Source organism: Methanobacterium sp. CWC-01 (assembly GCF_030323845.1).
Taxonomy (GTDB): Archaea; Methanobacteriota; Methanobacteria; order Methanobacteriales; family Methanobacteriaceae; genus Methanobacterium; species Methanobacterium aridiramus.
This window is the reverse complement of sequence record NZ_CP040735.1, coordinates 801,223-916,565: the sequence shown is the minus strand read 5'-3', so window position 1 is coordinate 916,565 and position 115,343 is coordinate 801,223. Positions and strand designations below refer to the sequence as shown.

Sequence of the window (115,343 nt, the reverse complement as noted above, 5' to 3'; positions counted from 1 at the left end):
AAGGCATAGAGGTAGCCGTCATTCCCACCGATGTAGATCATGTTACCGTAAACAACAGGAGATGACTCTAATGGAGCGTTCATCAAGTAGTACCCTGGGTTGTAAGTCCATTCTTCTTTTCCGGTATACTTGTTGAGTATGTATACAGTGCCATCGTCAGATCCAAAGACAATTTTATTATCAAGGAGTGCTGCTGTGGATTTAACGGCTCCCAGACCTTCAACCACCCATTTTTCGGTTCCATTCCTGGTGTCCACACAGGCCACCTTACCATTATCAGCCCCTATGAAAAGGCTGTTATCAGCTGAATCGATGGTTGGAGAAGATTTAATGGGTTTTCCCATTTCATAGTTCCAGGATAGGGCACCATCTTCCAGGTTCAGGGCGTAGATCTTACCATCATTTGATCCCACATATAATGTTTCGTTCAGAATGGATGGTGAGGATTGAACCTTATCTCCGGTGGTGTACTCCCATTTTTTCTCCCCGGTTTCTGCATCCAGGGCGTATACTTTCCCGTCATCAGATCCAAAGTATACTATGCTTCCATTAACTATAGGGGATGATTTAATAGCATTTCCGCTTTCGAACTCCCATAATAGAGATCCGTTGGTCGAAATCGCGTATAAACGTCCATCATTTGATCCCACATAAATGGTGTCCCCATCCACTGTGGGGGATGATTCAATGGAGTTTCCGGTTTTGTATTTCCACTCCACTTCTCCATTTTTAGTGTCCTGGGCGTATAGATATCCGTCCATGGAACCAATATATAAAGTTTCATTTACCAGAACGGGAGATGATATAACTGCTCCCTCAGTCTTATAACTCCATAACTGAGTCCCCTGCTCAAGATTAACTGCGTACACGTACCCATCACTGGACCCGAAATATATCACTTCGTTCATGATGGCTGGAGAAGACTTGATGGATTCTCCGGTCTGGAAGTACCAGGAAGTTGGGGTGAAATCTGCTGATTGTTCTAAATTCCCGGTGCGCTGTTCATTCAAATGAAACATGGGCCAATCAGCTGCAAAAACTGGAACCATTGAGATTTGTGCTAACATTAGGCACATTGCCAGAAATCCTATGAGAAATTTCTTATTTACATTCATAATATCACCTATAGTTTATTTTCAACCTAAATATCTCGATTAAACCTGGTTACGCCCAGTGCAAAGAACAGCAGGGTGAAACCCAGAAGAACAGCTATAGATGTCCATATGTCTCCGATTCCTGCTCCTTTTAACATAACTCCTCTTAATGCGTTGTTAGCATATGTTAAGGGTACCAGGTATGCTATTTTTTGGAATATCCAGGGCATGGTTTCCAGAGGATAGAATACTCCTGATATGAACATCATGGGCATGGTGAAGGGCATCACCATCTGGATGTAGTCTTCCTGGGTACCGACCCGGGCGGAAATCATTATCCCAAAACCTACAAAGCACAACGCTGTGAGCACCATTAACAGAATGGTAAGTACCATGCTTCCGTTTATTGTAACTCCAAACAGTACTATGGCTGCAACAATCAATACCATAGCAGTTGCAATTTGTATGGTTAGTCTTGATATGATTTTACCTCCTACTACGGTAGCAACGCTGGTAGGAGTCATGAACAGTCTAGCAAGTTCTCCTCGCTCTCGTTCACCTGCCAGTGACTCCCCCATACCCATCATAGCCCCCATCATAATGGTCATGGCCAGCACTGCAGGCACCAGGAAGTCAATGTATTTGATGTCCCCATAGATCTTGTTGATCTGGAAGTTGATAGAATTCATTATATTCTGAAGGTTTATCCCAGCCAAGGGAGATGAAGTTTGTACTCCCTGTGATTGTACTTGGACAGATGTGGACTGTACTCCCATGGCTTCCAGCTTCTGCATTCCTATTTGAGAAGATATTTGGCTGAAAAGGGCCTGTGTGACAGGTATCAAAGCTTGTGTGGCCATTTGATCCGATGAATCAACATAGACCACCACTGACTTAGCGTTGGTGCTGTTAAGGTTTTCATAATCAGGGGGCATTATAATAGCTGCCTTAACTTGTCCTGATTCCACCATTTCTCGCCCCATTTGAGGGTCATTTATAATGTCCTTCACATCGTAAAGCGACATACCTTTAATAGCGTTAAGGGTGGCATCAGTTACCGGACCATCTGTCTGTTTCACCACTACTACTGGAATATTTTCAATGGATCCTCCCATACCATAACCAAAAAGGGCGATCATGAGTATGGGGAAGATGAAGATGGATAATAAGCGTGGTTTATGTCTCCAAAGAACAATTAAGTCTTTTTTTAGCATCCACATAATTTTTTTGGTTTCCACCAACTCACTCAACTCCTTTTTCTTCGTTTTTTACCTTTTTAGCAGTTACTTTAATGAATACATCCTCCAATGAGGGGTCTTTTGTTGAAATTGACTTTATATTCCCCTCATTTTCCATGATAGTCGTTATAACGTCATTTATAGCATTCTCGGTGTTTGCTAATTTAAATGAGAGTCTTCCTGACCTATGGCTTTCAATTTCAAGTACACAGGGAATTTCGTACAACTTTTTCACCAATTCGCTATCTGAATCACTGATCATAATGCTCATTTCTCGGGCAATATCTATTTCAGATTGCACAGCAACGTTTTTCAGTTTTCCAAATGACGGATGTTCACTGGCGGGAGATTTCTCTAGTTCGCGCACGATTTCACCAATATTACTTTCTGCACTACATTTTTTCTCTGCAAGTGTAGTATCTTTTAATCCCTGGGGGGTGTCAAAAGCTGCTAATTTTCCTTGATTAATTATACCCACGTGATCACAGAGCATTTCCACTTCATACATGTCGTGGGAACAGAGGATAATGGTGTGGCCCTTCTGATTCAATTCGTCTATGAGATCCCACAGAACGGTCTTGGTGGTAGGATCTAGACCAATAGTGGGTTCGTCCAGGAACAGGATGTCAGGTTGGTGAATCAGACTAGCAACTACGGAAACTTTCTGTCTCTGCCCCCCGGACATCTGTTTTATCGTCTTATTCTCTGCGTATTTAATGTCCACTAACTCCATTAGTTCATCAATTCTCTCTTCTTTTAGGTCGCGAGGCATTCCATAAAAGTCAGCGCAAAGTTCGGCGTTTTCTCTGGCGGTTAAATCTCCATAAAGGCTTACTAATTGGGGAACCATCCCGATTTTTTCCCGGACTTCGTTTGGACTATCATTTATATCATGACCTGCAACACTTGCAGATCCGCTGGTGGAGGGGATGAGGCATGTAAGCATTTTAATGGTAGTGGTTTTACCGGCTCCATTAGGACCTAAAAATCCAAATATGCTCTTATTTTTCACTTTCAAATCTAGGGCGTCCACTGCGACGAAGTCTCCGTAGCGTTTGGTTAGATCGAAAGTTTCTATAGCGTATTTCATAAACTTAATCTCCTATTTTCTTTTGAGTCCAAACATATCATCCATGAATTCGTCCCAAATATGGGTGGAGTCATGCTCCCGGCCACATAAAGCGATATGCCTGATACGATCAAGACTTTTCTCTCCTTCCGTTGTAATTTCATAATATTTAATTTTTCTCTTGCCCTGATGTTCCCAGGTTCCACTGATCATACCCTTCTTTTCTAAATCGTGTAGAACAGGATATATCATACTGGCACTAGGCATTTTCCTATTGTAAGGGGCAGATTCATGGATCTGAGTCATTATTTCGTATCCGTGTTGTCTCTTTTTACTGATGAGCCACAGGATCATCACTTTACCAAAACCCCTCATAAACCCCCCAATCATCTTTTTATCATGTTTAGGCAAATTTTTCACGATATATTCGCACGGATTTTTATTTTTATCCTCTTCTGAATTTTCAGTACCCGGATTTTTAGAATTCGAATTATTTCCTGGCATTTTACTCCCACTATATTATTAATCTTGATATATAACTTTTCAATATATCTAATTTTGATATATCGAGTATAGTACTGTATTAAGGGGTATATAAAAGAAACGGTGGATTTGGATTTCATATGAAGCGTGAACATTTACTCGGATTAGGTTCACATAAAACCATCACTCATAATTTAAATTCAAAATAAAATGTATAGGCCTTACATTTCAGCGATTAGTCATGTTTATATAATTTAATTTCTACAGGGATTTCATAAAAATTTTTATAAAAATTTTTAATGAATTAAACCCAATTATAAGTTGATACAGTTCAGGGGGTTGGTAACTTGAAAATTGGTTTCTCTACTTTAGCACTTTTTGCGAAACCATTTGAGGAATGGCTGGAATTGGCCATGGCAGATGGTTTTAACATGATGGAAATACTCTGTGAAGGCCCCTATTGGCCAAGAATCCTTCTTTCAGCGAGTGATGGGTTGGATATTTTTTCTTCTTATGATATCAGTCTGTATCTCCACGCTCCCACCATAGATCTTAACCCGGCCAGCCTAAACCCTGGTATCCGGGGGGAAACTCTCAAGCAACTATGTGAGACAGTTGAATTAGCGTCTAAAATCGGTGCAGAAGCCATAACCACCCATCCTGGTTTAATACACAGATTGGAAGATAGGATTAGGAGTATGGGTCTTTATTATTCAATTGAAACCCTTAAAAATGCTAATAGCTATGCTGAGGACTTTGGAATAACTTTTTCAGTGGAGAACATGCCCAATCGTTATGCTTATTTCTGCAACAATCCTGAGGAACATACCTATTTCACCCGGGAGTGTAGTTGTCAGGCTACCCTGGATCTGGGTCATGCCAACACCTCGGGAGAATTAAAAGAATTCATTAAAATGCCCCGAATCCACTATTATCATATAAGTGACAACAACGGAGAAAAAGATCAGCATTTAACCTTAGGAGAGGGTACTCTGGATTTGAAGCTATTGGATGGTATTGATAAGGTTATTATAGAGCTAAACAACTATCAGAATGTTCTGAAAAGTCGAGAAATACTCTTATCCAATTTGTAATCGAGGAGTGGAAATGAAAAGCACGATTTATTTTACGGATCTGGTTTCCAGGGGAAAGGATGATAGTAAGGTCAAAAAGCTGGAGAGATTATTCGATGGGGCGAGGCTGGGAGAAATGATCCAAGAAAATGATTTAGTGGGCATTAAACTCCATTTTGGTGAAGAAGGTAATGATTCATACATCAATCCTGTTTTTGTCCGGGTCATAGTTGATCTGGTTCGAAAAATAGGGGCTAAACCTTTCTTAACTGATACCAACACCCTATACTATGGCAGTCGACATAACTCCATTGATCATCTGGAAACGGCTATAAAACATGGATTTGACTATGCCGTGGCTGGAGCACCCATCGTCATTGCTGATGGACTCTATGGTGACCACTGGGTACCGGTCGAGGTGGGTCTCAAACATTTTAAGGAAGTAAAAATTGCCGGGGACATAGTAAAATCAGATAGTTTAATGGTTTTATCTCATTTTAAAGGTCATGGCATGAGTGGATTTGGTGGGGCCATCAAAAACCTGGCCATGGGTTGCGCTGCCGCCCCGGGGAAGCTGGAACAACATGAATGCGCCAAACCGACTATTGGTTCAGCTTGTACGGGATGTGGAACATGTGTGGATAAATGTCCAGTTTCTGCCATGTCCCTTTCCCATGGCCGGGCAGTCATCGAATACCCGGACTGTATAGCTTGTAACAACTGTCTGGACACCTGCCCGGATTCCTGTATCGAGCTGGACTGGGAGGCCATGGAACCATTTATGGAAAAAATGGCCGAATACGCCTGGGGGGCCGTGAAAAACAAAGAAGGTCAGGTGGGATATGTGAACTTCCTTTTAAACATTACACCCGATTGTGACTGTGTCTCCTGGAGTGATCGTCCCCTGGTTCCGGATATTGGGGTCATGGCATCCAATGATCCGGTGGCTTTGGATCAGGCCAGTTACGATCTGGTCAATCAGCAACCTGGCCACGAAAATTCTTTACTAACCCACAGCCATGCTCCTGGTGAAAACAAGTTCAGGGGAGTGTGGGAGAACGTTGATGGGCGGGTTCTGTTGGAATATGCCCAGGAAATTGGAATGGGAACCAGGGATTATAAATTATCGAAGATATGAGTCATGGATTAAGTTAATTAAGATTTAAAGTCATTGACAAAAGTTCATAACTTGTTTTTAAATTGTTAAAATATGGGGTATTGTGCCCTGAATTTTTTTTATTTCTTCTACAGTAGAAAACAAAGCTGGATGCCGGATAAGATCGGGGCCGATTTTCTTCTACAGTAGAAATTAGTAGTATCCTTTGGCGGTTAAAATTAAAATTCAATCTCTAAAATTTCTTTTATATTATGAACAATTACATCAGCCGCTTCATAAACTTTACTCGGCACAATTTCACCTTGCTGGAGAGTTAAAACGCCAATATCTGCTTCTCTCAGTGCCAGGATGTCATTGGCGCTGTTTCCAACCATCATCACCCGGTGTTTCTTCCGGAGTTTCTTAACGATATCCCTCTTTTTCCAGGCATCGGCAGTGCCGTAAGTATTCTCGCTGGGGATATCAATGAAATCAGCTAACTGTTCTAGAGAAGTTTTCCTATCTCCTGAGGCCACAAATATCTGGGATCCCCTGTTTTTGAGTTCATTTATGACTTCTGGAACTTCTGGAAATATTTTACCTCCGGCGGTGATGGTGAACTCGATTTTTTGCTTATCCACGTTGAGTATTAATCCTGACCCACTGCATATCTGCACGTTATATTTTTTGTTAACCACTGTGGAAATGGTGTCCTGAACGTCCTTAATCTGGGCGTAACCATCCTTTCTAATGGTTTCCCAAACTTGTTCTTTTTTAACATCCCCCGAGGAGTAACTTATGTCAAATTTCACCTTATTTTTTTGAAGGAAATGGTAGACCGTCTGATCACTAATGGCGTTGGCTAAACACTGGGCAGGGTCAGTCTGCAACACCACCAGGGCTCGGTTAGGCACCATATCCACCAGGTCAATGGAGTTTACATCATCGCAAATAACTCCGGTTCTGAGATCCTTAATGGCCCTATATCTTTCAATTAGGGTTCCTGAATTGTCAAAAACAACAACCGTCATTATATTCCACCTTAGCTCCATGGTCTTTTAAATGTTGTGGATAAGTTAATTTCTGGGATTAATATCCTTTAATAATTACAGGGACCCTATCTGGGCACTGAACACAAAATAAATGCCTAAACATATCATGAAAATTCCACATCCGTACATCAATGCTCTATAATATTTCTGGGTTAAAATATCCGATCCTTTACTGGTAAAGAAGGATACCAAACTATAAAATCCTAGATCTGCCGCCCAGTGTCCGGCCATAAATCCTAAAATTCCGGCTAGGCCGGCAAACTCCAGGCCCTTAAGAACAAATGCCCAACCAATGGTCACCCACCAGATGAAAAAGTAAGGATTGGAGATGCTGCTCAGAATACCGCCCAGCACTGATCCATACTTATCGGGGGCTTTCACCTTTCCCTGAAAACGGGGGGGCGATGATTGAGAGATACGATACCCCATGTATACTAGAACCAGGCCACCGACGGTGCCTATTAGTAAAGTAGCAGTGGCAGATCCGATTAACCAGCCTAAGCCCAGTAACAGTAACATTAAAATCGCCACTTCGGCAATGATATGTCCGGAGACAACCATGGGTCCGGCCATGGGGCCTTTATGTAATGAATTAGAAATGGTGACGGTTAACATGGGTCCTGGAACCAGAGCTCCAGATAGGCCAACCAGGAATGAGCTCGCTGAGAATAAAAGCACTTCCACCATCAATTAAACCACATTGAAACTTTACCAACAAAGAAGTTAATGATTAAAATTGGAAATGGTGGTTATTAAATCATTGGAATCCATATCCGATGAGGGCATACGTTCTTGATAGGGCTAGTAAGACGGTTTCAAATGGGCATCCATTATCCTTGGAAATTAAATTTGGTTCCAACTCCCTTTTCCAGGGCCGTCCTATATATTTGCCAGGCGGTAACTGCATCCTGTACTGCCAGTCCAGTAGAATCAAATATGGTGATTTCATCCCTTTCTCGACCAACCTTTTTGCCGATGATAATTTCTCCCAGTTTCGCGTGTATATCTTTTCGTTTTAAAACACCCTGCGAGACGGGCACGTTAATTTCTCCACTGTGCTTAGCCTGTTCCCAGGAATCTATTATGATCTTGGATTCTTGCAACAGACTGGTCTCTAATTCCTGTTTGCTGGGTGCATCTGCCCCCATGGCGTTGATATGGGTCCCGGGACTGATCCAATCGGCTTTGATGAGGGGTTTTCGGGACGGAGTGGTGGTTACAATCACATCTACATCTTGAACCGCCTTTTGTGGCGAATCCACCGCTTCCACTTCAAACCCGTAGGTTTCGGTGGCATTTTTGGCGAAGTTACTCCGGGTGCTGCAGGTCCGACAGTACACTTTGGCTTTCTCTATCTTCATGACCTCATTCATGGCCATTAGCTGGGTACAGGCCTGTCTACCTGCTCCAATTATTCCCAGAGTGTCTGAATCCCGACGAGCCAGATATTTGGTGGCCACTCCGGCTGAGGCACCAGTGCGCATATCCGTGACCCATGTTCCGTCCATGACCGCCAGTGGAAAACCCGTTTCTGGATCAACCAGTTCGATGATGGCCATCACCGTGGGCAGTTCATGTTTGATTGGGTTTTGGGGGTGGACATTTACACATTTCACTGCAGCCTCTTCCTGGCCCCTCACGTAGCAGGGCATGATTCTTAGATCCCCCTCCGGGAAGAATAGATATTTTTTGGCTGGCATCTGGACTTGTCGTTTAGCATAGGCAGCAAATGCGTTTTCAACACTATCTAAAACTTTTTTCATGTCCGTTAAGCCTTTGATTTCGTTTTGCTTCAGGAGAATGGTGTCAGGCATGGTTATTCCTCCAGCTTAATCTAGGTTTCATTTCAGTTAAATTTACGCTATTTAAACTGCTATCATCTGACCATGTTCTAAGCAATACTTAATTTACCTGGGGCTATGAAACTAAAAACCAGGAAAATGGAATATGGAAAAGTGAAGGTGTATCCCGTGCAATTAGAAGAGCGATTTTGGGAGATAGATGCCCTGCGTGGTGTGGCCATTGTTATGATGGTAACTTACCATTTCCTTTTTGATCTTTACTACTTCGGCATCTTCCCAGTCCACATAAACACCCTCCTGTTATGGATTTTTGCCCGTAGTACGGCGTTCCTATTTTTAGTTGTGGTTGGGATATCACTGACCCTGAGTTACAATCGAGCCAGGCTACAAAGAGAAACCCTGCCAGCGGATGACAATCAACTCATGTTCTGGAAATACTTGAAAAGAGGTCTTAAAATTTTCACACTGGGACTCCTAATCACTCTGGTGACCTGGTTTTTCATTCCCGACAACTTCATCATGTTTGGGGTTCTACACTTCATAGGGCTGGCTATAATCCTGGAATATCCCTTTTTAGATAGAAAATATTTTAACCTGGTTCTGGCCGCCATTTTCATGGCACTTGGTATTTATTTGGGACAGTTTGTCTTCAGTGAATCCTGGCTTCTGTGGTTAGGTCTTAAACCAGCGGTTTTTCATAGCGTTGACTATTTTCCTCTACTCCCCTGGTTAGGGGTGGTTTCGTTGGGCCTGTTTGTGGGCAACACTTTCTACCAGGATTATCAGAGACAGTTTAGGATGCCAGTTATCCATGATCATAACTTGATTAAATTAGCATCGTTCCTGGGCCGGCATTCTCTCCTTATATATGTGATACACCAGCCGATCCTCATTATAATCTTATATTTAACAGGTGCACTGCAGGTGAATTATATTTTGTAGAAATTAGCAATGGGATGGTTCTGAAGTTTTAATTTTTTGGCTTGTCCATGAAGACGGAATATAGATGGGAGCATATTTTATATATCCTATTTTGATGAAACATTAATGCAATATTATTAAACAACATTTTTCTCCCATTAATAAGGTGGCTTTATGAAACTTCTGGAAAAATCTCAACTCATCAAAAATCAGGAAATAAAGGCAAGGGACAACCTGGAAACCTTCTGTCAAACTATAAAAAAAGTTAACCCTGAAATAAATGCTTTTTTAGAGATAAATAAAGAGCAAGCTCTGAAAAGAGCCCGGGTTATTGATTCTAAAATTGAACGTGGGGAAAAGGTTGGCAGACTGGCCGGCCTGGTTATTGGAATAAAAAGTAACATAAATGTGGAGGATTTCCATATAACCGCCGCTTCCCGGACTCTGGAAAACTATCGGGGTAGTTATGACTCCACCGTGGTGAGGAAAATCAAAGAAGAAGACGGAATCATCATCGGCGTAACCAACATGGATGAATTCGCAGCAGGAAGTTCCACTGAAACATCGTGTTTTGGCCCCACCCAGAACCCCTCTGCTCCGGGCCTTATTCCCGGCGGATCCAGTGGTGGCAGTGCCGCGGCGGTGGCCGCTGGTATGTGTGATTTGACTTTAGGGTCTGATACTGGCGGATCTATAAGAAACCCCGCATCTCACTGTGGGGTTATGGGCTTCAAACCCACTTATGGTGCTGTGTCCAGGCAGGGACTTCTGGATCTGGCCATGAGTCTGGATCAGATTGGGCCTTTTGCCCCGGATGTGAGTGGACTGGCCCTTCTCTTGGATGTTATTGGTGGACTTGATCCTAAAGAGTGCACCACCCTGGATTGGCAGGCACCCCCCTACGCACCGGCAGTGCAGGATCCTTTAGATCAGCTTAAAGCAGTCCGGGTGGGTGTAGTCAAAGAGTTTTTTGATGTGTCGGATGAGTCCATAGTTAAAATTATTGAAGGAAGGCTTCAGGAATTGGAGGAGTCAGGGGCAGAACTGGTTGAATTAAACTTTGATTATCTGGATTTATGCCTACCTACCTACTACTTGATAAATTATGTGGAATTTTTCTCGGCCACCCGTAAATACGATGGTCGAAAGTACGGGCATCGTATCGAAGAGGTGTGTGGAGAAGAGGTACTTCGCCGGATACATATGGGATCTTACATCAGTCAGAAGGAATACAGTGGAAAATACTACAAAAAGGCTTTACAAGCTCGTTCCCTGATTAGAAAAGAGATTAACAACCTATTATCTGGAGTGGATGTATTAATTGGCCCCACCGTTCCAAAACTGCCCCATAAACTCGGAACAGATCTGGATACCATGGAAATGTATGCCTATGACGTTTTGACCGTGGTTGCTAACCTGGCAGGCATTCCTGCCGCCAGCACCCCTGCTGGAAGTGTGAAGGGAGTGCCGGTGGGGATGCAGGTACAGGCCAAACCCCAGGATGACCTGAAAATTCTTCAAGTAATGTCCTTTGCAGAGAACAACCTTTAATTCGCTATAAGGAAACTAAGCTTCAATTTCATCCAAATCTTTTTGATATAGTGGGTTCAAAACAGGGAACAAACATGAAAATCGGCCTTTTATATGTTAAGGGTGCTTTGCCGGCATTTGAGAATTTTGGGGGGCTACCAACTGACATAGTTAAAAAAAGTGGCATGGTGAATGGTAAACCTGCCCATCGGGTCTTAGATGCTCTGATAATTCCGGGTGGAAGCATAATCGAATCTGATAGTGTGAATTTCTCCCTGGGCAGAGAGATTAAGAACATGGCCAGGGATGGTGGCCTCATACTGGGCATGTGTTCAGGATTCCAGGTTTTAGCCGAAAAAACTGATATCGGCAGGAAATCTCCTTGTCCCATTCTGAAAGAGGGCCTGGGCCTCCTGGACGTCACCTTCCATCCCATGATCAGTAATGATCGGGTGGAGGCCAAGGTGGTGGATGATTCAGCCCTTACTAAGGGACTGATCGGTGAGACCATAACTGGTTTTCACTGCCACACCTATGGTGATATAAAGGGAGAAGCTCATCCGGTAATGTATTCCCTGATCAAGAGGGCAGATTACCAGGATGATCCACGAAAAGTTCTATCCGGAGTTAAAAATGATGAAGGGAACGTATTGGGGACCATGGTCCACGCCGCACTTGATGAAAATCCCGTCCTCCGAGAAAACCTGCTCCAGTACCTGGACGCCACTGAGATGGATATAAAAAGTATTGAAGAAAAGAACAAAGACTTAATGGATAGATTAAGGGGCGAAGTTGGTATAAACACCGGAATAAAAGCTGATGATTTAAATGAAGACTCTGTAATTCATCAAAAACTGCCTCCTACTCTTATGATAGCCAGTACCGGTTCTGATTCTGGAAAAACGTTCCTTACCACTGGATTGGTAGGAGCCCTACGTAAAAGAGGATATAGGGTGGCGGTGTTGAAGGTGGGTCCCGATGTGAGGGACCTGGTCCCTTCCCTGTACCTTAACAAGGAAAATATGGAGCCCTTCTCCTCTATACAGATTGGGGGATTGGGATGGAAGGAGCTGCCAAAGGTTTTGGAAGACCTCCAGACACGTAACTACCATCTGGTGCTTATAGAAGGGGTTATGAGTATCTTCACCGGCCTTTTAAATGAGAAGATTCCCTTTTCAGCCGCAGAAATAGCGAGATCTGCTAACATCCCGGTAGTTTTAATTTCCGGCTGTAACAAGGGGGGCATAGAAACCGCTGCCCTGGACCTGGCCGGGCACGTGGATATGATGCAGAAACTAGGCATAAAAACCCGGGGAGTAATCCTGAACAAGGTCTACCACGAGGGCATAGCTCAGGTAGCGTTAAACTACCTGAAAACTAATACCGGTGTGGAACTGGTCAGTTCCGTGCCAAAGGTTAGGATGGAAATCCGGGGTGGAACCCCAGAGGTGGAAATAAAGCTTGATGAGTTCTGTAAAAATGCCATGAAAACTGCTGAAAAATATTTTAACCCTGAAAAATTTGTGGAATTGGCAGAAGTTCCTTTCTTCCAGGGTTACATGTCCTATAAAGATATTATAGATAAGTTTAAAGAAGCTGAAACACATCTCTAAACTTGCTAAATAGATAAAAAAATGTAATCTAATCTTTTTTAAACTCCTGGTAGGCTTCAATAACTTCCGCACCGCTTAAAAAGACTAATCCCTCTTTTTCAGCATAATTCTCAACTTCATCGGTGGGTAATGAGTCCCCAGTAGCATCGTCCATCATCTCACAACAGACTGCAACTTGGGTAAGTTCACACATCTCAGCCAGGGCCACACTCATCTCAGTATGCCCCTTCCTTTTTAATAAAAGTCCTTCTGCAGCTCTGAGCAGGGTAACGTGTCCGGGAGATCTGAAATACTTTCCAAATTCGCTTCCCTGCTTGTTCTTTGCCATCTTAGCTAACTCATTAATGGTAAGGGTCCGGTCGTTGTCGGTGATGCCAGTGAAGGTTTTACGATGATTCACGGTTATGGAAAACGCTGATTTTTCATCATAGGGGATGTCGGTGGGGGATAGTTCTGTTAGGACCGGATATTTTTCGCTGGCAGCTTCCATTATATCGGTCATAAACGGAATTCTCAGTTCATCCGCCACGGCAGCTGACAAAGGAACGCATATGAGTCCTCCGGCATCGTTCCTCATCCGGGCGATTTGGGAGGGGGTAATGAATTCCCCGGCTACGATCATATCCGTTTCCCTTTCCCGATTATCATCATCAAAGATTAAAACAATCTCTCCTTTTTTATAAGCATCTAGAACCTTTTTTATCATTTAATCACTCTCTGCATCAAAAATTTCAATAATTGATTAGTCTAATATTTCCAGGGTCACCAGATCTCCATCCTGAAGTTTCAGGGACTTTCTCAGGTTCAGGGGTGAAATTAATTCCAGAATATCCGGTTCATGATGGGTCTTAACCGGGAAGACAAGGGCGCCCTCAGAACCATTATTTAATTTGGCTTTTATTAATTTAACATCTCCGAAGTTGCCTTTCCCCTTAACGATATCCATTTTTTTCTTTAAGTCACTAATTTTATGGGCACTTTCTTCATCTATTTTAAGATTCAATGTGCCAGGAAAGGGTTCAAATCCAAGTATTCCCATAAACTGGACTTTATAGACGTCTAAAGACATGAAGTATTGACCTTTGTTGTCACCGGAAATTATTTCTCCCTGGATTTTCATTCGAATCACTTTCATCAGTTTTTCTAGAGTTAGCTCCAGCAATTTTTCGTTTAAATGTTTCTGTTGCCAATATATGAGCTTGTCGTAATGGTTCAGGAGTCTGATAAATGCTACTCCTCTTTATAACTTCAAATACAGTGTTTAAAGATAGTTTATGGCCAACACTCACATAGTTTCTCCTAAAAAATGCCCCCACAACTCTTTTAGAATCAAGTATAAGTTGGGGTGTTTCGTTTTCCGGGTATGGTTGGCTGGCTTGGTGTATATATCTACCGTTAATTAACCTTTTTGCAACCCCCAGGGTGGGAACATCCAGAAGAACCCCCACCTGGGAAGCTAGCCCAAAACCGCGAGGATGCATTATTCCATGACCATTAACCATTAAAACATCAAAATTTGATTTAATCTTCTTTAAAACAGATATAGTCGCGTTTGATTCTCTGAAACCTAGAAATCCCGGGATATATGGAAATTCCAGGGTCACCGAGATGGTCTGTTTCTCCAGTATTACATGATCATCCAGTTGCAGGACCACCACCGCAGCCACGGCCTTATTATCCTGGGAAAATGACACATCCGCTCCGGCAACGCTTTCCAGATTCTCAAAACAATCTTCGGTTATCACCTGGCGGGCCAGGGTGTTTTGTATGTTGTATAACTGTTGGATGAGGTTAAAGGAGCACATACACGTTTATTCATTGATCTATTTGGGTTGAGAAGATTCATTCCAGTAGATGGCTGTTGATGGTACAGAATATAGGGCCTCTAATGTCAATTTCCCGGTTTTTACTGGTTATATAACGCAGAGCCACCTTATCCAGCACCAGGTTAACATCAGAGGGTGCCTTGGCAATGGTAGTGCGTATTTTAATACTTTCCGTTCCACTAATCATCATTTCTTCGACCCGGTAAGCAGCTTGAGCTGCCAACCCCTCCATGTAACTTATGCCGGTGTTAACACCATTCTTAAGGGCATTCCGTGATAAATCATCATCAACCTCTTTCCTGGTGGGCACGCCCACTATGTTACCCTGGTAAATGTAAATCTCATTCCAAGCAGCTGGACCTAAAAGTTTGGTTCCCTTTTCAGGCTCAACTACATCTAACTGAATTTCTTTTCCCAAGAATATGCCCTTAAAGGCGGTGAATTCACAAGGCGAATCTGTATCGCCATGTTTTCTTAGAGTCTGAAGAATCTTCTCCATAAGAGTTCTACCATCTTCAGTCACGGGATAAAGGTTTATACGTAACATGGATGCTAATTCACGGTCACTCATTTTCCATGGTGCGTAGGTCTGGGGATAAACCATTTCCCGAACATCTTTATATCCATGGAGTATCATAGCAATCCTTTCTGCGCCTACACCAAGATTCATAACTTCCTGGTCTATTCCATACCGGGCCAGGGCGATGGGAGAGTATAAACCGAAGGTAGCTACTTCCACCCAATCCTTAAGCTGGGGGTGGTAACCATACACCTCCGTCTGGGTTTCGGGGATGTAATACTTGGATTTTTTATCATCAGGTTGGAAACGGAACTTTTCAAACCCAAAATGTTCCAGAAGACTCTCTGATACAGCCATACCGATATCCAGGCTCACTTCATCATCCATCCACACACAGGAGGCGGAATGATAAGTCATCAGGTGGCTGGAATCCTCCTTCTGTTCCCTCCGGAAGCAACGATCAATGGAGAACAGTTTAAGGGGCATGGCTCGATTTTTATGCAAATTTTTAAGGGTTAAAAACCAGCCCGAGGTCATGTGTGAACGAAGAGTGGTCTTACTGGGCACTGGCTTCAGTTCATGGAATTCAGGGAACACCCGCTCTAAGACCCGCATTCCCATCTCATTTTCTACATCCAGGGCGCAGGAAAGGTCCAGTACTAGATCATCCCCACTGGTTTCTCCCTTTTTATACTGACGAAAGACTTCCTGCAGACCATTTATTTTATCCTCGTCCAGTGAAACTCCTAGGCCCTCAATCTTCTCAATTTTATCAATTCCCAATCCAATATCCGGTCGAGGCAGCCCGGCCAGGTAGAAGCAACGGTCCAGAACAGCAGGGGCTTCCGGTCCAAATTGACGATAAACATGATCTTCTTCAATAAAGAGGGGATTTATGGTCTCTTCAAAACCCAGCATCAAGTAAGCTTGTCTTAATTCCCATATAGTATCATAAAGATGGTTGGTTTTGCCGGGTTTAAGTAATAGACGGGGATATTCATCATCGTGGTGGGGATTTTTTAAGGTGCTAGCGGTTTCCTTCCAGGCTTTTTCAAAATCCCTTTTGGCCAGCTTTATTATTTCCTTTTTATTCAGTGAACTGCCTCCCGTGCTTCTAACATAATAGAAAATAGATTTCTATCCTTTTTATATCTAGCCTTAGGGGCATAAATTAAATAAGCGCTAAGGCCAAGTGCATAACATGGAAAGGGAAACCTACCAGACCGACGTCCTGGTCATCGGATCAGGCGGAGCCGGCTGTAGAGCAGCTATTGAGGCCCGTAAAATTGGTCGGGATGTTATAATAGTTTCAAAGGGGCTATCCTTTAAATCAGGGTGCACTACTCTGGCTGAGGGGGGTTACAATGCTGCCTTTGCATATGTAGACGAAGAGGACAGTACTGAAGCCCATTTCAAGGACACCCTTAAGGGTGGGGGCTACCTTAACGACAGAGAACTGGCTCGGATTTTGGTAGAGGAAGCACCGGCAAGATTAAACGAACTGGAGGGATTTGGCGCCCTTTTTGACAGGCAGGAATCCGGATTGCTTAACCAACGACCATTTGGTGGTCAGACCTACCGCCGTACCTGTTTTCAGGGGGACCGCACTGGACATGAAATGATGACTGCCCTCAAAGAAGAAGTGATAAGGGAAGACATCCCGACCGTGGAGGAAGTGATGATCACCTCCCTGCTCTGGGATGAAGAGGGTCGGGTGGTGGGGGCCTGCGGATTTTCACTCCCCAGTACCGATATGATGTTATTCGAGGCTTCATCGACAATTATCGCAACGGGAGGGGCTGGATGGCTCTACCCAGTGACCTCTAATGCCCTACAGAAGACGGGTGATGGATATGCCCTGGCCTACCGTGCCGGGGCGGACTTGCTGGACATGGAACAGGTACAGTTCCATCCCACGGGAATGTTGTATCCTGACTCCCGAAGGGGGGTGCTGGTGACCGAAGCAGTTCGAGGAGAGGGCGGCCGGTTGATAAACGCTCTTGGGAAGCGGTTCATGACCAACTACGATCCCAGGGGGGAGCTAGCTACCAGGGATGTGGTGGCCCGTTCCATATATAATGAAATCCGGGAGGGAAGAGGCACCCCTCGAGGCGGGGTGTACCTGGACGTCACCCACCTCCCGGCGGAGCTCATCGAAGAAAAACTGGAAACTATGCTCTTCCAGTTCCTGGACGTGGGTTTAGATATTCGCAAAGAACCCATGGAAGTAGCACCCACCGCCCACCATGTCATGGGTGGTTCTCTAATCACTCCCAAATGTGAAACGACGGTAGCCAACCTCTACGCAGCTGGTGAAGCAGCAGGGGGAGTTCATGGAGCAAATCGTCTGGGAGGAAATGCTCTGGCCGAAACTCAGGTATTTGGGCGAATAGCTGGTGAATCTGCAGCTAAGAATACTATTAAAACACCGGCCGCTGTAAGGAAAGAGCAGTTAGGTGCCGAAGAGGATAGATTATCCGGACTATTTAAGGAAGGTGACTACTACCCCCATCAATTAAAAGAGGAGCTCCAGGCATTGATGTGGGATAAGGTGGCCATTATCAGAAACCAGGCGGGATTAAAAACTGCCTTTGACCAAATACAGTCACTCAAAGATAGGATGGACAGTTTAACCGTGCCGGATGGTAAAGGATTCAACCGCTACCTGCAGGATGCATTGGAACTGGAAAACATGTTACTGGTGGCAGAATTAGTCACCCAATCGGCCATCATTCGAAAAGAAAGCAGGGGTTCTCATTATCGGGAGGACTATCCTGAAACCCTGAAAGAGTGGAATAAAAGCATTGTTTTGAATAAAAAGGAGTCTGTACGGTTTATTGAAAGATAAAAAAAGTAAGCATGCCCTGACCGGGACTTGAACCCGGGTAATAGGATCCGCAATCCTATGTGATATCCGCTACACTATCAGGGCCCACATAAAATAGACAAAGACACTAGTGTCGAACTATACTTCATTGAATTTTTTTCTATTTAAGTTTTCTACTAGAATTATAAAGGATTTATAAAGGATTCACTTATTTCTGAAGTTATAAAAACATGGTCTAGATGGTTAGAAATCAATATGGGACCAGACTGATGGCCAGCACCACCATGTTAATCTCCTGATATCCTTCCCTCTTTCAACTGCCGTTTTTCATCATCTATCCATTCAATTTCTATTTCTTTTCCAGGAGACCTAATCCAGTAACATCATACATCATACATCCTCTTCCGTCCACAGGTAATGATGATTGGTGAAAGTTCTACTGTGATATACCTGTTCATCTCTCGAACCAGCTAATTTAAGGGATATTCCACATTAAATCTTTATTATCATTCTTCAGTGATTTCTAAGCTAAACGCAAAATTCTGTTACACATGTATTCGATGCTATCAATTTTTCTTTACAATATTAATCTTGTCGTTGTAGTATAATTTAAATACCATACAACATATAAAATATAAAAACCTGAGAATTTCTAAATTTCTGGTGATAAGGTATGCATAATCAACAAAGAAGATTTCTGGTACAGTTTCTATTATTTTTAGGTTGTTTTTTATTTTTCATCGGCACCGCCAACGCACTTGATATTTTCATTACTTCTGATTCCATTTCTGGAAATAGCACTCAAGACGTGTCGAATTTAAAATCCATTAAAGGATATATTGAAAATGGTAGTTTGCAGAATCAAACTAATTTAAACATAACGGTGGATCCAATAGCTCCCAAGCCAGGAGAGGGAGAAAGGGCGGTTTACACGGTTAAAGTAAACGGTGTTGCTGTTTATTTAGCCGCCAGCTGTCCTGGAACCATGAAAGCTGTCGCTAAGTATGCCGCTGTAAATAATAAGGGAGTCATTTTTGTTAATACTGGTAGCTTAGATTTAAAAAATACAAGTATTTTAAGAAGATCTTGGGATGATAACTTTTCAGATATCTATTTTGCCGGTATTAAGACTCCATACATATTCTTGAGAAAAGCGGGAGTATACATTATACAGCCCAATGTCGCCCGTCCAGGAGGAACGCAGGACCAGAAAAATGAGTACATTGCCAAGACGATTAGCTACTTTATAAGTACTTATCCCAGTATGACTAGCAAAGTAGGGAGGTATTATGATTCTAATTTAATTCTTTATCATGAAGTCTCTCCTGCAACATTAGCCAAGGTTTCTCAGGGCATTTACAATTCAAATAATTATAAACAAGCGCTTCAAAGCAGTTACAGCGGTTATCGTTTGCCCACATTCCTATATATGGTAACTTCTTATATGAACGGACCAATTTACAAACCAATCTACGGATACTTTAATAGCCCCTCTGATACACACGTAAAAAGCACGTATACTGGAACCATAAGCAGAAGCGAGTACCGTAGCATAGCTACATCTGTTAACAGTTACATGCGCACGTACAAAAAACCTCCTAGTTATGTGAAATTTAAAGGTAAAATAATCGGTTATAAAGATCTTCTGTTGATGTATGCTACTTTAACAAAAGATCATACCAGTAAATCTGGAATGACACTGGCAAGTAGTTATAGCTTCCGAAAAGTGTGGGTTTATTAATGGCTTTCTAATCTGTAGCCTGGGATAGTAACTAGCTGGAATAAATAACTTTGGGAATAAATAACTTTGAACCGGATTATTTTAGATTATGCAAAATAATGGCTTTTATTTTACTTTTTAATCCATCTGAGAGATGAATCGGCTTTTCTCGATTATTCATGGTACTTTGGCCAAAGCAAGGATCATAGAATGTTTTATCATTTAATTTCACTGAATTCCGATATCGGGGGATGAAATGCCAGTGCAGGTGCGGAAGGGGCGGGTCTTCGAGGTAAGATGAGTTCATCAAACAACCCCAGTTAAACAAGGTGGCATTGAAGGCTTTTTTCACAGTTGATTCAAGTTTTTTCACAATCTGATCAAAATCCAACCATTCATCTTTGTTTAAACCGGATAGTTCTATTTCATCTCTTTTCAAAGCCACCACACAAGTTCCGAGATTCCTTTGATCTGGTGCCAGGAGCACCATCCAGTGTTCTGTCTCAAATAACAAATCACCATAGTGCTGCCCTTTAAGCCTCTCAAAATATTCACAATCCATAATGAGTCACGCCCTGGTCTAGTATATGGTAATCCTAACAAATAACAAATTCGAAGGGTATTGTAACCGAAATTCTAATCATTAAATGATCTAAACCAGATATTTCGCCAAATAAGTGGAGGTGATGCTGATGGTGGATATGAATTTGCCAAAAGCTTCGTGATGTCCCCTGTGTTACGGCTGTTATCCATGCAATCTCCTAATAAAATGGCAGATACTTCATTAAAACTATTTTATAAACCTATTGACCAACATAGAGTACAAAGGTATAGTTTTCCCAGTTAACAGTAGCTGAACCTATCCTAGGCGAATAATCAAGGTCTCCCTGGGAAACTATGATGGTACCATTTAGTTGGGATGTTTCCAGCAGCTGGTAGCTTTTCCCTGCCATTAAATTATCCAGGACAGGCTTTGCCAGTTCTCTGGCCTCTTCCACTCCACTATCCTGGCCGGTTTTCAAGGCCTGAACCATGCTGTCCATGACCCTGCGGTCTTTTATCTGGCTTGAAGCTAAAACATCCAGATAATCCTGAGCGTCCTGGGAGATCATCACCTGAGATGAGGTGTCCCCGGATACTGATAGGTTACTGATGAGGGCTATCATTAAAAAAAGTGGTATGAGGGCTAAAACCGCGTCGAAAGTAAAAATAAACCCCTTTTTATCCATAAATTCCCTCATTACCCTTTTCTAACCCGATCCACTATTTTGTCTTTTTTTTCTATAGCCTCTAAAGCAGCTTTTTCCACTTTTTCCTTCATTTTCTGGAAGTCTTCTGGTTGAACGTCTCCCACTAATTTTTTTATCTTGGTGTAGGCAGCTTCACGGAAGAGTGGTCTTAATTCCACCTCACCAGTGGAGGTTAGTATACGTGGCACCCCGGTATCGTCCACACTACCAATTCGGGCGATCTTAACTCCGGCCATCCTAACTACTTCTTCCACTTCCTGGGCCACCTCCTCGGTGGCTATGATCATCAAAGAATCCACTGAAACGCCAAGAGGATCAACATCCAGCATCTCCAGCATTTCTAGGACCTTGGGATTCACCAGTTCACGTATTTTGTCCTCGTGGAACTCCAGTCCCAATCCGGTGGTCTGGGATATTTCGTGGGCATCTCCCCTCAGACCGCCGTTGGTGACGTCAGTCATGGCATGTACCTGGGGGAGTAACCCTGCCTTTAAGATGGCTTCCGATGCTTTTATGAAGCTGATATCCATGGTTTCCCACACCACATCGAAGAGTCCGTGGTATATGGCGGTGGTGGTGATGGTGCCCCCCCCACTACCTTCAGTCAGCAGTATAACATCTCCGACCCGTGCTTCCTTCCGGGCAGTGGGAGGATGGGCTGAAATTCCCACGGCGCCTACGGCACTGACCAGCCGATCCCCTAATACCATGTCTCCCCCCACCCGGAGGGTGCTACCTGCCACCAGTGGAACTCCAGTTAACTCTGAAACTGCACAGACCCCAGCGGTGTAGTCAAAGAGCTTCCCCACATCTCCATCATCGGCGAGGTGCAGATCACTAAGCAGTGCCACTGGATCAGCTCCCATAACACAAACATCTCTCATGGCCGCCCGGGCCACGTGGAATCCGCCTAGGAATGGATATTCACTCAAACGGGAGTGGATACCATCCACAGCGGTGGTGATGTACACTTCCTCTCTTTCTAGGCGGGACTGTACAACTCCTCCATCATCCTGGGCTGTGGGGTTGATGAAGGCATCGGTGTGGGTGCTCTTCACGATGTCTGCGATCCGGCGGTGGACGAAGAAGTCCCCTTCCCCCCGGGAGCCCACTCCCATTTCTCCCATGGCCACTCCTGCTCCCGGGTATCCAATTAACTCTTGCAAGTCTTTATCGGGGTGATCTTTTATTTTTAAGGTACTTTTTACTTCATCGATCACTGCCCCAGCCATATCCGCTGCTCTTTCTGGGCTTATATTTTTATACTCCAGAATCTTATCCTTTAGACGTTCCTGGATTAGTTTTTCTTCATCTTCTTTCAGGGCCTGCCTGGTGAAGCCTTCAATATCCATGGTGTACCCACCTTTAATTTATTATTACTTATATTTAAATATTTATTACAGTAGTAAAATCAATACGAATCAACCTTTTTTAGGAAGTTTTTTAGAATTAAAAGGCCTTTTTCTCCACTTTTTTCGGGATGGAACTGGGTGGCAAACACGTTATCCTTAAAAACTATGCAGGGAACTTCAATACCGTAATTAACACTAGCCGCGACTATTTTGTCATCTTGGGGCTTAACGTAGAAGGAATGAACGAAGTACATGAAGTCTGAACTCACCCCTTCCAAAATAGGACATTCACGTTTTATTTGGAGATTATTCCAGCCCATATGTGGGATTTTAAGCCCTTCTTCACGTATAAATGGTGGAAAACGGATCACTTCTCCCGGAAACACATTTAATCCCTTAACACCTGGGCTTTCCTGGCTGGAGGTGAATAAAACTTGTAAACCGAGGCATATGCCCAAAAAAGGTTTACCATTATGGATATGCTGGTGTATAACCTCCTGGTAGCCATGTAGATGCTCCATGGCCGTGCCGAAGGCACCCACCCCGGGTAGGACCAAGGCTTCTGATTCTTCCAGTTCTTCTTTGTCCCGGGAAATTCTAACTTCTCTTCCGATCCGGGCAAATCCGTTGCTTATGCTCTTTAGATTTCCGCTTCCGTAGTCGATAATAGTGATCATGTTCTTGAGATGATAATCGTAAATTTTTCAACGCACATTGTAGAAATCCTTGATCCTAACGGTATCATCAGGATGAGGCGTGGAAATCTCATGGAGTAACGTGTTTTCCATGGCCACAATGGTGTGGTTTTCCATAGGTTTAATGCGAATGGTGTCGTTTTTAGCGAAGTAATCTTTTCGTCCTTCAAATTGTATGTAACCAGCTCCACTGAGGATGTACATAGTTTCATCCTTCTGGGGATGGTGATGATAGGAGGTCTGGTAGCCCTCCCGCAGGAACAGCTCCTTGGTCAAGTACTTCTCGGTGTTTATGAGAATCTTTTCGTATCCCCATGGCTTGTCTTCCCGATTCCGGTACTCTTTTCGGATCTCTTCCAGTTCCTTGGAGGTGTCAATGGCCATCCAGAACAGGCCGTCTTCCTTGTAGTAGCCTAACTTATTTTCCTTGGCGTACATGGGGAACACAGTCTTTTCAATATCTCCTACGTCGAAATCTCCGAAATCTATCGGTCCCTTGGTGAAATATACTCCGCCGTTAATGTAATAATCCAGCACCGGTTTTTCTTTAAATGAAACCAGCCGGTCTCCGCTTATCTCCACAATGCCGTAGGGAGACACCATGCGAGTGATGAATATGGAAAGTGGATAATCGGATTTCTCACCCTGTTCGATCATCTTTTTAATGTTCAGATCAGCCACCACGTCTCCATTACGGATTACACACTGTTTATCCTGCCCCACAGCATCCATCCCCAATTTAATGGCGTTAAGAGTTCCTAGTGGCTCGTCTTCTTCAACGTACTCAATCTTAACCCCCATGTAATCGTGGCCATAGCGTTCCTGTATCTTGTCACTTAAAAAGCCGGTCAACAGAAATACCTGTTCCACGCCGGAATTTTTGAAGTCAAAAAGTTGCTTGTCCAGGATGGTGTAATCGTCCTTTATTTCTATGAGGGGTTTTGGAACCCTTTCGGTGAGGGGTCGCAGACGCTTTCCGAAACCTCCGCAGAGTATCATTCCCACTGTTTTGGTCATTAGTAATCACCTTTAAATTTAATGAAATTTATTATCATCTGGGCTATACTTTTAAAATTCAACTATAAAAATTTAGTAGTGGACTGAAAGTCTTTACTGGTTTGATTTCTCCCTTAAACTAGTTCCAAAGTCAGATGGAACGATTTCGCTGGTTCCCAGGGTCTTCGAATGGGCGTCCAATTCAGTAACCACCCAGGTATACCCCAATTTCTTAAGAGGCTCCACCAAACGGGGACCATCTGTGACTGCTATGGTTTCGGCATTCAAATCCTCAATGGGTAAGGCATGGGGAACTCCAGCCACAACCACCATATCGTAATCAATGTTTTTAATAAAATCAACTGCTTCCCGCCCAGTGACTGGATATTCATCCAGACCGCCCGTTATGGTTTTTATTTCCACTCCCTCCTGGGTTAACTCTTCCAGTATGTTCTGGGCGTGCTGTTTTATACGGGGCAGTCCCACTCTTTCATCCAAGTTAGCAATTATGGTGGGGGGGTTCTCAGGGTATAACTGGTGGAATGGGATCTTAATTAAATCTGCAAAGAGGTAAGAAGTCTCTTTTTTGGCGTTAAGCACCAGAACAACTTTTTTGCCAGTTCTAAATGCATCTAAAAGTCTTTGGGCCACTTCTGATTTATCGTCCCCGTATTGGGGGGCTATATATCCACCCTGGGCCATCCCCCTGGTCTTCTCTATCTTAGTGGCCGTTTTTAACATCCTAACCTGCCTTTCCACTTCCTCCTGGCCTATTATTCCTTCCCGTTGGGCGGCTTCCAGTACGATGATGGCTCCTTCGGTGTTATCCCCCTCCCCGAAACCACCGTGGGATTCCACACTCAACACCGTGGCGGGAATGTTGGCCTTTTCCACTGCTTCCTTAAGGTCTTCACCAATAATCATGCTGGCACAAGTACCCACCACCCCTACCAGTTGGGGTGAGAACATTTCATTGGCCTTCTTCAGGGTTTCCTCCAGTTTCTCCGCTGCTCCGAAGATGAAATCATTTTCTGACATGGCCGTGGTTAAAACTCGAACTCCGTCGTTTTCTAAAAGTCTTCCAGTACGAAAACAGCAGCCATGTGGTCCGTGAAGGATTACTACGTCGGCATTAAGGTCGCGAAGAGTGTAAAGTGATGCTGCGATGGGGCTGGGTCGTGGATGCACTATTTTTCACCTCTAAATATGGTCTTAGTTGCAAAGATTATATCCCCATCTTATAATAAAATAATGGTGATGGATAACCGGAGGACAGAGTGGCTCTTAATAATCATCATGCTGATAATAACTGGCTTAACTGCCAGGAGCGCCCTGGAAATAGATGATAATTATTCTACTGTAATTCCCCAGATAAACCCCCCGGGAGAAATGAAAATCATGGGGATGAATGATCATGGATACGTGATAAGAGAGGGACCTTACGGGAACCAAAATGCCACAATTACTATAGCTTACATCCTGGGAGTGCATCCCATGGAATATAAATCTCACTGGGCAATTAAAAAGGCACTGATGGAAAGAAAAGGCACTTTAAATCATCAATACTACATTTACGAGGTGGGGGTTCTTCATGATCGTTATGATTATAACCTGGGAAGGATGCATGGCCAGGAATTGGCCCTAGAATACGTGGTGTCAGATATCAGTAATAGTGGATTTGACCTCGCCATTGATGTGCATGACAACCATGGGAATTATTCTCAAAAAAGATTCATAGCCGTCCCCATTGGTGATCCAAATTCGGAGAATGCTGCCAGGCAGATAGTGGATAATATACCCTGGTTGAAATTTTATATACCGCCTGCTGAGAAGGGGCCCACCAGCGGACCCTACGTCAGTATCCCCCTAATCAGATCGGGCACACCTACCCTGGTCTATGAAACCTACCGCCATGATCAATACGAGCTGGTGATCAGGCAGGCCTTTAACCTGGTGGATGTGGTGGATGAAATAATTTGGACGGATTGAATGCAAATTGGGAACTTATTTAGGGGCACCTTTAAGGAAAGGCCCAACCGCTTTACGGTGCTCTTTCAACATGAGGGACGTCTGGAGAAGGCCCACCTTCGGGATCCGGGCAGACTCCGGGAATTGTTACTCCCTGGGGCGGATTTATTGTTGCGTCCTGCTAAAAACATTGCTAATCGGAAAACCAAATACGATGTTATCGCGGTCTGGACTGAAGGTATCTGGGTGCTTATAAACTCGGGTTTCCACAGTGATCTGGCCCAGGAACTGATAGAATCCGGATTAATTTCAGAATTTGAAGGATTTGAGATTGAAAAAAGGGAATACGCCTATGGTAAGAGTCGGCTGGATTTTCTGCTCACCGGGCGGTCGGGATGTATACTGTTAGAGGTTAAGGGCTGCACACTGGTGGAGGAAGGCTATGCCCAGTTCCCTGATGCTCCTACCGAAAGGGGCAAAAGACACGTCGAGGAACTGGTAAAAGCCAAAATTCAGGGATTAAAGGCGGCGGTTCTCTTCATCATTCCGAGGGAGGATGCGGAGATTTTTTCACCGAACTGGAAGATGGATCCTCAATTTTCTCTAGCCCTGCAGCAGGCCCAGGAAGAGGGAGTCCATATCATTGTGTACTCCTTCCGGATGGTGTATAAAAAAGATAGTTTAACTCTGAATCCACTAAAAAGGATAAAAGTGAAGTTGAAAAAATAATGTCGTAGGGCTAGTTTTTATCAGCATTACACTCCTTTTCTAACCTTTCAAACTCTTCTGGTTTCCCAATTCCCAGAATTACGTCTCCTGCTTTGATGATGAAATTTCGGGATGGATCTATTTTTAACTTACCTTCTTCACCAATCCCCACCAACACCACCCCGGTTTTTTCATGTATATCGGCTTCTAAGACTGTTTTCCCTACGAAGTAACTGTTTTCTCCGACGATAACCTCTTTCAGTTCTCTTTCTTTCTTCTCGGCCAGCACATCCTGGACGAACATGGCCTCGTAGCCATCATCGATGCTTTTGTACATCAATCGGCCGGAGATAACGTAGGGAGAGATGATCTGGGTGGCACCGGCCAGCTTGATCTGTTCGATATTCTCATAGCGCTGGGCCTCGGCAATGACGCGCACATCCTGGTCGATTTTCCGAATTCCCAGTATGCAGTGAATAGCACGAGAGTCAGAATCCAAATCCACGATAACCGCTTTGGCACCCTTAACGTTGGCCTTTTTCAGGTCCTTGATACGGGTGGGGTCCCCCTGCACGAAGTTAGCCCCATTTTTAAGGGCATTTTTTCGCACTTCTTCTTTTTCTTCTAAAACGAACACTTCATTTTCTTTCCCAATATCCTTTATACACTCGGCAGTGCTCTCTGTCCAACCACATATAACCACGTGTTTTGATCTTTCCACGTTTATCAGCCCCAAAATCTTCATTTGCTGCCTTTTAAATAGTAAACCCACTAAGGACTCTAGTGCCAGAGCAAAAGTCCCAATACCAAATATAATCACCGAAATTGTAAAGAATAATCCTAATGGAGTTTTTGGACTGTAATCTCCATATCCCACGGTCCCTATGGTCACGAAAGTCCAGTAAAGGGATATCCCCCAGGGTTGTCCTTCTATTAGATGAAAACCAATGGTACTGTAGGCAATAACCCCCAGAACCAGAGCAAATATTCTAGTCAACCGATCCTTAGCAATTGCGGGTATCCCTTTTCTTATAAGGCGAAAGAGGACAAACATCTAATTACTCCTCTACTTGCGCAGGAACAGGTACCAGATCACCACTACCGCTATGATACCTACAATCACAAGTATAAGAGCTATCAACCACCAGGGAGTGCTTCCGTCGTCAGTGCCAGTATCCACATCGTCATCATCAATATCGATCTTCTTGGAACTGGAGCTGCTGCTGCGACCCCCACTACTTCCCTTAACCAGGGGCTCCAGGGCAGCCACATGGCAAGTACTAATTGTGGACTCAGATTTCTCTAAGGGGGACTGGTGGTTTACCGCACTACTACAGGACATGAATAAAAAAATCAATAGGGATAAAGTTATAACTTTCCACTTCATATGCTATCCTCCTTTACTTACCTAATCTGTTTGGAAAAACTATTTTATATGATTTATTATAGTGGGTTTTGGTCTACAATCATTTAAGGTGTTTGATCTTTATCTCTCCGCCGCACCACATATTTGCGCAGTTCTTCAGCCAGGAACATGATGGGGACGAAACTGAGGATGTAAAGCCACTCCCAGACTCCCAGGGGTGTGGTTCCAAATATGCTCTGGAAGGGTGGAAGGTATATAATGGCCAGGAGCACCGCCATGGCAAAAAGAATCCCCCTGATTATCCACTTATTTCTAAATACACCCAGGCTGAAAACAGAGGTTCTACTGGTCTGGCATCCTAACAGGTTCCCCATCTGGGCCATTACTATGCCAGCAAATACCATGGTGGTGGCTTTCAGGTACAGGGGATCCATGAAGGATAATTGCTGTCCCCACTGCCACCCTCCACTGAACAGGACCCAGAAGTACCCGGACATGACCAGAAATGCTTCGATTAGTCCCAGGAATACGTAACCGCGCAGTACCACGCCCCGGTTAAGCAGACGCTCTTTCCGGGATCTTGGTGGTCTTTGCATCACATCCGACTCCGAAGGGCCCACCCCCAAGGCCAGGGCTGGCACGGTATCAGTACCCAGATCGATGGCCAGTATCTGCATGACGGTGATTGGCAGTGGCACCCCAAAGAGGACCATAAGCACGAATGGGATGATTTCAGCCGTTTCGTGGGCGAATATGTAGGTTATGAACTTGCGTATGTTCTCGTAGATGGTGCGCCCCTCGGTTATGGCGGTGACGATGGTGGCAAAGTTATCATCCGTCAGAACCATATCTGATGCCTCCTTAGCCACATCGGTACCAGTTATCCCCATGGCCACCCCAATATCTGCCTTCCTCAGAGCAGGGGCGTCATTAACCCCGTCGCCGGTCATGGCCACGATTTCATCCTCCTCTTCCAGGAGGCTGGCTATGCGCATCTTGTGCTCAGGAATGGCCCGGGCGAAGATGACGTTTTCTCCGGACGTTAAAACTTCCAGGACTTCCTCATCAGTCATCTGGTTTAAATCTTTACCTTTGATTATTCTACAGCCCTCGCCCTTTATTATGCCCACTTCCCGGGCAATGGCTTGGGCAGTCAGGCCATAATCTCCGGTGATCATGATAATGCGTATACCGGCCTGTTGACAGTCCTTAACCGCATCACGAACCTCTGGTCGGGGCGGATCTTGCATGGCCACCATCCCCACCAGGGTCAGATCAGTTTCTACCAGCTCAGGTGTGTAGCCAGCCAGATCAGGGGGAAGGTTACGGTAGGCCATGGCCAGTATTCGCAGTCCCTGCGAGGCCAGTTCATCGTGAACCTTTACGATATCTTCTTTTTCTTCTTCTGAGAGTGGTTGGGGTTTACCATCTACTGATATGAAACTGGAAAGACTTATAATCTTTTTAGGGGCTCCTTTAACATATGCTACACGTTTATCTGGCTTTTGGTGGATGCTAGTCATGGATTTGCGCTCTGAATCGAAGGGTAACTCCACGATACGGGGTATGGTTTTCATCTCCTCTTCCCAGTCAAACCCAATCTTTTCAGCCGACACCAAAAGAGCAGCTTCGGTGGGATCTCCCAGCACCCGCCACTTCTCACCACTACCCTGGGGAGCAATCAACTTGGCATCGTTACAGAATGACGCAGCCCTCATCAATAACTTTATCTCCCGAATTTCATGGGAGTTTACTTCTTTTCCCTCCTGCAAAAAGCTGCCCTGTGGCTCATAGCCAGACCCGGTGACTTCCACCAGTTCGTAGGGTATCCAGACCTGACGCACGGTCATGGCATTGGTGGTAAGGGTGCCGGTTTTGTCGGTGCAGATGATGGTGGTGGATCCCAGGGTCTCCACACTGGCCAGACGTTTGATAAGAGCATTCTTCTGGGCCATTTTCTGTACAGAAGCAGCCAGGGATAGAGTTACAGTGGGTAGCAGACCCTCGGGGACATTGGCCACGGTGAGGCCGATGGCGAAGATGAAGGCCACGGTTAGGGATAGCTGCACCAGCCACACATTTATTGCAAAGAGGCTCAGGCCCAGTAAAATGGCGATGAAGGCGATAATCCTAGTCAGACGGTTCAGTTCCTTCTGGAGCGGGCTGGGCTCCTCCTTCAACTCTTGGGTGAGGGCTGCAATCTGGTTAAATTCGGTTTCAGTCCCGGTGGCGAATACCACCGCCTTGCCGGACCCGGAGGCCACACTGGTACCCGCGAAAACCAGGTTGGATATCTCCACGAAGGGTCGACCCAGGTCCTTAATTTCATGTTCCACCTTTCGCACTGGCCGGGATTCACCGGTCAGGGTGGAGCTATCCACCTTCATCTGGAAGACTTCTACCAGCCGGGCGTCGGCGGAGATGTTGTCACCCTCTCCTAAAAGAAGCACATCCCCCGGAACCAGCTCTGCCGTTAAAATTTCTCTGCTCTTCCCCTGACGCAACACCTTAGCCCGGGAGGGCAGAATCTTCTTCAGGGCTTCAATGGCCTTTTCAGCCTGGTATTCCTGCCAGAAACTGAAAACAGCGTTTATAATAATGACGGCGATTATGGCCGCCCCCAACTGGGGAGTTCCACTTAAAAAAGCTAAAAAGCTGGCTGCCCACAGTAAAATTGCCAGTAACTGATATAGGTTGGCTAAAAATTTGTATATTATAGGTTTTTGTTTAACTTCCTCGATCTGGTTTGGCCCGTATTCTTCCAATCTTTTCTGGGCTTCTTTTTCGGTTAAACCATTCTTGGAAGTATTCATTTCCCGAAAAACTTCTTCGGGAGCAAGTTTGTAGATCGGCATAGTTACACTTGAAACCTACCTCCCTATGGTCGGAAATTATTTCCAATAGCTATTTCCAATAACATCAATTATTTCAGGATCAACTTGGAATCCGGGGGATCTAACGGCAGATTATACTAATAATATCCCCATGTTTTATTTCATAATCTGAGGCCACCCTACGGCAACTCCGGGCGTCCACGGCATGCATAAAACCCTCACCAATATCAGTATGGATTAAAAATGCCATATCCCGTGGTTTAGAGCCTTTGGGTATTAAAAGTGCATCGGGTAGGATGTTTCCTTTTTGGTCGCTCATTTTATGTTCATCTTCCACCGGGTAAGCTACCATCATGCCCAGAAGGCCATAAATGGTCCGGTTAAGTGCTTCTTGGACTCCGGTTGATCCATACCTTTTCAGAACATGTTCCCGGATGTAAAGGAGCCCATTTTCCTGTTCAGGGGTCAGTTCACCCTTTTTCAGGATCTCAAAGTCAGAATCCCCGGACCGGTAACTTATTATCCCTGCTTCTGCCGCCCGGGTCAGGGCCAGCTCCGCCGCCGCTGAGGCAGGAACCACTTCACCATACTTCTCCTCCAGGCGACGTATATTCTCCTCGGCAGGGTGTATATCCGCCTTATTGGCCACAATCAGCATGGGTTTAGCGATGCGGAGAAGTGCATCCAGAAATTGGATGATGTCCTCCTTGTTCCAATGGTGGTAATCTTTATCAATATTTCGTTTAGCCTCCAGCACGTCTTCCAGGAGTATACCCGTACCGCTGAGCTGTTCAGCCATTACCTTGGCAAAATCCAGTCTTTCTGACAGGGATTTTCTTAGAAGCCGGTCCCAGTTCTTCTTCAGAATACCGTAAAGCCACATAGTGATCTCATACTGTAGAAAATCCACATCCTCCAGGGGATCGTGACTTCCGGCTTCACAGGGACGGCCTTCCTCATCGGTGGAGCCCGAGGCATCTATGATGTGTAAAAAGGCCCGGGCCTGGCGCAGATCATCCAGGAACTTGTTTCCCAATCCCCGGCCTTCATGTGCTCCTGGCACTAATCCTGCCACATCAACCAGTTCCACCGGTATCAGGCGTACTCCGTCCACACATTTGGAGTTGTGGGGGGTGCATTCCATTTTTAACTCCTTACAGGGGCAGGCGGCCGTCACGTGGGCCACGGCCTTATGGGCGTCAATAGTGGTGAAGGGATAAGCAGCCACCTCCGCTTCAGAGAGAGTGGCAGCATTGAAGAATGATGATTTGCCCACATTGGGCTTTCCAGTAACTGCAATCTGTAGCATGATATCACTTAGACTAACTATAATTTTTGAATTATTAAATCTTATTTAATAGGGATAGGTCATATAAAATAAGTTAGAAAATGGTGATTGATATAATTAAGGGAGTAATTACATGTCCAAAATTTATTTAGTGGGAACCGGACCGGGATCAGCAGATTATATTACTGCCCTGGCCTTTAAAACCGTGGAACTGGCCGACGTACTGGTGGGTAGTAGAAGGGCATTGCAACTATTTCCCGACTACCAGGGACCCATCCTGGAGCTCCGGGCCAGGAACATGGATGAAATGATGGCCAAAACGGTGGAACTAGCCCGGGAGGGAAACACGGTGGTGGTGTTATCCACTGGCGACCCCGGATTCTCCGGAGTGCTAAAACCCATCAAGAGACTGGCGGCTGAAGTTGAAGTGGAGGTGGTGCCCGGTATCAGCTCCCTACAGCTCTGCGCGGCCCGGTTATTGATACCATGGGATGAGGCCAACCTACTCACCCTCCATGGGAAGGGAAATTCGGAACCCCTCCTGGAGGTCATCGATAATGGAAGGACAACCATTGTACTACCCGACTTCCGGGCCCATGAATTAGCCCAATTTCTGATGGATAAGGGGGTTTATCCAGAGCGCCAGGTGGCGGTGGGTGAGAGGTTAAGCTACCCCGATGAGAAGATCTTCCAGGGCACCCTGGAACAAGCAGCCCGCACCGAATTCAGTTACCTGTGCGTGATGGTGATTTATTAGTGGCGGTCCTTAAGAAATTGAATTGGGTCCTTTAAGAGATTGAATTATATATTTATTTTTAAAAAAAGTAGAGATGTGCCCCCTCCTATTGGGAGGGCACGGGTTCTTCATCCTGGTAAAGTATCTGGGCCACACCTCGTAGGCGGTCGATACCCTTCACTTCTTCCTCGAAGAGGGGGATCTGGGCTATTACCTGTTCACCAAATTTTTGTTTGATGGTCTCCAGACGTTTTTCCTGGATTTTACGCCGGGCCCGGCAGAACTCACAATCCGCCTCTTCAGGCTGTATTTGGTTGACAATCACTCCATCCGCGAACATATTGTTCTTTTTAAGGGCTTCCATGGCCCTTTCGGATTCGTAGATGGACATTTCCTCAGGAATAACCACCATCTTGAATGAGGTACGGTTGGGATCGGATAGAACTCCCCTAGCAGCCCTGATCTGTTTTTTACTTTCTTCCATATCCTCTAAGGCCCGGTCTTCCTCTTCTTCATCTCCCATGAAGGGCATGATGTTTTTGAAGGCCTTGGCCATACTTCCTACCTGGCGGCGGATTTTGATCATCTTTCCCACCCAACTGTCCATCATCTCCGGGAAGGATAACAAACGCAGGGTGTGGCCGGTGGGGGCGGTGTCGAAGATGACGATGTCGTACTCGTCGGTTGTCATGTACTGCAGAAACTTGTCGAAAGCCGCGGTCTCATCAATACCAGGGGCCATGCTGGCCATATCCATCTGATCCTCCAGCATACCCATATCCATGCCTGGGTTCAGGGCTTGTTGTTCCTTCATCTTGGCCTGATAATCTTTCATGGCCACTTCGGGGTCTATCTCTGCCGCGAAAAGATTTTCAGCGATAGGGGTGGGGTCGTGCCCTATATTTTTCTCAAAAGAGTCTGAAAGGGAATGGGCTGGATCAGTCGAGATTACAAGGGTTTTTTTACCTTCGTCAGCCAACCACAAAGCGGTTGCTGCTGATACGGTGGTTTTACCCACCCCGCCTTTACCTCCGATGAATACGAATGTGGTTTTTCCTTTGTTAAATCGGAACAAGTCTTTAAATGCCATTAATCTTCCTCCATTTATTTTAGTTAGAATAATCTTCAGAATCAGCCTAATTTTTTAGCTAAGTAACTCCCATACTCTAGACTATCCTATGTGAATTGTTGTGGACAAATAAAAATTGTGCAACATCCATATTAGGATAATGACATATAATAAAACCTTGCTTAAGACCCTGACATCCATCACTTCCCAAATCTACAATGGGCTTTAAGGGAGTTATATCCACTTCAGATGGATATTAAGGATAAAAAATCAACAATAAATAAATTCTATTCGCTGGTGATCCCATGGCAAATGATAAACTGATAATACCGGAAATAGATGCTGATAAGACCCTGAGAAACATATCCAATTTCATCGAGTATTCTCTAATCGAATCCAATGCACAGGGCCTGGTCATGGGCCTCAGCGGAGGTTTGGACTCATCCACCGCGGCCATGATTTCGGCCAGTGTGGTGAATCCGGAAAAGATACTGGCTCTAGTCATGCCCAGCAGCAGCACCCCCAGGGGTGATGTGGAGGATGCGGTGGAACTGGCCCAAGAGCTGGGAATAAAATATAAAGTCCTGGATCTGGATCCTCTCCTGGTACCGGTGGAGAATATCTGTAAAGGTGGCCTGAATGAGGAACACATACACCTGGCCCAGGCCAATCTCAAGGCCCGGATGCGGATGATGATCCTCTACTACCATGCCAATGCCCTGAACCGGTTGGTGGTGGGCACAGGCAACCGCACTGAACTGTTGGTGGGATACTTCACCAAATATGGGGATGGAGGGGCAGACATATTACCCCTGGGGAACCTGTACAAAACCGATGTACGCCATCTGGCCATAGATCTGGGTATACCTGCTTCCATTCTGGAAAAAAAACCCACTGCCGGGTTGTGGCCGGGACAAACCGACGAAGAGGATTTGGGGATCAGCTACGGACTCCTGGATAAGATACTGTACCTTATGGTCGATGAAAAACTGGATGAAGATGAAGTAGCCGGTAAACTGGGTATCAGTACCAGAGAAGTGATTAAGGTTCGGATCATGATGCAACAGGCACAACACAAACTACAAACTCCCCCCATTGCCGAAATAGAAAGATGAGGATGAGACATGTATGCAATGATTTACATAACCACCTCCGGAGAGGAAGAATCAAAACAAATAGCTAAAACCCTCCTGGAAGAGAGAACCGTGGCCTGTGCCAATATCATACCCTCCATGAAATCATTTTACTGGTGGGAGGGTGAAATTGAGGAAGATACCGAGTCCATACTCATTCTGAAAACCCGTTCTGATAAACTGGATACCCTAATAAAGCGAGTTAAGGATCTACATAGTTATGAACTGCCCTGCATACTAGAAATATCCATCCAGAATGGTTCGGAAGATTATCTGAAATGGTTAGAGGATTCATTGCAGGGTTAATCTAGATAATAAGTTATTTTATTAATTTTATGGCGGTGATTGATTGACAGCTACCGATATGGAAACTAAGTGGCAGAGAAAGTGGCAAGAAGCAAAATTATTTCACTCTAATCCGGATGACCGGGAGAAACTATTTTTAACCGTGGCCTATCCCTACCCCAGCGGGGCCATGCACGTGGGTCACGGACGAACCTACACCGTACCCGATGTTTACGCCAGATTCAAGCGGATGCAGGGATATAACGTTCTTTTCCCCATGGCCTGGCACGTAACTGGTGCACCGGTAATAGGAATTGCCAAGCGGATAGAAAGACAGGATCCCTGGACCCTGAATATCTATAAAAATGTGCACAAAGTGCCTGATGAAGAACTGAACCGTTTCACTGATCCCCATTACATTGTGGAGTACTTCAGCAGCGAGTACCGGGATGTGATGACCCGGCTGGGCTATTCCATCGACTGGAGGAGGGAGTTCAAAACCCTGGATCCCCACTACCAGAAGTTCATCAGCTGGCAGTTCCGGAAACTGAAAGAAAAGGGACTGGTCCGTATCGGAGCTCACCCGGTGAAGTACTGTCCCGAATGCCAGAACCCGGTAGGGGACCATGACCTCCTGGAAGGGGAGGGAGTGGGCATAAACGAGTTAACCCTGGTGAAATTCCACTTCGGCGATTCTTATCTGGTGGCCGCTACTTTCCGTCCGGAAACCCTCTTTGGAGCCACCAATATCTGGCTGAATCCGGAAGAAGAGTACATTAAAGTGAAATACCAGGATGAGGAGTGGATAATCAGTAAAAAATCCTTTGACAACCTGGTAAACCAGAAAGAGGTTGAAATTGTGGCAGAAGTTGATGCAGGAAGGATGATCGGCCAGTACGTGCAGAACCCCCTCACTAAAGAGGAACTCATAATTCTCCCGGCCTACTTTGTGGACCCGGAATATGCCACCGGAGTGGTTTATTCCGTACCAGCCCATGCTCCAGCTGATTACATAGCCCTGGTGGACCTTAAAAAAGACCATGAAACCCTAAATAAGCACCAAATCCGGGAAAAAGTGGAAAAAATCAAGCCCATAGGCCTTATCAGGCTGGCTGGATTCGGTGAACACCCGGCCGTGGAAATGGTGGCCAAGATGGGGGTGGAAAACCAGAAGGATCCCAAGCTCCAGGAGGCCACCAATGAGATGTACAAACTGGAACACGCCAAGGGAATTATGGATGAACACATCAACGACTACGCGGGAATGAAGGTCCCTGAAGCCCGGGATGCAGTCATAGCATTGCTTCTTGATTCTGGGAAAGGGGATAAGATGCATGAATTCGCCGAAAGGCCGGTGATATGCCGTTGTGGTGGTAAATGTGTGGTCAAGATCCTGGAAGACCAGTGGTTCCTCAAGTACTCCGACCCGGAGTGGAAAAAGTCCACCCTGGACTGTCTCCATCACATGAACGCTGTTCCGGAGGAGATACGCCAAAACTTTGACTACTTCATAAACTGGCTCCATGACTGGGCCTGCTCCCGTCGTATAGGTCTGGGAACCCGTCTTCCCTGGGACCAGCAGTGGCTCATCGAACCATTAAGCGACTCCACCATCTACATGGCCTACTACGCCATCGCCACCCACCTGAAGCAGATGGACCCCGAAAAACTGGATGATGCCTTCTTCGACGGAGTGTTCCTAGATGCAGAATATTTCCCATCCAACCCTGAATTTGCCGATTGCAAGGATGAGTTTAACTACTGGTATCCGCTGGACTGGAGACTGTCCGCCAAGGACCTGGTGGGCAACCACCTTTCCTTCCACTTGTTCCACCATTCAGCCATCTTCCCCCGTGATAAATGGCCACAGGGAGTGGTAGTCTTTGGAATGGGCCTGCTGGAGGGTCATAAGATGTCCTCCTCCAAGGGGAACATCGTACTGCTGGAGGATGCCATCCAAACCCACGGGGCCGATGTGGTGCGCCTGTTCTTAATGTCCTCAGCCGAGCCCTGGCAGGACTTTGACTGGAGAGAGAAGGAGGTAATAGGCACCAAGAAACGTCTGGACTGGTTCCTGGAATTTGCTGACCGGGTGGACCAGTTACACGGCTCCCAGATCCAGCTAAAAGATCATGTGAAGCCCCCTATGGTTAGTCGGGCCATCAACTCCTGGATGATAAGTCAGGTCAACCAGAGGATCAAGGACGCCACCCAGGCCCTGGAAGGATTCCAAACCCGGAAGGCACTCCAGGAATCACTTTTCCTTTTCAAGAAGGATATCGACCATTACCTGTACCGGGTTAACTCCCTGCTGTCTGATCCGGCAGCCAAAGAGGAGATTGCAGAGGTACTGGCCTATGTGCTGGGAATCTGGATACGACTTCTATCCCCCTTCACCCCCCATGCCTCGGAAGAACTGTGGGAACGGCATGGTGGTGACGGATTTGCATCAGAGGCTCCCTGGCCCGAGTATGATTCGGATTTAATCGATGAAAAGGTGCAGAAGGGTGAAGAGATAGTGCAGGGACTGGCCGATGACATCCGGGAGATAAAGAAGATCACCAAATCCCAGCCCCAGAAGATACACATGTATCTGGCGTCGGATTGGAAGTGGAAGGTCTTCGAAATTGCCAAGAGAGTAGGTAAACCCGATATTGGCAGCATCATGCGTCAGGCCATCCAGGAAAATGTGCATGATGATAAGAAGGAATTATCCGGATTTGCCCAGAAGATAGCCCGGGAGATGACCCGGATCCACTATGTGGGTTGGATAGATGAGTACCAACTTATCACCGACTCCCTTGATTATCTGAGCCAGGAATCAGCAGCAGAAATAATGGTACACCAGGATGCTGATTATGATCCCCAGAACAAGGCCCGTAATGCCCTACCCTACAAACCTGCTATTTATCTGGAATGATATTATTTCGGGGTTGTTAGGTGCAAATCAAGCCCATGGAGGAAGAACATCTGACCAGATTGTGGAACTGGATTTTCTGGCATTTGTTCGGGAACAGCCCCGATCCTTAACCAATTTACAAGGCTTAAGAGCACTGGACCCCCAGGGTTGTCACGTAATCTTGGATAGTGAAAAAGTCTGGGGCTACTGTTTCTGTAAGACCCTGGGTAGCGAGGGATACCGGGTCCGGTGGGGGGTGAAATCATAAACCCCCTCCAGAAGAAAGAGCCGTTAGGTGTCCTGGCATCCTATACCGGCGTTTTTTTCCATCTTTGGGGAGTTATCGGGCCTTCACCATATCAAAAAGATGTATTAGGGTTGGCTTTGAAAAATTTTAGGGAAACCCATGTGCCAGGGGAAATTCTCCTGGAGGTTAACAGCCGCTACATAAACTGTTGATTTTCTACTGGAGAATAACTTCCAGATACAAAAGAGTGTTAATCGTATGTTATTAACTGATTTTGAGGGTCAGCATCTTAAGGAAAGTTCTCATTTCGTTATGAGAGCCTGGCACGCCTGATTCTTAGTATTTAGGTCGGGTTGAACTATTTTTAAAAAAAATTATGGACATTCAAGCCCATAATAGAAGACCAACAGTTGATTGCTTTTTATATTCACTAATAAGTTATAACTTATAACTTATAATTGTCAGGTTTTTAGCTTTATTTAACAGGGTTACTCAAGGTTCCCACACCCTCCACCGTGGCCTCTGCCACATCTCCCACCTGCAGCTGGCCCACTCCGGGTGGGGTGCCAGTAGCTATGACATCCCCGGGGTTCAGGGTCATGATGTGGGATATGAAACTGAAAAGTTCCTCCACTGGGAAAATCATGTTCCTGGTGTTGGAATCCTGTCTTAACTCTCCGTTAACGTGCATGGAAATCTTCTGATTAGCCGGGTCCATTTCGGCCTCCATCCAGGGACCTAAGGGACAGAAAGTGTCGAAACTCTTGGCCCGGGTCCACTGACCATCCTTCTGCTGCAGATCCCGGGCGGTAACATCGTTAAGCACGGAGTAACCGGCAATAAATTCGGGAACATCTTCGGGAAGAATTTTATGGGCAGTCTGACCCACTACCACTGCTAGTTCGGCCTCGTAGTCCACCTGCCGGGACTCGGGGGGGTAGATTATGGCCTCGTCATGACCAATAACCGTGGTGGGGGGTTTTAAAAACAGCACAGGCTCATCGGGAAGCTCCATATCCAGCTCCTTGGCGTGATCCCGGTAGTTCAAACCCACACAGACCACCTTGGAAGGATATACTGGGGGAAGGATTTTAACCTCATCCAGGGAGTGGGAGTTCCCCAGTTCCGGGCAGGAGCCAATTTGAGGGACAATCCTGGATTCGGATGAAACTTCATAAACCATGCGGTTTTTTAAAATTCCAACTGCCTCATTGTTATCCTTTTGAAATCTTAAAATCTTCATGTAACCCTCAGATTAAGTTCATATTATCCTTTCAATGGGTACCACCAGGATGTCCCGGGCTCCAACTTTTTTAAGCCGGTTCACCACCTTGAAGACTTCCTGTTCATCCACCACCGCGTGAACTGCCACCACATCCTTATTGGAAAGTACCTGGGACACGGTGGGTCCGGTGAGGCCGGGCATGGCCTTCTTCACATCCTCCAGGAACCGTTCCTCCACGTTCATCATCACCAGTTTCTTACCCTCCGCATCCAGAACTGCCCGGATACCGGTCCGCACCGCTTCCATTTTGTCACGTTTCTCCTGGTAACTTTGGGGGTTGGCTATGAGTTTGATTGAACTTTCCAGGATGTTGTCCACGATTTTAAGATGGTTCATCTGCAGGGTGGTTCCGGTGCTGGTGATATCAGTTATAAGATCCGCCACTCCGATGAAGGGGGCTATTTCGGTGGATCCGGACAGTTCCACGATACGGGCGTTGATGCCCCGGGTGGATAGATAATTCTGGGTTAGGTGGGGGAACTCGGTGGCCACTATCACTTCATCTTCCAGGTCTTCCGGACCGTTGATGGGGGAATCCTCCGGAGCGGCCAGAACCAGACGGGCCCTTCCAAAGTTAAGGTCCTCCAGGATCTCCACCTCCGCGTCATGTTCCCGGATAAGATCCAGGCCAGTCATCCCCATATCGGCCGCACCATCCGCCACGAATTCGGGAATATCCGCAGCCCGGGTGAACATGACACTTATGTCATCATCATAGGTATCTGAGAACAGCTTACGGTTAGCAGCATCTTTAAGCCCAATACCTGCCTTATCCAAAAGTTTCACGGCTGGGTCGCTGATCCTGCCCTTGGAAGGTAATGCAATCCTTATTTTCATGAATAATCCTCCTTTAAAAGGTGATAAATCGGTATAACAAGCATTCTAAATCCTTAAATCAAGGCGAAGTCTGAGTGTTAGCTATTTAATGTTTTTGTTCCCATCTTTATATCCTGTGGGGCAAAATCCCCACTTTTAACTCCTTTTTTTAACATTTCTGAGGGAAATTATATTATTATTGGGAGTATACATAGAATTTGTCGTTTTTATTTGTTATATGGCTATATTTTTTAAATCTATATTTTGGACATTATCATTTTCAATGGGAATGCATTACATAGAAAAATTTTAACCATTAACAAATCGATTAATCCCCTGAGCATATTTTTCAAGTGCAATTATATTACTCTGTTTCGATATAATAACTTAAATTATACTTTTTTTTAGAACTGGTGTTGTCTATGGAAAAAAAATTAAAGGGAAAAAATTATGGTGAATTCCCTATTGTTGCTATTGGGGCATCAGCTGGTGGTTTTGATGCTCTTAAAAAGTTTTTTATTGCCATGCCTTCAGATAATCCTGGAATGGCTTTTTTCTTGGTGCAACACTTGGACCCGGCACATGAAAGCACCATGGCTGACCTTATGGGCAGATATACAACGATGGTGGTGGTTCAGGCCGAAGACGGAATGAAAGTGGAACCTGACCATCTATATATAATTCCTCCTAACAAGGACATGGGGATGATGAATGGAATTATTCAATTAATGGATCCATCCGAACCTCACGGGCTGCGGTTACCCATCAATTACTTTTTAAATCATTTGGCTGATGATCAAAAAGAAAATTCTATTGCTATAATTTTTTCAGGGTATGGAAGTGACGGGACTTTAGGTATAAAGGCTATAAAGGCTGCTGGAGGGATGATCATGGCCCAGGATCCCGAAACTGCTGATTCAGATAGCATGCCTAATAATGCCATCCAAACTGGATTGGTCGATTTTATTTTGCCTCCTGAGGAAATGCCTGAAAAAATGATTTCTTACGTGAAATCAGCCCATAAAACCATTAATAAAATTCTTACTCCTAAGGAAGAATCTGAGCAGGCATTACGGAAGATATTCATGCTGGTTAGGAGTCGTACCGGGCGCGATTTTTCTTATTACAAAGAAAACACGGTTTATAGGCGAATTGGCAGACGTATGAACGTTCATCAGATTGAAAACATACCTATCTACCTCCGTTATTTGCAGGAAAACCCCCTTGAAATCGACATATTGTTTAAAGAACTTTTGATCAATGTGACCAACTTCTTTCGTGATGATAAAGCATTTGATTCTCTTAAAAATAACATAAGAGATTTGATCATTGAAAAATCAGATGGAGACAATATTAGAGTATGGGTACCGGGCTGTTCCAGTGGCGAGGAAGTTTACTCCATAGCCATAATAATTAACGAGTTGTTAGAAGAGTCAGGGAAAAACCTCGATGTGCAGATTTTCGGTACTGATATAGATACAGATGCAATCACAACTGCACGCTCTGGAACATATTCCACTAGTATATCCGCAGATGTTAACCCAGAACGATTGAAGAAATTTTTTGTAAAAAAAGATAACATCTACATTATAAAAAACCATATCCGGGAAATGGTAGTTTTCGCTCCCCACGACGTCATTAAAGATCCCCCTTTCACCAGAATAGATATATTATCCTGTAGAAACCTATTAATTTATCTCAATGGTGATGCACAAGAAAAAACAATTTCTAATTTTAACTATGCAATTAATAAAGATGGTCTTTTATTTTTAGGACCTTCAGAAAGTGTGGGAGGATTTGTTGACGCCTTCAACGCGCTAGACAAAAAGTGGAAAATATTCAGGTGCATAAAAACACCGAATTTGTTCGCAGGTTTGTAGAAGCGAACCCTCTCCCTCAAACAATGGATATAAATTTAAATGGATTTAAACCCCAAAAAGGTGATTATATAGGTGTAAACATTCCAGTTTCAGTGGAAAAAGAACTTTTAAAACTATATGTGCCTCCTTCAGCCATAATCACGGATTATGGGGAAATTCTATACATACATGGGCGTTTAGGGAAATATTTAGAGCCGGCCCAGGGCAAACCTACTCTAAATATTTTTGAAATGGCTCGGGAGGGCCTTAAGTTTGAATTAAACTCCGCCATAGAAAGCTCGATTTCAAACAAAAAGGAAATCTTACTGGAAAATCTGAGAATAAAAAATAATGGAGCACACATTCTTGTAAATCTCAGTGTTAAACCTTTGAAACTTAAAGGCACAGAAGGATTATTTATTGTTTCTTTTAAAGATATCCAAATGGGGCAAGATGCAAAAAAAGGTGAGATAAAGCTTGATATTGTATCTAAAGGTGATAAAAAGATCCGGGAATTAGAGAATGAGTTGAAATTAACTAAGGAAAGATTGAACGTTACCATTGAAGAAATGAAAAGCTCAAATGAAGAGCTTCGATCAGCCAACGAAGAACTGCAATCCATGAATGAGGAGGCACAGAGTACTAATGAGGAACTGGAAACTTCCAAAGAAGAACTGCAATCCATTAACGAGGAGATGGTCACGGTAAACAATGAACTGCAAATGAAGATTGACGAGTTAACCAAGGTCAAGGATGACATGAATAATCTCTTCAATAGCACAGAAATCGCTATTATCTTTTTGGACCGGGATTTGAATATACGTAATTTTACCAAAGAAGCCACCAAACTCATAAAAATGATAGATTCTGATGTGGGACGTCCGCTAAGCGATATAGCCTCTAATTTAAAATATGACAAACTACTGGAAGACGTTGATCAAGTACTAGAAAAAGCCATTTTTAAAGAAATTGAAATAGAAACACAGGATGGAAATTGGTTGTTAACCAAAATTATGCCATATAAAACCTCTAATAATGTAATTGATGGAGCGGTTATTACATTTAATAATATCAACGAAAGGAAAATGCAAAGTAGAAATGCTATGGATGCTCCAAAAAGCTGAATTCACTAAGTATTTTATATATTTTGCAGGTTTTTGCAGGTGATGGGATGGATAAGCACACATCAAAGTTCCAAATCCTCCGTAATAAAGCAGAAGAATTGTTGGTTGAAAATAAGTATCATTCCCCTATAATCAAGACGGAACTCGATGCTTTAATACATGAATTAGAAGTTTATCAGATTGAATTAGAAATGCAGAATGAAGAGCTTATAAGAACTCAGATTAAATTGGAAGAATCCAGAGACGATTATATTCAGCTTTATGATTTTGCTCCCGTTGGTTATTTCACACTCGATCAGAATTGGATTATAAAGAGAGTAAACTTGAAGGGATCAGTTTTTTTGGGCGTTCCTAGGAAATATTTGATTGATAGTGCCTTTTTACGTTTTATAAAGCCAGATTATCGTGAAAAGTTTTATGAACTTTGCAAAAATGTTAGGAAAACGAATTTAAACTACAATTGCGAAGTTGAATTAGTATCTGATGATATTAATCCTTTTTTTGCCCATTTAGATACTATTGAAATGGTGGATGATGAGGGTAACTTCAAAGAATTTATGATCACAGTAACTGATATTTCTGAAATTAAAAAAACTGAGTTAAAACTAAAAGAGATCTCAAAAAATCTGGAGAAACTAGTTGAAGAACGTACCGAAGAATTGGAGTTATCAAATGTATATAACCGTAGGCTTATTGAGACTTCTTTAGATCCCTTGGTCACCATTGGTCCTGATGGTATGATTACTGATGTAAATAGGGCAACCGAAGTTATCACTGGCTATTCTCGAAATGAAATCGTAGGTTCTGATTTTTCAAATTACTTCACCAATCCCAGGGAAGCTAAAAAAGGGTACAAACTCGTTTTCGAAGAGGGAAAGGTAAGGGATTACCCTTTGGAGATTATAAACAAAAATGGAAATATTACACCTGTTATGTATAATGCTGCTGTTTATAAAGATGAATTTAATGAAGTAATAGGAGTTTTTGCTGCCGCACGTGACATTACTGAAATTAAAAATGCAGAAAAAGAACTACGGCAATACTGGAAAAGTTTGGAAGAGCAAGTAGAACTACGCACTGAAGAACTTGCCAAACGTACGGAAGAGCTTTCTAATTCTAATGCAGACTTGAAACAATTTGCCTACGTAGCATCTCATGACCTGAGGGAACCTCTACGTATGATCACCAGCTTTTTGCAGTTACTAGAGCAACGCTATAAGGACCATTTAGACCAAGATGCCATCGAATTTATTGGTTTTGCAGTGAATGGTGCAAGACGTTTAGATAAAATGATCATGGATTTATTAGAGTACTCAAGCGTAGCCAATAAAGAAATGATGTTTGAAGACGTGGATTTAGAAGAAGTTTTATATCACGTTAATACAAATCTTAAAGTCTTAATTGATGAAAATAAAGCTACTATAACCTTTGATTCATTACCCACCGTTAAAGGTGATGCTTATCAGATGATTTTATTATTCCAGAATCTCATAAGTAACTCAATCAAGTATCGCCGAGAAGATGCCCCCAAAATCAATATCATCGCTGATAAAGAAGCTGATCGATATGTTTTTAGTGTGAAAGACAATGGGATGGGTATAGATTCTAATTATCTGGAAGGGATTTTTAACATTTTCAAACGCCTGCACACTCACGAGGAATATGAAGGTACAGGAATTGGGTTGGCCATTGCACAAAGGATTGTGCATCAGCATGATGGAAAAATCTGGGCAGAATCAGAACTTGGAGAAGGAACTACTTTTTACTTCATTCTACCGGTTCCATAGAATAAGATACTCAAAACTTATTCTCCAAATATTTCTTTATTACTTTGCTATGTTAAACTAATGGTTATAACTCTTTTTAGTTAATTATTTCAATTCTTCACCATTTCTGGCTAATTTATGGTCTTCTTTAAATAGAAAATTTGACAAATTAAAAATTAGAGGGTTATTTATATAATAAGGTGTGCCCCATGGAAACCCAGAGTATACTCATAAAAAACGTTACGATGCCCCTGTCCCCGGTTAAAAAGGGTTCGGTGCTCATTGAAAATGACCTAATCCTAGAGATAGGTCCGGATGGAGGAGACCAGGCCGATGTGGTTATTGATGGTGAAGGGAAGGTGTTGATCCCGGGACTGGTGAACACCCACACCCACCTCTCCATGACCCTCCTCCGGGGAATGGCCGATGACCTGCCTCTGCAGACCTGGCTGGAAGATTATATATGGCCGGCGGAAGCCCATCTGGAGGGAGATCACTGCTATGCGGGAGCGTTACTGGCGGCTCTGGAGATGATCCGGACCGGCACCACCTGCTGCAATGATATGTACTTCTTCATGGATGAAGTGGCCCGGGCCCTGGATGAAGCCGGCCTGCGGGGTGTTGTCAGCCATGGAATGATCGACACCGGTGATGAGGAAAAACGAAAAAAGGAGATAAGGGAAACTCAACGCATCATCGACAAGTGCCATAACACTGCGGAGGGCCGGATAACAGTGGCTTTGGGCCCCCACGCACCGTACACATGTTCTGAGGAACTTCTGCGCTGGAGTCGTGAGAAAGCAAACCAGGAGGATCTTCAAATACACATCCACGTCTCCGAGACGGAAGGTGAGGTTCAGAATGTCCTGGAATCAACCCAGAAAAGACCATTTGAATATCTGGATAGCCTGGGTCTGTTGGGGCCGGATATCTTGGCCGCCCATGCCGTATGGCTATCAGAAGGGGAGATTAAGCTCATCAAGGAGCGAGGGGTGAAGTTATCCCATAACCCGGTGAGTAACATGAAATTGGCCTCAGGAATCTCCCCGGTAACCAGACTTGTAGAAAAGGGAGTTTGTGTATCACTGGGAACCGATGGCGCCGCCTCAAATAACAACCTGGACCTCTTCCAGGAGATGAAAACTGCCACCTTACTGCAGAAGGTTAACCTGATGGATCCCACAGTCCTTCCCGCCGGGAAGGTGATGGAGATGGCCACCAGTGATGGTGCTGCTGCTCTGGGATTGGAGGATGAGATCGGGACCATCGAGGTGGGTAAAAAGGCTGACCTGGTGCTGGTGAATATGATGGCCCCCCACCTAACCCCCCAGAGAAGCCCCCTGTCCCATCTGGTCTACTCCGCCGGAGGATCGGATGTGGATACCGTAATCTGCAATGGACAGATACTGATGCAGGAAAAAGAAGTACTGGTCCTGGATCCGGTGGAAGTGATGGAAATGGCCCAGGGAGCATCAGAGGATCTGCTACAAGAAGTTAGGTGAAAAAAATGGTGCACAACGGAATACTAACCCTCTTCGACATTGACGGCACCCTGGTCCGAGGTGCCCGCTGCCACTACCAGGCCTTCGTCCAGGCTGTGGACAAATTCTATCAGATGAGGGAGGACATCAGTGGAATTAACTACGCCGGAAAAACCGACCCCCAGATCCTGAGGGAAGTCCTGGAACTGGGTGGAGTAGAAGAAATGACCATACAAAAGAACTTCCAGGCCTGCCTGGAGTACATGACCGGCTACTACCAGGAACACGTTCACCAGGAGAACATACAAGTACTGGGTGGGGTGAAAGAACTCTTATCCCAACTCAAGAATGAGGAAGTCCTACTGGGCCTCACCACCGGGAACCTGGAACCCATCGCCCACGCCAAACTGGGCCGGGTGGGTCTGGACAGTTACTTCCCCTTCGGTGGCTTTGGTAGTGACAGTGAGCAACGGCCGGGTCTAGTGAAAAAGGCCCTGGAACGGGCCAGGAATATACACCACTACCAGGGAGATCGTATATTCGTCATTGGAGACACTCCCCGGGATGTGGCCGCCGCCAAACCCTTCCAACTTCATACCATGGCCGTGGCCACTGGCAGTTACTCCTCCCAGGAACTGGCCAATTCCGGGGCGGACTACGTCCTGGAAGACTTGAAGGATCTGGACCGGATCCTGGAAATAATCAATCCCTAGCTTAGGGGGAAGTAATATTTCTATGGATTTTGAAGATATCATAAGAAAGCTTGAATCTCTATCAAATCCGGAGGATGTTGAGGGGCGAGCAAGATTTGGGATACACTCCCAAATGTCTTATGGAGTAAGAATGCCTGTATTAAGGCGTATGGCGCGTGAAACTGGTAAAAATCATGAACTTGCTGAAAAACTCTGGAAATACGGATACAGTGAAACCAGAATCATGGCGAGCATGATAGACGATCCCCAACTGGTTACAGAAGATCAAATGGAACGATGGGTTGTTGCATTTGATTCATGGGATGTTTGCGACCAGTGCTGCATGAATCTTTTCCGTAAGACGCCCTTTGCCTATAAAAAAATATCCGAGTGGAGCAAGAGGGAGGAAGAATTTGTTAAAAGGGCGGCCTTTACCCTGATTGCAACCTTAGCTGTCCACGATAAAAAAGCAGACGATGAGAAATTCATCGAGTTATTCCCCCTAATTATTAGAGAATCCACTGATCCCCGCAATTATGTAAAAAAGGCTGTTAATTGGGCTTTAAGACAGATTGGGAAGAGAAACTTGAATTTGAATAAAGAAGCCATTGCCGTTGCTGAAGAAATAAACAAAATTGATTCAAAAACTGCCAGGTGGATCGCTTCGGATGCGTTAAGGGAGCTGAAGAGTGAGAAGGTTCAGGAAAGACTCTTAATAAAAAATCTTTTTTAAATTTCTAGTGGGGTCTCAAATCTCGCCCACCAAAAACCACATGCTCCAAAAACAGCACCGTTAACACCCCCATCACAAACCCGTTACCCAGTAAGGGACGGATCACCAGGGGCAGCTGGCTGGTTACCGCTGCAGGTAGGAAAGCCACCACGGTGCCGATGATAATGGGCAATCCCACCACCAATCCATGGTCCAGGGTCTGAAAGGCCTGTTTCTCCAGGGCCAGGAGGAATGCAGCTGCCATCTGGGCGGTCATAACGTAGATGAGGATGGTTCCCACCACCGGGGAGGGTATGCTGCTGATGAAGCCCACCGCCAGGGGGGAACATGCCAGGAGGAGTAAACCCACCGATGCCGGGATCAGGGTATAACGGGATGCGTTTCCAGTGGCAGCGATGACCCCGGGGCTCATTGAATAATTCACTGGACCTATAACACCTAAGAGTCCGGCTAAAACGTTCCCCACCCCGGTTAAAGTGATACCCCGTTTTACCCGGTTTTCCATTTCATCGGCCCCCAGAAGGGATCCTACTGCTTGGATAGACCCCAGATCATTGATGGCCAGGGCTAAAAAGCAGATGAGGAATGCCACCAGCATGGTCAACTCAGGAACAGCCAGGGAACTGGCAAACCCTCCGGGAAGGGCCAGAATATGTAAATCAGGGGGAAGGGGTGTTAACACTCCAAAAAGAGCATAATAGGATAAACTACCCAGGATCATTATCCACAGGGGTAGGGTTGATTTCCACAAGCCTCTCAGCACCCGGTGGGATAGGAAGACCAGTAAAGTCAGGGTAATGGCGAATATCAGGTTGTTACTGGATGAAATTCCGCTGCCGGTGGTGATGAGGTTGAGGATGGTGGGGGAGAGGGTGAAAGCGATGAGTAACAGGATGACCATGATTACTCGGGGGGTGAATAACCTTTTAAGGTAGGTGAAAAGTCCGCTACCAGCCACCACGCCCAGTACTGCTCCCCCAATGATGATGGAGGTGTTGATGGCACCACTCGTCTGTCCCTGGCTGGCCAGAACGGCTATGAGGAGCACTGCTGCCGGTCCCACCACCAGTGGCAGCTTATGCCCATACAGTAACTGTACCAGCATCACCGCCCCCACCATCAGGAGCAAACTCTGCAGGTAGGATATGTTGATACCACCTCCATTGACAGCTGCCAGGATGTTGCCGATGATTATGATGGTGGGGATGGTCACTGCCAGCCACTGCACCCCAAAAATCAATGTCTCGGTGCGTGGCGGCTTATCCTCCAGTCCGTATTTAAAATACATTGCATCTCTTATGTAAATCATTACTTATACTCTTTTTTTTACTTAGAAGATTTTAAACCCATTTCTTTTAAAATAAGAACTATTACACCGGCCCAGTATCAACTATTATTAGGTGGAAAATCATAATATTGATTTAAAGAGGTGGGTGATCATGAGTTACTTTTCCGAGGAAATGGAAACCATGGACCGGGACCAGCTGGACGCCCTGGTCGATGAACGTATACATTACACAGTCCAGTATGCCGCGGAGAACTCCCCATTTTACCGTAAATGGTTCCGTGATAACAGGATTAATCCTTCCACCATCAGGGAACACGAGGATCTGCGGGAACTGCCAGTCATATCTGGTAAAGATGTCCGGGAAAGACAGCCTCCCGAGACCGAGGAATTTGAGTTCAAGTGCATAGACTGGCCGGAGGTGTACACCATCCACGAGACCAGCGGCACCAGTGGAAACCCCAAATCCTTCTTTTTAACCTGGGAAGACTGGAACCGCTACGCGGAGAAGTACGCCCGGGCCTTCACCTCCCAGAAATTCACCTCCGGGGATCGGGTGGTGGTATGCGCCTCCTATGGAATGAACGTCGGGGCCAACACCATGACCCTGGCCGCCCAGAAGATCGGAATGTCCATCATCCCCATGGGACGCTGCACCTTCCCGGTAAGCATCATGACCAAGTACCACCCCACCGGAATCGTGGGTAGCGTCTTCAAACTGTTAAGACTGGCTAGAAGAATGGAATCAGAAGGATTAAATCCCCAGGAATCCAGCATAAAACGACTGATAGCAGGGGGTGAGAGTTTCGCTGATGAATCACGGGCTTACCTGGAGGAAGTGTGGGATGTGCCGGTTTACAACACCTACGGCAGCACCGAGGGGACTATGTGTGGTGAGTGCCACGAGAAGGTGGGCCTGCACGTACCAGAAGACATGGTGCACCTGGACGTTTACGACCCGGCTCTGGACAACTTCGTGGATGATGGAGAGTGTGGTCGGATAGTTCTAACCACCCTACTACCTCCGGGGGGTAAGACCGGAACTTTGCTCTTGAACTATGACACCGAAGACACCACGGTGGTGGTATCCCGGGATAAATGTCCATGTGGACGCACCCACCTCCGGATCATGAACCCGGAGAGGGAAGCCGAGACCGTTTGGGTAGCGGGAACCCCATTTAACCGAGTGGATGTGGAGAGGGGGGTATTTCAGCGGGATAATATGGACTATCTCACCGGGGAGTATGAGGCCTTCCTGTACGGTGATACTGAGGAAACCACCTTCCGGGTGAGTATGGAATGTCTGGACAGCAGTGACTGTGCCAGGGATCTGGTTCAGGAGAACTTCCTTAAAAGTTTCTTACAGTATCGGCCACTCCTATCTGAAGCATACCAGGATGGTAGCTTTAACATCCTCTTCAACTTTACTGAACCAGGCGGACTAGAATTTTACCACATCAAGGGCCGACCAAAGCGTTTAGTGGACCGTCGCTGATAGGATATTAAAAAGAATAAATTGGGAAGCATCGCCCTAAATCAAAGAGTAACTTCCACTTCCTTCTGGCGAAGATATTCCTTAACTTCCTGGACACTAAAGGTGCGGAAGTGGAAAACCGAAGCCGCCAGGAGTATGGTAGCACCACCATCTTGCACTGCATCGTAGAAATGTGATAATTTCCCAGCGCCACCGGAGGCTACCACTGGTAGATTAACAGCATCCGCGATTGCCCGGGTATATTCCAGGTCGTAACCATCCTGGGTACCATCACCATCCATGCTGGTAGGCAGGATCACCCCGGCTCCCAGTTTTTCACATTCCCGGGCCCACTCCACAGCATCAATACCCACGGTCTTGGTACCGCCAGACACCACCACCTCAAATCCAGAGGGCATATCCGGGTTCCGGCAGCCATCAATGGCCACAGTTATCCGATCCGACCCAAACTTCTGGGCGGCTTCCTTGATCAGGTCCGGATTATTTACGGCGGCGCTGTTCATGGACACCTTGTCTGCCCCGGCTTTAAGAGTCAACTCTATATCTTCCAGACTGGAGATACCTCCCCCCACGGTGAGGGGAATGTCAATAACCGAAGCCACCTTTTCCACCCATTCCAGGCGGGTTCCCCGATTTTCCAGGGTGGCGGCTATGTCCAGCATGGCCAGTTCATCGGCCCCCTCTTCCTGGTACAAAGCAGCACATTCTGCCGGGTCACCGGCATCCTTCAGATCCACAAAATGTACACCCTTCACTACCCTTCCATCCTTCATATCCAGGCACGGCATGATTTTCACGGTTGTCATGATTCACATCTCCTAACTATTATTATCCTGAACCTATATGAGTACCCATATCCTAATACCAAGGAGATACATAATCAGTTTGTAGTTAATTTATAACCGGAGAGTACCATGCTCAACGCAGACACATACATAACCTCCCAGAAGGGGATCGGCGGCCAGATCAGGACCAGATACGAGGATTTCTACGTGGAGGAGATACCCGAAAACCAGCCCAGCGGGGAAGGACCCAACACCTGGATCTTCATAGATAAAATCGGCAGGAACACCCTGGACGTGGTGCTGGACATAGCCCGGGAGCTTAAAATAAGTCGGAAGCGCATGGGATTTGCGGGGATGAAGGACAAAGCCGCCCACACCCGACAGTGGCTCTGTGTCAGTAACATCACCCCTGTTGAACTAACTGGCTTGGAGGAAAAGCTCTACGGAGTGAAAGTCCTGGAGATAAGGGCCAACCAGAAGAAGCTTAGGATCGGCCAGTTAGTGGGAAACAAGTTCCGCATACTCATCCGGGAAACCGAGAACCCAGCTACCGATGCTATGACTGCAGCGGAGATACTGGAGGATCTAAAAATTAGGGGGGTGCCCAATTACTACGGCTGGCAGAGGTTCGGTCAGAAGCGTCCCAACACCCACCGGGTGGGGGAGGCCTTGATACATAATGATCTAAAAGGGGCAGTTGATTCCTATATTGGAAACCCCTACCCGGATGAGGCCCCGCACATTCAAGCCGCACGTAGAATGTACGACGAGGGGGAATGGATGGAGGCCTTAGAGAGCATGCCCAGAGGGATGCGCTACGAGAAGATGATGCTCCGCACCCTGCTGAAGGAAAAGAAGAAGAAAGAAGAACTGGATGATAAATCTTACATCAAGGCCCTGCACAGTCTTCCCAAGCCACTCAGCCGCATGTTCGTCCACGCCTACCAGTCCTACCTCTTCAACCAGGTGGTGAGTGAACGTTGTAAGCTGGGCATTGACCGGTATGTGGAGGGCGACATCGTCATAGACAACGAGGAGCACCTGGTCCATGAAATCGGTGATGATATTGATGAGAGGATACAAGACTTCAAAGTCCACCCCACCGCACCCCTCTACGGCACCAAGGTCCCCCTGGCCACCAGGGAAGTGGGCAAGATCGAAGAAAGGGTGTTAGAAGAGTATAAATTAAAAAGAGAAGACTTCAAGGTACCCCTGATGTCCCGGTTAGGTAGTCATGGGCTGCGAAGGGCTATACGCTTCAAAATCTGGGACGTATCATCTGAAGCTACTCCGGAGGGAGTGCTGGTTGAGTTTTCCATTCCCAAGGGCTGCTATGCCACGGCGGTTTTACGGGAGATAATGAAGGTGGATTTATATTAAAAAATAAAGGTTATAATCAAATCTTAAACCTCTTCTTCAACTCCTTAGCTGCTATATCCTCAATTCCCTTTTTCTTCTTTTTCTTATGATGATGGCCCTTTTTCTTCTTAGTCTCTTTTTCCAGGGCCTTCTTACCTTCATTAATAACCATCTTCTTAAGATCCATGCTCTAACTCCTTATTCCTCGGCATATTTTCCAGGGTCGTCCTCGAAGGCCTTCTTACAACCCGGAGCGCAGAAGTAGTACTTCTTGCCTTTGTATTCGCTCACCCACTTGGCGGTTTTCTCGTCCACGTCCATCTTACATATGGGGTCCACAGCCATACCATATCACCACTGTAGTTTATGGAATCATTCCCACTTATTATTTCTGCAGTTCCAATTTCTTAGCCGGAGGTACATATCCCTTTAAGAGCAGGGAGAGGGTCACAATGGTCACTGAACTGAGGGCCATGGCCAGTCCCGCGTATTCCGGCCGGAAAGTGATGCCGAAGGTGGGGTACAGGAGTCCTGCAGCCACGGGTATCAGGATCACGTTGTAGGCGAAGGCCCAGAAGAGGTTGAGTTTGATGCGCCCCATTACCTTACGGCTGAGCTGAACCCCGGACACGGCGTCCAGTAAATTATCTTTAATTAGCACGATCTCCCCACTTTCAATGGCCACGTCGGTCCCGCTGCCAATGGCGATTCCCACATTGGCCTGGGCCAGGGCCGGGGCATCGTTTATCCCATCCCCCACGAAGGCCACCACTTCTCCCTCCTCCTGGAGTCTTTTAACTTCAAAGGATTTATCTGGAGGTAGTACTTCGGCCAGGACCTTTTTAATCCCCACCTGCCAGGCGATGCTGTCCGCGGTCTGCTGATTGTCCCCGGTGATCATGGCCACCTGGATTCCCATCTTCTTTAACTCGGCAATGGCCGGGGCGGTACTGGTCTTTAAGGTGTCAGCCACTCCAATTATGCCTGCAAAAGTGTTCTTCACCGCCACCAGAACCGCGGTTTTACCCTCGGATTCTACCCGGAAAATCTTATCCTCATCAATATCTGATATCTCCACTCCATAGGCTTGCAGAAGTCGACGATTTCCTATCAAGACTTCCTTCCCCTTAACTGTGGCGGATACGCCCTTCCCACTGTAGGTATCGAAGTTCTGACTATCTTCTAATACTATATCATTATCCTGGGCCTTGATCACCATGGCCTTGGCCAGGGGGTGCTGTGAATTCTGCTCCACACTGGCCGCCAGCGTTAAAAGGGCCCGATCATCCATATCTACGCCAATTATGTCAGTCACCGAGGGCTTTCCCCGGGTCAGGGTCCCGGTTTTATCAAAAATGATGGTGCTGATCTTCTCGGAGGTTTCCAGGGCCTCCCCTTCCTTTACCAGAATACCCAGTTCGGCACCACGGCCAATCCCCACCGTAACTGCGGTGGGCGTGGCCAGACCCAATGCACAGGGACAGGCCACCACCAGTATGGATATCAGCACGGTAAGACCGAATAGCAGGGTGCTATCCAGTAGGAAGTACCACACCACAAAGGAAATTAGGGCGATGGTCAGGATAGTGGGAATGAAGTAGGTCACCGCCTGGTCGGCAATGCGCTGCACTGGGGGCTTGGAACCCTGGGCTGACTCCACCAGTTTAATTATCTGGGCCAGTACGGTGTCTTTACCAATTTTATCCGCCCTTATGGTGAGAACACTGTTCTGGTTGATGGTACCACCCACTACACTCTTTCCCGGATTCATAAGCACTGGTAGGGGTTCTCCGGTTATCATGGACTCGTCCACATAGCTTTCCCCCTCCAGAACCTCACCATCCACCGGGATCCGTTCCCCGGGCTTAACCACCACCCTGTCTTCCAGCTGCACCTCCTCTGCAGCCACCTCCACCTGCTGGCCGTCGCGGATCACCAGGGCCTTCTTGGCCTGCAGTCCCACCAGGGCTTTAATGGCAGTGGAAGTCCGGCCTTTGGCCCTGGCCTCCAACCAGCGGCCTAGCATCAGAAAACCAGCCAACATCAGGGCGGTCTCATAGAACATGAACTCCGGGGTGAGGACGATGTTGAAGGTACCCAGCAGACTGGAAAGATAGGCCACTCCAATACCCAGGGAGTACATTACATCCATATTCAGAGCCCGGTTGCGAAGGGAACGGTAAGCTGCGGTGAAGATGGGATAACTCACGTATAGGAAGGGTAATACGGATACCAGAAGCATGAAGTAGGTCATGGGGATGGGCAGAGGTATCTTCAGGAACATGATGAGCATCAGGGGGATGGAAAACCCGAAGGCCACCAGGAAACGGTTCCGTTTGCCATCTAAATCCGCCTGCCGGGACTTTTCTTCGGCATCCTCATCCACCTCACCTTCCACTCCCCGGTATTCGTAGCCCAGATCCTCAATGGCATCCCTCATCTCTGACACGCTGGTCATCAGGGGATTATAGGTTACGTAGGCCTTTTCCGATGATAGATTAACCGTTACCTGGTTGATACCATCGATCCGGTTCAGTACATCCTCGATGGCCTGCACGCACATGGCACAGGTCATGCCCCCTACCTTCAAAGTCACCTGCTCATTAACCACACCATAACCGGCATCCTGAATTTTTTCCTCCAATTCTACCAGTTCAACCTTTTCCGGGTCGTACTCCACAGTGGCCTTCTCGGTGCCAAAGTTCACCTGAGCATCCTCCACTCCTTCCACATCCTGAAGAGATTTTTCAACGTTGAGGGCGCAGGAGGCACAGTGCATTCCCGAAATTTTTATCTCCGCCTTTTTTTTAGATTCTGCCATTAATCCACCTCAGGGGGTGCGGATGTCCTTTACCACTTTCCCGTCTTTTATCACCAGGTTAATATTTTCCGGGTCACCCAGCGAGTCAATATGGGCCAGGGGGTCTTTTTTACTAACCACCACATCGGCTATTTTACCCTTTTCCAGGGTTCCGATTTTATCATCCCACCCCAAGAGTTCTGCGGCCCTTATGGTTCCGGCCTGTATGGCTTCCATGGGCGTCATACCAATCCTGCAGAGTAGGGAAAGTTCACGCAGATTCTGGCCGTGGGGGGCAATCCCGGCGTCAGTACCCATGGCAATCTTCACCCCGGCACGGTAGGCAATCTTCATATTCTCTTCCAGTAACTTGGCCACGTTTTCAGAATCTCCCTGACTGTACTCAGGAAGATTCCCGGCTTCCGCCATTTTCTGGTTATGCTGGTTGACCAGTAGAGTGGGAACTAGCCAGGCATCCTTTTCCAGTAACAGATCCAGACACTCCCCATCCAGGAAGGTACCATGCTCAATGGACGTTATACCAGCTTTTAGGGCGTTTTTTATGCCCTGTGCTCCATGGGCATGGGCCATCAAATTAACTCCCCGGTAGGAGGCCTCTTCCACCATGACTTCCAGTTCCTCCCGGCTAAACTGGGGATGTTCCGGGTTGTCATTGGCGCTCATCACACCACCCGTGACCATAACCTTCACTACATCCGCCCCGGCACGTAGAACTTCCCTGACTTTTTTACGCACCTCCCCGGTGCCATCACACACTGATTCAGGCAGCCCCCGGTAGCTGGTTTTAACTTCAATACCCGACTTCATCCACAAATCAAAATGGCCCCCGGTAATGGAGAGGGGCATCACACTGATCTGAAGCCTAGGACCAGGTATCAGGCCCTCCTCCACTGCCATTTTAACTCCATAGTCAGCCAGGCCCGCGTCCCGGACGGTGGTGATTCCCGCTTCCAGGGTTCGGCGAAGACTCTCTCCGGCCTGGTAGAAATAGAAAGAAAGGGGTGTGAAGAGGGGGTCTTCAATTCTGAAACCATTGAACATGATGTGCACGTGGCTGTCAATGAAACCAGGGAGAATAAATCCCCCGTGGGCATCAATTTTCTCCACATCATGGGATGGTAGCTTTATAGAATCCAGGGGGCCCACATCCTGGATAATATCATCCTGAATTAGCACTCCGCTGTCTTGGACTAACTGTCCGCCTTTTCCATCAATCAGCGTTCCGTTATGAATTAAAATGTATCCCATAGCACTCATCACCTGCACTCTTAGGAATAGTATTATGGTAAATTCTACATCTTATTTTATTCGACCACACCTTTCTGGCCCCCAACCAATTAAAAATTTAAATACCCTTTTTAGGGATCATGATAGTAGATATAATAGTGATGTGTATTAGCGAGTCACGGTGATATCTGTCCAAATTTTATATTTTTGCGAGGGAAATAAATGGAATTCAATTACAAAGGATTGGCCATTGGGTTAGGCGTAACTTTGGTGTGGTACGCGTTTTTCATATTTGTAGAGAGTTACGAGGCGGCGGTCATCGCCCCCCTGGTAGGGGGATACGCAGTCAATTACCGTATCAAAGGAAAATACAGGGAGGGAACTATTTATGGTGGTCTCAGCGGCGCAATAGGTGCTTTTATAACTGCTTTAGTCTTATCCATCTCCAATTTAAATGCCCTGACAATGATGGGCTACACTGACATAGGCACCATTTCGGTGGAGTTGACCCTGGTCCTGGCCATAATAGCCGGGCTGTTTATGGGCATCGCCGGAGGACTTGTTGCTGGACTTATCTTTAAAAGACAAGAAGGCAAACAAAAAGTGGATAAAAAGCCCAAAACACCTAAAGCAGAATGATATGAGATCTGGGGGGTTTATAAAGAGGTGATCATGTGGAATGGAAGTATATAGTAATTGGTGGCCTTATAACCGCGGTTTTGACCCTGGTCCTGGCCGTTGTGTTTTTGCCCCTGTTCTTCCTGGGCCCGGTTATAGGAGGCCTTTTCGCCGCTTACCTGGGTCGTGGCGACACCCAGGCCGGTGCGGTGGATGGAGCTGTTTCGGGGGTAGTGGGAGGATTAATTATGGGATCCCTATTTCTACTGGGCTTCAGTACCATAAGCGCCATTATTGGAGTAATTTTCACCAACGCTGGAGTAGCAGCCGGTACCATCAGCGTAATTTTGGGAGCCTTCATCACCCTGCTGGCAGTGGTCATTTCCGGAGTTCTGGGTGCTATTGGTGGTGTTATTGGCGTTAGCGTCCGAGAAAATCAGTAAAACTAATTTTTTTATTATTTTTTTATTATTTTTATTGTTTCCAAATCGGCATCCAGCTCCAGCTGATCCCCATTTTCCAGTACAGACAGAACATCCATTTCCGGATGGTCTACCATGGGAACACCGGCCATTATGGCGCCAGTAGCTATTATGGGTTCGGCTTCCAGGGCCACTATACCCCGGGGGGCAGTTTGGTTTTTAGCCATCTGGTAGATCACGTAGGAACCCACCGTGGAGCCCTTCCCCGATGGTATTACCAGGATCTTATCTTTCAGGTTCTGATGGTAAAGCTCATGTTCCTGGTCTATCACCCGGCCAGTGTTGGGATCCACACCCCCCAAAAAACTGAGGGGTTCTCTGGTGACTATTACCTGGCCTTTAACCTTTCCTCTGGATATCCGGCGACATTTTACGGTGTTTTCCATACTTTTAACCTCAAAAAAATAATAGAGAGTGGAACTCCAGTTAATGAGTTCCATTTTATTCCAGTTTAATTTCCACTCCACCAATCTTCGGCTGCAGGAAGTTGTATATCAGGGCTGTCAGGGCATAGATGATGAAGGTCACGATTAAATATCCAACTGTGTTACCCACCAGATATCCCAGACCGTAGGCCACCCCCTCGGAAGCCATATTCGCAGCTCCGGTGGGCAGTGAAAATATGAAGTTCACTATGGCCAATACCACGGCCAGAATAAGAGCCAGAGGTAGCGGTGGTATCTTTTTAATCTCACAGAAGCCGTGACTGGCCAGTTTCATTTTAAGTCTAACCCCGCCGATTTTAGGCGCCAGTAGGTTGTACAAAAAGGCGACTACCACTGCGTATATGAAAGTAGATATGAAAACGATGATGGGGACGCCGATTATCATGATAATCGCTAATATGATCCCTACACCGCTGGCATCGCCCATTCCCGATAACTCTGGTATGGCTATAGTGGCGGTGCTGGCTGCCAGGGCAGCTCCTTCCAGAACCACGGCTAAAATGGGTGCCACAACCAGCATCACAATGAAGGTCAGCACGGTGTACAGCATGGACAGCATCAGAGACACTGCCACCACCGGGATGGATTTAACTTCCTCCCCATCCATGCCCAGCTTTATCCCGCCGATACGGGGCACCAGGAGATTGTAGATAAGGGCCATGACGAAGGAGGACAGTATGCTGAAGAAAAAGGTGGCCACAGGCAGGGCGATGATGAGGGCCACTCCCAGGCTGGCCAGAAGGGAGGCATACTGACCAACTCCCGGTACCACCAAACCAACGATTCCGAAAATGATAAGTAAAATTATGGCATACAACAGCCCCAACACGGCTGATACGGATGAAGACATCAGTGTGAAGGGCACAATGCGCACAGATGTTATTTCTTTTATATCTTTCATTTTAATATACTCCTATTTTTGATATACAGTGAATTGTCAAGGGAATATATAATCTTTCCCCTATCAAACCGACTATAGCGAAGTTTCGGGCTCTCCTTTGATCAGGGATCCTATGGCACCACCCAGGGCCATGATGATGATAACCCCAATGGAACCTACCAGTAATATCACACTGGTGATACTGGCAGCTGCAAAACCAATTAATCCCAGTAGTATGGTCCCGAATATCAATAGCAGTATGGAAAGGACTATGGCACCAAAAGCACCGGCCACAGCACCATTGGCTGCTCCGTTACCAGCATCTCCTCCTACCATGTAACCAACCAACATCCCTGCCAGGAGCACCCCGAGTAAAGCTCCCCAACCGGGTATTAAAACACCAAGAATTGCTCCTAGAATAATTTCTGCCAGAAATCCAACGATCACTACACCCCAGTTAATCATTACTTCACACCCTTTACTGTTAACATATACTTTCTGCAGCAAACTATTTTAATTTTATTTTTAGAAAAAAAGAAAAGAATTTCCCGACGTTCTGGGGAAATTAGGGTTGTTAAAATATAAATATTTTAGTTCTATACTCTAAAACCAGTTTTTAGATTCTTCAATGACATTTTTCACTATCTGTACCGCTGAACCCAGGTAGGTGTGGGGGGCCATGATCTGGTGAACCTCATCGGGGGACAGATACTGGCCTATTTCATCGTTGTCCAGCACCACATCCTCTAAACTGGTTCCCTGTTGATTAGCTTCCAGGGCACATTTTCGGACCACTCCATAGGCAGTTTGGCGTCCCATTCCCCGGCGGGTTAACTCGGCCATGAATCTTTCGGCCATGATCAGGCCTCCAGTGAGGTTCAGGTTGGCCTCAATATTTTCAGGATAGAAGACCAGCTTTTCCATGAGTTTAATGGAGAGCTGCAGGATGTAATCGGTTAGGATGGATGACTCGGGGAGTATAATACGTTCCGCTGAAGAATTGGTGAGATCCCGTTCATGCCACAGGGGATTGTTCTGGAGGGCCGGGTCCACATAGGCCCGTACCACTCTGGAAACTCCACATATCCTCTCGGCAGTAATGGGATTCATCTTATGGGGCATGGTGCTACTCCCAACCTGTTTCTCCGGGTCGAAACTTTCCCCTAACTCCTTGATCTCCGTCCTTTGCAGGTTACGCACTTCCAGGGCTATCTTATCCAGGGTACTGGCCAGATTGGCCAGGCACATTATGAACTCTGCATGATTATCCCGCTGCACCACCTGATTGGATATCAGCACCGGCTCCAGGCCCAGGATCTGTGACAGAATCAGGTGAACTTCCAGGCCATCCTCTCCCAGGGCAGCCGTAGTACCTACCGCACCGGTCATCATGCCCACACATAACCTTTTCTCACAGGCCTGCATACGGTCATACTGCCTTCGGAGTTCATCTGCCCATAGGGCGAATTTCATCCCATAAGTAGTTGGCAGGGCGTGCTGACCATGAGTTCGTCCTATGCAGACGGTTTCTACATGTTTCTGGGCTAGTTCTAGAATGATCCGGGTAAGGCGTACCACCTTGGCCTTCAGGATATCTAATGTATCCTTCAAAAGCAGGGACTGGCTGGTGTCGATGATGTCGTTACTGGTGGCCCCGTAATGAACGTATTCCCCGGCGTCCCCTGCACAGACCTCGGCCAAACCTTTAACCAGGGCCGCTATGTCGTGGTTGGTTTCTCTTTCAATTTCAGACACCCTTTCCCAGGTCACGTACTTAATACTGGCCTTGTTTTTAATTTCCACCGCAGCTTCCCGGGGTATGAGTCCCAGTTCTGCTTCTGCTTCGGCCAGGGCTGCTTCCACATCCAGCATGCGCTGCAGTTTATTATCTGCTTCCCAGACACTGCGCATCTCGGGGGTTCCATAACGATATTCGATGGGGTGAATAGCCATATTGTGAACTCCTTTCAACTAAAAATAGTACATATAAAGTTATGAGTAAGAAAACCGTAGTGCAATGCAGAATATAGCCAGGACGGCGGTTAAAATTACGACCTGTTCCGGGGACATTTTAGGTCCCTTGGTTTCCTCCTCAAAGTATCTAACTAGTCCCGCACCGCTGGGGGGCAGGTATTTTTTCTCCTTCTTAGCCATGTTGTATCACCAGATGATCATAAATTAAATCAGTTACGATAACAGAACATGATCTCTCCTCTTCTTTATTTATAGTTTGGTAAAATATGAAATTCTAAAAATCGATTAAGGGGGACTAAAATTTTGTAATAACCTTAAATATATCTTGATAAGATATTTAAGGATATATTTTCAGTTCAATATACTTTTAGAATTTTTTGGAGCCAACGACCGAATCTATTTACGTGGCCATGTTCCATATAGTACTGAAAGATTAAGACCTATCTCAACACCAAAGTCGTTTTTTTTTATTGTAAAAACCTAATATAATCTAATAACCGAAAAAAGGGAGTATTATGGATTACTTTGATATCCTGGAACAGGAAACTGAAAAATTGTATAAGATAGCCAGTCAGGCCCGCAAGAAAGGTTTTGATGTGGAAACTGAACCGGAAATACCTCTAGCTAAGGACTTGGCAGAAAGGGTGGAGGGGCTGGTTGGGCCTAAAAATATTGACTTGAAAATAAAGGAACTGGAAGACAAGATGTCCCGGGAAGAGATTGCCTTTGAAATCGCCCGGATCATTGTCACCGAAAAGGATGAAGAGGGTAAAGAGGATGAATTCAAAGTAAGGGAGCAAAAGGCTGACCAGGCCATTAGAACTGCCCTATCCATACTCACCGAGGGAGTGGTGGCTGCTCCCCTGGAGGGCATAGCCAAAACCCTCATCAAACGCAACTTCGACCAGAGCTGGTACCTGGCGGTGTACTTCACCGGCCCCATCCGAAGTGCAGGTGGAACCGCGTCAGCACTGGCGGTGCTTATCGCCGATTATATAAGAATTTCTCTTGATCTGGATGTATACAAACCCACGGAACGGGAAATTGAGCGTTACGTGGAGGAAGTGGAGCTTTACGAATCAGAAGTGACCAACCTGCAGTACTCCCCCAGTCCGGAGGAGGTTCGCCTGGCAGCCCAGCACATCCCCGTGGAGGTCACTGGGGAGCCCACTGACCAGGTAGAGGTTTCTCATCGTGATCTGGAAAGGGTGGAGACCAACCACATCCGGGGTGGAGCGTTACTGGCCCTGGTGGAAGGAGTAATACAAAAAGCTCCTAAGGTACTTAAATACGCTAAAAAGCTCCATATCGATGGTTGGGACTGGTTAGATGATTTTTCAAAGCCTCAGGAAAAAAATGGTGACGAAGATGAAGCTCCCAAGTTAGATAAGTATCTGCAGGATATAATTGGTGGACGCCCGGTTTTATCATATCCTCAGGCTAAAGGGGGATTCAGATTAAGATACGGGCGGTCTAGGAACACTGGACTGGCAGCCATGGGCATACACCCGGCTACCATGGAGATCGTAGAATTCCTGGCGGTGGGAACCCAGATGAAGATCGAAAGACCGGGTAAGGGGAACTGTGTGGTCCCCTGTGATAGTATTGAAGGTCCCCTGGTTAAATTACGGGATGGCAGCGTTGTCAAAGTAACATCCGTGGCCCAAGCCCGAAAAATTAAGCATCAGGTGGATGAAATACTCTTCCTGGGGGATATGCTGGTGGCATTTGGCGAGTTCCTCCGCAACAACCATGTTCTCCTGCCAGCTGGCTGGTGTGAGGAATGGTGGATTGGACTCCTGAAAAACTCTCCTGAATTTTCGGTGGAAACTTCTGATGATCTCTTAAAGGAAGTGCAGGAGGATCAGATAACTTCGCAGCGGGCTTTCGAACTTTCTATTCAGTATGGGATTCCCTTACATCCCTACTACACCTATTTCTATCATGATGTTACCCGGGAAGAATTGAATCAACTTCGTGGATGGCTGCACCAGGTTGCCGATGCTCCCCAAATTAAAGGGGATCTGAGGCTGGAGTGGGCGCCGGAGAAAAGAGTGCTGGAAGTACTGGGAGTGCCGCACCAAGTGGAGGACCATCAGGTAGTAATCTCCCATTACCATGCCTACTCTCTACTCCACACTCTAAAGGAACCCCTAGACCTTGAGAATGACATGGAGACCCTGGAAGCTCTGAATAAAGTTTCTCCAGTGGACATCATGGCCAAAGCACCTACTTATCTGGGGGGGAGGATGGGAAGACCAGAGAAGACCAAGGAAAGATTGATGAAACCAGCTCCCCATGCTCTGTTTCCCATTGGCACCAGTGGTGGCAGCCGACGTAACATAGTCCAGGCTGCCAAGAAAGGAACCATCACCGTGGACATTGCCCGGTGTAAGTGTACAGGATGTGGGGTGGTGTCCTTCCAGGCCTCCTGTCCGGTGTGTGGAGCACCCACCGTCACCACTGGCGCGGGTAATAAGCGGATCAACATCTCCAAAACTTTGAAAAAAGCCTATCAACGGGTGGGAGTACGTAAATTGGATGAGATTAAGGGGGTGCAGGGAATGATCTCCGAGTCCAAATTTCCGGAGCCCCTGGAAAAGGGTGTATTACGGGCTAAAAATAATGTTTACACCTTCAAAGATGCCACCATCCGTCATGATTCCACTAATCTCCCCTTAACTCATTTCACACCCCACGAGATTAAGGTCAGCCCCCAAAAACTCCGGGAACTGGGTTACACCCATGATATCCATGGAAAGGAGCTGGTGAATGAGGAACAGGTGGTAGAGATACTGATCCAGGACCTGGTAATTTCTGATAACTGTGCCGAATATCTTATGAGGGTGGCCAACTTCGTGGACGACCTATTGGAGCGTTTCTACCACATGGAGCCCTACTACCGGATTAAAACCAGGGAGGACCTGGTGGGGCACCTGGCGGTGGGACTGGCACCCCACACCTCGGCTGGTGTGCTGGGACGGATCATAGGTTTCACCAAGGCCGCAGCCTGTTACGCCCATCCCTATTTCCACTCAGCCAAGAGGAGGAACTGTGACAGTGACGAGGACTCGGTGATGCTGCTCCTGGATTCTCTTCTAAACTTCTCAAAGTCCTACCTCCCCAACAGCCGAGGAGGTCGTATGGACGCGCCACTGGTTCTATCCTCCCGCATAGACCCCGAAGAGATCGATGATGAGAGCCACCACCTGGACACCATGGACCATCTGCCCCTGGAACTCTACCAGAAGACCCTGGAACAATGTAAACCTTCTGATGTGCTGGAACTGGTGAACAACGTTAAGAATCGGCTGGGGACTGATGAACAGTACCATGGGCTCATCTACTCTCATGAAACTGGCAACATACACCGCGGACCTAAAATCTGTCTCTACAAACTCTTACCCTCCATGAGGGAGAAAGTTGAAGGACAGATTAAGCTGGCTGAAAGGATCCGGGCCGTCGACCAGAAGGGAGTGGTGGAGGGAGTTTTGAACTCCCATTTCCTTCCAGACATGGCTGGGAATAGCAGGGCCTTTTCCCGCCAGAAGGTTCGCTGCACCAGTTGTAACAAGAAGTACCGTAGGATACCTTTATCAGGGGAATGTTCCTGCGGTGGAAACCTGATTTTAAGTATATCAAAGGGTTCTGTGGTTAAATATCTGGAAATATCGAAGGAACTGGCGCAAAGCTACCCAATTGACCAATATCTTGTACAACGCATAGAATTAATAGAGTCCGGCATCAACTCCCTATTTGAAAGTGACCGTTCCAAGCAAAGTTCACTTGACGTGTTCTTATAAAGCGAAAACTATTATAAGGCCTAGGTTATAATTAAAAGTAGATTAAAGGCCTATATTGGTCATCATAATCGGGGGAAAATTTTTTTCATTATAAGTGGAGGATTAGTATGAAGGATGTCCATATTATTGCTGCTTTGCCCACCAAGGCGGAAATTTGCGTCTTGAAAAATAATGGGATATTTGAGAAGTTCAGCCACGAGAAGATCGTTAAATCATGTCTTCTGGTTGGTTCTAGCGTGTGGACTGCTGAAAAAATAGCGTCCCAGGTGGCTTCATCGTCCTACGATGGTATCACCACCAAAGAGATTAAGATGTGGGTTTATGAATCCCTGAAAAATGCTGATAAAGAGCTGGCCGAAAAGTACATGAAAACCAACCAGCTCCGGGTGCGCACTTCCCGGGATACCATCGAACCCTTTGATAAGGACAAAATAGCCAAGACCCTGGTGGTAGAGACTGATGCTTCTCCAGAACTAGCCGATAAACTGGCCACTGAGGTTTACAAGGAACTTGGTAAGCTGGAAGTGGACTACCTCACCGCTCCTATGATCAGGGAGATGGTGAACACCAAACTGGTGGAGCACGGCTTGGAAACCCTCCGGCGCAGATACACTCGTCTGGGGATCCCGGTGTACAACATCACCAACCTCATACAAAACGGTTCCCGGGACAACGCCAACATGATCCACAACCCCGAGACCGTGCACAAGTACGTGGCCGATGAGGCCCTGAAACAGTACGCCCTTCTTAATATCTTACCTTCGGAACTGGCCGACGCCCATATGAGTGGAGATATACACATCCATGACCTGGAATACTTCGCTGGCAGGCCAATAAACTGTTTACAACATGATTTAAGGTTATTCATAAAACATGGGCTTAAAGTGGACGGAACCGGTGATCACACCTCTGTGGCTGGGCCACCCAACCATATTGAAACCCTGATGAACCACTCCGGAGAGATCATGCTGGCCGCCCAGCAGAACATGAGCGGCGGACAATCAATGTGCCTTTGGAACGTCTTCGTGGCACCCTTCGCTGCTGGATTACCCTATGGGAAGGTGAAACAGGCGGTGCAGATGTTCATCTATAACCTGAACATGGCCTACGCTGCCCGGGGAAGCCAGGTACCCTTTACTTCAATAAACATGGAATTCACGGTACCGGATTTCCTCCAGGATGTAGATGCCTACGGTCCTAAAGGTCAACTAGTGGGTACTTACGGTGATTTCGAGGAAGAAACCCGTATACTACAGCGTGCATTCACTGAAATCCTGTTGCAGGGTGACTCCGATGGTAAACCACATCTATTCCCTAACACCATCTACGGTTTAAGGAAAGAAGTACTCAAGGACGAATTTGCTGAAGACCTGGAACTGGTGCACCAGTTATGTGCCAAGTACGGCACCGCCTACTTCATAAATATGCTCCCCAGTTATCGTGGAAACCTGGCCAACTACATGGGGTGCCGAACATCCCTGGGAGATAATTGGACGGGGGAATGGGATAAAGACTGCTTCAGAACAGGAAATCTGGCCTATATAACCCTTAACCTGCCTAGAATAGCCTACCAGTCCCGTGATGAGGATGAAATATTCGAGTATCTTGATTCATACCTCCGCCTTTCCGAAGAGGTACTTATGCTACGTCGCAAGCAGGCCCTGGCCTGTCTGGATGACTACAACATGTTACCATTTTTGACCCAGGAACTGGATGGGGAACGATACTACCGGGTGGAAAACTCTACCATGACCTTCGGATTCGTGGGTTTAAACGAAATGTTACAGGCCCACACTGGAACAGGAATCGAGGATCCTGATTCACTTAAATTAGGTCTTAAAGTTGTTGATTACATGAATCAAAGGGCTCAGGAACTTAAGAAGGACACCGGACTGCGCTGGACCATAATCCAGACACCGGCCGAGTCCACCGCTTACCGGTTTGCCACCCTGGACCGGGAGAAATTCGGTGCGGATGCCATTACCCAGGGAGATGCGGATGCTGGCTACTACACCAACTCCTCCCACGTACCAGTCAGTTCCGATATTAACCTGATTGATCGGATACGAGTCGAGGAACAGTTCCACAGCCGTACCCTGGGCGGACACATCTTCCACGCCTTCATGGGAGAAGCCTACTCCGATCCACAAGCCCTGATGAGCCTAACGGATAAGATAGCTCGCAAATCTGACATAGGATTCTGGGCCTACAGCTCCGCCATGAGCTTCTGCATTAAATGTAAAACTCTCATGAAAGGGTTGCAACAGAGCTGCGCATCCTGCGGGGAACAGAAAGAGGTGGAATGGTACGACCGCATCACTGGCTACGTCCAGCAAGTAGGCCGGGCACGCAGTGCGTCTGGTGGCTGGAACGCTGGAAAGATGAAGGAATTAGGGGATAGGAACCGTTACGAACCCTGATTCTCATTCTTTTATTTTTAAAATTCATTTTCTAATTTTTAGAGTTATTTCATTCTTTCCCGGTCTCGAGTTAAAATAAAAGCTTATAATAAGTTTCAGTGGATTTAAATGATTTCTAAGGAAGATCACCAATTCATGCAGGAAGCCCTTAAAGAAGCAGAAAAGAGCCTAGCAGAAGGCGGAGTTCCCATCGGCGCGGTTCTGGTAAAAAATGGCCACATCGTGGGAAGGGGACATAATCAACTACTGCAGAAAGGTTCTGTTATTCTGCACGGGGAGATGAACTGCCTGGAAAGTGCCGGGAGATTGAAGGGGTCTGATTACCGGGATTGCACCCTCTATACCACCTTATCTCCATGTCCCATGTGTAGTGGGATGGTGATCCTCTACAAGATCCCCCGGGTGGTGGTTGGTGAAAGTTCCACCCTGCAGGGCCCGGAAAGGTTCTTGGAAGAGAATGGGGTGGAAGTGGTTAACCTAGCCATGCCCCAATGCCAGGAGATATTAGGGGATTACATAGCCAAAAATCCGGAAATTTGGGATGCTGAGCTGGAAAGGGTGGGTTTCACCACTGATTTAAAATAAAATAACCAATGGACTTATTTTTGATTTAAGGAGATGGTTACCGATTGGGAGCCGGATCCAAAGCTAGGGGCAATCATGGTATGCCGACCCGGCCCTCCAGCCACTACCAGGACCACATCCTCCGGGCAGCGGGTGATACGAACCTCATCACCCATTATCCATCTTCTATCCAATCTTCGCCCCCCCCGGTCTCCTAGCTCTACAGGGACCACCATCTTCTGATGCAGATAATCCTTAACATCCCTTTTATCCCATCCCTCTTTTTTCAGGGTAGTGGCATGTTCTGGGCTCATCAACACCAGCATTTCACCCGGGACGTGGCTGTTGTTGCAGCCGGAGGTAGAGGCGGTGTGGGCCACGGTATCCAGGAGATCCTCGGCGCAGGTGCTGCGGTGGTCGTTAACATTATGGGGAGCCTCCAATCCCATCACGGTAACCGTACTATCCTCTTTATCAAAACCGCGCTCCACATGCAATGGTCCCCAGGGACTTTCTTCCTCAGCCTCGGCGAAAGCGTAGCTATACTTGGCCGGGGAACCATGGGTGGCATGATCCCCCACTCCTGGCACCGCCCCGGCGATGTTCAGCATGCACAGCCGGATGGCGCGTCCCAGGGTGGCGTTGGCCAGATTACCAGGACCTAAACATCCCGTTCCACTGTTCATACCCAATTCTCGGGATTTGGGGCCGTTAACCAAAGTGCAAATGGCAACCGGATGGGTGGTGGCGTTTATTCCAGCCAGGTTGAACTCTTCCTGCCCCAGCGCCTTAACAGCCTGCTCCACCACTGGCATGAAATAGGGCAGGCAGCCAGCCATAACTGAGTTTATGGCGATCTTCTCCACTGTGGCCTTCCCCCGGCGTGGGGGAAGAACGGTGACCACCTGTTGGGCAGGCTGGTTCGAGTACTCTAAAAAATTGGAAACTCGCTCCATAGTAGGTGGTATGATGGGTAAACCATCGGTTAAATGTTGTAAATAGAATTCATGACTTAACCTTTCCGCATCGGGGTGGACGAATATTTCTTCCCCCTGAGATTCAGCATCACCAAACTCTCCCTTAAGAATATCATCCAGAAGACAGCCACAACTCTTGGTGGTGGGGTTAACTTCTTTTTCTTCATGAGTCATGGTATCGTACCCAAGTTTCAGGGAATCTGCAAGAGATACTTCAGTACCGGGATTATTTTAAAAGCTTTTTCCTCCACCTCATCATCTGCCAGGCCAGTGATGGGATGCTCCACTTCCAGAAGGCGCAGATCCTCCAATCCATATGTACCAGCCAGTTTCCGAGCAAAGGGGGTGAAATGGTCCGATATGATGGAAATAGTGGGAATTCCCATCTCTTCCAGGCGAATTGCATCCAGAACCACCCAACTGGTACAGGATCCGCAGTCAGCCAGGGCCAGTATGGCCAGTTCTGCTGAAGCAGCCTTTTCCAGTTGATGCCTAGTTGCCGGTGCTCCTGCTGGCTTTTTAAGTTCAAAGAAAACCCGGTTACCCAGGGCCTTCTTTAAAGTGGCCAGAATCATGTCTGCCCCGGGTTTGGTGTTATCCACCAGGGCCACCCTCTCAAAGTCATCCGGGAAGGGATTTAGATCTATGTTATCCACTTCCACATCGGCTAAGGGATTTAAAACCTCTTTTTCCACTAATCTGGGCGACATAAGAAAATCTTCCATGTCAGTTTAGGAGCTTTAGGCTTCCCTTCTTAATCGTTTAATCAGGAAGTTTTTATCCAGTGATAGTAAAAATGATGCTGCCCGGGGACCCTGCTTCTGTCCTAAGACAATCCGGTAGATGGCCTGGAATGCTTTTTGCGGTTTTAAACCTTGTCCTTTAAATATGCGGTACATTTCATCGTGCAGTTCTTCAGAAGTGTAATCCTGATCTTCCAGGGCATCAGCCAACTCCACCAGGAACCCTTCCTGGGATGGATTCAATTCCACAGAGGGAATCTCTTTTTGCACCTGGAACTTCACAAAGTTGGGGGCGTAAAGCTCTAACCAGTTTTTAACCTGTTTCAAACGTTCATGGAACTTTTCCAGGGCCTCATATTCCAGTTCGTGATAACCGAGATCTACCATTTCCTCCGGAAGTTGCGAGTTAGCTTTAAGTATCCTATAAACATCCTCCGGCTCCTGATTTATCTGGTAAGCCACGGTTAGGAATCGGTAAGATGGTTGAAATGGAATTTCATCCTGTATATCTATCTGGGATACTTCGTATATCTTTTTGAGCTTCTCCTCCTCCTTCTGGGAAGCTGCTTCCTCTTTCCCATAGTAGATGCGCTCCACCCGGTCATACTGGTCTATGAAGTCCAGGAATGGCATTTCAGGGTTGAAATCCTTATGCTTAAGGGGTTTGCTCCGGAATAAAAAGTAGTTAAGGGTTTCCGGTGAACCGATCTCCAGCCACTGGCCGGGTGTGAAAAAAACTCCCTTGGACTTGGACATGGCATCGCCTTTGAGGGTGATCCACTCGTAAGGCACAGGGTAGGGGGATCGGTAGTCAAATATCTCCGTTGATATTCTTTTACTAACATCGTAGGATCCTCCGCTGGCGGCATGGTCCTTACCGAAGGGTTCGCAGGTAACTCCGAATATTTTCCACCGGGCAGCCCATTCCACCCTCCAGGTCAATTTACCCTCACCGGAGGTGATATCCATTCCCCCCTCATGACCGCACTGGCATCGGTATTGTACACTGGTTCCCTGAAAGTCATGGGCGTAGGTAGTGTTCACCCGTCCACATTCACTGCAGATAGGATTGTAAGGCAACCAGTCCGCACCTAGGGGCTTTTCCCGGTACTGGTTAAATATTTCCCTGATTTTAGGGGCTCTTTCCAGTGATTTTTTAATATAATCATTGTAAACTCCATCCCGGTACATCTTTGCCCCGGAATAGGTCTCCAGTTCTATGCCAAACACGGGTAGAGTGTCCAGGAATGGTTTCTGGAAATGTTCCACGAAATTCTCACAGCAACCCTCAGGGCAGGGTATCTGGGAGTAAGGAATCCCCATGTACTTCTCATAGGATTCGGGAAGGGGATAGGGCACCTTCCGCAGTGGGTCGTGGTCGTCGGCTATCCAGATGGTCCTGGATCTTTCACCAAGCTTTTGCAGTGACTTACCAACTGCGTTTGCTATAAAAACGTCGCATGAGTTTCCAATATGTATCGAACCAGATATGGATGTCCCGCTGGCCACTACGTGTTCTTCCACGTCCCAGTTAGTAAGATCAGATGCAATTCGTTCGGTCCAGTGTTTCAATTAGTTCACCTTCTGTCAAAATAAAAAATGAAAATTAAAAAAATTAAGGGTGCAATCCTTTATTCGAATGTTGCGGTGGGAGCTTCATCCAGCCATTCATTCACGATTTTAACGGCACAGTAGCTGCCGCACATGGTACAGGTATCCGGATCTTCTGGGGGCCGGTTATCCCTTATGGCACGTGCATCAGCAGGACATATGGCTGCTTCGTATTGTGCTTCCCAGTTGAGCTTTTTACGGGCGTTGGCCATTGCCAGGTCCAACTCACCGTTATGTACTCCCTTGGACATGTCCCCTACGTAGGCCCCGATACGGCTGGCTATAACTCCCATTTTAACGTCCTCTGGTCCTGGCAGGGCCAGGTGTTCAGCGGGGGTCACGTAACATATGAAGTCTGCTCCCGCTGCAGATGATTGTGCGGCACCTATGGAGGAAACTATATGGTCGTAGGCGGGTGCTATGTCGGTTACGATGGGGCCTAACATGTAGAATGGAGCTTCTCGACACAGCTTCTTCTGGATTACCACGTTGGCCTCGATCTCCTTGAGTGGTATGTGGCCTGGACCCTCTACAATGGTCTGCACCCCCACTTCCCGGGCCCGGTCGATCAGTTCGCCCAGGATGATGAGTTCCTGCACTCCAGCCCGATCGGTGGCATCGGCAATGGCCCCGGCCCGCATGGCGTTTGCCATGGACATCACGAAGTCGTGTTCCTTAGCAATTTCCAGGATGTAGTCGTAATTCTTATATAAAGGGTTTTCCAATTCATTTTCGACCATCCAGGCGGATATTAAAGCTCCACCACGGCTAACCAGGCCACCCTTCCGACCCTGCCTTTTCAGGCGTTTCAGGGTTTCCATGTTCACACTGCAGTGGATGGCCATAAAGTCAATACCGTCTTTAGCCTGTTTTTCGATGGTTTTGAACATGGTGTCTTCATCCATGTAGATGGCTGCGCCATGCTCCCGGATAGCCTCAAAAGCAGCTTGATAAGCGGGTACACTACCCACCGGGATCTCAGATAACTTCAAAATTCTTCTACGGATCTCGTCCAGGTCTCCACCCACAGAGAGCTCCATTAAAGTATCAGCTTTATTTTCTATGGCTACTCTGGCCTTTTCTTCTTCCATATCAAAGTCACAGATATCAGTAGAAGTCCCGATGGTGGCGTTTACCTTGGTTCTGAGTCCAGCTCCGATACCCACCGCTTTTACTTCCCTTCCTTTGTTACTGGGGATGGCTATGGTTCCTTTAGCCACGGATTTTCTGATGAATTCTGGGTCAACGTTTTCGCTTTCTGCGACCGCTTTCATTTCTTCGGTTATTATGCCTTTTCTTGCATCGTCCATTTGTGTCATAGAATCACCATGCGTGATTTAAGCTGTATAAGTTAGTCCAATCCTGGGTTTCTTTAAATTAGTGAACAGCATCTAGAGCAGAAATTGATATTTAATTCCTAATCTGATTTTATGTTTACCTTAAAAATAGGTATGGTTTACGGTTTCACATTAATTCTTTTCCTGGTTAGAAAAAATCACTTACGAGTCTCTTGCTAGTTAAACTTTCAATTTTTCCAATTAACTAGTTGTTTCCTTGGTCATGCGACTTTCCACCATCTCCAGGGTGGGTATGTTGGTCTGACAGCCTTCGGCCTCAACTATGAAAGAAGCCACTGCTGATGCAAATTTTCCACACTCCTCCAGGGATTTACCTTCCAGGTAGGCTTTCAAAAACCCGGCCCGGTAGGAATCACCAGCTCCGGTGGGATCGAAGGACTCTCTTAGTAGAGCATCTACCCGTATCTCTTCCTGGCCATAGATGATGCTACCATCTTTGCCCTGGGTTTTGACCACTATGGATGGACCAAAGTCCCTCAGTTCCTGTATATCCTGGTTCAAAGTAGCCAGGATGCGATCGATCTCATGATGATTTCCAAACAGAATGTCACAGATCCCCAGCACCCCCTCTAATTCCTTGGTGGTGTACATGTGCAGGTCCTGTCCTGGATCAAATGAAATTAACTTGCCCTGTTGGTGGGCTACTTCTCCACACTTCCAGTTAAAATTAGGGTCGCCAGTGGCCAGATGCACGGCTTTAACATCCTTAATGGCATTTATGGGTGGTTCTGATTCTTTAAAATGGGTGGCTGCACCCCAGTAGAAGTAACTTATCTGGTCATGCCCTTGGTTGGTAAAGACAAAGGCGGTGGGAGTTTTATCTTCACTAATCAAAATCCGGTGGCTGATATCAATATCCATATCTACCATTTGTTGTTCGTACTCGGAGCCCAGATAATCCCCACCAACCGCTGAAACGAGATAGGTCTTCAAGCCAAGTTTGGAGGCCACCGTCGCCACGTTAGCTGCTGCTCCTCCATAGAAGGTTTTCATACTGGTTATTGCGGTTGAAGAGTTAGCATGTGGGAATTCATTAACTTTTATGATGTAATCAAAGGCTGTATGTCCAACAGCCAGTAAATCCCTATTACAATTCAGATAAATCACCACAGCTATGTTTATTTTCTGGATATTTATAATTAGTGTGAGCTGCAGGTAACTTATATTTGGAAAAGTTTAGGTTCAAATTTGTATTTAATTTAAAATTAAATTCTTTCAAAGCCCTGCTTCTCCACTATCCTCTGACCCCTGCCAGAAACATAGTCCAGGAAATCTTTCAGCCTTTCATGGTCCTTGTAAAGGACTGATGTTAGTAAATGTCTAGTAGCATCGGCAAAAAATTCCCAACCCGGTGTTAGGCTGCGATTGAGAAAGGTGTATAGATCCTGGCTATTCTGGACCATCCTCAGGGCGTTGTAGGGAGAGCTGCAAAGTTCGGTAATGTGGTAATGGATTTTCAATTGGTCGAGAGTGTTCCAGGCCAATCTCTGGGCAGAATGGGGGACTTCCACGAAATTTTTACCTTCCACAGCTTCTAGGTTATCAAGATCCTTCCCGGGAGGGGATAACAGGACCAGGTAGTCGTAGGCCAATGGCTGGAAGTCCAAATCTCGCATAAACGCGTGGACAGGATCATCCAGGGTCAGTATGTCCACTAGCCCCATTTCTGCCAACCGAAGGGCACTTCCATCATCGGTACTGTAAATCACCGCATCTAAACCATAATTATAGCATAAACTGTCCATAAGGCCAGTGGAAATATGCCCTCCGCATATAACTGGATATTCCTGCTCACGGAGTCGGTTAATTAACTTCTGGTACTGGGCCATGATCTCCAGGCCTGGCCCGCTCAATCCCGATCCCGCAGCACTACTATCCACCAGCAAGAAGCCCAGCCTATCTTCGGCATCCTTTATGCGCCTATTCAAAACCGCGTGGGATATTCCCAGACGTCTTGCTGCTTCACGTTGTGAGAATGTTTTAGAAACACATCTGAGGGTTTCGAATAGTTTGTAACTGAAATTATGGCCATTAATAACCAGGTTCAGCTTGGGTTGGATGTCCATGGATCACACCAGCAGAGCTTAATAGAAGAATCCTTTGCACTTTATGAAATTATTTATATCCATCTTCAGATATAAGAGAGGAAGATGATGCCTACTGCTGAACCCATGATTCTAAATGATGCTGTAGATGAGATATTGGATAATGTGCGAAAAGTTTCGGATAGTCTGGACCCTGAAAACATACAACAGATGAATAATATCCTTAAAACTTCTCAAAATGTATTTGTAATGGGCCTGGGACGTTCCGGGCTGATGGCACGGGCATTTGCCATGCGACTGATGCACCTGGGAATCAGTGTCTACGTGGTGGGTGAGACCATAACTCCGGCCATTACGAGTGAAGATTGTCTTCTGGCCATATCTGGGTCAGGTGAAACTCTCTCCATAATCAGCGCAGCGGAAATGGCCCAGAAAAGAAGTGCCAAGATTATTGCCGTTACTTCGTACGTGGATTCTACTCTGGGTGAAATGGCCGATCTGATAGTGCACATTGAAGGCCGTACCAAAATTGATTCTGAAAAAAATTACCTAACCCGGCAAATAAACGGAAAACACCAATCTTTATCTCCGTTGGGAACCTTATTCGAGGTTACCAGCCTGATATTCCTGGATGGGATCATTGCCCAGCTCATGGTGGAAATGGGCAAAACCGAGGAAGATTTGAAGGCTCGGCACACCGTACTGGAATAGCATGTATCAGGGCCCGTAACATAATCAGGCCCTTAAACTATAACACGATGGGGATGGGTGTATATGTTGAATCTTCCCTCTCTAAGAAATCCGATCAGGGTTATTCCAGCTTTTTCTCCTATTCGGATCCCCTCCACTGTCGGGGCGGCCTTGGTGATCATTATGGGGATGCCTACGTTGGCCAGCTTAAGCACCCTATCTGGGGGTATTCGGCCACTGCATACAATAAAACTGTTTGAAAAATCCAGATGAGACATCAAGCCAGCCCCAATAACCTTATCGATGGCCACGTGTCGGCTCACATCCTCGCGGACCAGGAACTGTCCCTGGCCCACTATGGCCGCCACGTGGGTGCCTCCAGTTTGGGACCATATCCTGGCTTCTTCCAGTAGTTTATCAAATGAACGGAAGATTTCTTCTCTTTTTACTTTATAATTGGATTCTATTTTTGGAATCAGCTGTTCCTCATGTAACCATCCGTCGTAACAACCTAAACTTTCCTGGTCGAGCTGGTGTTCCTCCTTCAAAAAAACTTTGATGATGGATGGTTCAATTTCAATTTCTTTAACTTCATCCAGGGATGTTATGTGACGTTCATCCAGCAGATAGCCCAGAGCAAACTCTTTAAGATCATGGGGGCTTAGATAGAACTTTCCCAATGTTTGCTGGTTGATGGTCAGTTCCATTCTGGTGTCCACCACCACCAGGTCTTCCTGGGAATGGGCTTCCTGATCCACCTTTACTATCTTCACCTTTTTTAGCATCCGCTCCATGTAATAAACCCCCAGTGTGAACACTCACACTTCAATCTTCAAGGGTAAGGTCATCCACCCATGAAATCGCAGCCGCCACACTGGGAAATCCTATTATGCTGGTTAAAAGAAGTATGCTGTGATAAATTTCATCTGGAGTTACTCCCAGTTCAAGTGCCCGGCGGGTGTGACTGTGCACCGATCCTTCAGATTTAATGGCGGTAGCAGCGGCAATCTGGATAAGTTGGACGGTTTTCTCATCCAGGGGGCCAGCATTTTTCACCGCCATTCCCAGTTGGCTTAAAGCCTGACCATATTCTTCATAACGGATTCTGATGTTTTGATAGTTTTTGGGCAGTTTTTTCTTTTCCATTTTATTAACCCCTAATGAATTAACCCCTGAGTTTTTTCACATTTCTTATATGGTCTAAACTGTATTAAATTCTATCTTAATTTACAGAGGCATAATTCAAGCAGGTTATTAAATTCTACTCTTTTTAAAATTTTAAAAAATTTAAAAAGAATAATCAGGGGGCTGGAAGTGCTAAAACCATCTAATGGGGGGTTTCCTGGAAATAAGGTTCTCGGTTGTCAATGGCTTCTAAAAATAATTCTTTCAGTTGTTCATCAGAATAGCCTCTGCGCATTGGTTCAATTAAGTCCACTAGATTGTCGTTTCTCAAAAGACAGGGCTTAATTTTTCCTTCCGGTGTTATACGGAGGCGTGTACAATTCTGACAGAACTTGGTGTTATCCATGGGGCGCACCACTTCGATTTCTCCCCCTTCCAGGAAGTATTTCTTCCGGTCCTGCATAAAAGGTCGTTTTTTAACTCGATCGGATAATTCTTTTAGCTCTTTTTCAAATCCGTTCATATCATAGTGATATTCGTCGAAAAAGTCACTTTCTGTGCAATTTTCAGTCTGCAAAAGTTCGATAAGTTGCAGAATCACCCCCTGGTCCCGGCAGAAGTGGAACATATCCCAGATCTCCTGGTCGTTGATACCCTTCATCACCACCATATTCAGCTTAACCGGATACAGTCCCACCTCCACGGCGCTCCGAATTCCTGCTTTAACCTGTTCGAGATAGTCTTTTTTGGTTATACAACGATAAGTCTGGGGATTCAGGGTGTCCAGACTGATGTTCACCCGTTTAAGACCCGCATCAATTAAAGTTTGGGCGTATCTCTGAAGCAGGGTGCCGTTGGTGGTTATGGAAACGTCCTGGAAGTTCAGGGCAGATACTTTCCGGACAATATCTACTATGTCCTTGCGGATTAAGGGTTCACCCCCTGAAAGCCTGATTTTCTTCACTCCCAGATTACGGGCCACACTGGAGATTCTGAATATCTCTTCCGGTGTCATTTCATACTCCTGGGGTATGATTCCATCGTGGTGACAGTAAAAACAGCGCACGTTACAGCGGTTGGTTATGGATATCCGCAGGGATATGAGGGGTCTTTCGTAATTATCGGTTATCTTCATTTTGTATCAGTAGTTCGATTTTTTTATCCTGAATTTCATCAGCATCGATTTTCATGGAGCTTATCATACCCAGGAAGGTGTTTTTAACAAATTTCTGGACGAAGGGGTTTAAGGCAACTTTGTTCCCGTCGATGGTTAGCATCACGTTTTCCAGCTTTTTCATGACACATACATCCTCACCGGTTTCGCCCTGGACCACTGCTTCAGACATTTTCTGGCAGCTAGTGTATCCACATTCCTGACAATCCATATTAGCCAGCAATCCAAAGGTCCTGGTCTCTACCAGGTCCGTCAGGGCTTTAAGTTCCTCTTCATCCACCTTCTCTACTTCCACCCTGGCCAGTACCAGTGGCCCGGGCAGATCAGAGGTGGCGATTTTCGCATAGGGTGAAGTTTTAAACCCTTCAATAACCAGAAAATCCAGTTCTCTCAGGCATTCCATTTTCCGAATTATATCGTCTAGTTCAAGTGTTTCGTCTATTATGAAAACGGTTTCCTCACCCACACCTACCACCATCTGGGCCCCGGCTTCGCGATGCTTCCAGGTGTCTTTACCTTCAATATCCAGCTTACTGTGAGTGTTTTTAATGGTTCCCACCCTGAAACCTCTTTTCACAAGTTCCCTGATTAGCCTAGTTACCAGGGTGGTTTTTCCCGTTTTTTTGGTACCAGCCACTGACACGATCTTCATTAGTTTCACCTACTATCTACCTAATAGAAACTGGCTTAAATAAGTTATATGGTTTGGAGGTCATGCTCACCTCCACTTGAAGACATTTCTAAAAGGGTCTAGAGTGGATTTTTAGGGTAATGGACCCTGTAGATGACCGTTTATATTTCCCCGTAACAACCAATACTATATGTGCAGTTAATACACATCCTCTTATAAATTTTCCGACTTAAGTTTTATTGGAAATTTTATATATAAAGGTGAGGGTAAGTGTAATTAACACACATGGTGTCATCATGCCCAAGCATATCGTATCTGGTTTAAGGTATCTGGCTGCAGTGGAGCTCAGAAAAAAGGGATATCCCCAGCGTGAGATAGCAGAAAGGCTGGGAATGGACCGTTCTACAGTTTCACACTATCTTAATGGCAGGAATATTTCATGGAATTCCATTGAGATTGCTGAGGTCATAAGAAACCTTTGTCCCCGAGATTTTTCTACTTTAACCTACGCTCTGGTGAAAGACAAAGAAAAAACCAGAAACATAGTTAAAATCTGTTCTGTTCGGAAATATGAATGTAATGTAAAAAATACGTGTATTGCTTGCGGAATTTGTGTGGATGTTTGTTTTATGAGCGCCATTGTGTTAGAAGATCTTAAGGCACAAATTGATCCTAATTGGTGCTGCGGATGTGTATTGTGTGGGGAGCAATGTCCCACCAATTCCATAGAAATAAAGGAGGTAGAAGATAATGGAGACAACCGAACTTATTGAAGGTAAGGATATTTCTGTAGAGCGAACCGGCGAAGAAGAGAGAAAGCTCGAATTTAAAGATGCTCTCTGCGCTTCCTGTGGTTTGTGTGAGAAGATCTGTCCTGTAAGTGCAATTGAGGTAACCCCAGCTGGGGCCATGGTCAGAACAGAGCAAGATGTGAGTAAAATTGACATCGACGAAAATAAATGTGTGCTATGTGGAATGTGCAGCTCTATCTGTCCATTTGAAGCACTGGATCTCAAGATAGGTGGGGAGTCCATTAAGGACATGGAGGAATATCCAACTCTCATCAAATCTGCAGAGATAAGTGAAGATGCTTGTATTTACTGCAAAGCCTGTGAAACTGCCTGTCCACAGGATGCAATTACCATTGCCCGCCAACTACCGGAAAGAGCCAAGCTGGTCAGTGGTGAAATCGAAATCGACAAAGAAACCTGCGTGGATTGCGGAATATGTGAAGAAATGTGTCCTGCAGATGCTATAACCTTAGAACACAAATTCCCATCCTCTGACGATCCAACTGTGTCCTCAGATATCACGGTAGATAAAGATAAATGTGTATATTGCCTGGTGTGTAAAAAAGCATGCCCCGTAGATGCCATTAAGGCAGTCTGCAGAATCTGCTCCTATGGAGACTACGATATTAACCCCGAGGACTCTGAAATAGTAGGAAGCTCCTACATCGACGATGAACTGTGCGTAAACTGTGGCTGGTGCCAGGAGATCTGTCCAGTAGACGCTGCCGAAGTAACCAAACCATTTGAAGGTACCCTGACTCTAGACCAAGACCTGTGCCAGGGTTGTGAAACCTGTGTCATGGCCTGTCCATGTAACGTGTTATCCTTCCCAGAGTCAACGGAACCAGGTAAAAAGCCAGAAAAACTGCACAAAGACGAAAAATACTGCATATACTGTGGTGCATGTGAGAAAGCATGCCCAGTTGGTGCTATAAACGTCGAACGAACCAAAATCAACTGCACTCCCATCAAATCAAAATCATGGCAAAAGGCTTTTGATTCTGTTAAAAACTAATTAGGAGGTCATTAAATGCCAATAGGACTAAAATTATACCCCGAACTTTGCCACGGGTGTGGAAACTGCGTTATAGCTTGTCCCGTGAATTCAGCCAACAGTCCTGAGATCGCTGGTGGAAAGGGGCCAACCGACGACGTGGAAGTAATCATGATCGTGGAGGACGGTCAAATAACCATGAGAAATTCCAATCTCTGTGGAAAATGTGGTACTTGTGTTGAAAGTTGTCCTGTCGATGCAATAAAACTGGAGGATCTAGAATGAACGTCATACTCAACACAGGAAGAACGGTGTGGCAGGGTCAAGCCATTGAATCTGGTAAAGATCTGAAGATGTACGTAGATGCCGCTGCCATCTGCCACATGAACCGTGAAATGATGGATGAAATGGGATTGAAGGAAGGAGACAACATCCAAGTCGTATCCAACTTTGGTGATGTAGTGGTGAGGGTAGTAAAAACCAAAGAAACCTTACCGGATGGAATGATCTTCATCCCCATGGGTCCCTGGGCCAACCGGGTCATCGATCCAGACACCGACTCCACTGCCACCCCCCGTTTCAAGAACATCCCGGTGGAAATCAACGTAACCGACGAAGAAGTGCTGGACATGCCCACTTTGTTGAAGGTTTACAGAAAATATAGTTAAAACATATAATCAACTATTTAGGAGGATTTTCCTTGGAACACATAATCAAAAACGGATTTGTTTACGATCCACTGAACGAAGTTGATGGAGAAAAGATGGATATCTGCATCAAAGACGGTAAAATTGTGGACTCAGTAAGCTCAAATGCAAATGTAATAGATGCCACCGGCAAAATAATAATGCCGGGAGGTGTAGACCCTCACGCTCACATCGCCGGAGCCAAGGTTAACGTGGGTCGTATGTACCGTCCTGAAGACAGTAAAAAAGACGTAGAAGCAGCTGCAACTGGTGGAAGGGCTGGCAGCGGATTTTCAGTACCATCCACATTCATGACTGGGCAGCGCTACGCCCAGATGGGTTACACCACCGTAATGGAGGCGGCTATGCCCCCACTACTGGCCAGACACACCCACGAAGAATTCCACGACACCCCCATCATTGACCACGCCGCTTTCCCATTATTCGGAAACAACTGGTTTGTAATGGAGTACCTTAAAGAAGGAGACGTGGATGGGTGCGCTGCATACACATCCTGGCTTTTAAAAGCTACTAAAGGTTACACCATAAAGATCGTTAACCCTGGAGGAACCGAAGCCTGGGCTTGGGGAGGAAACGTACATGGAATCCACGACCCATCCCCATACTTTGACATAGAGGCTGCTGAGATAATCAAAGGCCTGGCACAAGTGAACGAGATGTTAGGATTACCCCACGCCATACACCTTCACTGTAACGACCTGGGACACCCTGGAAACTACGAAACAACTCTGGCTTCCTTCGATGTACCAAAAGGGATAAAAGCCAACCCAAAAACGGGAAGCAGAGATGCAGTATTGTACGCTACCCACGTTCAGTTCCACAGTTACGGTGGAACCAGCTGGAGGGATGTGGTCTCCGAGGCACCCACCATTGCCAACTACATCAACAAGAACGACCACATCGTAATGGACATCGGACAGGTAACTCTGGACGAAACCACCACCATGACTGCTGACGGGCCTATGGAGTTCGATTTACACTCTCTGAACGGTCTTAAATGGGCTAACTGTGATGTAGAACTTGAAACCGGTTCTGGAGTCGTTCCATTCATTTATGCTGCTCGAGCACCAGTACCTGCCCTGCAATGGGCCGTGGGTATGGAGCTATTCCTATTAACCGAAGATGCAAAAAAAGTTTGTTTAACCACTGACAGTCCCAACGCCGGGCCATTCACCAGGTACCCAAGGGTTATCAGCTGGTTAATGAGTAACAGGGCCCGAAATGATTTAATGGATGGTGAACTCCACAAATGGGCCCAGAGGAAGAGTAGCATAGCCACGTTAGACCGTGAATACTCCTTCCTGGAGATTGCTCAGGTTACCCGGGCCACCCCAGCTAAAGTTCTGGGTCTATCTGACACCAAAGGGCACCTGGGAGCCGGCGCTGATGCCGACGTGGCTATTTACAACTTCAACCCCGAAACCCAGAACCCATCTGCAGATTACAGGGCCCTGGAAGCTGCTTTCCAACACGCGGCACTGGTCCTAAAAGATGGAACACCTGTGGTTAAAGAGGGTGTGGTGGTTAATCCTACCCTGCGTGGCCGAAGCTACTGGGTGGACACCATGTTAGACGAAACGGTATACAACGAAGTAGTGGCCGATGTGGAGAAACAGTTCAAACAGTACTACTCTGTTAACTTCGCCAACTATCCGGTGCAGGACAGCTATCTTCCCCACTCTGCTCCAGTTAAAGGGGTGATCCAATGATTACTTTAAAACCAAAAGAACAGCCAGAAGTGCCCCTAGAGGTAGAAAATGTAACTCCAGATGCTTTCGCTGGTAAAACAGTCGATGAAATCAAGGCCCTACCCATCTGGCATGGTAATGGCACGGTACCGCTCTCCGACTTCTTCGAAGTAGAAGGAGAAACCGGGGCCACTGCCGCCGATACCAAAATTCTAATCGACGGTGACGTATCCCAGACCAAACGCATTGGAAGCGGAATGACCGCCGGTGAAATAACCGTCAAGGGAAACGTCAGTATGTATGTTGGCGTGGGAATGAAAGGCGGAAAAATCACTGTGGAAGGAAACGCCAAATCCTGGGCTGGTCAGGACATGTCCGGTGGAGAACTGACCATCATGGGAGACGCCGGGGACTACGTAGGTTCATCCTACCGTGGTGACTGGAGAGGTATGAGTGGTGGTTTATTAACCGTTTATGGAAACGCTGGTAACGAAGTCGCCGAGTACATGAACGGCGGTAAGATCGTCATAAAAGGAGACGTCTCCATTATGCCCGGAATTCACATGAACAACGGCCTCTTGATCATTGAAGGTAACGTCATAGCCAGGACCGGAGGGGAAATGGCCGGCGGAACAATTGTGGTCAAGGGAGTTATTGAGGAATTCCTGGCCGGATTCAAATACCTTGGTGTAGAAAAGAACATCGAAGTGGATGGAGAAGTCATACCCGGAGCCTTCTACAAATTTAACGGAGATTACGCAATTAAAGGAGCTAATGGTACTGTCTACGCTGCAGTAGCAGGTAACAGTCACATAGCTCCCTAGATGGAGGAATTAAGTATGGAACTTGTAAAAAACGTAGTGTGCCCCTTTTGTGGAACACTATGTGACGACATTATCTGTAAGGTGGAAAACGACGAGATCGTCGGGACCATCAACGCCTGTCGAATTGGACACAGCAAGTTTGTCCATGCAGAAGGTGCCATGCGCTGGAAGAAACCCCAGATAAGGGATGAAAACGGCGAACTGGTGGAAACCACCTACGATGAGGCCATTGAAAAGGCTGCTCAAATCCTAGCAGAATCAAAAAGACCACTCATGTACGGTTGGAGCTGTACTGAATGTGAAGCTCAGGCAGTGGGTATGGACTTAGCCGAGCATACTAAAGCCATTGTGGATAACACTGCATCAGTGTGTCATGGACCATCAGTACTGGCTCTACAGGACGTTGGTTATCCCATCTGTACCTTTGGAGAAGTAAAAAACCGAGCCGATGTGGTGGTTTATTGGGGATGCAACCCTATGCACGCCCACCCACGACACCTGTCCCGCCACGTATTTGCCCGGGGATTCTTCCGGGAAAGGGGCCGATCTGATCGGACCCTTATTGTGGTAGATCCCCGTGAAAGTGACTCCTCAAAGCTGGCTGATATTCACCTGCAAGTGGGATACAACCAGGACTACGAACTCTTAGATGCCATGCGGGCGGCTATGATGGGTCATGAAATCCTCTACGATGAAGTGGCCGGAATACCCCGCGAAGAAATCACAGAAGCAGTAGAAGTCCTGAAAAATGCCCAGTTCGGTATACTCTTCTTCGGAATGGGAATCACCCACAGCCGGGGAAAACACCGAAACATCGACACCGCCATTATGATGGTACAGGACCTCAACAACTTCGCCAAGTTCACACTGATCCCCATGAGGGGACACTACAACGTGACTGGATTTAACCAAGTGGCCACCTGGGAGAGCGGATACCCCTACTGCATAGACTTCGCCACCGGAATCCCCCGCTACAATCCCGGTGAATCTGGAGCCAACGACGTCCTGCAGAACAGGGAAACCGATGCTATGATGGTAATCGCTTCCGATCCAGGGGCTCACTTCCCACAGAAGTCCCTGCGTCGCATGGCTGAGATACCAGTCATTGCCATCGAACCCCACCGCACCCCAACCACGGAACTGGCCGACATCATCCTACCACCCGCCATCGTGGGAATGGAAACTGATGGAACAGCCTATCGTATGGAAGGTGTTCCCATCCGGATGAGGAAAGTGGTGGACTCTGATCTTCTCTCTGACCGGGAAATTCTGGAAAGGCTGCTCAAAAGGGTAATGGAAATTAAAACCGCTTCCAAGTAAGCGGCACTTTCCATTTTTTACTTTTTTTCAAATTGCTATCTTTTTCTATTATTGTATCTTCAAAATGTCTAATTTTAAAACATGGTCTAGACTAATTCTATAGTTTAATCCCTTGAAGATTTCATTTTCTAAAAGAAGATGCTGATCAGCCCTTTCTGGCTAGTTCTGATCCATATATCCCGCCAGCATGTATACACAGTTATCTTTTTTTAATAACAGTTTTTGAATTAACAAGCGAAAAAATTTGATCAAAATTTTTCTAATTTATTCAAAAAAAATAAAGAGGAAGGGAGTAAACTCCCCTATTCCTTTCAGCGACGAATACTTTGGTTTTTAGGTTGGGTTTTGTGTAGTGAAGTAGTATACTATTCCTTTGACGGGGTTTCCTGCCATGTCGGTGACGGATCCGGTGTGGATGGCCAGGGCGTATTTGGTGCCAAAGTCTAGAGTGACGTTGTTGAGTGTGATGTTGAGTGTGTCGTAGCTTCCGGTTATGTTGATGGGTATCGGTGTCCAGGCGGGGTTTAGTAGTTCGATCCACAGGGTGCCGGCTTTAACTTCTTCGTTGAACTGTACGGTTATGTTTGTATCGACTGGAACTCCGACTGCGTTGTTGGTGGGGATAATGGTTGCTACTGTGGGTGCGGTGCTGTCGGTGGTGAAGTAGTATACTATTCCTTTGATGGGGTTTCCTGCCATGTCGGTGACGGATCCGGTGTGGATGGCCAGGGTGTATTTGGTGGCTTTGGTTAGGGCGCTGTTGGGGTCTATGGTTAAGGTGTTACCGCTTCCGCTGATGGTGGTGGGTATGATGGTTCCGGTGGGTGTTAGTAGTTCGATCCACATTGATCCAGCTTTGACTTCTTCGTTGAAGGTTAGGGTGATGGTCTTGTTGACGGGTACGTTGACTGCGTTGTTGGTGGGGTCTATGGTTGCTACTGTGGGTGCGGTGCTGTCGGTGGTGAAGTAGTATACTATTCCTTTGATGGGGTTTCCTGCCATGTCGGTGACGGATCCGGTGTGGATGGCCAGGGTGTATTTGGTGGCTTTGGTTAGGGCGCTGTTGGGGTCTATGGTTAAGGTGTCGAAGCTTCCATCCACGGTGGTGGGTATGATGGTTCCGGTGGGTGTTAGTAGTTCGATCCACATTGATCCAGGTTTAACTTCTTCGTTGAAGGTTAGGGTGATGGTCTTGTTGATGGGCACATTGACTGCGTTGTTGGTGGGGTCTATGGCCGAAACAACTGGTTTGGTAACATCCGGGGTGGTTACGTAATATCCGGAAACACCGGTTTCATTCTGCTCAGCGGTGTTAAGGGCGTTAGTCCATTTTACACCAGTTCCAGTGGTGGAGTAAACTCGGTAGGCGTAAGCATTGAATGCCGCTAGATTATCTAAATTTTGGAAAGTATAGGTGACTTTAATATTTCCATTGTTAATTAGGGTTATACCAGCATATTCGGGCTTGCTGAGTGTACTGGTACCAATACTGCCCACGTATAGATCGATGAACATGATGTTAAAGTTGTTGAGCACATCACTCATATTCTGACCTTCAAAGATGGGATAATCAGTTACAGTGCTTGGTTTCCAATCTTGAGGACCATACGTGAAATCATCTTTAGTGAATGTCTCTGTATGTGTCTCGTAAGTAAGATCTTCCGGCAGGGGATACTTATTTTTAGCCACCGGCGTCCACACGTAACCACTGCTGGTAATGGTCACATTAAAGTCGTCAGGTATGGTTCCATTTACTGCCAACATCAGTATCCCGTTATCAATCCAACCTACACTTCCAGTATCGAAGATGTAGAATGTGCTGGACTGACTATCGGTAAATACCACATTTCCATCGCTACTGCTGTTGCTGGAAGCGATTTTCAGGGTATTAAGTCCCTGACCTGTACTTTGGTTGGAAAAGAAATTGTAGCTTTCATTTCCAAAGTCATCGAACCTGGCACCGGCATCGTTGGCCACAGTTAAATTGACGTTGGTGTTAGTGGGTATTTCAGCTGCAGTTACACTCCCACAAAGAATCATCACCATTGCCAATGCCATTACCAGGAACATTGCATGTTTTTTTTCCAATATTTAACCTCCTTAAATTCTATTAAAAATTGAGATGTTTATGATTGCATTTCAGTCAATATAAAAATTGTTATTAACTTTTTAAGCCTCAATAAGAATTAAAATCGCTAATCATACACAAGATTTTGGTTTAAAAGAGTTAGAAAGAAAATTTTCAAGGAATCGCACCTATTATTTCATTTTCAAAGGTATGCAAGCCTTTCTATCATGAATATCTGCTATTTCAACTTTAATACCGTAGGCCTTCTCCATATTCTCGGCGGTCACCACCTCTTCGGGAGGTCCCACATCAATAAAGGAGCCATCCTGCATAATGGCCACATGGGTGGCGGATAGGAAGGCATGGTCCGGGAAGTGGGAGGACATTATCACCGAAAGACCGCCCTTTGCCAGGTTTTCAATGATTTTAAGGGTCCTGATTTGGTTTCCAAAGTCCAGATGGGATGTGGGCTCATCCAGGATCATGATACTGGGCTCCTGGGCCAGGACCCTGGCAATGAACACCAGTTGCTGCTCACCGCCACTGATTTCAGTGTAGGGCTTATCCTGCATATGGTTGATTTTAAGTGATTTTAAAGCTTTTTCAGCAATTTTATAATCTTTCTCGGAGGGAGATTCGAAAAGCTCCAAGTGAGGGGAGCGGCCCATTAAAACCACGTCTAATACCGTGAAGGGAAAAGTGGAGTAATGTATCTGGGGTATGTAACCAATTTTTTTGGCTACACTAACTGCAGACAGTGAATCCAGGTCTTCACCATTTAAAAATATGGTTCCGGAATTTAATTTCATGAGGCCGGTGAGGCATTTGATAAGGGTTGTTTTCCCGGTTCCGTTAGCTCCTAAAATGCAAAAAACATCTCCACTATCGGTGCAGAAATTAATATCCTGGAAGATGTCATGTTCACCATCATAGGAAAAGCTTCCATTTTCAATTTCCATTAAATGATTCATACCCACACCTTTTTACTCTTTCTGAGCAGATATAAGAAGAAAGGAACCCCTATTAATGCAGTTAGTATTCCAATTGGAATCTCAACTGTAGTGATGGTCCGAGCCACATCATCGATCAGTAACAGGAAGAAGGCTCCAATGATGACACTGGCTGGTAATAGAATTTTATGATCCGGTCCCACAATCATACGTGCCACATGGGGTATGACCAGACCCACCCAACCTATAATACCACAGATACTCACTGAAGAAGCGGTTACAATGGTGCAACTGAAAATGATAATGGCCTGTAACTTTCTGGTATCCACTCCCATGGTTCGGGCTTCCTCCTCCCCCATGGACAGAACATTTATCCGCCAGCGGATGAGTAACAATACAAAAATTCCAAATATTACGGGGATGCCCATCATAACCAATTTTTGAGGAGTTACAGCTGCAAAACTTCCTAACAGCCAGAAAACAATGGTGGGCAGCTGATCATAGGGATCAGCCACATATTTGGATAGAGAGATCATGGCTCCGAAGAAGGATTCAATGGCAATTCCACATAAAATAAGGGTCAGTATGGAGGTTCCTTTGAAGGTTTTGCTAATGAAATAAGTAAGCGCAACTGCAAAAAGACCCCCGAAAAACGCAGAAACCTGTATCATCACTGCGCTGAAAGAAAAAAGTATGGCCAGTGCTGCGGCAAAACCTGCTCCAGCGGAAACCCCCAGTTTATCCGGAGAGACCAGGGGGTTTTTAAATAAGCCCTGAAAAGCTGCTCCAGCTATGGATAACGCAGCTCCAACCAGCATAGCTGCCAGAATGCGGGGCAACCTGATCTGAAAAATCACCGCATCGGAAGGCAGGGGGACAGTGGCTTTAATGGGCATCACCTTGGAAGCGATAACCATTAAAACCTCCAGGGGGCTGATGGGATATCTTCCAATTAGAAATGAAATGAAAAATAATAGGATTAATGGGATGGTGAGTAAGAAGAGGGTGGATGTCTGATGGGTGGATAGTTTGTCTCTGATGGTGCTTTTGAACATTTATTCCCACCTAAATCTTTTCTTACTACACTTCTAAACCTGAAGAGTTCATGATGTCGGTTATTTCTGAATCAGTTAAGTTGTAGTGGTAGAAATCAGTGTAAAACTCTTGGGTCATGTTTTTAAGATCCAGGTCCGAAAATTTATCGGGATATAAGACTTTAGCGGTCCACGCTATGCCCAGTATTGTGTTAGCACCAGGAGGACTTTCAAACCAGTTAAAAGGTGATTGTGGAACCAGGTAGACTTCTTTATCTGCCACGGCTTTCACATTTTGCCAGACTGGATCATTGTAAACGTTCTGGTAGAACTGGGGATCGCTGGCGATGATCACGTCTGGATTGGCATCCAGTATCATTTCCATAGAAACTGTGGAACTTCCCTTGGCCAGGGGAACCTGCACTACGTTAACCCCGCCACATATGTCGATTAATTGGGTGTGACTGGAACCAGAGGGATTACTCTGTAATCCGGTGCTATCTCTGGCGTAGTATACCTTCTTTTTCTCAGAAGAAGGAATTTCAGACACTCTACCCCTAACCTTTTTGGTTACATTTTCATGAATCTCTATTAGATCCTCTGCTTTCTCTTCTTCGCCCAGTATCAAGCCCAGGAATCGTATGGAGGAGGTTATGTTGGTGATGTTATTATCTCCCTCCACATCCACCACGGGAATGGAACCAAATTTCTGCTGGATGTCATCCACATCTTCCACGGTCTTTCCATGACCCACAAACACCACATCCGGCTTGGCCGATAGTATTGATTCGTAATTCGCGTCTTCTTTTCCCCCTCCAAGCACGGGTAGGTCACTATATCTTTCGGCCATGTACTGGTTCTCATTATCACTCCTTTCAGCACTCCAACCAATCAATTTATCCGGAGACAGCATGTAAACCAGCACCGTAGTAGAATAGGTGATGGAATAAACCCGATTTATCTCAGATGGCACATCTATACTACGCCCTAACATATCCTTATCTTTACTATTTAGGGAGCTACTTGAAGTTTGATTGATTACATAGATGCCCAGTGCAGTTACCAGAATCAATATCAGAATAATTGCAATCAGACTATTTCTTTTCTGCTTCATCAGTACCATACCTTGTGGAATAATCACCATTGATAGGTGGTGACACTCAGATCATTTAAAAGAATTTCAATTAATAATACTATTTAAAGTAGACAGTAATGTAATTCGTCTTAATAAGATATGTATATATATACACTTCAATAACATTATTTTAAAAATCTTTAAGGGAATAAGTAAATGAAAAATCTTCGATCCATCCTCACTGTTACACTAACCATCATTGCCATGTTGGTGCTTATGGGTGCATCCTTCGCTGAAGATTATCCTGGGGCTTCTATAAGCGTGTCACTGGATAAGAACACCGCTAACGTGGGGGATACGGTGTATATGACGGTTACTGCCACTAACACGGGTGTTAATTGCACTTTGACTAACGTTGTGGTCTATATTTCCAAAGGAGAACTCAAAGTTTTATCAGCCTCGTATTCAGGGGATAATCCCAGCAGAGGATATCAGCCGGCCAGTAGTTCCTGGCCATTGGGGAATATAAGGCCTGGAAAGAAGGTAGGTCCGTATAAGACTCTGGTTCTGGGTCTTCAAGTTCCTCCGGAAATGGCTGGAAAAACCATTACCTTATCGGCAAGGTTTAAACTTCCCCTTAACTTTTACTATGATAACCTGGGAACCAATTACCAAAATTTCTATCCTAGTGTTAGTCAGGCTTCAGCCACTATTTCTGTTAATCCGGAGGGTCAGGGAAGTGGTAATGGTGCTACTGGAGGGGGAGGTAGTTCCGCTGGAAATGGAGCCACTTCTGCTGGTGATGGTGATCCTCTAGCCGGAGCAGCACAAAAGATTCAAGAGGCTGGTTCCGATGGCATTGGTGATGGATTAACTGGTTCTGATGGTCAAGCCTATGAATTAAATTTGCCTGAAAATGAAGAAGAAGCTTCTCCGTACAGTTATTTGGCAGGAATACTGATAATCGTAGTTTTGGTGGTATTTGGCTACTTCTATGGTATAAAAAGATGAATTATCTCTTTTTTAATATATTTAGCAAACGAATGCACTATAAAAAAATTTCAAATTGATAAGAAGTGATTAAATGGCCTTAGAATACTTCAGTGGATTTTCAACATCCATGCACACCATTTCACAAAGCCTCTTATATCCGGTTTTAATTGTTCTGGCGATATTTTTCATATATTCTCTCATTACCGTGGGAATGATGCTGGCGGAATACTATAAGCGCCGGAAACTACATTTAGACCTTAAAAATGTGGCCGGCTTAATTCTATCTCTAACCCGGGAAAACATCTCCAATGAGATAACCACGGTCTTGAATAATGTTCAAATCTCTGAAAGCCATAAACAGGTCCTAGTAGCCCTGTCTCAAACCAAGAATGTTGATCCCGCTTTCCGGGAGTCTCTGGCACTGAAGATGATGGAAGATGAGACCATTATGGTCGCTAAGAAACTGGAAAAAACGGATATCATCGCCAAAATATCACCGGCAGTAGGATTAATGGGAACCTTAATCCCTCTGGGGCCTGGATTAACTGCTCTGGGGGCGGGAGATATTCAACTCCTGGCAGACCATCTTATGACTGCCTTTGATGCCGCGGTACTGGGTATGGCGGCGGCTGCCATTGCTTTCACTATTTCCAAAATCAGGCGCCGATGGTACGAAGAAGATATTTCCAACCTGGAAACCCTGGCCGAGTCTGTTCTGGAGGTTTTAAAATCTTAAAACGAAGATTGATGAAACGGCGAAAAGAGCTACTTTCTTCCGACGAGCAGATCGATCCCATGATCTACGCGGTTAACATGGTGGACTGTATGTTGGTGCTGGCGGTGGGCTTTCTCATATTCACCATCATGTCCATGAACCTGCAGAGTGTGGTTTTCGCGGATATGTCCCCAGAAGAAAGGATGGAGTTATCCAATCTGATTAAACAGACGGTGGAAGTGGAGATGGGTCAGGAAATTAACCAAACACTGGAGATTGAAACAGGAAGTGGTAGTGGATATCAGGAGATGGGCATGGTCTACAAGGACCCCCAGACTGGTAAGTTGATCATGGTTCCGGGAGGGGGCTGACGATCACCAGTAGATATGAAATTGAGGTATTAAGATGACAGTTTTTGTATGTATGGATGATACTGACAACCTGAACTCCCGGGGAACTGGTAGACTGGCCCGGGCAGTGGCAGCCACACTTTCTGAGAACTATTCAGTTATGGGGGTAACCCGTCACCAGCTATATGTACACCCGGATATCCCCTACACGTCTCATAATAGCTGTGGAGTGGTGCACCTGGACCTTTCGGGCCAGGAATTCCTGGGAGACATCTTCGATATTGCTAAAGATGAGATGCTGGATGATTTTATTGAGGGGAGCGATCCGGGCCTGGCCGTGGCCAGCACCGAACAGATCTCCCCAGCACTGGTGGCCTATGGAAAGGATGCTAAAAATACGGTTCTATCCCAGGACAAGGCCAGGACACTGGCCAGAAATCTGGGAATACAACTAGAAGGGCTGGGTGGAACTGAAGATGGGGTGATCGGGGCCATGGCGGGGTTAGGATTGGCCTCCACAGCTAATGACGGCAGATTTTTAATGATAGGGGAAATAAGAGAATTGACCGGTGCCCAGACCGTTCAAAAACTCATCCGGGCCGGTATTGATGGAATATACACCCTGGACGGAAAGCCGGTTACCGAAGGCACCATCTTCAACGACCCAAACAAGTCGGTAAAGCCCTGCCCGGTGAATGGAAAGGCTATCCTTTATGTGGAAAATAAAGATGGGGAGCTGTGGGCGGTTAAAAGGAACTGAAAATCTATGTGTATATTTTTTAACTCTTAACATTCACACTCAAAGACATTCACAGCCGATGCCTTGAACTGCAACCATACTGATGAGCCGATAGTCAGTTCCATATCTAAAAATGATTTTCGGGTCATGTGAACGGTGAACTCTTCACCTACATCGACTTTAAGCTCTACGATCCCCCCATTATCCACGATTTCCTTCACTTTCCCTTGGAACTCGTTAAGAGCGCTGCTTATAACTTTCATATTGGATAGAGTAATGTCTTCCGGGCGGATGCTGGCGTAAACCAAACCTTCCAGCGACGAAGTTGAATAGATATTTATTTTTTCTAGCTTGATTAAAGTGAGATCTGGTTCGATTGGTTTAGCCGTTCCCTTTTTAACATTTTTCACCCCTACAAATTCTGCCACAAATTTATGGGCAGGCTTTAAGAAAACTTCTTCTGGGGTTCCCATCTGGAATATCTTTTTGTTAAGAATGGCAATCTGATCGGAAAGTTTCTGGCCCTGGATTAAGTTGTGGGTGGCCATGACGATGGTGGTATGTTTTTTCTTGGAAAGTTCTGCTATCAAGTTTTCTATTTTCTCAGTGGACAGGGGATCCAGATTGGCCGTTGGCTCATCCAACAGCAGCAGATCCGGCTCGGTTATTAAGGCCCTGGCCAGAGCTATCCTCTGGGTTTCTCCCCCAGATAGAGTGGAAGCATCTCGCTCTTCATAGCCAGCAAGTCCCAGGGAATCCAGAAGCTTAGTTATCTCCTCTTGGTAGGAATCCTCATTTTCGCCACGTACCTTCAGCCCGTAACGTATGTTATCGTAAACAGTTCCTTTAAAAACAATGGGCTTTTGGAATACCATTCCAATTCTTCTTCGAATGTCAGAATCTTTTAAATTAGATTTAGTAATGTCTATCCCGTCAAAGAAGATTTTACCAGATGAAGGCAATTCAAGGAGGTCAATTATTCGTAACAGCGTGGTCTTTCCACATCCCGTAGGTCCTATAATTCCTAAGGTGGTACCTTTGTCTAGATGCAGATTTATATCATCTAGAACCTTCTTTCCTTCATAAGTTTTGGTTAAATTTTGAATTTCCAGTAGATGCATCGTTCACCTCTCCTGCACCTGGTTTAATATAAGATTTACTATTAGAGCTATAGCTAATAGGATGATTCCAAGGGCGATTGAAAGCTCTACGTTTCCTTTCTGTGTTTCCAGGGACATGGTGGTAGTTATGACTCGGGTGTAGCCCCGGATGTTACCCCCTATCATTAGGGCTACTCCTACCTCAGATATGGCCCGGCCAAAGCCTAGTATAATAGCCCCTAAAAGGGCGTATTTGGCCTCCTGCATGATGGTGGTTGTAGTTTGAAAATTACTCGCTCCTAAGGACAGCGCAAGTTCTTTAATTTCTTCTTTCACTCCACTTAGTCCAACAATTGCAAAACCAACAACTGTAGGGATTACCAAAATTGTTTGGCCGATTATCATCCCTCCAGGGGTGAAAAGCAAACTGAAATCACCCAGGGGTCCCGATTTGGAAATTAACAGAAACACCAATAGACCTACCAGTACGGTGGGGAGGCTGTACAGTGTTTGAATAATATTCATAACGCTTCTTTTGCCCCTGAATTTATTGAAATGAATAAAGCTAGCTAAGGGAATCGCAATTAGGGCGGCAAAAAAGGTGGATGATAATGAAATAATAATAGTACGAAGTGTTATTTCTATAACTTCCGGGTCCAAGGACACTATGAGATCTATGGCCTGGAAAAATGCGTTGATAATCTCACTCACGGCATCACCAAAAAATAAGTATATAGGGGAATAAGCTCCCCCTTAAATAAAAAACTAACTACTAGGAAGTTGGTTCGGGCTGTCCAGCTATAGGAATAAATAACTGCTGTCCATACTTGTCGACACCATATTCACCGATTATTTTCTGTCCTTCCGCTGAAGTAACGAATGTTATCCAACTTTGAGCGTCCTCGCTGTTCACGTCAGGGAACTTAGCAGGATTGACTGGTATCAGAGAGTAGACGTTCAACAGGTCTTTGCCTTGGGTTACAAATGCAGTTAGTGTTAAATTCCCTTTGAAGGCCAGGTATGTTCCAGAATCGGATAAGGTGTAGGCTGATTTTTCGTTGGCAAGGATTAGGGTATCTCCCATTCCTTTTCCAGATTCTATGTACCATGCTTGGCCTTGTACCTCGGTGGTGTAATTGAGATCAGTTTTGTTCCAGATCTGGAGTTCTCTGGTGTTGGTACCGGAGTTGTCACCTCTGGAGACGAACATCACTTCGGTTGGATTGGCTGCGCCATCAGTGCCAATCTTGGTGAAGGCAGAAGTAGCATTACTACCGTTGATATTGGCTGGATCCGTGGCTGGGCCTACGATGTAGAAATAGTTGTAGGCAAAGATGGTTCTGTTAGTACCGAAGCCATCGGCTATGAACTTCTCTTCCGAAGTTTTGGCGTGGACCATTACCAGGTCCACATCACCTTTCTTACCATATTCCAGGGCCTGACCAGTACCGGCGGCTATAAACTGCACGTCAGTATTAGGATATTTCTTTTCATATTCAGTTTCTAAAACAGCTAATAAACCAGTATCTTCGAGACTGGTAGTAGTGGCGATTTTAAGAGTCTGTGCTTGGCCGTAACCACTCACGTAAACTCCTGCTACTACAACAATTGCGACAACTGCAACTGCTAACAAGATATATTTTGTATCCATTTACAAATCCTCCTTGATTTGTTGATATGTAAAGTGATATCTATCGTTATTTATACACATGATTTTCGCTTCAATTTTTCGTGTGTCATACATTTATTTGGAAGAATGAACATAATATTAAGACAAGTACAGGTAAGCTAGGGGATGAAAAAAATGAAACTAAGTGCCAGAAACGTTTTGAAAGGAAAGGTGGAAGCTGTGGATAAAGGGCCTATAACGGCATCAGTAAAGATTAAAATCGAAGCAGGTGAAGTAACAGCGACCATCACTAAAGAGTCAGTCGATGATCTTGAGATTATAGTCGGTGACGATGTAGTGGCTGTCATAAAATCCACAGAAGTAATGGTGGGTAAAGATTAAAGCCCATCTGTTTTTCTTTTTCTATTGTTTTTTTTGTTGAATAATCTTTTTTTAGACTTAGATTGATCTAGGACACGTAATCGTGGATGTATTTAAGCTCCATAACACTGATAGGTCTGAAAAAAAGAAAAAAAAGGAAAAAAAGAAAAAAAGGATTTTTGGAACACCTTGAGCAATCAATATTTTGATTGAGAGGCTTGATGGAGAAGGCCTCTCAATCTTTCATTCCAGGACTTTGATTTGATGTTATCCAGATTCATGCTGCTTCTTTTAATCACGATGCCCTTCTGAGGGCAGGCCTTGGCACAGGCCCCGCAAAGTGTGCAGAACGCTGGATTAATCACAGATTTATTATCAACCATGCTTATGGCATTACAGGGGCATACGTCGGCGCATGCATGGCAGGAATCTCCTTTGCACTCGAAATCGTTCACGTAAAATATTTCCCCTTCGAATGGTTTGATAACTGTGGCGGCATCTACTGGACAGATTTCCTGGCACCAACCGCAGTTAATGCACTTATCATCATCCAAAATGATGCTCCCATCAATTTTAGGTATTACGATATCCTCGTGGGACATGCAGGTGGTGCATACAATCTTAATGGCACTTTCTGGACAGACCCTTTTACAAATACCGCAGTAAATACATTTAGATTCATCAATTTTTATATCACTGGCGACTTGGGGATTATTGGAGTCTATTTCATTGAATTCTATGTCTATGGCATCCGCGGGGCACATCTCTTCACATATCCCGCAGTAGATACATTTTTCCTGATCGATATCAGTTTCTCCCCTAACCAATTCTTCGACTGTGGGCAGCACACGTTTTAGATAGATAGCATCTTGGGGGCATGCTGTTTCACATCTCCCGCAGTAAATACAAGTTTCAGAGTCAATATTAGCATCGTGGGTCCACTGGGGATAGTTTTTCAGTTCCTGGGCAGTCTTTCCATCCACCTTAAATTCCAGGGCATTGAAGGGGCACGACGCAGCACACAATCCACATAAACAGCATTCTTTTTGGTTTATGTTTATTAGATCTGCTTCTAAGAGTCCCCGGGCTACGGGCATAACTGGCCCCAGTCTTATGGCTTCGGTGGGGCAGATATCTGCGCATATTCCGCAACCCACACAATGGTCGTTTTTGTGGGTTAGTGAACGGTTTTCTTTTCCCTGCCTCAGAACGGTGCTCATGGTACTCATTCCTTGCTTATGGCTTGGTTGGGGCAGTTTTGAATGCACAGATCACAATCATCACAGTTTTCCGGGACCAGGACAATTTCACCATCCTTCTCTATCAGGGCTCCTTGCTCGCAGATTTTAATACACAAGCCCTCTCCAGGACATTCTGTGATTTTCCCACACTTTTCCATGTCTATTACTACTGGCATCGATCATCACCATCACAATGTTCGTCGATCATGCATAGTCGATATGCGTATATAAACATATCGATTTTTTCACGATGAAGATCAAATATTCTCAATTTAGATTTTGGACAGAATAAAGTGAAAAAAAGATTTCTATTTGGTTAATTTAGGTCATAAGTAGATTTAGAATAGGTAAAATTTAGAATAGGTAAAAGAAAGTCAAGGATTTAAGTTATTCCTCGTCCTTAGCTTCCATGATACAACATGCACCGTCAGCACATTCATGTTCCACTTCCACCAGGAAGTCCTTCATCTTCGCCACATCGATGGTGGTCAATCCCTTGATCATGTCACTGTCAATTTTTATCTGTATAACACCTTCATTGTTAGTGACCACTTTTCCTGGAATGTAACATCTTCCCAGGGATAGTCTTACGGTGTCGCCAGCTTTCACTTCATTTTCAATGTATTCACATATCTCGTCACAAGTGGCGCACACGTTTTTCACATCTGCCATATTATTCACCTTCTTTAAATTAATTAGAGTTTAATTATAGTTTTTTAAAAAAAATTAACCTTCAAGTTATACTTTAGTATGTTGGTATTATATGTTTGAATCATTGGTTTTATGTTTAAGGCAGGGGAATTAAAATTCTTCCATATCTTCCACATTCATCATGGTCTCCACGGCTTTAGCTTCCACTGGTATTCCGGATTCTTTAACGGCAGCAATAGGGTTTAAACCACCAGGAGCCACGATACCCACATGGTAACGCTCTACCTTGGCATTATAAATTAGTTCACTGGGTTTACCAACGTTGAGTATGGAAAATCCGGCCTCTTCCACACCTTCCAGGACGTCCAGTGCATCTGGCCGGGCCACATATGGAATTTCTTTGAGACTGGCCAGTATCCTACCGCCTTTATCCAGCGAACTAATGACTGAGGTCATGCCCTTGGATAGGTATATCTCGTGGGGGTCCAGGGATGAACCGCTGTAAGCGGTAAATTCAATAAAACGGGGAACTTTCCCTTCTGTTTCAAGTATACCACCATACTGGGGTGAAGACGCGATTCCATGCTTGGTGAGGATACCATCAATTGTTAGGCTGCAGACGGTGGCTATTCCCTTTTTATCACCGGGACCGTCCACTATCTGATAGTAACTGCTGGTGCAGTACTCTGGTCGGGATATCATCACCTGGTCAAATATATCCAGGGCATCATCCACCTTTTCCTCGTCCACGAAGGAAATGTTGGCAATAACCTGACCCTTGTGGGTTTCCAGATCGAAATCCACCTTTTGAATTAGATTCCATGCTCTGGAAAGTAGAAACTTAACTTTTTGGGGTTTACTGGCCGAGGGTGGTTTTAGTATTGATTTGGGAGTCACCAGAGATTTCATCTGGGTGAATTCCATGTTATTTTCTGCAGTTTTTATGTTAACATCGAAACCGGCCTCTTTAGCAGCGCAAAGTGGTGCAATTCCTCCGATCACTGCAATACCCACCATATCGTTGTCTACCGGAATTCCCAGCACATTCTCCCCTTCTTCCCCCATTTTTAAAAGACCAGATATTCCGATTTTTATTAATTCTCCGAATAGTTCTTGGGCTTTATCCCGGGCGGCACCGGGGATGAGCCTGAAATTGGCAGGAATACTGCCCCGGCCTTCAGACATGACCTTTAAAACCGAGGTCATTTCCCGGTCGGTAAAGGCTTCCAGAGGGGTCATGGATGTTTTTTTGTAGGCAATCAATTCTGTGAATCTCTGGGGACTGTAATCTTCAACTTTAACCAGACCACCGTAGCGGGGTACCACTGGAATTCCGGCCTTCAGTAACATACCATCGATGGTGGTCCCACACACCGTTTCCAATTTAACCAGGTTAGATGCCGGTTCCGGTTGGTTAATTTTGATAAAAGGACTTACTGCTATTCCTTTTTCGAATGCAGAACTAATTATTCCATAATTTCCTGTTGGTAGTTAAAGGTAGAGCTGTTGACCACCACATTACCCTGGCCCGAGCTAGGATCCAGGGTGGTCTGGTACATCATGTCCTCAAATTTGGAAAAAATAAAATCTACTTGATCATAAATAAGGCCCTTTTCGAGTTCTTTGAGGCCTTCTAGAGTGATTCGGCGTCCAGCGTAACCTATACGTTCTGTGAATCCTTTTTCATCCAATATCCGCATATGGTATCGAACTGCTCTCTCTCCAAGGTCATATCCTTTATTTTTAAGGCCTTCGGCTATGGTTTTGGCACCCAGAACATCTTCTCGGTCCGCCAGAATCCTTAAAATCTCCATCATCTTGCGGTCTGTTTCCTGTGGCATTACCTCACCATCTTATTTCTGTTTTAAGTTGTAGGAGGAGAGTTTAAATACTTTTTTAAAACAAAACCAAATTCAATAAAAATAAATAAAAAAGAAATAGGGGGTTAGATTTGCAGATACTTGTCCTGCTCGTACCGGAATACTTGGATACGGTAATCATCCCATTCTTTTCTTTTTAACTGGTAAAATTGTGGGTATATATGTTCGCCCAGGGCGTTTTTAATAACTTCATCCTTCTCCAGGGCATGATACGCTTCCCATAGGCTGGAAGGTAAGGTTTTGATCCCCATTTCCTCCAGACCGGACTCGTCCAGTCCGAACACGTCGATTTCCACTGGTTCTCCAGGGTCCACTTTATTTTTGATACCATCCATTCCTGCTTCCAGCATAGCTGCGAAAGCTAAATAGGGGTTACAGGATGGGTCTGGGCAACGGAACTCTATACGGGTTCCTTTACCGCGTGAAGCGGGCACCCTAACCAGGGTGGAACGATTCTTAAGTCCATAGGAGATGTACACAGGGGCTTCGTATCCGGGTACCAATCTTTTATAGGAGTTGATGGTGGGAGCTACCACGCAAGCCAGGGCAGGGGAGTGCTTTAGGAGACCTCCCATAAAGTACATGGCTTCCTGGGAGAGTTGATTTTTCCCTTCAGGATCGTAGAAAAGGTTTTCGCTATGTTTAAAGAGGCTCTGGTGACAGTGCATACCACTACCGTTTTCTCCAAAGAACGGTTTGGGCATAAAAGTTACTAAGTAACCCATTTTGTCCACGATAGCCTTAATAGCCTGTTTAAAAGTTATTACTGCGTCGGCAGTCTTTAAAGCATCGTCAAACTTGAAACTGATTTCGTGCTGACCAGGAGCTACTTCGTGGTGGCTTGCTTCTACTTCAAACTTCAGTTCTTCCAGTCCCAGAACCAGTTCACGACGCATGTCAGTTCCCTGATCCACAGGTTCTACATCGAAGTATACACCATTATCGTGGGGGTGTATCCGTCCATCTTCATCTTTTTCTACGATGAAAAACTCGGGTTCAGGCCCCACATTGTATTCGTAACCATCATTTTTCGCTTTTTCCAGGGTCCTTTTCAATATGTACCGTGGATCTCCTTCGAAGGGCTTTCCATCCGGCCAGTAGATGTCACATATAAATCTGCACACTCCCTTCTCTTCTGGCCTCCAGGGGAGGTGGGAGAAGGTTTCTGGGTCTGGTTTAATGATCAAGTCACTTTCGTTGATATTCACGAAACCGGCCACTGATGAACCATCGAAGAGAAGTCCGTCTTTTAATATATCTTCCATATCATCTGGTTTAACCAGGGGAACTGCCATGTTTTTGGGAGTTCCGTGTATGTCTACAAACTGCAGCCGCACAAATTTAGTGCCGCATCTTTCTATTTCTTGGATTACCTTTCCAATCTTATCTTCCATAGAGTAAACCTCCGTGAGAATTACACCGGAAAGATGTTTCCTTTTACTGGTATATAAAGACTGTGGTGGGACATCCATCTTATCAAAAATGTTAAAAAAAATAATCCGAGAAATTATAACTGGACCAGTGAAAAGGGATTCTTCTTTAGAAGGTCGAATACCAGCATATCCGGGGCTAAAACTGGTGAACCCCTGGCGGTGATAATCTTCATGACTTCAAAGGCCTGTATACAACCCACTATATTGGGCACCGAAGAAATGCTGGGTGGTACTTCCTGGTTCAGTTTTGCCACGGCTTCCCTTACCGCGGAGGTTAAGTCTTTTCCATGGGAGGGTAATTGGAACATTTCCTCATAGGAAACTGTCCTGGGAGTGAAAGTAGTTATCTGGCCCTGTGTTCCGTGGATTGCTCCGTGTACAAAGGGAATATTTTTTTTTAGTGCTTCTCTACCCACTATAATCCGGGACAAGAGGTTGTCCAGGGCATCAATTACAATGGAGCAACCATCCAGGAGGGATGATACATTATCCGCAGTCAACTCCTGGGAGAATGCTTCCACTTGCATCAGGGGGTTAATTTTTTGGAGTGCCTCCCGAGTAACTTCTGCTTTTAAACGACCAATGTTACTTAAATCGCTCATTAATTGCCGGTTTAGATTGGAAAGTTCGAAATAATCTTTATCTATAACTTTAATTTTCCCAACACCCATACGGGCCAGCATTTCAGCTGCAGCACCTCCAATACCTCCGCAACCCACCACGAGTACTTGGCAATTTTTCAGAAGAAGTTGTTCTTCTCTACTGATGATTTCCTTTTGACGGTCCAGCATCTGCCAGTATTCCGATTCCTTGTATTTCCTAGTCATTCCCTCACACTCTTTTTTAGAAAATATTACCTTGGTTAAACTATTGGTGACGGTGGTAAAAATTACTATTGGGCTATGGAGGCTAGCAGAAATCTTTAAATATATCCTTCCCCACTTTCAATATATCAAAATTATATATATCAAATTTTGACATATGGAGTCGGTGTTATGAATCGAGTTATAAAAGGCATGAAATCTTATTTAACTGACTGGAAAAATCTTCTAACTCACACCATTATAGGAATTGTATTGTTGTGGTTTGCTCTTTTTGCCCCTATCAGTCCTTATATCCGAATTGGAGTATTAGGGGTGGTAGTGGCCTTTAATGTAATCAGAATGCGTTATTTAAAGTAATTTAAGAGTTTATATTCTTGAAGTCTATCCTTCTAATTATAATTTAAAAGAAAGAAATGTTTTTGATGAAGTGCCGGGGGCGGGATTCGAACCCGCGACCTTACGGTATCCCAGGAATAAGTCAGAGCATTGCTTAATACCCTATGAGCCGTACGCTCTAACCAACTGAGCCACCCCGGCATGGCTTATATGGTGTTCATTCTCATCTCTCTTAAAGTTTTCTATGGTCTGAATATTCTTATAAACTAAAGGTTTACTACCATTTAGGATGATAGATCAAGTTGGTGACTAACGTGGATGAACATGTAATGGAAGCCCTAGGAAGGGCCCGAATTGTCATAAAAAACGGCAGAGTGGTGGAGGTGGGAGATCCACAAATCAAATACTGCCCTCTTTTCCACAAGTACCGGGGAATAGAGAAAATAGATCCTCAGGCCATAGAAGAGAATATGAACTTCCGGATAGAGGACTTTGGAATGTGCACCCCGCAGCGAAAACTAAAAATGAATGATTTTCTGTCCTTTGGTATTTCCGAGACTCTGGGCACACTTCTCGAGGAAGATATGATTGAATGTGCGGTTATCGTGTGCGAAGGCTGTGGCACGGTAATAATCGAAGATCCGGAGTTAATCCAGGGTATTGGCGGTCGGATATCTGGAATCATCAGCACTTCCCCCATTCCAGAGATCATCAACGTATTGGGCGCGGATAAAGTATTAGATACCAAGAATGCTGAAATAAACCAGGTTAATGGGGTTTTAAAAGCCATCAAACAGGGTTACCATAAAATTACCGTTACCGTGGCCAGCGCTGCCGACGCTCGGGAGTTAAGAGAGATTGAAAGGGAAAATCCGGGAGTTGATATCTATATATTTGCAGTGCACACCACCGGTATTCGCAGAGATGAAGCGGCAGAGCTTTTTAAACATGCCGACGTAATCACCAGCTGCGCTTCTAAACATCTACGAGAACTGGCGAACCAGAACCAAGTATTTTCGGTGGGTGCTTCCATACCCATCTACGCTGCCACTGATAATGGTGAGAAGTTCCTTAAAATTAGAATTGAAAAGATAGGGGGATTAAAGGAAAAAAAGAACCCCAGAATACCTGATCCATTGATTTAGTATTTACTGTGAGAATTGGGATCATCATCCAGGCCGGCCAGGGCCCTTATCAGGGAGCTTTGGGTTATAAGTCCAATTAAATTTCCATCATCAACCACTGGTATCCTCTGATAACCTTTATCAGCCATTATGCGGGTAATATCCATGATGGGTGTTTCTTTTTCCACTACTTTAAGATCCTTACTCATCAGATCATCAACCTTAAGTCCCAGGGCTTCGCCGCCGGCCAATAATATATCCCGATGAGTTATAATGCCCACTAATTTTTTTTCATCAACCACTGGAAGCCCCCCCACGTTGCAGCGCATCATTTTGAGCTTGGCTGCAGCTACCAAGTCATGGGGAGATGTTACCTGTACTTCCTGGATCATGATATCCTGGGCCAGAAGCTTCTCTATCATAAAGTTATTTCTATCTCGGTTCTATATTAAACTGAGGGATAAAAATTGACACAGATGGAACAAGCCAGAAAAGGCCAGTTAACCGATCAAATCCGAAAAATTGCAGATATAGAAGGTATAAGTTCCCAAAAATTGCTAAAAAGAGTTGCAACTGGAAAAATAGTCATCCCCTGTAACATTAACCGTTATACATCTCCCCTGGGTGTTGGTAAAGGACTAACCACCAAGATCAATGCCAATGTGGGTTCTTCTCCAGAATTGGAGGACCCCCAGCAGGAGGTGAAAAAGGCTCTCCTGGCCGTGGAATACGGGGCCCATACCGTAATGGATCTGAGCACCGGTCCCCGATTTAGAGAAGTAAGACGAGCCATAATGGATGCTACTAAAGCTCCCATTGGCACCGTACCCATATATCAGGCCGGTATAATCGCTTCTAAAAATAAAGGGGCGGTGGTTGACATGGATGAGGATGATATGTTTTCGGCCATTGAAGAACAGGCTCGTGAAGGAGTGGACTTCATGACCATTCACTGCGGGATCACCCGGGACACCGTGGAGAAGACTCAAAAGTCAAAAAGGACCATGGGTATTGTTAGTAGGGGAGGGGCCTTTCTTGCAGCTTGGATAATCCACAATCAACAAGAAAATCCTCTTTTTCAAAATTATGATTATCTACTGGAAATTGCACGAGAGCACGATGTTACCATCTCACTGGGGGATGGTTTACGCCCGGGATGTCTGGCTGATGCTTCCGACATCCCCCAAATGGCAGAACTGAATATTCTGGGGGAATTAGTCCAGCGCGCACGTGAGGCAGGTGTGCAGGTGATGGTGGAAGGTCCAGGGCACGTTCCCCTAAATCAAATAAATGCCAACATGCAGATTCAGAAAACAGTCTGTAAAGAGGCACCTTTTTATGTTTTGGGCCCTATTGTAACAGATCTGGCCCCTGGTTATGACCATATAACTTCTGCCATAGGTGGTGCTATTGCAGCTAGTTCTGGCGCTGATTTTCTCTGCTACGTAACCCCAGCCGAACATCTGTCCATTCCCAACCTCCATGAAGTTAAAGAAGGAGTAATAGCTTCTAGAATTGCTGCACAGGCAGCGGATGTGGCGTTGGGAATTGATAGTGCCTGGGATCATGAAATGAAAATGGCCCATGCCCGAAAAAACTTCAACTGGGATAAACAGTTTCGATTGGCATTTGATCCGGAGAAGCCTAGAAAATGCAGGGAGAGGAACGCATCGTCAACTAGAGACATGTGTACCATGTGTGGGGAGTTCTGTGCCCTGCGAATGGTGAGAGATAACCTTTAAAAAAAGTTCGTCATTAAAAACTATTAATAATCTATTTCCATAAAATAGATTAAGGCCTGTAAATAGGAGGGAAAGATATGGATCTTCAGCATGTTAATGGGGAAAATAAAGGTAAACTTGTTTTATTTGCGTTGAGTACCTGCGGCTGGTGTAATAAAACCAGGATGCTCATCGAGGAATTAGGTGCTGAGTACGATTATATTTATGTGGATCTTCTACAGGGTGCTGATCGAAATGAGGCAGTAGAAGCTCTTAAAATCTGGAATCCACAATTATCTTTCCCCACTTTGGTCATTAATGACCAGGAATGTATAGTGGGATTTGACCAGGATAAAATCAGGGAGATTATAGGGTGAGTTCTGAAGAAGTTGAGAAATATTATCAGGACCTAAAAAAGGAGATAGAAGAATCAGGTTACCACTTCAGCCCGGATGAGGAATTCGTCAGGGAACTTCTTGAAAGTATTCTCACTAACAAAGATCGCTATGGATATGAAGCCTGCCCCTGTCGCCTGGCTTCTGGCAACAAAGAAGAGGACCTGGATATAATATGTCCCTGTGACTATCGAGATCCCGACCTGGGAGAATATGATGCCTGTTACTGTGGTTTATACGTCTCCGAAAAAATAGTGAAGGGTGAGAAGAAATTCACTCCCATACCAGAACGACGACCCGGCCCAGATGAACGGGCCAAGGCCATGGAGGTGATAAGAGATTTTAAATCAGATTTAAAATTTCCTGTTTGGCGCTGTCGAGTTTGTGGATATCTATGTGCCCGGTATAAACCTCCAGAAATATGTCCCATCTGTAAAGTTGGAAAGGAACGTTTTGAGAGATTCATGTAATTATGAGCATAAGTATGAACTTTGCATGAGGTGAGCAAAAAAGCATAAAACGTATAATATTGAACTGACAAAAATTACATAGATATTAGCTCATAGTCTGCGGTGGTTAATGTGGATATGGATCACATGTTTGAACTTTACGAGCAGGTTAAGGACGATGTGAAGTTCTTTATAGCCTCGGATGTTCGTGCGAAAATAATTATAAGTTTAAAAGATGGCTCTAAAAATCTGGCTGATCTAAGGAAAGACATTCATCTTAGTTCATCCACCATCCTGCATGGTATGAGTCAACTGGAAGAAAAGAATTTAATCTTTCGTGAGTCGGGGAATTACTCTCTCTCACAGAAGGGTGAAATAGCGGCTTATAAATTGATAGATCTTGTTAAATCAGTTTATTCGCTAAATAAATTGCAGAGTTTATTTTTACATCATGATATAACTGCAATTCCCACCACCCTTTTCAAGGATATTGGTTGTCTGGAGAATTCATTAATTATCAAGGCCACTGAAACTGACATCATGAAGCCCCAGGACGTCAGGCTGGCAATGATATCTAAAAGTAACAATATTAAACATCTATCCTCAGTTTTTGATCTTTCAACCACCCAAATATTTTTAAACGCCCTTGAAAAGGGCGGAAAGGTTGAACTGATTCTAACCAATGGCATAATGGAAAAATTCGTGGAAACCATTGATAAACAGGCCCTTCAGAAGTGGGTTAAAAAGGGCAGTCTCAAATTAATGAAACTGGATGATGATGTCAAGATATCATTAACCATTGGAGACGATTTCATGACCATGGGCTTATTTTCAACCAGTGGGGCTTACGACCTTAATGTAGCTCTTATAAGTCAAGAAAAGGATGCATTATCATGGGGGGAATCTCTTTACGAGTACCACCTCCAAAAAACCTCAAAACAACCTTTATAATCAGTAATATTAATTTTTAGGCGGTTTTATATGAACGACCACAAGAAAAAAACCCCAAAAAACCTGGAAAAACTAAATGATTCATTGCTGGGAACTGATGAAAAATACACGGCACTTTTTAACTCTAATCCTACCTACAACTTCATAATTAGCTTGGATGGAAATATCATCGATCTTAATGAACAAGCGGCCCAAATCAGTTCCACTAGAGACGATATAATTGGCAAAAATTTCACAGAGCTGGAACATATTTTTGGAGAAGGAGAGGATCCTAACAAATACAAGGAGATATTATCCTTATTCCTGGCAGGTATTGATGTAGAACCAGTTGAAATAAAAATTAAGGATAAGAGTGGTTCTAATAGATGGCTGGAGCTATATCCTTCCCTACTTGAAAAGGAGGGGGAACCGGTTTTGGTACAAATCGTGGCCCAGGATGTGACTGCCAGAAAAGAAGCGGAAATGCAACTGGAATTCCAGAGTTACATCCTGAAAAATGTCCTGGAACCAGTGGTGGTTACTGATCTTGAAGGTAATATAACCTACTGGAACCAGGCTGCCGAATCAACCTTTGGTTATCCTTCCGAAGAGATGAAAGGGCATAGTATTGCCATTATTTTCCCCAACATAGATGAAGAGGGGCTTCTAAAGATTTTAGATTACCAGGCTAGAAGTAAAGGAAGTGTTGAGTATCAGTGCCAGAAAAAAACCGGCCCTCTTCTATGGATGCAGATCAGCACCAATCCTCAGCTAGACTATAAAGGGGATGTTTTAGGTTATATAAACGTTTTTAATGATATAACATCTATAAAAAAGGCTGAAGAAGAATTAAAAGAATCTTTAAGCGAAAAAGAGATGTTACTTGGTGAGATAAATAAACGGCTTAAGAACTACATGCAGATGATAGCCGGTCTTCTCGAATTACAATCCATCTATCTGGAAAATGTAGAGGGTAGTGCAACTCTTCATGAAGGACAAAACAGGCTAAAGGCCATGTTATTAATCCACGAAGGACTTTCCAAGTCTGATGATCTGGCCCTAATCGACTTCACCCGATTCGTCAAGAAACTTAAAAAACAGTTAATGGACATCTATGACCTGGAGGATGATCAGGTAAATCTAAAAACCAGGTTAGATGGTATAATGCTCGACATAGACACTGCCATACCCTGTGGACTCATCGTTAATGAACTTTTAACTCAGTCATTTAAGAATGCTGCCAATGATAGGTCTCTGGATATGAATCTAACTTTAGGACTCGACAGCTCGGGACATTATAAATTAAGATATGAAGATACTTCTGAAGGTCTCTCCGGAGGACTAATCACCAAGAATGGTGATAGCGTGATTATTCTGCGAACTCTGGTGAATCAAATCGAAGGAGATATTCAAATATCTCCCAACCAGCCAGTGGTGGAAATTTCCTGGTTCAATCCAGAATATTTGGAGCTTTTATAACCACCCTATCTTTTTTTAAAACTAAACCAGGACGTACTTGTAAGACCGTACCATTTTATTGTGCAGGGGAAACAATTGACGGATAAGATGCTTTATACAAAGTTGGTGGAAGTCTACGAGGCACTTAACTCCACCACCAAACGGCTGGAAAAGACGGAAATACTGGCTGATTTTCTAAAATTAATAGGGGAAAACGAACCACATATCCTCCCACCTGTGACCTTGATGTCCATGGGCCGAATATTCCCTACCTGGAGTCAGAAAGAACTGGGAATAGGATCCAAACTACTCATGAAAGCCATTGCCTCTGCTGTAGGAGTAACTCCTGGTGAGGTAGAAGACCAGGTTCGTGAAACCGGGGACATAGGTCTGGCTTCAGAAAAGCTTTTCCGTAGAAAAAGCCAAGTTACTCTGTTCACCCGTCCTCTGACCATATTAAAGGTTTACAAAGATCTGGTGAAAATAGCAGATATTTCCGGTGGAAGATCTCAATATAAAAAGATAGATATCCTCATGGGACTGCTATCATCTGCATCTTCTTTTGAAGCTAAATACATAACCCGGACGGTGATTGAGGAATTGCGGGTGGGGGTTGGTGAGGGGACTATTAAAGATGCCATCTCTCAAGCCTTTCATATACCTAAAGAAGTCATTGAAAGGTCTCACATGTTAACCAACGACCTGGGTCTGGTGGCGGCTGTTTCCAGGGAAGAGGGAGAAGAAGGTCTGAAAAAGCTTTCATTAAAACCTGGTAAACCGGTAAAACCCATGTTAGCCCAGTTATCTCCCGGAATTGGGGAAACTGTTAAAGAAATGGGGTGGGCCATTTGCGAGACTAAGTACGATGGTATCCGGGTGCAGATACATCGTAAAGGTGAAGATATAGAGATTTATACCCGTAGATTAGAAAATATATCCCTGGCTTTACCTGAAATCGTTTCCTACATTCGGGAATCACTCCCAGCCGAGGACTTCATTGTGGAAGGTGAAATAATTGTCACCCGAGACGGTAAACCCATCTCTTTCCAGTATATTTTACAACGGGTACGTCGAAAGTACGATATCGAACGCATGGTAGACCAGATTCCTCTCACCCTCTACCTGTTTGATACTCTCTACTTTGGTAACAATCTCATTGACACTCCCTTTCGCCGTAGAAGGGAAATACTAGAGTCTATTGTCCGGATATATCCTGGGAAGGTGGAAATCTCCAGGCAGGTCAAAGTCACACCTTCTGACATTGAAAAGGCCCAGAAACTCTTCGAAGACTCCATTAATGAGGGACATGAGGGGATCATGATTAAGGATCCCGAAGCACCCTATATGCCTGGTATCCGTGGTAAGAAAATGCTCAAATTCAAGGCCGAACCAGAAACTCTGGATCTGGCCGTGGTGGGGGGAACTTATGGGAAAGGTAAACGGGCCCACTTTATTGGTTCCTACCTGTTGGCCTTGCAGGATGATGATAATCAGCTCCGTACCATCGCCCACGTGGCCACTGGCCTGGATGATAAGACCTTAGCCGAACTCTCACAATTGGTTGAGCCACTTATTACTAACCAGAAAGGTCGCACAGTAAGAATTGAGCCAAGAATAGTGCTTGAAATAGCCTTCAGCGAAATTGTAAAAAGTCCCGAATATGAAAGCGGATATTCCCTCCGGTTCCCGGTGGTTAAGGGCATACGTTATGATCTCAGCCCGGAGGATATTGACACCTTGGAGAGAATTGACTCCATGTTCAAAGGCTCCCAGAAATCCTGAACTAGTTCCATACCATAACCACAATTATTAATACTATCGAGTTATTAGTTATTACTGGTGTTGGTGTGGACGATGAAAAAATATTCAAAATAGCCCTATTAACGTCTCTAGTGGGAATGGTGGGTATGATATTTACCGCAGGATATATTGCCCCCCAGAAGGTTCGGATAGAAGATCTGAACCTGGGAATGATTGATAAAGAAGTTTCGGTGGAGGGGGTTGTGCAGGTTGTGAAAAGATCCAAAAACGGGGAAACTTACTTCTTAGATTTGAATGATGGGAGCGGCCGGCTCACTATAGTCATCTTTCAGTCCACCTCCCTTGATATGGAAAAAAACAACATAAACATCATGGGACTAAATCAAAGGCGCGTAAACGTTGTTGGAAATGTAGCTGAGTATCGTGGGGCCTTGGAACTAATACTGAAGGATTCTAAATCCCTGAAAATTCTGGCATGAATTAGTGGGGTGGTTATTTGCTGATAGCACTAGCTAAGTACCACTTCCAGGGTCCACACAATGCTGTGGAATGATATGTATATTTTTATCCAACTAAAACGAAATATAAGTCTACAATTATTATGGATTTTCTTAAAGGAAAATACACAAAACCGGAGTTATTTTGATGACAATGAAAAGATTATTCGGCACTTTTGGAGTTAGAAGGATTGCTAATGAGGTATTAACACCTGAATTTGCCTCTAAGTTGGCATCTGCCTATGGTACTGTAGTTAAGGGTAGAGTTGCAGTGGGAGGAGATCCAAGAACATCCACTCCCCTGATTAAACACGCAGTAATAGCTGGACTTCTATCTTCAGGTTGTCAAGTTATTGATTTAGGGATTTTACCTACTCCTGCTGTTCAGTATGCAGTTCGGAATTACTACGATGGTGGAGTGATAATCACAGCCTCACACAACCCTCCTCAATATAACGGCATCAAATTTGTGGATCAGGATGGTATAGGGATTGGGGAAGAGATGGAAATCGAGATTGAAGATATATTTTTTGATGATACTCCGGATCGGGTCTCTTGGGATGAAATTGGGGAAGTATCTTTTCTTCCGGGTATTGTTGATGAATATATAGAGCAGGTAATCCATCGTGTAGATAAAGAAGCCATAAATCAGGCTAATCTTAAGGTTATTGTGGACTGCGGCAGCGGGGCGGCGTGTGGAACCACACCCTACCTTTTAAGAAGATTAGGGTGTCAGGTGACTGCTCTGAACTGTCAACCAGATGGATTTTTCCCTGGTAGAGATCCGGAACCTACCGAGGACAATCTTCAGGGGCTTATCGCAACTGTGAAGGCTACGGGGGCTGATCTGGGAATAGCCCATGATGGGGATGCTGATCGTACCATCTGTATTGATGAAAATGGTGAATTTGTCATGGGCGATAAGACCTTTGCTCTGGTGGAAAAGTACTTGTTAAAGGAGAATCAGGGGGGAATAATTGTCACCACGGTGGCCACTTCCACTGCCATCTACGACATTGCCGAAGAGTTCCAGGGTGAAGTAATAGCCACTGCTGTGGGTGATCTTTTAGTGGCCCGGGAACTTAAAAACAGAGATGGGTTGTTTGGTGGAGAGGAAAATGGAGGGCTTATATTCCCGGACTTTGTATATGGCCGGGACGCAGCTTTATCCACTGCAAAAATCGTGGAAATAATGGCCCGAGAAAACAAACCACTATCGCAACTTATAACTGAGTTACCTGACTATGAATCGGTTAAAATGAAAGTAGAATGTCCTGATGAACTAAAAACCGAGATCATGGATAAAATTGCCAGAGAAACCAGTCAGTATCAGGTGGACACCACCGACGGAGTTAAAATATTCCGGGACGAGGGATGGCTGATTATACGCCCATCCGGAACGGAGCCCATATTCCGATGTTTTGCCGAGGCCAGAAACAAAGAAGATGCAAAGATGATGGCTGAATGGGGAATATCTCTGGTTAAAAAGTATTTATAGTCTTTTAATCCATTTTTTCCCTTTTTCTTTTATCTGGATCATCAAAATAAAAGCCATAAAACTCGGCACAGTAGTCACATAGGGGGAACTTGCCATAGCGATAACGACTGGCGTCATCCTGATTCATATCAAATTCTTTATGGCATAAATAGCAAATTTCCATCTTTACAGGTTTCTTATCTGCTTTTAACTTTCCACCTTGTCCATCTTTATTCTCTTTTATCTTCTTCACCATCCCCAATTTGATCATTCCATCACATATATCAAAAGCTACCCTAATTCCTTATACTCAACTCTCCTATATAACATTGAGATGGCATGTCGAGGAAGCTAAGGGTTAGCGAAGGGATATTTTTTCTTCAAATCTCCGCTTCTAGCGAAAAATAAATTATGAATTAATCACATAATTAAATTCATGAATAAAAAAAGAAAGGTTGCATGGGGTATAACAGGGAGTGGGGAGAAAATACTGGAAACTGTAAACGTAATGCAGCAAATGAGGGACGAATACCGGAAAGAGTTCGATATTCGAGTTTTTATTTCCAAGGCAGGAGATCAGGTCCTTAAGTACTACAATCTTTCTCAAACATTGGAGTCCCAGTTTGATAAAACCTGGACGGAAATTAATGCCAATGCTCCTTTTTTAGCTGGTCAGATACAAATGGGGCGGTATGAATTCCTTTTACTGGCACCCGCTACTTCCAACACTGTGGCTAAAATCTCCCTACGCATAGCTGATACTTTATTGACAAATGCGGCGATAATGGGGCAGAAGACCACCACCCCATTATATATAATGCCCACTGACTTCCGGGAAGGTACAGTGGTTACCAAACTCCCTAATGGAAAAGATTTAGCAATTAAAATAACTAAAGATGATGCCCGGCATGTTGAAAATCTTTCCCAAATGGAAAACACCGTGGTCTTTGAGCATCCTGACGAAATCCCAAAGATATTCGCCAAACACGCCTGATGACTTAAATATTGCTTCTACGGAGCTGAAGGGTCACACTGTACTTGTAGATATCCCCCTCTTCCTGGGGGGTGGTGGTACCTCTGAAGTAGTATTCCACTTCACCGGTGTTGTCTAAATCCATATATATAGGCTCTAAATCAGTGGGACCACTGAAAAACTGGCTTATTCTCATTATTTCTTCTTCAGGGGCTTTGAAGTTAATTACCATGGCGGCTTCCTTCTGGTCCTGTAAGGAAACATAGTCCCCTTTAACTTCCAGTTTATTTTCCCCTTTTTTCACGTTTCCACTGCTTTTCCGAAACTTAATGATCAGTTCTTCCATAAAATACCCCCTATTTGTTATTTACTTTGGCCTTTTTTTTGAAATATAATTTGGGTTATCTAGTATCAAACCATCCTAAGTTGCCTTATGGCCTCTATTTCATAATTTATATCCAATATCCCTGATGAATTTCTTTCTCCAGGCTATCTCTCCTTCATTCTCGATCCTGATTGGTCTAAAACCGTCTACAACTCCTATGATCCCTCTACCCTGGTCTGTTCCAACAATCAGGACTTGCACTGGATTGGCAGTTGCACAGAAAAGATTCACCACTTCCGGAACACTTTTTAACCGCTGGGTGAGATTTATCGGGAACGCATTTTTTAGAAATATCAGAAAAGAATGTCCACAGGCCAGTTCTAACATCTTCGTTCCGGCTAATTTTTCCAGATCATCATCATTTCCAGCAGTCCTAACCAAACAGTCGCCTGAAGCTTCTCCAAAAGCTAATCCAAAATCTGCTTGGGGCACGGTGTTCACAATGGCTTCATACAAATCTTCCACCGTCTTAATAAAATGGCTCTGTCCCAGTATGAGATTGCATTCCTCCGGTGCCTCTAAGTTAACCATTTCCATTTCAAGTTCCATTCAAACCCTCCTTAAAACATTAATATGGTGCTGGTATCACATCTATTTAACCTAATTAGGAGAAGGACCTGGATTTAAGTTGTTATATTCTTCTAATACACCGCATTTGATGCCCAGAATTCTTTAACTGGGATGTTTATCAGTTCTTTCACTATGATTCAAGTCCACCAAATCTTTGATCTTACTTAAACGATCCCTATATATATCTGGAAAACATAATTTGTCATTAACAATCATTATAATATAATTTATAAAACTAATCAATCAAATCAATAAATGTACTTTCTGATTTTTTCACCTTAAATGCCAACTGAATGTTTAAAAAATTCATAATATTAATTTAATTAACTATGAGGGTTGAAAATGAGAGAAAAAATGAAAGAAATCGCCCTGCGCATAAAAGAACTAAGAGAACTTTCTGATATCAGCACCGAAGAGATTTCCGATTATCTGGGGGTCCGGGTGGAAGAGTATCAGAAATATGAAGAGGGAGATGTGGATATTTCAGCCAGCATCCTGTTTGAAATCGCCCACAAGCTGGGAGTGGACATGGGTTTACTTTTAACCGGTGAAGAAACCCGTATGCACATATTCACCGTCACCCGTAAAGATAAGGGCGTGGAGGTGGAGCGGAGGAAACAGTACAAATACCAGAACTTGGCAGAGAAGTTCATCCACAAAAAGGCAGAGCCTTTCATAGTAATTGTAGAACCTCGAACGGGAGTTGATAAACCTTCCACCAACTCGCATCCAGGTCAGGAGTTTGACTACGTTTTAGAGGGGGAGATGAAGTTCTATATTCACGATAATGAGATCATACTGGAAGAGGGAGACTCTATATTTTTTGATTCCTCCTATGAACATGCTATGGAGGCTCTTAACAATCAGCCGGCCAAGTTCCTGGCCATAATTTTATGAGGTGCTTTGGATGTCATCGTTACTGGAAAAATTTGTTAACAAGG

The 115,343-nt window shown here is 45.3% G+C and carries 113 protein-coding genes, 2 tRNA genes and 1 pseudogene (2 of these 116 only partly in view); 52 read left to right on the top strand and 64 right to left on the bottom strand.

Annotation, left to right across the window (positions count from 1 at the left end):
• The 4 genes in view from FGU46_RS04920 to FGU46_RS04905 are tightly spaced (at most 26 nt apart) and all read right to left on the bottom strand, a layout consistent with a single transcriptional unit that may run on beyond the window.
• A protein-coding gene (locus FGU46_RS04920; RefSeq protein ID WP_286477755.1) for a beta-alanine-activating enzyme beta-propeller domain-containing protein crosses the window boundary here: on the bottom strand, positions 1–1,115 show its 5' portion. 127 nt of this gene lie to the left of the window's left edge; only the first 1,115 of its 1,242 coding nucleotides appear in the window; it begins with the start codon at positions 1,113–1,115; its stop codon lies beyond the left edge, outside the window.
• A gap of 26 nt (positions 1,116–1,141) precedes the next feature.
• Positions 1,142–2,335, bottom strand: coding sequence for an ABC transporter permease (locus FGU46_RS04915; protein ID WP_286477748.1), 1,194 nt, complete (start codon positions 2,333–2,335; stop codon positions 1,142–1,144).
• Between the two features lies 1 nt (position 2,336).
• Positions 2,337–3,422, bottom strand: a complete 1,086-nt coding sequence (locus tag FGU46_RS04910; RefSeq protein WP_286477741.1) for an ATP-binding cassette domain-containing protein — start codon at positions 3,420–3,422, stop codon at positions 2,337–2,339.
• A gap of 12 nt (positions 3,423–3,434) precedes the next feature.
• Positions 3,435–3,905 (bottom strand): PadR family transcriptional regulator, encoded by a 471-nt coding sequence (locus FGU46_RS04905; protein WP_286477736.1) that lies wholly within the window; start codon positions 3,903–3,905, stop codon positions 3,435–3,437.
• Positions 3,906–4,231: 326 nt separating this feature from the next.
• Here FGU46_RS04905 and FGU46_RS04900 point away from each other — a divergent pair, with 326 nt between their 5' ends.
• The gene (locus FGU46_RS04900; RefSeq protein ID WP_286477734.1) at positions 4,232–4,978 is read left to right on the top strand and encodes a sugar phosphate isomerase/epimerase family protein; all 747 of its coding nucleotides are present in this window, start codon (positions 4,232–4,234) and stop codon (positions 4,976–4,978) included.
• A 13-nt stretch (positions 4,979–4,991) separates the two neighbouring features.
• Complete coding sequence (locus tag FGU46_RS04895) at positions 4,992–6,095, top strand: DUF362 domain-containing protein (protein ID WP_286477723.1); 1,104 nt, start codon at positions 4,992–4,994, stop codon at positions 6,093–6,095.
• 197 nt (positions 6,096–6,292) lie between these two features.
• On the opposite strand, the gene FGU46_RS04890 is transcribed toward FGU46_RS04895, so the two are convergent.
• The 3 genes from FGU46_RS04890 to ala all read right to left on the bottom strand — a co-directional run bounded on the left by FGU46_RS04890 (position 6,293) and on the right by ala (position 8,919).
• Positions 6,293–7,084, bottom strand: a complete 792-nt coding sequence (locus tag FGU46_RS04890; protein ID WP_286477719.1) for an HAD family hydrolase — start codon at positions 7,082–7,084, stop codon at positions 6,293–6,295.
• A gap of 75 nt (positions 7,085–7,159) precedes the next feature.
• Positions 7,160–7,792, bottom strand: coding sequence for a LysE family translocator (locus FGU46_RS04885; protein WP_286478561.1), 633 nt, complete (start codon positions 7,790–7,792; stop codon positions 7,160–7,162).
• A 143-nt stretch (positions 7,793–7,935) separates the two neighbouring features.
• On the bottom strand, positions 7,936–8,919 hold the full coding sequence (gene ala, locus FGU46_RS04880) for an alanine dehydrogenase (RefSeq protein ID WP_286477711.1): 984 nt from the start codon (positions 8,917–8,919) through the stop codon (positions 7,936–7,938).
• A 105-nt stretch (positions 8,920–9,024) separates the two neighbouring features.
• Here ala and FGU46_RS04875 point away from each other — a divergent pair, with 105 nt between their 5' ends.
• From FGU46_RS04875 to FGU46_RS04865, 3 genes are all read left to right on the top strand, one after another.
• The gene (locus tag FGU46_RS04875; RefSeq protein WP_286477709.1) at positions 9,025–9,849 is read left to right on the top strand and encodes a heparan-alpha-glucosaminide N-acetyltransferase; all 825 of its coding nucleotides are present in this window, start codon (positions 9,025–9,027) and stop codon (positions 9,847–9,849) included.
• A 153-nt stretch (positions 9,850–10,002) separates the two neighbouring features.
• On the top strand, positions 10,003–11,379 hold the full coding sequence (gene gatA, locus FGU46_RS04870) for an Asp-tRNA(Asn)/Glu-tRNA(Gln) amidotransferase subunit GatA (RefSeq protein WP_286477703.1): 1,377 nt from the start codon (positions 10,003–10,005) through the stop codon (positions 11,377–11,379).
• 74 nt (positions 11,380–11,453) lie between these two features.
• Positions 11,454–12,971 (top strand): AAA family ATPase, encoded by a 1,518-nt coding sequence (locus tag FGU46_RS04865; protein WP_286477701.1) that lies wholly within the window; start codon positions 11,454–11,456, stop codon positions 12,969–12,971.
• A gap of 28 nt (positions 12,972–12,999) precedes the next feature.
• Here FGU46_RS04865 and ribB read toward each other — a convergent pair whose 3' ends face one another.
• The 4 genes from ribB to sepS are packed head-to-tail and all read right to left on the bottom strand — an operon-like array spanning position 13,000 to position 16,412.
• Positions 13,000–13,677, bottom strand: a complete 678-nt coding sequence (gene ribB / locus FGU46_RS04860) for a 3,4-dihydroxy-2-butanone-4-phosphate synthase (RefSeq protein WP_286477693.1) — start codon at positions 13,675–13,677, stop codon at positions 13,000–13,002.
• 36 nt (positions 13,678–13,713) lie between these two features.
• Entirely contained in the window at positions 13,714–14,091 is a 378-nt protein-coding gene (locus FGU46_RS04855) for a CTP-dependent riboflavin kinase (RefSeq protein ID WP_286477690.1), read from the bottom strand.
• The gene (locus FGU46_RS04850; protein ID WP_286477686.1) at positions 14,060–14,776 is read right to left on the bottom strand and encodes an endonuclease V; all 717 of its coding nucleotides are present in this window, start codon (positions 14,774–14,776) and stop codon (positions 14,060–14,062) included. The genes FGU46_RS04855 and FGU46_RS04850 overlap by 32 nt, the downstream gene beginning before the upstream one ends.
• A 37-nt stretch (positions 14,777–14,813) precedes the next feature.
• The gene (sepS, locus tag FGU46_RS04845; RefSeq protein WP_286478558.1) at positions 14,814–16,412 is read right to left on the bottom strand and encodes an O-phosphoserine--tRNA ligase; all 1,599 of its coding nucleotides are present in this window, start codon (positions 16,410–16,412) and stop codon (positions 14,814–14,816) included.
• Between the two features lie 106 nt (positions 16,413–16,518).
• Between sepS and tfrA the strand changes: the two genes are divergently transcribed.
• Positions 16,519–18,165 carry a fumarate reductase (CoM/CoB) subunit TfrA gene (gene tfrA / locus FGU46_RS04840; RefSeq protein ID WP_286477678.1) on the top strand — a complete coding sequence of 549 codons (1,647 nt, stop codon included), beginning with the start codon at positions 16,519–16,521 and terminating at the stop codon, positions 18,163–18,165.
• Positions 18,166–18,177: 12 nt separating this feature from the next.
• Here the strand turns inward: tfrA and FGU46_RS04835 are convergent.
• A tRNA-Arg gene (locus FGU46_RS04835) sits at positions 18,178–18,249 on the bottom strand.
• 568 nt (positions 18,250–18,817) lie between these two features.
• On the opposite strand from FGU46_RS04835, the gene FGU46_RS04830 reads away from it, so the two are divergent.
• On the top strand, positions 18,818–19,885 hold the full coding sequence (locus tag FGU46_RS04830; RefSeq protein ID WP_286477676.1) for a pseudomurein-binding repeat-containing protein: 1,068 nt from the start codon (positions 18,818–18,820) through the stop codon (positions 19,883–19,885).
• A gap of 76 nt (positions 19,886–19,961) precedes the next feature.
• Here FGU46_RS04830 and FGU46_RS04825 read toward each other — a convergent pair whose 3' ends face one another.
• The 6 genes from FGU46_RS04825 to cfbD form a co-directional block, all read right to left on the bottom strand.
• On the bottom strand, positions 19,962–20,426 hold the full coding sequence (locus FGU46_RS04825) for an HIT family protein (protein WP_286477666.1): 465 nt from the start codon (positions 20,424–20,426) through the stop codon (positions 19,962–19,964).
• 241 nt (positions 20,427–20,667) lie between these two features.
• Positions 20,668–21,093, bottom strand: coding sequence for a hypothetical protein (locus FGU46_RS04820; protein ID WP_286477664.1), 426 nt, complete (start codon positions 21,091–21,093; stop codon positions 20,668–20,670).
• Positions 21,094–21,104: 11 nt separating this feature from the next.
• Complete coding sequence (locus tag FGU46_RS04815; RefSeq protein WP_286477662.1) at positions 21,105–22,466, bottom strand: AIR synthase-related protein; 1,362 nt, start codon at positions 22,464–22,466, stop codon at positions 21,105–21,107.
• A gap of 59 nt (positions 22,467–22,525) precedes the next feature.
• Positions 22,526–23,143, bottom strand: a complete 618-nt coding sequence (hisH, locus tag FGU46_RS04810; RefSeq protein WP_286477657.1) for an imidazole glycerol phosphate synthase subunit HisH — start codon at positions 23,141–23,143, stop codon at positions 22,526–22,528.
• Between the two features lie 27 nt (positions 23,144–23,170).
• On the bottom strand, positions 23,171–24,178 hold the full coding sequence (locus tag FGU46_RS04805) for a sugar phosphate nucleotidyltransferase (protein ID WP_286477656.1): 1,008 nt from the start codon (positions 24,176–24,178) through the stop codon (positions 23,171–23,173).
• 93 nt (positions 24,179–24,271) lie between these two features.
• The gene (gene cfbD / locus FGU46_RS04800) at positions 24,272–25,345 is read right to left on the bottom strand and encodes a Ni-sirohydrochlorin a,c-diamide reductive cyclase catalytic subunit (protein WP_286477655.1); all 1,074 of its coding nucleotides are present in this window, start codon (positions 25,343–25,345) and stop codon (positions 24,272–24,274) included.
• 63 nt (positions 25,346–25,408) lie between these two features.
• Between cfbD and FGU46_RS04795 the strand changes: the two genes are divergently transcribed.
• Both FGU46_RS04795 and sfsA read left to right on the top strand, forming a co-directional pair.
• Positions 25,409–26,146, top strand: a complete 738-nt coding sequence (locus tag FGU46_RS04795) for a hypothetical protein (RefSeq protein ID WP_286477652.1) — start codon at positions 25,409–25,411, stop codon at positions 26,144–26,146.
• Complete coding sequence (gene sfsA, locus FGU46_RS04790) at positions 26,147–26,854, top strand: DNA/RNA nuclease SfsA (protein ID WP_286477647.1); 708 nt, start codon at positions 26,147–26,149, stop codon at positions 26,852–26,854.
• Between the two features lie 10 nt (positions 26,855–26,864).
• Here sfsA and FGU46_RS04785 read toward each other — a convergent pair whose 3' ends face one another.
• The 4 genes from FGU46_RS04785 to FGU46_RS04770 form a co-directional block, all read right to left on the bottom strand.
• The gene (locus tag FGU46_RS04785; RefSeq protein ID WP_286477641.1) at positions 26,865–27,887 is read right to left on the bottom strand and encodes a potassium channel family protein; all 1,023 of its coding nucleotides are present in this window, start codon (positions 27,885–27,887) and stop codon (positions 26,865–26,867) included.
• 12 nt (positions 27,888–27,899) lie between these two features.
• On the bottom strand, positions 27,900–28,220 hold the full coding sequence (locus FGU46_RS04780) for a hypothetical protein (protein ID WP_286477620.1): 321 nt from the start codon (positions 28,218–28,220) through the stop codon (positions 27,900–27,902).
• A gap of 83 nt (positions 28,221–28,303) precedes the next feature.
• Complete coding sequence (locus FGU46_RS04775; protein ID WP_286477614.1) at positions 28,304–31,054, bottom strand: cation-translocating P-type ATPase; 2,751 nt, start codon at positions 31,052–31,054, stop codon at positions 28,304–28,306.
• 100 nt (positions 31,055–31,154) lie between these two features.
• Complete coding sequence (locus FGU46_RS04770; RefSeq protein ID WP_286477611.1) at positions 31,155–32,342, bottom strand: redox-regulated ATPase YchF; 1,188 nt, start codon at positions 32,340–32,342, stop codon at positions 31,155–31,157.
• A gap of 112 nt (positions 32,343–32,454) precedes the next feature.
• On the opposite strand from FGU46_RS04770, the gene cbiE reads away from it, so the two are divergent.
• Positions 32,455–33,078 (top strand): precorrin-6y C5,15-methyltransferase (decarboxylating) subunit CbiE, encoded by a 624-nt coding sequence (gene cbiE, locus FGU46_RS04765; protein WP_286477601.1) that lies wholly within the window; start codon positions 32,455–32,457, stop codon positions 33,076–33,078.
• A gap of 85 nt (positions 33,079–33,163) precedes the next feature.
• Here the strand turns inward: cbiE and FGU46_RS04760 are convergent, their stop codons facing one another.
• A complete protein-coding gene (locus FGU46_RS04760; protein WP_286477600.1) occupies positions 33,164–34,147 on the bottom strand; it encodes a TRC40/GET3/ArsA family transport-energizing ATPase in 984 nt (327 codons plus the stop codon).
• A 284-nt stretch (positions 34,148–34,431) separates the two neighbouring features.
• On the opposite strand from FGU46_RS04760, the gene FGU46_RS04755 reads away from it, so the two are divergent.
• The 4 genes from FGU46_RS04755 to FGU46_RS04740 are packed head-to-tail and all read left to right on the top strand — an operon-like array spanning position 34,432 to position 38,711.
• Complete coding sequence (locus FGU46_RS04755) at positions 34,432–35,241, top strand: NAD+ synthase (protein ID WP_286477598.1); 810 nt, start codon at positions 34,432–34,434, stop codon at positions 35,239–35,241.
• 9 nt (positions 35,242–35,250) lie between these two features.
• Positions 35,251–35,565, top strand: a complete 315-nt coding sequence (cutA, locus tag FGU46_RS04750; RefSeq protein ID WP_286477596.1) for a divalent-cation tolerance protein CutA — start codon at positions 35,251–35,253, stop codon at positions 35,563–35,565.
• A gap of 58 nt (positions 35,566–35,623) precedes the next feature.
• Positions 35,624–38,464: a leucine--tRNA ligase gene (gene leuS / locus FGU46_RS04745; RefSeq protein WP_286478556.1), complete on the top strand. Its 2,841-nt coding sequence runs from the start codon at positions 35,624–35,626 to the stop codon at positions 38,462–38,464.
• A 13-nt stretch (positions 38,465–38,477) separates the two neighbouring features.
• Positions 38,478–38,711, top strand: a complete 234-nt coding sequence (locus FGU46_RS04740; RefSeq protein WP_286477587.1) for a hypothetical protein — start codon at positions 38,478–38,480, stop codon at positions 38,709–38,711.
• Between the two features lie 454 nt (positions 38,712–39,165).
• Here FGU46_RS04740 and FGU46_RS04735 read toward each other — a convergent pair whose 3' ends face one another.
• Complete coding sequence (locus FGU46_RS04735; RefSeq protein WP_286477585.1) at positions 39,166–39,933, bottom strand: fumarylacetoacetate hydrolase family protein; 768 nt, start codon at positions 39,931–39,933, stop codon at positions 39,166–39,168.
• 18 nt (positions 39,934–39,951) lie between these two features.
• The gene (gene hisG, locus FGU46_RS04730) at positions 39,952–40,812 is read right to left on the bottom strand and encodes an ATP phosphoribosyltransferase (RefSeq protein ID WP_286477576.1); all 861 of its coding nucleotides are present in this window, start codon (positions 40,810–40,812) and stop codon (positions 39,952–39,954) included.
• 401 nt (positions 40,813–41,213) lie between these two features.
• Here hisG and FGU46_RS04725 point away from each other — a divergent pair, with 401 nt between their 5' ends.
• The 6 genes from FGU46_RS04725 (at position 41,214) to FGU46_RS04700 (ending at position 48,446) form a co-directional block, all read left to right on the top strand.
• On the top strand, positions 41,214–42,671 hold the full coding sequence (locus FGU46_RS04725; RefSeq protein WP_286477572.1) for a chemotaxis protein CheB: 1,458 nt from the start codon (positions 41,214–41,216) through the stop codon (positions 42,669–42,671).
• Entirely contained in the window at positions 42,620–43,774 is a 1,155-nt protein-coding gene (locus FGU46_RS04720) for a PAS domain-containing protein (RefSeq protein ID WP_286477561.1), read from the top strand. Before FGU46_RS04725 ends, FGU46_RS04720 begins: the two co-directional genes overlap by 52 nt.
• A gap of 47 nt (positions 43,775–43,821) precedes the next feature.
• A complete protein-coding gene (locus FGU46_RS04715) occupies positions 43,822–45,561 on the top strand; it encodes a PAS domain-containing sensor histidine kinase (protein ID WP_286477555.1) in 1,740 nt (579 codons plus the stop codon).
• A 188-nt stretch (positions 45,562–45,749) separates the two neighbouring features.
• Positions 45,750–47,042, top strand: coding sequence for an amidohydrolase family protein (locus tag FGU46_RS04710; RefSeq protein WP_286477546.1), 1,293 nt, complete (start codon positions 45,750–45,752; stop codon positions 47,040–47,042).
• A 5-nt stretch (positions 47,043–47,047) separates the two neighbouring features.
• Positions 47,048–47,734, top strand: a complete 687-nt coding sequence (locus tag FGU46_RS04705; RefSeq protein WP_286477544.1) for an HAD family hydrolase — start codon at positions 47,048–47,050, stop codon at positions 47,732–47,734.
• 22 nt (positions 47,735–47,756) lie between these two features.
• Positions 47,757–48,446: a DNA alkylation repair protein gene (locus FGU46_RS04700; protein WP_286477540.1), complete on the top strand. Its 690-nt coding sequence runs from the start codon at positions 47,757–47,759 to the stop codon at positions 48,444–48,446.
• Between the two features lie 4 nt (positions 48,447–48,450).
• Here FGU46_RS04700 and FGU46_RS04695 read toward each other — a convergent pair whose 3' ends face one another.
• Positions 48,451–49,755, bottom strand: a complete 1,305-nt coding sequence (locus FGU46_RS04695) for a uracil-xanthine permease family protein (protein ID WP_286477533.1) — start codon at positions 49,753–49,755, stop codon at positions 48,451–48,453.
• Between the two features lie 130 nt (positions 49,756–49,885).
• Here FGU46_RS04695 and ftsA point away from each other — a divergent pair, with 130 nt between their 5' ends.
• Positions 49,886–51,226 (top strand): coenzyme F390 synthetase, encoded by a 1,341-nt coding sequence (ftsA, locus tag FGU46_RS04690; protein WP_286477527.1) that lies wholly within the window; start codon positions 49,886–49,888, stop codon positions 51,224–51,226.
• 41 nt (positions 51,227–51,267) lie between these two features.
• On the opposite strand, the gene hisF is transcribed toward ftsA, so the two are convergent.
• On the bottom strand, positions 51,268–52,032 hold the full coding sequence (gene hisF, locus FGU46_RS04685; RefSeq protein ID WP_286477519.1) for an imidazole glycerol phosphate synthase subunit HisF: 765 nt from the start codon (positions 52,030–52,032) through the stop codon (positions 51,268–51,270).
• Between the two features lie 108 nt (positions 52,033–52,140).
• Between hisF and truD the strand changes: the two genes are divergently transcribed.
• A complete protein-coding gene (truD, locus tag FGU46_RS04680; protein WP_286477517.1) occupies positions 52,141–53,391 on the top strand; it encodes a tRNA pseudouridine(13) synthase TruD in 1,251 nt (416 codons plus the stop codon).
• Positions 53,392–53,407: 16 nt separating this feature from the next.
• On the opposite strand, the gene FGU46_RS04675 is transcribed toward truD, so the two are convergent.
• The 4 genes from FGU46_RS04675 to FGU46_RS04660 are packed head-to-tail and all read right to left on the bottom strand — an operon-like array spanning position 53,408 to position 57,439.
• A complete protein-coding gene (locus tag FGU46_RS04675) occupies positions 53,408–53,557 on the bottom strand; it encodes a hypothetical protein (protein ID WP_286477515.1) in 150 nt (49 codons plus the stop codon).
• An 11-nt stretch (positions 53,558–53,568) separates the two neighbouring features.
• Positions 53,569–53,715: a YHS domain-containing protein gene (locus FGU46_RS04670; RefSeq protein ID WP_286477509.1), complete on the bottom strand. Its 147-nt coding sequence runs from the start codon at positions 53,713–53,715 to the stop codon at positions 53,569–53,571.
• 40 nt (positions 53,716–53,755) lie between these two features.
• Positions 53,756–56,191, bottom strand: coding sequence for a heavy metal translocating P-type ATPase (locus FGU46_RS04665; RefSeq protein ID WP_286477504.1), 2,436 nt, complete (start codon positions 56,189–56,191; stop codon positions 53,756–53,758).
• 9 nt (positions 56,192–56,200) lie between these two features.
• On the bottom strand, positions 56,201–57,439 hold the full coding sequence (locus FGU46_RS04660; RefSeq protein WP_286477502.1) for a metal-dependent hydrolase family protein: 1,239 nt from the start codon (positions 57,437–57,439) through the stop codon (positions 56,201–56,203).
• A gap of 201 nt (positions 57,440–57,640) precedes the next feature.
• On the opposite strand from FGU46_RS04660, the gene FGU46_RS04655 reads away from it, so the two are divergent.
• Together FGU46_RS04655 and FGU46_RS04650 are read left to right on the top strand one after the other, a co-directional pair.
• Entirely contained in the window at positions 57,641–58,057 is a 417-nt protein-coding gene (locus FGU46_RS04655; protein ID WP_286477501.1) for a DUF5518 domain-containing protein, read from the top strand.
• A 35-nt stretch (positions 58,058–58,092) separates the two neighbouring features.
• Positions 58,093–58,479, top strand: coding sequence for a DUF5518 domain-containing protein (locus FGU46_RS04650; RefSeq protein WP_286477494.1), 387 nt, complete (start codon positions 58,093–58,095; stop codon positions 58,477–58,479).
• Between the two features lie 14 nt (positions 58,480–58,493).
• On the opposite strand, the gene FGU46_RS04645 is transcribed toward FGU46_RS04650, so the two are convergent.
• The 5 genes from FGU46_RS04645 to FGU46_RS04625 form a co-directional block, all read right to left on the bottom strand.
• Positions 58,494–58,904 (bottom strand): DUF126 domain-containing protein, encoded by a 411-nt coding sequence (locus tag FGU46_RS04645; protein ID WP_286477491.1) that lies wholly within the window; start codon positions 58,902–58,904, stop codon positions 58,494–58,496.
• 55 nt (positions 58,905–58,959) lie between these two features.
• Positions 58,960–59,865: a hypothetical protein gene (locus FGU46_RS04640; RefSeq protein WP_286477488.1), complete on the bottom strand. Its 906-nt coding sequence runs from the start codon at positions 59,863–59,865 to the stop codon at positions 58,960–58,962.
• 72 nt (positions 59,866–59,937) lie between these two features.
• Positions 59,938–60,309, bottom strand: coding sequence for a DUF5518 domain-containing protein (locus FGU46_RS04635; RefSeq protein WP_286477480.1), 372 nt, complete (start codon positions 60,307–60,309; stop codon positions 59,938–59,940).
• A 138-nt stretch (positions 60,310–60,447) separates the two neighbouring features.
• On the bottom strand, positions 60,448–61,797 hold the full coding sequence (gene purB, locus FGU46_RS04630; protein WP_286477477.1) for an adenylosuccinate lyase: 1,350 nt from the start codon (positions 61,795–61,797) through the stop codon (positions 60,448–60,450).
• 39 nt (positions 61,798–61,836) lie between these two features.
• A complete protein-coding gene (locus tag FGU46_RS04625) occupies positions 61,837–61,998 on the bottom strand; it encodes a preprotein translocase subunit Sec61beta (protein WP_286477474.1) in 162 nt (53 codons plus the stop codon).
• A 335-nt stretch (positions 61,999–62,333) separates the two neighbouring features.
• On the opposite strand from FGU46_RS04625, the gene polC reads away from it, so the two are divergent.
• The 3 genes from polC to FGU46_RS04610 all read left to right on the top strand — a co-directional run bounded on the left by polC (position 62,334) and on the right by FGU46_RS04610 (position 68,626).
• Complete coding sequence (polC, locus tag FGU46_RS04620) at positions 62,334–65,621, top strand: DNA polymerase II large subunit (protein ID WP_286477469.1); 3,288 nt, start codon at positions 62,334–62,336, stop codon at positions 65,619–65,621.
• A gap of 107 nt (positions 65,622–65,728) precedes the next feature.
• Positions 65,729–68,041, top strand: coding sequence for an anaerobic ribonucleoside-triphosphate reductase (gene nrdD / locus FGU46_RS04615; protein WP_286477467.1), 2,313 nt, complete (start codon positions 65,729–65,731; stop codon positions 68,039–68,041).
• 108 nt (positions 68,042–68,149) lie between these two features.
• A complete protein-coding gene (locus tag FGU46_RS04610; RefSeq protein ID WP_286477465.1) occupies positions 68,150–68,626 on the top strand; it encodes a nucleoside deaminase in 477 nt (158 codons plus the stop codon).
• A gap of 14 nt (positions 68,627–68,640) precedes the next feature.
• On the opposite strand, the gene FGU46_RS04605 is transcribed toward FGU46_RS04610, so the two are convergent.
• The 6 genes from FGU46_RS04605 to FGU46_RS04580 form a co-directional block, all read right to left on the bottom strand.
• On the bottom strand, positions 68,641–69,756 hold the full coding sequence (locus FGU46_RS04605) for a hypothetical protein (RefSeq protein ID WP_286477458.1): 1,116 nt from the start codon (positions 69,754–69,756) through the stop codon (positions 68,641–68,643).
• Positions 69,757–69,773: 17 nt separating this feature from the next.
• Positions 69,774–70,292, bottom strand: a complete 519-nt coding sequence (locus FGU46_RS04600; protein ID WP_286477455.1) for a UGSC family (seleno)protein — start codon at positions 70,290–70,292, stop codon at positions 69,774–69,776.
• A gap of 30 nt (positions 70,293–70,322) precedes the next feature.
• Complete coding sequence (gene lysS / locus FGU46_RS04595; RefSeq protein ID WP_286477449.1) at positions 70,323–71,897, bottom strand: lysine--tRNA ligase; 1,575 nt, start codon at positions 71,895–71,897, stop codon at positions 70,323–70,325.
• 59 nt (positions 71,898–71,956) lie between these two features.
• Positions 71,957–73,255: a phosphomethylpyrimidine synthase gene (thiC, locus tag FGU46_RS04590; protein ID WP_286477447.1), complete on the bottom strand. Its 1,299-nt coding sequence runs from the start codon at positions 73,253–73,255 to the stop codon at positions 71,957–71,959.
• A 219-nt stretch (positions 73,256–73,474) separates the two neighbouring features.
• Complete coding sequence (locus tag FGU46_RS04585; protein ID WP_286478553.1) at positions 73,475–74,392, bottom strand: carbohydrate kinase family protein; 918 nt, start codon at positions 74,390–74,392, stop codon at positions 73,475–73,477.
• Positions 74,393–74,499: 107 nt separating this feature from the next.
• Positions 74,500–75,360 (bottom strand): LysR family transcriptional regulator, encoded by an 861-nt coding sequence (locus FGU46_RS04580; protein ID WP_286477446.1) that lies wholly within the window; start codon positions 75,358–75,360, stop codon positions 74,500–74,502.
• A 105-nt stretch (positions 75,361–75,465) separates the two neighbouring features.
• On the opposite strand from FGU46_RS04580, the gene hxlB reads away from it, so the two are divergent.
• Positions 75,466–76,050, top strand: a complete 585-nt coding sequence (gene hxlB / locus FGU46_RS04575) for a 6-phospho-3-hexuloisomerase (RefSeq protein WP_286478551.1) — start codon at positions 75,466–75,468, stop codon at positions 76,048–76,050.
• 32 nt (positions 76,051–76,082) lie between these two features.
• Here the strand turns inward: hxlB and fdhD are convergent, their stop codons facing one another.
• The 4 genes from fdhD to mobB form a co-directional block, all read right to left on the bottom strand.
• The gene (gene fdhD, locus FGU46_RS04570) at positions 76,083–76,823 is read right to left on the bottom strand and encodes a formate dehydrogenase accessory sulfurtransferase FdhD (RefSeq protein WP_286477444.1); all 741 of its coding nucleotides are present in this window, start codon (positions 76,821–76,823) and stop codon (positions 76,083–76,085) included.
• Between the two features lie 31 nt (positions 76,824–76,854).
• Positions 76,855–77,175 (bottom strand): carboxymuconolactone decarboxylase family protein, encoded by a 321-nt coding sequence (locus FGU46_RS04565; protein WP_286477428.1) that lies wholly within the window; start codon positions 77,173–77,175, stop codon positions 76,855–76,857.
• A 181-nt stretch (positions 77,176–77,356) separates the two neighbouring features.
• A complete protein-coding gene (gene moaA, locus FGU46_RS04560; protein WP_286477426.1) occupies positions 77,357–78,289 on the bottom strand; it encodes a GTP 3',8-cyclase MoaA in 933 nt (310 codons plus the stop codon).
• On the bottom strand, positions 78,273–78,980 hold the full coding sequence (mobB, locus tag FGU46_RS04555) for a molybdopterin-guanine dinucleotide biosynthesis protein B (RefSeq protein WP_286477420.1): 708 nt from the start codon (positions 78,978–78,980) through the stop codon (positions 78,273–78,275). Before mobB ends, moaA begins: the two co-directional genes overlap by 17 nt.
• A gap of 275 nt (positions 78,981–79,255) precedes the next feature.
• Between mobB and FGU46_RS04550 the strand changes: the two genes are divergently transcribed.
• From FGU46_RS04550 to FGU46_RS04520, 7 genes are read left to right on the top strand one after another with little or no spacing between them, the layout of a single operon-like run.
• Entirely contained in the window at positions 79,256–79,732 is a 477-nt protein-coding gene (locus FGU46_RS04550; RefSeq protein ID WP_286477415.1) for a helix-turn-helix domain-containing protein, read from the top strand.
• Positions 79,710–80,765: a tungsten-dependent formylmethanofuran dehydrogenase subunit FwdF gene (gene fwdF, locus FGU46_RS04545; protein WP_286477406.1), complete on the top strand. Its 1,056-nt coding sequence runs from the start codon at positions 79,710–79,712 to the stop codon at positions 80,763–80,765. The genes FGU46_RS04550 and fwdF (FGU46_RS04545) overlap by 23 nt, the downstream gene beginning before the upstream one ends.
• A gap of 15 nt (positions 80,766–80,780) precedes the next feature.
• Entirely contained in the window at positions 80,781–81,029 is a 249-nt protein-coding gene (locus FGU46_RS04540) for a 4Fe-4S binding protein (RefSeq protein WP_286477401.1), read from the top strand.
• Positions 81,026–81,412, top strand: coding sequence for a tungsten-dependent formylmethanofuran dehydrogenase subunit FwdD (gene fwdD, locus FGU46_RS04535; RefSeq protein WP_286477392.1), 387 nt, complete (start codon positions 81,026–81,028; stop codon positions 81,410–81,412). The genes FGU46_RS04540 and fwdD overlap by 4 nt, the downstream gene beginning before the upstream one ends.
• Positions 81,413–81,444: 32 nt before the next feature.
• Positions 81,445–83,160, top strand: a complete 1,716-nt coding sequence (gene fwdA / locus FGU46_RS04530; protein ID WP_286477388.1) for a tungsten-dependent formylmethanofuran dehydrogenase subunit FwdA — start codon at positions 81,445–81,447, stop codon at positions 83,158–83,160.
• A complete protein-coding gene (gene fwdC, locus FGU46_RS04525; RefSeq protein ID WP_286477385.1) occupies positions 83,157–83,963 on the top strand; it encodes a tungsten-dependent formylmethanofuran dehydrogenase subunit FwdC in 807 nt (268 codons plus the stop codon). The genes fwdA and fwdC overlap by 4 nt, the downstream gene beginning before the upstream one ends.
• Before the next feature lie 15 nt (positions 83,964–83,978).
• Positions 83,979–85,283, top strand: coding sequence for a formylmethanofuran dehydrogenase subunit B (locus FGU46_RS04520; protein WP_286477376.1), 1,305 nt, complete (start codon positions 83,979–83,981; stop codon positions 85,281–85,283).
• A gap of 333 nt (positions 85,284–85,616) precedes the next feature.
• Here FGU46_RS04520 and FGU46_RS04515 read toward each other — a convergent pair whose 3' ends face one another.
• The 4 genes from FGU46_RS04515 to FGU46_RS04500 form a co-directional block, all read right to left on the bottom strand.
• On the bottom strand, positions 85,617–87,371 hold the full coding sequence (locus FGU46_RS04515; protein ID WP_286477374.1) for an Ig-like domain-containing domain: 1,755 nt from the start codon (positions 87,369–87,371) through the stop codon (positions 85,617–85,619).
• Between the two features lie 171 nt (positions 87,372–87,542).
• Positions 87,543–88,322: an ABC transporter ATP-binding protein gene (locus FGU46_RS04510; RefSeq protein ID WP_286477371.1), complete on the bottom strand. Its 780-nt coding sequence runs from the start codon at positions 88,320–88,322 to the stop codon at positions 87,543–87,545.
• Positions 88,319–89,356, bottom strand: coding sequence for a FecCD family ABC transporter permease (locus FGU46_RS04505; RefSeq protein ID WP_286477359.1), 1,038 nt, complete (start codon positions 89,354–89,356; stop codon positions 88,319–88,321). The genes FGU46_RS04510 and FGU46_RS04505 overlap by 4 nt, the downstream gene beginning before the upstream one ends.
• 25 nt (positions 89,357–89,381) lie before the next feature.
• Positions 89,382–90,449, bottom strand: a complete 1,068-nt coding sequence (locus tag FGU46_RS04500) for an ABC transporter substrate-binding protein (protein WP_286477334.1) — start codon at positions 90,447–90,449, stop codon at positions 89,382–89,384.
• A gap of 177 nt (positions 90,450–90,626) precedes the next feature.
• On the opposite strand from FGU46_RS04500, the gene FGU46_RS04495 reads away from it, so the two are divergent.
• The 4 genes from FGU46_RS04495 to FGU46_RS04480 all read left to right on the top strand — a co-directional run bounded on the left by FGU46_RS04495 (position 90,627) and on the right by FGU46_RS04480 (position 93,228).
• Entirely contained in the window at positions 90,627–91,421 is a 795-nt protein-coding gene (locus FGU46_RS04495; protein WP_286477326.1) for a hypothetical protein, read from the top strand.
• A gap of 73 nt (positions 91,422–91,494) precedes the next feature.
• Positions 91,495–92,139, top strand: a complete 645-nt coding sequence (locus FGU46_RS04490; RefSeq protein ID WP_286477320.1) for a MotA/TolQ/ExbB proton channel family protein — start codon at positions 91,495–91,497, stop codon at positions 92,137–92,139.
• An 11-nt stretch (positions 92,140–92,150) separates the two neighbouring features.
• On the top strand, positions 92,151–92,489 hold the full coding sequence (locus FGU46_RS04485; RefSeq protein WP_286477314.1) for a DUF2149 domain-containing protein: 339 nt from the start codon (positions 92,151–92,153) through the stop codon (positions 92,487–92,489).
• Positions 92,490–92,523: 34 nt separating this feature from the next.
• Positions 92,524–93,228 carry an ABC transporter substrate-binding protein gene (locus FGU46_RS04480; RefSeq protein WP_286477305.1) on the top strand — a complete coding sequence of 235 codons (705 nt, stop codon included), beginning with the start codon at positions 92,524–92,526 and terminating at the stop codon, positions 93,226–93,228.
• Between the two features lie 26 nt (positions 93,229–93,254).
• On the opposite strand, the gene FGU46_RS04475 is transcribed toward FGU46_RS04480, so the two are convergent.
• From FGU46_RS04475 to FGU46_RS04465, 3 genes are all read right to left on the bottom strand, one after another.
• A complete protein-coding gene (locus tag FGU46_RS04475; protein WP_286477301.1) occupies positions 93,255–94,328 on the bottom strand; it encodes an ABC transporter ATP-binding protein in 1,074 nt (357 codons plus the stop codon).
• Between the two features lie 3 nt (positions 94,329–94,331).
• Positions 94,332–95,018: an ABC transporter permease gene (locus FGU46_RS04470; RefSeq protein WP_286477279.1), complete on the bottom strand. Its 687-nt coding sequence runs from the start codon at positions 95,016–95,018 to the stop codon at positions 94,332–94,334.
• Between the two features lie 61 nt (positions 95,019–95,079).
• Complete coding sequence (locus FGU46_RS04465; protein WP_286477275.1) at positions 95,080–95,958, bottom strand: ABC transporter substrate-binding protein; 879 nt, start codon at positions 95,956–95,958, stop codon at positions 95,080–95,082.
• Between the two features lie 153 nt (positions 95,959–96,111).
• On the opposite strand from FGU46_RS04465, the gene FGU46_RS04460 reads away from it, so the two are divergent.
• Positions 96,112–96,318 carry a TOBE domain-containing protein gene (locus tag FGU46_RS04460; RefSeq protein WP_286477271.1) on the top strand — a complete coding sequence of 69 codons (207 nt, stop codon included), beginning with the start codon at positions 96,112–96,114 and terminating at the stop codon, positions 96,316–96,318.
• A gap of 176 nt (positions 96,319–96,494) precedes the next feature.
• On the opposite strand, the gene fwdF (FGU46_RS04455) is transcribed toward FGU46_RS04460, so the two are convergent.
• From fwdF (FGU46_RS04455) to FGU46_RS04425, 7 genes and pseudogenes are all read right to left on the bottom strand, one after another.
• A complete protein-coding gene (gene fwdF / locus FGU46_RS04455; RefSeq protein ID WP_286477268.1) occupies positions 96,495–97,517 on the bottom strand; it encodes a tungsten-dependent formylmethanofuran dehydrogenase subunit FwdF in 1,023 nt (340 codons plus the stop codon).
• Between the two features lie 5 nt (positions 97,518–97,522).
• A complete protein-coding gene (locus FGU46_RS04450) occupies positions 97,523–97,714 on the bottom strand; it encodes a 4Fe-4S binding protein (protein WP_286477263.1) in 192 nt (63 codons plus the stop codon).
• A 211-nt stretch (positions 97,715–97,925) separates the two neighbouring features.
• On the bottom strand, positions 97,926–98,210 hold the full coding sequence (locus tag FGU46_RS04445; protein ID WP_286477257.1) for a DUF2097 domain-containing protein: 285 nt from the start codon (positions 98,208–98,210) through the stop codon (positions 97,926–97,928).
• Between the two features lie 129 nt (positions 98,211–98,339).
• Positions 98,340–100,030, bottom strand: a pseudogene (locus FGU46_RS04440) (NrpR regulatory domain-containing protein).
• Positions 100,031–100,134: 104 nt separating this feature from the next.
• On the bottom strand, positions 100,135–101,463 hold the full coding sequence (gene glnA / locus FGU46_RS04435) for a type I glutamate--ammonia ligase (protein WP_286477249.1): 1,329 nt from the start codon (positions 101,461–101,463) through the stop codon (positions 100,135–100,137).
• Between the two features lie 113 nt (positions 101,464–101,576).
• Positions 101,577–102,329: a HesA/MoeB/ThiF family protein gene (locus tag FGU46_RS04430; protein ID WP_286477232.1), complete on the bottom strand. Its 753-nt coding sequence runs from the start codon at positions 102,327–102,329 to the stop codon at positions 101,577–101,579.
• A gap of 425 nt (positions 102,330–102,754) precedes the next feature.
• Positions 102,755–102,863, bottom strand: a tRNA-Met gene (locus FGU46_RS04425).
• A 113-nt stretch (positions 102,864–102,976) separates the two neighbouring features.
• On the opposite strand from FGU46_RS04425, the gene FGU46_RS04420 reads away from it, so the two are divergent.
• Entirely contained in the window at positions 102,977–103,807 is an 831-nt protein-coding gene (locus tag FGU46_RS04420) for a methanogenesis marker 8 protein (RefSeq protein ID WP_286477224.1), read from the top strand.
• On the opposite strand, the gene FGU46_RS04415 is transcribed toward FGU46_RS04420, so the two are convergent.
• Positions 103,804–104,208: a CBS domain-containing protein gene (locus FGU46_RS04415; RefSeq protein ID WP_286477217.1), complete on the bottom strand. Its 405-nt coding sequence runs from the start codon at positions 104,206–104,208 to the stop codon at positions 103,804–103,806. The genes FGU46_RS04420 and FGU46_RS04415 overlap by 4 nt on opposite strands.
• 45 nt (positions 104,209–104,253) lie before the next feature.
• Between FGU46_RS04415 and thiC (FGU46_RS04410) the strand changes: the two genes are divergently transcribed.
• From thiC (FGU46_RS04410) to glmM, 8 genes are all read left to right on the top strand, one after another.
• Complete coding sequence (gene thiC / locus FGU46_RS04410; RefSeq protein WP_286477202.1) at positions 104,254–105,528, top strand: phosphomethylpyrimidine synthase; 1,275 nt, start codon at positions 104,254–104,256, stop codon at positions 105,526–105,528.
• Between the two features lie 77 nt (positions 105,529–105,605).
• Entirely contained in the window at positions 105,606–105,884 is a 279-nt protein-coding gene (locus FGU46_RS04405; protein WP_286477195.1) for a glutaredoxin family protein, read from the top strand.
• A complete protein-coding gene (locus tag FGU46_RS04400; protein ID WP_286477180.1) occupies positions 105,881–106,372 on the top strand; it encodes a ferredoxin-thioredoxin reductase catalytic domain-containing protein in 492 nt (163 codons plus the stop codon). Before FGU46_RS04405 ends, FGU46_RS04400 begins: the two co-directional genes overlap by 4 nt.
• 117 nt (positions 106,373–106,489) lie before the next feature.
• Positions 106,490–107,302, top strand: coding sequence for a helix-turn-helix transcriptional regulator (locus tag FGU46_RS04395; RefSeq protein ID WP_286477176.1), 813 nt, complete (start codon positions 106,490–106,492; stop codon positions 107,300–107,302).
• Between the two features lie 30 nt (positions 107,303–107,332).
• Complete coding sequence (locus FGU46_RS04390; RefSeq protein WP_286477170.1) at positions 107,333–108,760, top strand: PAS domain S-box protein; 1,428 nt, start codon at positions 107,333–107,335, stop codon at positions 108,758–108,760.
• Positions 108,761–108,847: 87 nt separating this feature from the next.
• A complete protein-coding gene (locus FGU46_RS04385) occupies positions 108,848–110,521 on the top strand; it encodes an ATP-dependent DNA ligase (protein WP_286478548.1) in 1,674 nt (557 codons plus the stop codon).
• Positions 110,522–110,586: 65 nt separating this feature from the next.
• Entirely contained in the window at positions 110,587–110,979 is a 393-nt protein-coding gene (locus tag FGU46_RS04380) for an OB-fold nucleic acid binding domain-containing protein (RefSeq protein ID WP_286477163.1), read from the top strand.
• A 172-nt stretch (positions 110,980–111,151) separates the two neighbouring features.
• On the top strand, positions 111,152–112,495 hold the full coding sequence (gene glmM, locus FGU46_RS04375) for a phosphoglucosamine mutase (RefSeq protein ID WP_286478542.1): 1,344 nt from the start codon (positions 111,152–111,154) through the stop codon (positions 112,493–112,495).
• A 4-nt stretch (positions 112,496–112,499) separates the two neighbouring features.
• Here glmM and FGU46_RS04370 read toward each other — a convergent pair whose 3' ends face one another.
• On the bottom strand, positions 112,500–112,745 hold the full coding sequence (locus tag FGU46_RS04370; RefSeq protein WP_286477157.1) for a hypothetical protein: 246 nt from the start codon (positions 112,743–112,745) through the stop codon (positions 112,500–112,502).
• Positions 112,746–112,910: 165 nt separating this feature from the next.
• On the opposite strand from FGU46_RS04370, the gene afpA reads away from it, so the two are divergent.
• Positions 112,911–113,468 (top strand): archaeoflavoprotein AfpA, encoded by a 558-nt coding sequence (gene afpA, locus FGU46_RS04365; protein ID WP_286477148.1) that lies wholly within the window; start codon positions 112,911–112,913, stop codon positions 113,466–113,468.
• Between the two features lie 4 nt (positions 113,469–113,472).
• Here the strand turns inward: afpA and FGU46_RS04360 are convergent, their stop codons facing one another.
• Positions 113,473–113,793, bottom strand: a complete 321-nt coding sequence (locus tag FGU46_RS04360; RefSeq protein WP_286477142.1) for a hypothetical protein — start codon at positions 113,791–113,793, stop codon at positions 113,473–113,475.
• A gap of 99 nt (positions 113,794–113,892) precedes the next feature.
• Positions 113,893–114,381 (bottom strand): adenosine-specific kinase, encoded by a 489-nt coding sequence (locus FGU46_RS04355; RefSeq protein ID WP_286477132.1) that lies wholly within the window; start codon positions 114,379–114,381, stop codon positions 113,893–113,895.
• A 363-nt stretch (positions 114,382–114,744) separates the two neighbouring features.
• Here FGU46_RS04355 and FGU46_RS04350 point away from each other — a divergent pair, with 363 nt between their 5' ends.
• Together FGU46_RS04350 and FGU46_RS04345 are read left to right on the top strand one after the other, a co-directional pair.
• A complete protein-coding gene (locus tag FGU46_RS04350; RefSeq protein ID WP_286477125.1) occupies positions 114,745–115,299 on the top strand; it encodes a helix-turn-helix domain-containing protein in 555 nt (184 codons plus the stop codon).
• 10 nt (positions 115,300–115,309) lie between these two features.
• Positions 115,310–115,343: the start of an AMP-binding protein gene (locus FGU46_RS04345; RefSeq protein WP_286477119.1), read on the top strand. 1,640 nt of this gene lie beyond the right edge of the window; the window shows 34 of its 1,674 coding nt (coding positions 1–34); the start codon lies at positions 115,310–115,312; the stop codon falls past the right edge of the window.

Coding starts and splice junctions, on each gene's coding strand:
- hisF (WP_286477519.1), bottom strand. CDS start 52,032: ATGACAACCGTGAAAATCATGCCGTGCCTGGATATGAAGGATGGAAGG.
- fwdF (WP_286477268.1), bottom strand. CDS start 97,517: ATGAGCACCGTTCTGAGGCAGGGAAAAGAAAACCGTTCACTAACCCAC.
- FGU46_RS04605 (WP_286477458.1), bottom strand. CDS start 69,756: ATGACTCATGAAGAAAAAGAAGTTAACCCCACCACCAAGAGTTGTGGC.
- ala (WP_286477711.1), bottom strand. CDS start 8,919: ATGCCTGACACCATTCTCCTGAAGCAAAACGAAATCAAAGGCTTAACG.
- FGU46_RS04815 (WP_286477662.1), bottom strand. CDS start 22,466: ATGGATATTGAAGGCTTCACCAGGCAGGCCCTGAAAGAAGATGAAGAA.
- FGU46_RS04430 (WP_286477232.1), bottom strand. CDS start 102,329: ATGACTAGGAAATACAAGGAATCGGAATACTGGCAGATGCTGGACCGT.
- cbiE (WP_286477601.1), top strand. CDS start 32,455: ATGTCCAAAATTTATTTAGTGGGAACCGGACCGGGATCAGCAGATTAT.
- truD (WP_286477517.1), top strand. CDS start 52,141: ATGCTCAACGCAGACACATACATAACCTCCCAGAAGGGGATCGGCGGC.
- FGU46_RS04715 (WP_286477555.1), top strand. CDS start 43,822: ATGGATAAGCACACATCAAAGTTCCAAATCCTCCGTAATAAAGCAGAA.
- FGU46_RS04855 (WP_286477690.1), bottom strand. CDS start 14,091: ATGAAAATCCAGGGAGAAATAATTTCCGGTGACAACAAAGGTCAATAC.
- FGU46_RS04700 (WP_286477540.1), top strand. CDS start 47,757: ATGGATTTTGAAGATATCATAAGAAAGCTTGAATCTCTATCAAATCCG.
- mobB (WP_286477420.1), bottom strand. CDS start 78,980: ATGAAGATCGTGTCAGTGGCTGGTACCAAAAAAACGGGAAAAACCACC.
- FGU46_RS04390 (WP_286477170.1), top strand. CDS start 107,333: ATGAACGACCACAAGAAAAAAACCCCAAAAAACCTGGAAAAACTAAAT.
- cutA (WP_286477596.1), top strand. CDS start 35,251: ATGTATGCAATGATTTACATAACCACCTCCGGAGAGGAAGAATCAAAA.
- fwdF (WP_286477406.1), top strand. CDS start 79,710: ATGGAGACAACCGAACTTATTGAAGGTAAGGATATTTCTGTAGAGCGA.
- FGU46_RS04485 (WP_286477314.1), top strand. CDS start 92,151: ATGAAACGGCGAAAAGAGCTACTTTCTTCCGACGAGCAGATCGATCCC.
- FGU46_RS04660 (WP_286477502.1), bottom strand. CDS start 57,439: ATGGGATACATTTTAATTCATAACGGAACGCTGATTGATGGAAAAGGC.
- FGU46_RS04875 (WP_286477709.1), top strand. CDS start 9,025: ATGAAACTAAAAACCAGGAAAATGGAATATGGAAAAGTGAAGGTGTAT.
- FGU46_RS04735 (WP_286477585.1), bottom strand. CDS start 39,933: ATGAAGATTTTAAGATTTCAAAAGGATAACAATGAGGCAGTTGGAATT.
- FGU46_RS04825 (WP_286477666.1), bottom strand. CDS start 20,426: ATGGATTGTGAATATTTTGAGAGGCTTAAAGGGCAGCACTATGGTGAT.
- gatA (WP_286477703.1), top strand. CDS start 10,003: ATGAAACTTCTGGAAAAATCTCAACTCATCAAAAATCAGGAAATAAAG.
- FGU46_RS04770 (WP_286477611.1), bottom strand. CDS start 32,342: ATGCTACAGATTGCAGTTACTGGAAAGCCCAATGTGGGCAAATCATCA.
- FGU46_RS04850 (WP_286477686.1), bottom strand. CDS start 14,776: ATGTGCTCCTTTAACCTCATCCAACAGTTATACAACATACAAAACACC.
- FGU46_RS04710 (WP_286477546.1), top strand. CDS start 45,750: ATGGAAACCCAGAGTATACTCATAAAAAACGTTACGATGCCCCTGTCC.
- FGU46_RS04460 (WP_286477271.1), top strand. CDS start 96,112: ATGAAACTAAGTGCCAGAAACGTTTTGAAAGGAAAGGTGGAAGCTGTG.
- FGU46_RS04905 (WP_286477736.1), bottom strand. CDS start 3,905: ATGCCAGGAAATAATTCGAATTCTAAAAATCCGGGTACTGAAAATTCA.
- FGU46_RS04805 (WP_286477656.1), bottom strand. CDS start 24,178: ATGACCAAAACAGTGGGAATGATACTCTGCGGAGGTTTCGGAAAGCGT.
- nrdD (WP_286477467.1), top strand. CDS start 65,729: ATGAAGGATGTCCATATTATTGCTGCTTTGCCCACCAAGGCGGAAATT.
- hxlB (WP_286478551.1), top strand. CDS start 75,466: ATGATTCTAAATGATGCTGTAGATGAGATATTGGATAATGTGCGAAAA.
- FGU46_RS04665 (WP_286477504.1), bottom strand. CDS start 56,191: ATGGCAGAATCTAAAAAAAAGGCGGAGATAAAAATTTCGGGAATGCAC.
- FGU46_RS04405 (WP_286477195.1), top strand. CDS start 105,606: ATGGATCTTCAGCATGTTAATGGGGAAAATAAAGGTAAACTTGTTTTA.
- glnA (WP_286477249.1), bottom strand. CDS start 101,463: ATGGAAGATAAGATTGGAAAGGTAATCCAAGAAATAGAAAGATGCGGC.
- fwdC (WP_286477385.1), top strand. CDS start 83,157: ATGATTACTTTAAAACCAAAAGAACAGCCAGAAGTGCCCCTAGAGGTA.
- FGU46_RS04795 (WP_286477652.1), top strand. CDS start 25,409: ATGGTGATGGATAACCGGAGGACAGAGTGGCTCTTAATAATCATCATG.
- ribB (WP_286477693.1), bottom strand. CDS start 13,677: ATGATAAAAAAGGTTCTAGATGCTTATAAAAAAGGAGAGATTGTTTTA.
- tfrA (WP_286477678.1), top strand. CDS start 16,519: ATGGAAAGGGAAACCTACCAGACCGACGTCCTGGTCATCGGATCAGGC.
- FGU46_RS04355 (WP_286477132.1), bottom strand. CDS start 114,381: ATGGAACTTGAAATGGAAATGGTTAACTTAGAGGCACCGGAGGAATGC.
- moaA (WP_286477426.1), bottom strand. CDS start 78,289: ATGAAGATAACCGATAATTACGAAAGACCCCTCATATCCCTGCGGATA.
- FGU46_RS04885 (WP_286478561.1), bottom strand. CDS start 7,792: ATGGTGGAAGTGCTTTTATTCTCAGCGAGCTCATTCCTGGTTGGCCTA.
- FGU46_RS04625 (WP_286477474.1), bottom strand. CDS start 61,998: ATGGCTAAGAAGGAGAAAAAATACCTGCCCCCCAGCGGTGCGGGACTA.
- FGU46_RS04895 (WP_286477723.1), top strand. CDS start 4,992: ATGAAAAGCACGATTTATTTTACGGATCTGGTTTCCAGGGGAAAGGAT.
- FGU46_RS04450 (WP_286477263.1), bottom strand. CDS start 97,714: ATGCCAGTAGTAATAGACATGGAAAAGTGTGGGAAAATCACAGAATGT.
- afpA (WP_286477148.1), top strand. CDS start 112,911: ATGAATAAAAAAAGAAAGGTTGCATGGGGTATAACAGGGAGTGGGGAG.
- FGU46_RS04695 (WP_286477533.1), bottom strand. CDS start 49,755: ATGATTTACATAAGAGATGCAATGTATTTTAAATACGGACTGGAGGAT.
- purB (WP_286477477.1), bottom strand. CDS start 61,797: ATGGCTATTCACCCCATCGAATATCGTTATGGAACCCCCGAGATGCGC.
- hisG (WP_286477576.1), bottom strand. CDS start 40,812: ATGAAAATAAGGATTGCATTACCTTCCAAGGGCAGGATCAGCGACCCA.
- FGU46_RS04395 (WP_286477176.1), top strand. CDS start 106,490: ATGGATCACATGTTTGAACTTTACGAGCAGGTTAAGGACGATGTGAAG.
- polC (WP_286477469.1), top strand. CDS start 62,334: ATGGATTACTTTGATATCCTGGAACAGGAAACTGAAAAATTGTATAAG.
- FGU46_RS04385 (WP_286478548.1), top strand. CDS start 108,848: ATGCTTTATACAAAGTTGGTGGAAGTCTACGAGGCACTTAACTCCACC.
- FGU46_RS04550 (WP_286477415.1), top strand. CDS start 79,256: ATGCCCAAGCATATCGTATCTGGTTTAAGGTATCTGGCTGCAGTGGAG.
- FGU46_RS04785 (WP_286477641.1), bottom strand. CDS start 27,887: ATGTTTGTCCTCTTTCGCCTTATAAGAAAAGGGATACCCGCAATTGCT.
- FGU46_RS04465 (WP_286477275.1), bottom strand. CDS start 95,958: ATGGATACAAAATATATCTTGTTAGCAGTTGCAGTTGTCGCAATTGTT.
- FGU46_RS04415 (WP_286477217.1), bottom strand. CDS start 104,208: ATGATAGAGAAGCTTCTGGCCCAGGATATCATGATCCAGGAAGTACAG.
- FGU46_RS04725 (WP_286477572.1), top strand. CDS start 41,214: ATGGAAAAAAAATTAAAGGGAAAAAATTATGGTGAATTCCCTATTGTT.
- FGU46_RS04865 (WP_286477701.1), top strand. CDS start 11,454: ATGAAAATCGGCCTTTTATATGTTAAGGGTGCTTTGCCGGCATTTGAG.
- FGU46_RS04600 (WP_286477455.1), bottom strand. CDS start 70,292: ATGTCGCCCAGATTAGTGGAAAAAGAGGTTTTAAATCCCTTAGCCGAT.
- FGU46_RS04495 (WP_286477326.1), top strand. CDS start 90,627: ATGAAAAATCTTCGATCCATCCTCACTGTTACACTAACCATCATTGCC.
- FGU46_RS04640 (WP_286477488.1), bottom strand. CDS start 59,865: ATGAAAGATATAAAAGAAATAACATCTGTGCGCATTGTGCCCTTCACA.
- FGU46_RS04540 (WP_286477401.1), top strand. CDS start 80,781: ATGCCAATAGGACTAAAATTATACCCCGAACTTTGCCACGGGTGTGGA.
- FGU46_RS04565 (WP_286477428.1), bottom strand. CDS start 77,175: ATGGAAAAGAAAAAACTGCCCAAAAACTATCAAAACATCAGAATCCGT.
- FGU46_RS04520 (WP_286477376.1), top strand. CDS start 83,979: ATGGAACTTGTAAAAAACGTAGTGTGCCCCTTTTGTGGAACACTATGT.
- FGU46_RS04655 (WP_286477501.1), top strand. CDS start 57,641: ATGGAATTCAATTACAAAGGATTGGCCATTGGGTTAGGCGTAACTTTG.
- hisH (WP_286477657.1), bottom strand. CDS start 23,143: ATGATCACTATTATCGACTACGGAAGCGGAAATCTAAAGAGCATAAGC.
- FGU46_RS04490 (WP_286477320.1), top strand. CDS start 91,495: ATGGCCTTAGAATACTTCAGTGGATTTTCAACATCCATGCACACCATT.
- ftsA (WP_286477527.1), top strand. CDS start 49,886: ATGAGTTACTTTTCCGAGGAAATGGAAACCATGGACCGGGACCAGCTG.
- FGU46_RS04475 (WP_286477301.1), bottom strand. CDS start 94,328: ATGCATCTACTGGAAATTCAAAATTTAACCAAAACTTATGAAGGAAAG.
- FGU46_RS04775 (WP_286477614.1), bottom strand. CDS start 31,054: ATGCCGATCTACAAACTTGCTCCCGAAGAAGTTTTTCGGGAAATGAAT.
- FGU46_RS04480 (WP_286477305.1), top strand. CDS start 92,524: ATGACAGTTTTTGTATGTATGGATGATACTGACAACCTGAACTCCCGG.
- FGU46_RS04635 (WP_286477480.1), bottom strand. CDS start 60,309: ATGATTAACTGGGGTGTAGTGATCGTTGGATTTCTGGCAGAAATTATT.
- FGU46_RS04910 (WP_286477741.1), bottom strand. CDS start 3,422: ATGAAATACGCTATAGAAACTTTCGATCTAACCAAACGCTACGGAGAC.
- FGU46_RS04755 (WP_286477598.1), top strand. CDS start 34,432: ATGGCAAATGATAAACTGATAATACCGGAAATAGATGCTGATAAGACC.
- leuS (WP_286478556.1), top strand. CDS start 35,624: ATGGAAACTAAGTGGCAGAGAAAGTGGCAAGAAGCAAAATTATTTCAC.
- FGU46_RS04675 (WP_286477515.1), bottom strand. CDS start 53,557: ATGGATCTTAAGAAGATGGTTATTAATGAAGGTAAGAAGGCCCTGGAA.
- FGU46_RS04780 (WP_286477620.1), bottom strand. CDS start 28,220: ATGAAGTGGAAAGTTATAACTTTATCCCTATTGATTTTTTTATTCATG.
- FGU46_RS04705 (WP_286477544.1), top strand. CDS start 47,048: ATGGTGCACAACGGAATACTAACCCTCTTCGACATTGACGGCACCCTG.
- FGU46_RS04510 (WP_286477371.1), bottom strand. CDS start 88,322: ATGAATCATTTAATGGAAATTGAAAATGGAAGCTTTTCCTATGATGGT.
- FGU46_RS04500 (WP_286477334.1), bottom strand. CDS start 90,449: ATGAAGCAGAAAAGAAATAGTCTGATTGCAATTATTCTGATATTGATT.
- fwdD (WP_286477392.1), top strand. CDS start 81,026: ATGAACGTCATACTCAACACAGGAAGAACGGTGTGGCAGGGTCAAGCC.
- FGU46_RS04445 (WP_286477257.1), bottom strand. CDS start 98,210: ATGGCAGATGTGAAAAACGTGTGCGCCACTTGTGACGAGATATGTGAA.
- thiC (WP_286477447.1), bottom strand. CDS start 73,255: ATGACACAAATGGACGATGCAAGAAAAGGCATAATAACCGAAGAAATG.
- sfsA (WP_286477647.1), top strand. CDS start 26,147: ATGCAAATTGGGAACTTATTTAGGGGCACCTTTAAGGAAAGGCCCAAC.
- FGU46_RS04610 (WP_286477465.1), top strand. CDS start 68,150: ATGATTTCTAAGGAAGATCACCAATTCATGCAGGAAGCCCTTAAAGAA.
- FGU46_RS04580 (WP_286477446.1), bottom strand. CDS start 75,360: ATGGACATCCAACCCAAGCTGAACCTGGTTATTAATGGCCATAATTTC.
- fdhD (WP_286477444.1), bottom strand. CDS start 76,823: ATGGAGCGGATGCTAAAAAAGGTGAAGATAGTAAAGGTGGATCAGGAA.
- FGU46_RS04820 (WP_286477664.1), bottom strand. CDS start 21,093: ATGGATAAAAAGGGGTTTATTTTTACTTTCGACGCGGTTTTAGCCCTC.
- FGU46_RS04830 (WP_286477676.1), top strand. CDS start 18,818: ATGCATAATCAACAAAGAAGATTTCTGGTACAGTTTCTATTATTTTTA.
- FGU46_RS04670 (WP_286477509.1), bottom strand. CDS start 53,715: ATGGCTGTGGACCCCATATGTAAGATGGACGTGGACGAGAAAACCGCC.
- FGU46_RS04350 (WP_286477125.1), top strand. CDS start 114,745: ATGAGAGAAAAAATGAAAGAAATCGCCCTGCGCATAAAAGAACTAAGA.
- FGU46_RS04360 (WP_286477142.1), bottom strand. CDS start 113,793: ATGGAAGAACTGATCATTAAGTTTCGGAAAAGCAGTGGAAACGTGAAA.
- FGU46_RS04890 (WP_286477719.1), bottom strand. CDS start 7,084: ATGACGGTTGTTGTTTTTGACAATTCAGGAACCCTAATTGAAAGATAT.
- FGU46_RS04505 (WP_286477359.1), bottom strand. CDS start 89,356: ATGTTCAAAAGCACCATCAGAGACAAACTATCCACCCATCAGACATCC.
- FGU46_RS04760 (WP_286477600.1), bottom strand. CDS start 34,147: ATGGCATTTAAAGACTTGTTCCGATTTAACAAAGGAAAAACCACATTC.
- FGU46_RS04645 (WP_286477491.1), bottom strand. CDS start 58,904: ATGGAAAACACCGTAAAATGTCGCCGGATATCCAGAGGAAAGGTTAAA.
- glmM (WP_286478542.1), top strand. CDS start 111,152: ATGAAAAGATTATTCGGCACTTTTGGAGTTAGAAGGATTGCTAATGAG.
- FGU46_RS04370 (WP_286477157.1), bottom strand. CDS start 112,745: ATGATCAAATTGGGGATGGTGAAGAAGATAAAAGAGAATAAAGATGGA.